This window comes from unidentified bacterial endosymbiont, assembly GCF_918797525.1.
GTDB lineage: Bacteria > Pseudomonadota > Gammaproteobacteria > Enterobacterales > Enterobacteriaceae > Enterobacter.
The window spans coordinates 1-115,343 of record NZ_OU963893.1; the positions used below are offsets into that span (position 1 = coordinate 1).

At 52.3% G+C, this 115,343-nt stretch carries 99 protein-coding genes, 3 rRNA genes and 5 pseudogenes (1 of these 107 running past the window's edge); 64 read left to right on the forward strand and 43 right to left on the reverse strand.

The window, feature by feature from the left end; translation table 11 throughout:
* Positions 1-5 precede the first annotated feature (5 nt).
* The 5 genes from NL510_RS00005 to NL510_RS00025 are packed head-to-tail and all read right to left on the reverse strand — an operon-like array spanning position 6 to position 1,176.
* Positions 6-236, reverse strand: coding sequence for a phage filamentation protein Fil family protein (locus NL510_RS00005; RefSeq protein ID WP_253380580.1), 231 nt, complete (start codon positions 234-236; stop codon positions 6-8).
* Complete coding sequence (locus tag NL510_RS00010; RefSeq protein ID WP_032654192.1) at positions 226-429, reverse strand: DUF4761 family protein; 204 nt, start codon at positions 427-429, stop codon at positions 226-228. The genes NL510_RS00005 and NL510_RS00010 overlap by 11 nt, the downstream gene beginning before the upstream one ends.
* Position 430: 1 nt before the next feature.
* Complete coding sequence (locus NL510_RS00015) at positions 431-673, reverse strand: hypothetical protein (protein ID WP_032654195.1); 243 nt, start codon at positions 671-673, stop codon at positions 431-433.
* Between the two features lie 7 nt (positions 674-680).
* Positions 681-884: a hypothetical protein gene (locus NL510_RS00020; RefSeq protein WP_016246742.1), complete on the reverse strand. Its 204-nt coding sequence runs from the start codon at positions 882-884 to the stop codon at positions 681-683.
* Positions 885-894: 10 nt separating this feature from the next.
* Positions 895-1,176, reverse strand: a complete 282-nt coding sequence (locus NL510_RS00025) for a Cox family DNA-binding protein (RefSeq protein WP_023309727.1) — start codon at positions 1,174-1,176, stop codon at positions 895-897.
* A 103-nt stretch (positions 1,177-1,279) separates the two neighbouring features.
* Here NL510_RS00025 and NL510_RS00030 point away from each other — a divergent pair, with 103 nt between their 5' ends.
* A complete protein-coding gene (locus NL510_RS00030; RefSeq protein WP_032667984.1) occupies positions 1,280-1,603 on the forward strand; it encodes a helix-turn-helix domain-containing protein in 324 nt (107 codons plus the stop codon).
* 66 nt (positions 1,604-1,669) lie between these two features.
* Positions 1,670-2,650, forward strand: coding sequence for a phage integrase (locus tag NL510_RS00035; protein WP_063928744.1), 981 nt, complete (start codon positions 1,670-1,672; stop codon positions 2,648-2,650).
* Positions 2,651-2,824: 174 nt separating this feature from the next.
* Here NL510_RS00035 and cpxP read toward each other — a convergent pair whose 3' ends face one another.
* Complete coding sequence (cpxP, locus tag NL510_RS00040) at positions 2,825-3,319, reverse strand: cell-envelope stress modulator CpxP (protein ID WP_253380582.1); 495 nt, start codon at positions 3,317-3,319, stop codon at positions 2,825-2,827.
* A gap of 150 nt (positions 3,320-3,469) precedes the next feature.
* On the opposite strand from cpxP, the gene cpxR reads away from it, so the two are divergent.
* Together cpxR and cpxA are read left to right on the forward strand one after the other, a co-directional pair.
* Positions 3,470-4,168, forward strand: coding sequence for an envelope stress response regulator transcription factor CpxR (cpxR, locus tag NL510_RS00045; RefSeq protein WP_003862004.1), 699 nt, complete (start codon positions 3,470-3,472; stop codon positions 4,166-4,168).
* Positions 4,165-5,538, forward strand: a complete 1,374-nt coding sequence (gene cpxA / locus NL510_RS00050; protein ID WP_253380584.1) for an envelope stress sensor histidine kinase CpxA — start codon at positions 4,165-4,167, stop codon at positions 5,536-5,538. The genes cpxR and cpxA overlap by 4 nt, the downstream gene beginning before the upstream one ends.
* A gap of 93 nt (positions 5,539-5,631) precedes the next feature.
* Here the strand turns inward: cpxA and yiiM are convergent, their stop codons facing one another.
* Both yiiM and sodA read right to left on the reverse strand, forming a co-directional pair.
* Complete coding sequence (yiiM, locus tag NL510_RS00055; RefSeq protein WP_436298755.1) at positions 5,632-6,306, reverse strand: 6-hydroxyaminopurine reductase; 675 nt, start codon at positions 6,304-6,306, stop codon at positions 5,632-5,634.
* Positions 6,307-6,376: 70 nt separating this feature from the next.
* Positions 6,377-6,997: a superoxide dismutase [Mn] gene (sodA, locus tag NL510_RS00060; protein ID WP_253380588.1), complete on the reverse strand. Its 621-nt coding sequence runs from the start codon at positions 6,995-6,997 to the stop codon at positions 6,377-6,379.
* Between the two features lie 290 nt (positions 6,998-7,287).
* Between sodA and rhaT the strand changes: the two genes are divergently transcribed.
* On the forward strand, positions 7,288-8,322 hold the full coding sequence (gene rhaT / locus NL510_RS00065; RefSeq protein WP_253380590.1) for an L-rhamnose/proton symporter RhaT: 1,035 nt from the start codon (positions 7,288-7,290) through the stop codon (positions 8,320-8,322).
* Here rhaT and rhaR read toward each other — a convergent pair whose 3' ends face one another.
* Positions 8,323-9,168 (reverse strand): HTH-type transcriptional activator RhaR, encoded by an 846-nt coding sequence (gene rhaR, locus NL510_RS00070; RefSeq protein WP_253380592.1) that lies wholly within the window; start codon positions 9,166-9,168, stop codon positions 8,323-8,325.
* A 73-nt stretch (positions 9,169-9,241) separates the two neighbouring features.
* Complete coding sequence (gene rhaS / locus NL510_RS00075) at positions 9,242-10,078, reverse strand: HTH-type transcriptional activator RhaS (protein ID WP_253380594.1); 837 nt, start codon at positions 10,076-10,078, stop codon at positions 9,242-9,244.
* 300 nt (positions 10,079-10,378) lie between these two features.
* Here rhaS and rhaB point away from each other — a divergent pair, with 300 nt between their 5' ends.
* From rhaB to rhaM, 7 genes and pseudogenes are all read left to right on the forward strand, one after another.
* A complete protein-coding gene (gene rhaB, locus NL510_RS00080; protein ID WP_253380596.1) occupies positions 10,379-11,848 on the forward strand; it encodes a rhamnulokinase in 1,470 nt (489 codons plus the stop codon).
* The gene (gene rhaA, locus NL510_RS00085) at positions 11,845-13,104 is read left to right on the forward strand and encodes an L-rhamnose isomerase (RefSeq protein WP_253380598.1); all 1,260 of its coding nucleotides are present in this window, start codon (positions 11,845-11,847) and stop codon (positions 13,102-13,104) included. Before rhaB ends, rhaA begins: the two co-directional genes overlap by 4 nt.
* A 32-nt stretch (positions 13,105-13,136) precedes the next feature.
* A complete protein-coding gene (rhaD, locus tag NL510_RS00090; RefSeq protein WP_253380600.1) occupies positions 13,137-13,967 on the forward strand; it encodes a rhamnulose-1-phosphate aldolase in 831 nt (276 codons plus the stop codon).
* A gap of 82 nt (positions 13,968-14,049) precedes the next feature.
* Positions 14,050-14,253, forward strand: a pseudogene (locus NL510_RS00095) (rhamnose ABC transporter substrate-binding protein); the annotation flags it as partial.
* A gap of 259 nt (positions 14,254-14,512) precedes the next feature.
* Positions 14,513-14,731: pseudogene (locus NL510_RS00100) on the forward strand (ABC transporter permease); the annotation flags it as partial.
* A gap of 33 nt (positions 14,732-14,764) precedes the next feature.
* A complete protein-coding gene (fucO, locus tag NL510_RS00105; protein WP_253380602.1) occupies positions 14,765-15,913 on the forward strand; it encodes a lactaldehyde reductase in 1,149 nt (382 codons plus the stop codon).
* A complete protein-coding gene (gene rhaM / locus NL510_RS00110; protein ID WP_253380606.1) occupies positions 15,910-16,224 on the forward strand; it encodes an L-rhamnose mutarotase in 315 nt (104 codons plus the stop codon). Before fucO ends, rhaM begins: the two co-directional genes overlap by 4 nt.
* Here the strand turns inward: rhaM and NL510_RS00115 are convergent.
* The 4 genes from NL510_RS00115 to NL510_RS00130 form a co-directional block, all read right to left on the reverse strand.
* Positions 16,212-17,489 (reverse strand): MFS transporter, encoded by a 1,278-nt coding sequence (locus tag NL510_RS00115; RefSeq protein WP_253380608.1) that lies wholly within the window; start codon positions 17,487-17,489, stop codon positions 16,212-16,214. The two genes, rhaM and NL510_RS00115, sit on opposite strands and share 13 nt — an antisense overlap.
* A gap of 44 nt (positions 17,490-17,533) precedes the next feature.
* On the reverse strand, positions 17,534-19,657 hold the full coding sequence (locus tag NL510_RS00120; RefSeq protein ID WP_253380610.1) for an alpha-galactosidase: 2,124 nt from the start codon (positions 19,655-19,657) through the stop codon (positions 17,534-17,536).
* Positions 19,658-19,760: 103 nt separating this feature from the next.
* Complete coding sequence (locus NL510_RS00125; RefSeq protein WP_253380612.1) at positions 19,761-20,756, reverse strand: LacI family DNA-binding transcriptional regulator; 996 nt, start codon at positions 20,754-20,756, stop codon at positions 19,761-19,763.
* Positions 20,757-20,773: 17 nt separating this feature from the next.
* The gene (locus tag NL510_RS00130) at positions 20,774-21,322 is read right to left on the reverse strand and encodes a helix-turn-helix domain-containing protein (RefSeq protein WP_253380614.1); all 549 of its coding nucleotides are present in this window, start codon (positions 21,320-21,322) and stop codon (positions 20,774-20,776) included.
* 101 nt (positions 21,323-21,423) lie between these two features.
* Between NL510_RS00130 and NL510_RS00135 the strand changes: the two genes are divergently transcribed.
* From NL510_RS00135 to NL510_RS00180, 10 genes are all read left to right on the forward strand, one after another.
* On the forward strand, positions 21,424-22,083 hold the full coding sequence (locus NL510_RS00135; protein WP_253380616.1) for an AzlC family ABC transporter permease: 660 nt from the start codon (positions 21,424-21,426) through the stop codon (positions 22,081-22,083).
* The gene (locus tag NL510_RS00140) at positions 22,083-22,406 is read left to right on the forward strand and encodes an AzlD domain-containing protein (RefSeq protein ID WP_253380618.1); all 324 of its coding nucleotides are present in this window, start codon (positions 22,083-22,085) and stop codon (positions 22,404-22,406) included. The genes NL510_RS00135 and NL510_RS00140 overlap by 1 nt, the downstream gene beginning before the upstream one ends.
* A gap of 151 nt (positions 22,407-22,557) precedes the next feature.
* A complete protein-coding gene (locus NL510_RS00145) occupies positions 22,558-25,158 on the forward strand; it encodes a sigma 54-interacting transcriptional regulator (RefSeq protein WP_253380620.1) in 2,601 nt (866 codons plus the stop codon).
* 170 nt (positions 25,159-25,328) lie between these two features.
* Entirely contained in the window at positions 25,329-25,811 is a 483-nt protein-coding gene (locus NL510_RS00150) for a PTS sugar transporter subunit IIA (protein WP_253380622.1), read from the forward strand.
* Positions 25,808-26,986, forward strand: a complete 1,179-nt coding sequence (locus NL510_RS00155) for a glycoside hydrolase family 88 protein (RefSeq protein WP_253380624.1) — start codon at positions 25,808-25,810, stop codon at positions 26,984-26,986. Before NL510_RS00150 ends, NL510_RS00155 begins: the two co-directional genes overlap by 4 nt.
* Positions 26,987-26,998: 12 nt before the next feature.
* The gene (locus tag NL510_RS00160) at positions 26,999-27,484 is read left to right on the forward strand and encodes a PTS sugar transporter subunit IIB (RefSeq protein ID WP_253380626.1); all 486 of its coding nucleotides are present in this window, start codon (positions 26,999-27,001) and stop codon (positions 27,482-27,484) included.
* Between the two features lie 11 nt (positions 27,485-27,495).
* A complete protein-coding gene (locus NL510_RS00165) occupies positions 27,496-28,296 on the forward strand; it encodes a PTS mannose/fructose/sorbose/N-acetylgalactosamine transporter subunit IIC (protein WP_253380628.1) in 801 nt (266 codons plus the stop codon).
* Complete coding sequence (locus NL510_RS00170; protein ID WP_253380632.1) at positions 28,289-29,131, forward strand: PTS system mannose/fructose/sorbose family transporter subunit IID; 843 nt, start codon at positions 28,289-28,291, stop codon at positions 29,129-29,131. Before NL510_RS00165 ends, NL510_RS00170 begins: the two co-directional genes overlap by 8 nt.
* A 339-nt stretch (positions 29,132-29,470) precedes the next feature.
* Positions 29,471-31,336, forward strand: a complete 1,866-nt coding sequence (locus NL510_RS00175) for a heparinase II/III domain-containing protein (protein ID WP_253380634.1) — start codon at positions 29,471-29,473, stop codon at positions 31,334-31,336.
* 14 nt (positions 31,337-31,350) lie between these two features.
* Positions 31,351-32,154, forward strand: a complete 804-nt coding sequence (locus tag NL510_RS00180; RefSeq protein ID WP_253380636.1) for an oligogalacturonate-specific porin KdgM family protein — start codon at positions 31,351-31,353, stop codon at positions 32,152-32,154.
* Positions 32,155-32,215: 61 nt separating this feature from the next.
* On the opposite strand, the gene NL510_RS00185 is transcribed toward NL510_RS00180, so the two are convergent.
* Together NL510_RS00185 and fdhD are read right to left on the reverse strand one after the other, a co-directional pair.
* A complete protein-coding gene (locus tag NL510_RS00185; protein WP_253380638.1) occupies positions 32,216-32,428 on the reverse strand; it encodes a YdgH/BhsA/McbA-like domain containing protein in 213 nt (70 codons plus the stop codon).
* Positions 32,429-32,542: 114 nt separating this feature from the next.
* Positions 32,543-33,379: a formate dehydrogenase accessory sulfurtransferase FdhD gene (gene fdhD / locus NL510_RS00190; RefSeq protein ID WP_253380640.1), complete on the reverse strand. Its 837-nt coding sequence runs from the start codon at positions 33,377-33,379 to the stop codon at positions 32,543-32,545.
* Positions 33,380-33,748: 369 nt separating this feature from the next.
* Here fdhD and fdnG point away from each other — a divergent pair, with 369 nt between their 5' ends.
* Genes fdnG through fdhE form a run of 4 tightly spaced genes read left to right on the forward strand, consistent with a single transcriptional unit; the run spans position 33,749 to position 39,272 of the window.
* On the forward strand, positions 33,749-36,799 hold the full coding sequence (gene fdnG / locus NL510_RS00195) for a formate dehydrogenase-N subunit alpha (protein ID WP_253380642.1): 3,051 nt from the start codon (positions 33,749-33,751) through the stop codon (positions 36,797-36,799).
* A gap of 12 nt (positions 36,800-36,811) precedes the next feature.
* Complete coding sequence (gene fdxH, locus NL510_RS00200) at positions 36,812-37,714, forward strand: formate dehydrogenase subunit beta (RefSeq protein ID WP_253380644.1); 903 nt, start codon at positions 36,812-36,814, stop codon at positions 37,712-37,714.
* Positions 37,711-38,346 carry a formate dehydrogenase cytochrome b556 subunit gene (fdoI, locus tag NL510_RS00205; protein WP_253380646.1) on the forward strand — a complete coding sequence of 212 codons (636 nt, stop codon included), beginning with the start codon at positions 37,711-37,713 and terminating at the stop codon, positions 38,344-38,346. Before fdxH ends, fdoI begins: the two co-directional genes overlap by 4 nt.
* Positions 38,343-39,272, forward strand: a complete 930-nt coding sequence (gene fdhE / locus NL510_RS00210) for a formate dehydrogenase accessory protein FdhE (RefSeq protein WP_253380649.1) — start codon at positions 38,343-38,345, stop codon at positions 39,270-39,272. The genes fdoI and fdhE overlap by 4 nt, the downstream gene beginning before the upstream one ends.
* Before the next feature lie 39 nt (positions 39,273-39,311).
* Here fdhE and NL510_RS00215 read toward each other — a convergent pair.
* The 8 genes and pseudogenes from NL510_RS00215 to NL510_RS00250 all read right to left on the reverse strand — a co-directional run bounded on the left by NL510_RS00215 (position 39,312) and on the right by NL510_RS00250 (position 44,776).
* Positions 39,312-39,684, reverse strand: a pseudogene (locus NL510_RS00215) (PIN domain-containing protein).
* A gap of 2 nt (positions 39,685-39,686) precedes the next feature.
* Positions 39,687-39,928, reverse strand: a pseudogene (locus NL510_RS00220) (ribbon-helix-helix protein, CopG family).
* Positions 39,929-40,049: 121 nt separating this feature from the next.
* Complete coding sequence (gene fabY, locus NL510_RS00225) at positions 40,050-40,991, reverse strand: fatty acid biosynthesis protein FabY (protein ID WP_253380651.1); 942 nt, start codon at positions 40,989-40,991, stop codon at positions 40,050-40,052.
* A 44-nt stretch (positions 40,992-41,035) separates the two neighbouring features.
* Positions 41,036-41,473: a D-aminoacyl-tRNA deacylase gene (dtd, locus tag NL510_RS00230; protein ID WP_253380655.1), complete on the reverse strand. Its 438-nt coding sequence runs from the start codon at positions 41,471-41,473 to the stop codon at positions 41,036-41,038.
* Positions 41,470-42,351, reverse strand: a complete 882-nt coding sequence (locus NL510_RS00235) for a virulence factor BrkB family protein (RefSeq protein ID WP_253380657.1) — start codon at positions 42,349-42,351, stop codon at positions 41,470-41,472. The genes dtd and NL510_RS00235 overlap by 4 nt, the downstream gene beginning before the upstream one ends.
* A complete protein-coding gene (gene yihX / locus NL510_RS00240) occupies positions 42,345-42,944 on the reverse strand; it encodes a glucose-1-phosphatase (RefSeq protein WP_253380658.1) in 600 nt (199 codons plus the stop codon). Before yihX ends, NL510_RS00235 begins: the two co-directional genes overlap by 7 nt.
* 100 nt (positions 42,945-43,044) lie before the next feature.
* Positions 43,045-43,845, reverse strand: coding sequence for a DeoR/GlpR family DNA-binding transcription regulator (locus NL510_RS00245; RefSeq protein WP_253380660.1), 801 nt, complete (start codon positions 43,843-43,845; stop codon positions 43,045-43,047).
* A 34-nt stretch (positions 43,846-43,879) separates the two neighbouring features.
* Positions 43,880-44,776 carry a sugar kinase gene (locus tag NL510_RS00250; protein WP_253380662.1) on the reverse strand — a complete coding sequence of 299 codons (897 nt, stop codon included), beginning with the start codon at positions 44,774-44,776 and terminating at the stop codon, positions 43,880-43,882.
* A gap of 166 nt (positions 44,777-44,942) precedes the next feature.
* On the opposite strand from NL510_RS00250, the gene yihU reads away from it, so the two are divergent.
* The 7 genes and pseudogenes from yihU (at position 44,943) to NL510_RS00290 (ending at position 54,209) form a co-directional block, all read left to right on the forward strand.
* The gene (gene yihU, locus NL510_RS00255) at positions 44,943-45,839 is read left to right on the forward strand and encodes a sulfolactaldehyde 3-reductase (protein WP_253380664.1); all 897 of its coding nucleotides are present in this window, start codon (positions 44,943-44,945) and stop codon (positions 45,837-45,839) included.
* Positions 45,840-45,861: 22 nt separating this feature from the next.
* Positions 45,862-46,737 carry a sulfofructosephosphate aldolase gene (gene yihT / locus NL510_RS00260; RefSeq protein WP_253380666.1) on the forward strand — a complete coding sequence of 292 codons (876 nt, stop codon included), beginning with the start codon at positions 45,862-45,864 and terminating at the stop codon, positions 46,735-46,737.
* A gap of 15 nt (positions 46,738-46,752) precedes the next feature.
* Positions 46,753-47,994: a sulfoquinovose isomerase gene (gene yihS, locus NL510_RS00265; RefSeq protein ID WP_253380668.1), complete on the forward strand. Its 1,242-nt coding sequence runs from the start codon at positions 46,753-46,755 to the stop codon at positions 47,992-47,994.
* A 251-nt stretch (positions 47,995-48,245) separates the two neighbouring features.
* A complete protein-coding gene (locus NL510_RS00275) occupies positions 48,246-49,124 on the forward strand; it encodes a sulfite exporter TauE/SafE family protein (RefSeq protein ID WP_253380670.1) in 879 nt (292 codons plus the stop codon).
* A gap of 115 nt (positions 49,125-49,239) precedes the next feature.
* Positions 49,240-51,261 (forward strand): alpha-glucosidase, encoded by a 2,022-nt coding sequence (locus NL510_RS00280; protein ID WP_253380672.1) that lies wholly within the window; start codon positions 49,240-49,242, stop codon positions 51,259-51,261.
* Between the two features lie 46 nt (positions 51,262-51,307).
* Positions 51,308-52,690: pseudogene (locus tag NL510_RS00285) on the forward strand (MFS transporter).
* A 91-nt stretch (positions 52,691-52,781) separates the two neighbouring features.
* A complete protein-coding gene (locus tag NL510_RS00290; protein ID WP_253380673.1) occupies positions 52,782-54,209 on the forward strand; it encodes an MFS transporter in 1,428 nt (475 codons plus the stop codon).
* 48 nt (positions 54,210-54,257) lie between these two features.
* On the opposite strand, the gene typA is transcribed toward NL510_RS00290, so the two are convergent.
* Entirely contained in the window at positions 54,258-56,081 is a 1,824-nt protein-coding gene (typA, locus tag NL510_RS00295; RefSeq protein ID WP_253380675.1) for a ribosome-dependent GTPase TypA, read from the reverse strand.
* A gap of 387 nt (positions 56,082-56,468) precedes the next feature.
* Between typA and glnA the strand changes: the two genes are divergently transcribed.
* From glnA to glnG, 3 genes are all read left to right on the forward strand, one after another.
* Complete coding sequence (gene glnA / locus NL510_RS00300) at positions 56,469-57,878, forward strand: glutamate--ammonia ligase (RefSeq protein WP_253380677.1); 1,410 nt, start codon at positions 56,469-56,471, stop codon at positions 57,876-57,878.
* A gap of 184 nt (positions 57,879-58,062) precedes the next feature.
* Positions 58,063-59,112 carry a nitrogen regulation protein NR(II) gene (glnL, locus tag NL510_RS00305; RefSeq protein WP_253380682.1) on the forward strand — a complete coding sequence of 350 codons (1,050 nt, stop codon included), beginning with the start codon at positions 58,063-58,065 and terminating at the stop codon, positions 59,110-59,112.
* An 11-nt stretch (positions 59,113-59,123) separates the two neighbouring features.
* Positions 59,124-60,536, forward strand: coding sequence for a nitrogen regulation protein NR(I) (gene glnG / locus NL510_RS00310; RefSeq protein ID WP_253380684.1), 1,413 nt, complete (start codon positions 59,124-59,126; stop codon positions 60,534-60,536).
* A gap of 42 nt (positions 60,537-60,578) precedes the next feature.
* Here glnG and hemN read toward each other — a convergent pair whose 3' ends face one another.
* Both hemN and yihI read right to left on the reverse strand, forming a co-directional pair.
* Complete coding sequence (gene hemN, locus NL510_RS00315) at positions 60,579-61,952, reverse strand: oxygen-independent coproporphyrinogen III oxidase (RefSeq protein WP_253380685.1); 1,374 nt, start codon at positions 61,950-61,952, stop codon at positions 60,579-60,581.
* A 188-nt stretch (positions 61,953-62,140) separates the two neighbouring features.
* Positions 62,141-62,656 carry a Der GTPase-activating protein YihI gene (gene yihI, locus NL510_RS00320; RefSeq protein WP_253380687.1) on the reverse strand — a complete coding sequence of 172 codons (516 nt, stop codon included), beginning with the start codon at positions 62,654-62,656 and terminating at the stop codon, positions 62,141-62,143.
* Between the two features lie 578 nt (positions 62,657-63,234).
* On the opposite strand from yihI, the gene yihA reads away from it, so the two are divergent.
* The gene (gene yihA / locus NL510_RS00325) at positions 63,235-63,864 is read left to right on the forward strand and encodes a ribosome biogenesis GTP-binding protein YihA/YsxC (RefSeq protein WP_253380689.1); all 630 of its coding nucleotides are present in this window, start codon (positions 63,235-63,237) and stop codon (positions 63,862-63,864) included.
* A gap of 96 nt (positions 63,865-63,960) precedes the next feature.
* On the opposite strand, the gene spfP is transcribed toward yihA, so the two are convergent.
* The 5 genes from spfP to NL510_RS00345 form a co-directional block, all read right to left on the reverse strand.
* On the reverse strand, positions 63,961-64,008 hold the full coding sequence (gene spfP, locus NL510_RS23145) for a small protein SpfP (RefSeq protein WP_071892919.1): 48 nt from the start codon (positions 64,006-64,008) through the stop codon (positions 63,961-63,963).
* 166 nt (positions 64,009-64,174) lie between these two features.
* Positions 64,175-66,967: a DNA polymerase I gene (polA, locus tag NL510_RS00330; protein ID WP_253380691.1), complete on the reverse strand. Its 2,793-nt coding sequence runs from the start codon at positions 66,965-66,967 to the stop codon at positions 64,175-64,177.
* Between the two features lie 417 nt (positions 66,968-67,384).
* The gene (dsbA, locus tag NL510_RS00335) at positions 67,385-68,008 is read right to left on the reverse strand and encodes a thiol:disulfide interchange protein DsbA (protein ID WP_253380693.1); all 624 of its coding nucleotides are present in this window, start codon (positions 68,006-68,008) and stop codon (positions 67,385-67,387) included.
* 27 nt (positions 68,009-68,035) lie between these two features.
* Positions 68,036-69,022, reverse strand: a complete 987-nt coding sequence (locus tag NL510_RS00340) for a serine/threonine protein kinase (protein ID WP_253380695.1) — start codon at positions 69,020-69,022, stop codon at positions 68,036-68,038.
* Between the two features lie 75 nt (positions 69,023-69,097).
* A complete protein-coding gene (locus NL510_RS00345) occupies positions 69,098-69,367 on the reverse strand; it encodes a YihD family protein (RefSeq protein WP_253380697.1) in 270 nt (89 codons plus the stop codon).
* 68 nt (positions 69,368-69,435) lie between these two features.
* Here NL510_RS00345 and mobA point away from each other — a divergent pair, with 68 nt between their 5' ends.
* The gene (gene mobA / locus NL510_RS00350; RefSeq protein WP_253380698.1) at positions 69,436-70,020 is read left to right on the forward strand and encodes a molybdenum cofactor guanylyltransferase MobA; all 585 of its coding nucleotides are present in this window, start codon (positions 69,436-69,438) and stop codon (positions 70,018-70,020) included.
* On the forward strand, positions 70,017-70,520 hold the full coding sequence (gene mobB / locus NL510_RS00355) for a molybdopterin-guanine dinucleotide biosynthesis protein MobB (RefSeq protein ID WP_253380700.1): 504 nt from the start codon (positions 70,017-70,019) through the stop codon (positions 70,518-70,520). Before mobA ends, mobB begins: the two co-directional genes overlap by 4 nt.
* A gap of 69 nt (positions 70,521-70,589) precedes the next feature.
* Here mobB and rrf read toward each other — a convergent pair.
* The 3 genes from rrf to NL510_RS00370 all read right to left on the reverse strand — a co-directional run bounded on the left by rrf (position 70,590) and on the right by NL510_RS00370 (position 75,413).
* Positions 70,590-70,705 (reverse strand): 5S ribosomal RNA (gene rrf, locus NL510_RS00360).
* Between the two features lie 62 nt (positions 70,706-70,767).
* Positions 70,768-73,674 (reverse strand): 23S ribosomal RNA (locus tag NL510_RS00365).
* Between the two features lie 199 nt (positions 73,675-73,873).
* Positions 73,874-75,413, reverse strand: a 16S ribosomal RNA gene (locus NL510_RS00370).
* The 16S, 23S and 5S rRNA genes sit together here, the layout of an rRNA operon.
* A 476-nt stretch (positions 75,414-75,889) precedes the next feature.
* On the opposite strand from NL510_RS00370, the gene NL510_RS00375 reads away from it, so the two are divergent.
* A complete protein-coding gene (locus tag NL510_RS00375) occupies positions 75,890-76,597 on the forward strand; it encodes a FadR/GntR family transcriptional regulator (RefSeq protein WP_253380702.1) in 708 nt (235 codons plus the stop codon).
* Complete coding sequence (mdtD, locus tag NL510_RS00380) at positions 76,594-78,027, forward strand: multidrug transporter subunit MdtD (RefSeq protein ID WP_253380704.1); 1,434 nt, start codon at positions 76,594-76,596, stop codon at positions 78,025-78,027. The genes NL510_RS00375 and mdtD overlap by 4 nt, the downstream gene beginning before the upstream one ends.
* Here the strand turns inward: mdtD and rbsR are convergent.
* From rbsR to kup, 7 genes are all read right to left on the reverse strand, one after another.
* Complete coding sequence (rbsR, locus tag NL510_RS00385) at positions 77,993-78,985, reverse strand: ribose operon transcriptional repressor RbsR (RefSeq protein WP_253380706.1); 993 nt, start codon at positions 78,983-78,985, stop codon at positions 77,993-77,995. The genes mdtD and rbsR overlap by 35 nt on opposite strands.
* 3 nt (positions 78,986-78,988) lie before the next feature.
* A complete protein-coding gene (gene rbsK / locus NL510_RS00390; protein WP_253384688.1) occupies positions 78,989-79,918 on the reverse strand; it encodes a ribokinase in 930 nt (309 codons plus the stop codon).
* A 108-nt stretch (positions 79,919-80,026) separates the two neighbouring features.
* A complete protein-coding gene (gene rbsB / locus NL510_RS00395) occupies positions 80,027-80,917 on the reverse strand; it encodes a ribose ABC transporter substrate-binding protein RbsB (RefSeq protein WP_253380708.1) in 891 nt (296 codons plus the stop codon).
* Positions 80,918-80,944: 27 nt separating this feature from the next.
* Positions 80,945-81,910, reverse strand: coding sequence for a ribose ABC transporter permease (gene rbsC / locus NL510_RS00400; protein WP_253380710.1), 966 nt, complete (start codon positions 81,908-81,910; stop codon positions 80,945-80,947).
* A 4-nt stretch (positions 81,911-81,914) separates the two neighbouring features.
* Positions 81,915-83,420: a ribose ABC transporter ATP-binding protein RbsA gene (gene rbsA, locus NL510_RS00405; protein ID WP_253384690.1), complete on the reverse strand. Its 1,506-nt coding sequence runs from the start codon at positions 83,418-83,420 to the stop codon at positions 81,915-81,917.
* Between the two features lie 7 nt (positions 83,421-83,427).
* Entirely contained in the window at positions 83,428-83,847 is a 420-nt protein-coding gene (gene rbsD, locus NL510_RS00410; RefSeq protein ID WP_253380712.1) for a D-ribose pyranase, read from the reverse strand.
* A gap of 193 nt (positions 83,848-84,040) precedes the next feature.
* On the reverse strand, positions 84,041-85,909 hold the full coding sequence (kup, locus tag NL510_RS00415) for a low affinity potassium transporter Kup (protein WP_253380714.1): 1,869 nt from the start codon (positions 85,907-85,909) through the stop codon (positions 84,041-84,043).
* A gap of 222 nt (positions 85,910-86,131) precedes the next feature.
* Here kup and ravA point away from each other — a divergent pair, with 222 nt between their 5' ends.
* Together ravA and viaA are read left to right on the forward strand one after the other, a co-directional pair.
* Complete coding sequence (gene ravA, locus NL510_RS00420) at positions 86,132-87,628, forward strand: ATPase RavA (protein WP_253380717.1); 1,497 nt, start codon at positions 86,132-86,134, stop codon at positions 87,626-87,628.
* Entirely contained in the window at positions 87,622-89,073 is a 1,452-nt protein-coding gene (viaA, locus tag NL510_RS00425; RefSeq protein ID WP_253380719.1) for an ATPase RavA stimulator ViaA, read from the forward strand. The genes ravA and viaA overlap by 7 nt, the downstream gene beginning before the upstream one ends.
* Here viaA and asnA read toward each other — a convergent pair whose 3' ends face one another.
* On the reverse strand, positions 89,074-90,066 hold the full coding sequence (asnA, locus tag NL510_RS00430; RefSeq protein ID WP_253380721.1) for an aspartate--ammonia ligase: 993 nt from the start codon (positions 90,064-90,066) through the stop codon (positions 89,074-89,076).
* 151 nt (positions 90,067-90,217) lie between these two features.
* Here asnA and asnC point away from each other — a divergent pair, with 151 nt between their 5' ends.
* The 21 genes from asnC to pstC form a co-directional block, all read left to right on the forward strand.
* Positions 90,218-90,676 carry a transcriptional regulator AsnC gene (gene asnC, locus NL510_RS00435; RefSeq protein WP_253380723.1) on the forward strand — a complete coding sequence of 153 codons (459 nt, stop codon included), beginning with the start codon at positions 90,218-90,220 and terminating at the stop codon, positions 90,674-90,676.
* A 90-nt stretch (positions 90,677-90,766) separates the two neighbouring features.
* A complete protein-coding gene (gene mioC, locus NL510_RS00440) occupies positions 90,767-91,207 on the forward strand; it encodes an FMN-binding protein MioC (RefSeq protein ID WP_253380725.1) in 441 nt (146 codons plus the stop codon).
* 383 nt (positions 91,208-91,590) lie between these two features.
* Entirely contained in the window at positions 91,591-93,480 is a 1,890-nt protein-coding gene (gene mnmG / locus NL510_RS00445) for a tRNA uridine-5-carboxymethylaminomethyl(34) synthesis enzyme MnmG (RefSeq protein ID WP_253380727.1), read from the forward strand.
* An 80-nt stretch (positions 93,481-93,560) separates the two neighbouring features.
* The gene (gene rsmG / locus NL510_RS00450) at positions 93,561-94,184 is read left to right on the forward strand and encodes a 16S rRNA (guanine(527)-N(7))-methyltransferase RsmG (RefSeq protein WP_253380729.1); all 624 of its coding nucleotides are present in this window, start codon (positions 93,561-93,563) and stop codon (positions 94,182-94,184) included.
* A gap of 616 nt (positions 94,185-94,800) precedes the next feature.
* Positions 94,801-95,181, forward strand: a complete 381-nt coding sequence (gene atpI / locus NL510_RS00455; protein WP_159126025.1) for a F0F1 ATP synthase subunit I — start codon at positions 94,801-94,803, stop codon at positions 95,179-95,181.
* Positions 95,182-95,189: 8 nt separating this feature from the next.
* Complete coding sequence (gene atpB, locus NL510_RS00460; protein WP_253380731.1) at positions 95,190-96,005, forward strand: F0F1 ATP synthase subunit A; 816 nt, start codon at positions 95,190-95,192, stop codon at positions 96,003-96,005.
* A 49-nt stretch (positions 96,006-96,054) separates the two neighbouring features.
* On the forward strand, positions 96,055-96,294 hold the full coding sequence (gene atpE / locus NL510_RS00465) for a F0F1 ATP synthase subunit C (protein WP_000429386.1): 240 nt from the start codon (positions 96,055-96,057) through the stop codon (positions 96,292-96,294).
* A 48-nt stretch (positions 96,295-96,342) separates the two neighbouring features.
* Positions 96,343-96,813, forward strand: coding sequence for a F0F1 ATP synthase subunit B (atpF, locus tag NL510_RS00470; protein ID WP_253380733.1), 471 nt, complete (start codon positions 96,343-96,345; stop codon positions 96,811-96,813).
* A gap of 14 nt (positions 96,814-96,827) precedes the next feature.
* A complete protein-coding gene (atpH, locus tag NL510_RS00475) occupies positions 96,828-97,361 on the forward strand; it encodes a F0F1 ATP synthase subunit delta (protein WP_253380735.1) in 534 nt (177 codons plus the stop codon).
* A gap of 12 nt (positions 97,362-97,373) precedes the next feature.
* Positions 97,374-98,915, forward strand: coding sequence for a F0F1 ATP synthase subunit alpha (gene atpA / locus NL510_RS00480; RefSeq protein WP_028017764.1), 1,542 nt, complete (start codon positions 97,374-97,376; stop codon positions 98,913-98,915).
* Between the two features lie 51 nt (positions 98,916-98,966).
* On the forward strand, positions 98,967-99,830 hold the full coding sequence (gene atpG / locus NL510_RS00485; RefSeq protein ID WP_253380737.1) for a F0F1 ATP synthase subunit gamma: 864 nt from the start codon (positions 98,967-98,969) through the stop codon (positions 99,828-99,830).
* 26 nt (positions 99,831-99,856) lie between these two features.
* Entirely contained in the window at positions 99,857-101,239 is a 1,383-nt protein-coding gene (gene atpD / locus NL510_RS00490) for a F0F1 ATP synthase subunit beta (RefSeq protein WP_006177559.1), read from the forward strand.
* 20 nt (positions 101,240-101,259) lie between these two features.
* Entirely contained in the window at positions 101,260-101,679 is a 420-nt protein-coding gene (locus tag NL510_RS00495; protein ID WP_006177560.1) for a F0F1 ATP synthase subunit epsilon, read from the forward strand.
* Positions 101,680-102,532: 853 nt separating this feature from the next.
* A complete protein-coding gene (locus tag NL510_RS00500) occupies positions 102,533-103,705 on the forward strand; it encodes a hypothetical protein (RefSeq protein WP_253380739.1) in 1,173 nt (390 codons plus the stop codon).
* A 583-nt stretch (positions 103,706-104,288) separates the two neighbouring features.
* Positions 104,289-106,418 carry an RHS repeat domain-containing protein gene (locus tag NL510_RS00505; RefSeq protein ID WP_253380742.1) on the forward strand — a complete coding sequence of 710 codons (2,130 nt, stop codon included), beginning with the start codon at positions 104,289-104,291 and terminating at the stop codon, positions 106,416-106,418.
* A 90-nt stretch (positions 106,419-106,508) separates the two neighbouring features.
* Complete coding sequence (locus tag NL510_RS00510; RefSeq protein WP_253380744.1) at positions 106,509-107,711, forward strand: RHS repeat-associated core domain-containing protein; 1,203 nt, start codon at positions 106,509-106,511, stop codon at positions 107,709-107,711.
* A 417-nt stretch (positions 107,712-108,128) separates the two neighbouring features.
* Positions 108,129-109,193, forward strand: a complete 1,065-nt coding sequence (locus NL510_RS00515; protein ID WP_253380746.1) for a hypothetical protein — start codon at positions 108,129-108,131, stop codon at positions 109,191-109,193.
* Between the two features lie 408 nt (positions 109,194-109,601).
* Positions 109,602-110,969 carry a bifunctional UDP-N-acetylglucosamine diphosphorylase/glucosamine-1-phosphate N-acetyltransferase GlmU gene (gene glmU, locus NL510_RS00520; RefSeq protein WP_253380748.1) on the forward strand — a complete coding sequence of 456 codons (1,368 nt, stop codon included), beginning with the start codon at positions 109,602-109,604 and terminating at the stop codon, positions 110,967-110,969.
* A 154-nt stretch (positions 110,970-111,123) separates the two neighbouring features.
* On the forward strand, positions 111,124-112,953 hold the full coding sequence (gene glmS, locus NL510_RS00525) for a glutamine--fructose-6-phosphate transaminase (isomerizing) (RefSeq protein ID WP_253380752.1): 1,830 nt from the start codon (positions 111,124-111,126) through the stop codon (positions 112,951-112,953).
* A gap of 322 nt (positions 112,954-113,275) precedes the next feature.
* Positions 113,276-114,316 carry a phosphate ABC transporter substrate-binding protein PstS gene (gene pstS, locus NL510_RS00530; protein ID WP_253380755.1) on the forward strand — a complete coding sequence of 347 codons (1,041 nt, stop codon included), beginning with the start codon at positions 113,276-113,278 and terminating at the stop codon, positions 114,314-114,316.
* Positions 114,317-114,398: 82 nt separating this feature from the next.
* On the forward strand, positions 114,399-115,343 hold the 5' portion of the coding sequence (gene pstC / locus NL510_RS00535; RefSeq protein WP_253380758.1) for a phosphate ABC transporter permease PstC. The gene runs 15 nt beyond the window's last position; only the first 945 of its 960 coding nucleotides appear in the window; its start codon is at positions 114,399-114,401; its stop codon lies off the right edge, out of view.

The window sequence follows — 115,343 nt, forward strand, 5'->3', positions numbered from 1 at the left end:
CCGAATTACTTAATTAGCTTTTTAAATAATCCAGCCAGTGTAAGCAGGAAGCCTTTATTTATTCTTTGGGTATAAATAAACGGTTTATTTTTACCTTGGATAAATTGAACCTTCGCCGGTTCGGGTTTAAAAAATCTTCCGTCCGGCGTTTCCAGCCAGCCGCGTGAGTTCTTGAAGTGCGTGACCTGGCACCCGTGCTTAAGCAGGCTTGCCAGTGATGGGCCTTCATCGTGCATTACTGCCCCCTTGCTTATACATCTGATCAACCGTGCGCATGGCTTCCGCTAAAGCAAAGTCACGCCCGTAATAATCGCCATTGCTGGAAATACGATAAGAGTGCTTAAACGTAAATGGATTACGCGGGCACTTTTGAATCGTGAAGCCACGATATAAATAAGAGTGGCGGCTTAATTGCACTAACTGACTCATATCATCTTCCTGTGATAGCCACTTTAAGATCAGCTATTAAACGGTTTAATTGCTCGCGCCCTTCTTCGTTCAGTGCTTCAATGCCGTAATCGTAAGCAGCAAGAATAGATATTTCCTGCTCACGCGAATCAATGGCAACCGTTACTTTAGTGCCCGGCTTTATATATGTCGGCACATCATAGGTATTGTTATCAGAAAAAGGGTTGATAACTGCCGTGTAGCTTTTATTCAGTGGATTGAACATATCGCCCTCACATTCCCAGCTTAAGCAATTCACCATCAACATGGCGGGCCACGTCTTTGGTTATTTTCTTAATCAGCTTTTTATCCCTGATCATGAACTCGCCGCTATTGGTGCGAATCATGAAGCCCGTTTGCATATCTTTTAAATGGGTGTCCAGAATGTCGTTGCATTCACGCACCCGGTTTTCGTGGTTGGCTGTTTTCTGGCTCATCGCGATAACCTCAAAGACCGATCCACAACAACCACGCGTCGCGCTGTTCTCTCGGACGGTTGTAATAGGCGTCACGCATTGCGCGGTTGAACTCAGGAATATAGATCCAGTTCTCAGCACGGGCGCCCAGGCTTTCCGGGTTTTTCCATGGGATGATCGGCAACTTACCGTCTTCAATCATGCTCTTAACCGTGGCGGGCTTCTTACCGATCAATTCGGCAAATTTTGGGTATGGAACCGCGTCAACAGCGTGACGCACTTCAATGAACCCCTCTAAATCTTTTTCGCTCATGTGTCATAATCCCCTTTGAAGCGTTTGAACGCTTATTTCGGCCTGTAACTGCTTATATTGGCGGTTACTCATGGTAGAGATTACCACCCTTGAGGACAATGTTATGGTAGAGATTTCCACCCCGTCAAGTGGGATGGGTGAAAAAATTCGTGTGATTAGAGATGCGGAGGGGCTAACAAGGCAGCAATTCTTTGAATTGACTGGAATACCTGCCGGAACCCAAAAATATTATGAGACAGGTAGAGTCGAGAGTATCGGCAGCGATATCTTGCTCAAGATCACTCAACACCCCCACTTTGCGAAATACACGCTCTGGTTAATGACAGGAAATACTGCACCAGAAGCCGGACAAATCGCCCCGGCTCTCTCTCTTGATGGGCCAGAAGCTGCGGCAACGTCGCGCCGCTCCGCCCGCAAAACTGGTTAACACTGCACCATGATTTCATTGACTGGATAGATTCAATTTCACTCTGTCATACCGGAGGGCTTCGCTATGTCGATTAAGAAGCTCGAAGGTGGTCAATATGAAGTAGACGTATGGCCGCGCGGACGTAACGGAAAACGTATCCGCAGGCGATTTGAGAAGAAACAAGAGGCAGTTCTTTTTGAGCGTTATGTACTAGCCAACGCCGACAAAAAAGAATGGCTGGGCGCGAGCGTCGACCGCCGCACCTTAAGCGAGTTGTTAGATACCTGGTGGCTGCTGTATGGACAGACTCAGGAAAATGGCGAGATTGAAAAACGGCACCTGAATAAAACGATCAGGGCGCTGGGTGATCCAGCCGTTAACCGACTGAACAAGCGAATGATTGCACAGCACCGAAGCCAACGGCTGGAAGACGGTATCAGCGCAGCAACGATCAACCGTGATATTTACCGCTTATCCGGGATGTTCAGCACGTTGATAAAGCTGGAAGAGTTCAGGAAGGAAAACCCCTGTAAGGGTCTGGAACCTCTGAAAGAAGCGCCGCCAGCTATGACTTATCTCGCTAAATCAGAGATCAGCAAATTGCTGGATACTCTTACCGGCGACGATCGACGCGTGGCACTGCTATGCCTCAGCACCGGCGCACGCTGGGGTGAAGGAAGCACACTGCGAGGTGAGCAGGTAAATCACGGGCGCGTGACGTTCCTTAAGACCAAAAACGGGAAAAAACGCACGGTTCCGATATCGGAAGAACTGGAGAAAGAGATCAAGACCAGCGACACCGGGCCACTGTTCAAAGTTGATTATGAAAACTTCTGCGAACGGCTCAAACAGGTTAAGCCCGATTTACCACGCGGGCAGGCCACGCATGTGCTTCGGCATACGTTCGCAAGCTGGTTCATGATGAACGGGGGAAACATTATTGCGTTACAGCAAATTCTGGGGCACGCCAGCATACAACAGACGATGGTTTATGCTCACCTTGCCCCCGATTACCTGCAACACGCAGTAACGTTAAACCCTCTCGGCGGCGGGTTGGCGGTGTAACAATGTTGTCTACATCTTGTCTACACCCGTAACGCTATATCCTTCTTGTAACTGCTTATGGCTGTTGCAAGAAGGGTTGATTTATAAGGGATTTTTTCTAAGTACCTGATAAAAAAAACCCCCACATCATGTGGGGGAAGACAGGGATGGTGTCTATGGCAAGGAAAACAGGATTTACTGGTTAGTACTGCTACTGAAAAACGTCGTTTCTGAGCTTCGCTGCATCCGTGCTACCTCACGCAACTGGTCCATCCGTTGCTGATGTTTGTCATTCAAAACCGCTTGCTGCTCGGGCGATAGCAGATGGAACATTTGGTTGCGAACCTTCGCCAATTCTACCTGGCGGGCAATCTGTTCCTGTGCCATCTTTTCTGCCTGAGCGCGTACTGCGCTTTCGTCAAAATTTTCTGCGGTGACAAGGCGATGCATTGTCTCCATTTCGCTAACATTAACAGGGGGCCGATCGTGTCTTGCCCTTTGCATTAAATCTCGCATCTGTTGACGCTGATGTTCGGTTAAACTTATGCCGTCAAACATATGGTTTTGGCTGCTGTGGGGCGCTGCACCCTCTTGCGAGGAACCGTTATCGCCGATAATAGTTACACCAGCCTGGCTAAATGCACTGAACGCCAGCGTTGAGGCCATGACGGCAGCGATAACTTTGCGCATCACTTGCTCCCAAAATCTTTCGTGTCGCGATTCAACGAGAGACAGTCTACGATTCAGGCTGCAAACATGCGTCAGGGGGTGTAAAACAACGTAAAGTCATGGATTAGCTAGCCTTGATGTCGTAATTTCTGCCTCGGAGGTATTTAAATAATGAATAAAATCCTGTTAGTTGACGATGACCGAGAGCTCACATCTCTTTTAAAAGAGTTGCTCGACATGGAAGGTTTCAACGTTCTGGTCGCCCATGATGGCGAGCAGGCGCTGAGTCTCCTTGACGATAGCATCGATCTACTTTTGCTTGACGTCATGATGCCGAAGAAAAACGGCATTGATACGTTGAAAGAGCTTCGCCAGACACACCAGACCCCCGTCATTATGCTGACCGCACGCGGCAGCGAACTTGACCGTGTACTCGGCCTTGAGCTGGGCGCGGATGACTATTTACCTAAGCCGTTCAACGACCGTGAACTGGTCGCCCGTATTCGCGCTATCCTGCGTCGTTCCCACTGGAGCGAACAGCAGCAAAATACGGACAACAGTTCGCCAACGCTTGAAGTAGACTCCCTGAGCCTGAATCCGGGTCGCCAGGAAGCGAGCTTCGACGGTGAAACGCTGGAACTGACCGGCACAGAGTTCACCCTGCTGTATCTGCTGGCGCAGCATCTTGGCCAGGTGGTATCGCGTGAACACTTAAGCCAGGAAGTGCTGGGCAAACGCCTCACTCCGTTTGATCGCGCCATTGATATGCACATCTCGAACCTGCGCCGTAAGCTGCCGGAACGTAAAGATGGTCACCCATGGTTTAAAACCCTGCGTGGTCGCGGCTATCTGATGGTTTCCGCTTCATGATAGGGAGCTTAACCGCCCGCATTTTTGCCATTTTCTGGCTCACGCTGGCATTGGTTTTAATGCTCGTGTTGATGTTGCCAAAACTCGACTCACGCCAAATGACGGAGCTTCTCGACAGCGAGCAACGTCAAGGCGTGATGATCGAGCAGCATGTTGAAGCTGAGCTGGCAAACGATCCGCCAAACGATTTGATGTGGTGGCGCAGGCTGTTTCGCGCCATCGATAAGTGGGCGCCGCCCGGACAACGCCTGCTGCTGGTCACCAGCGAAGGTCGCGTTATTGGGGCCGATCGCAATGAAATGCAAATTATCCGTAACTTCATTGGCCAGGCGGATAACGCCGATCACCCCCAGAAGAAAAAATATGGTCGGGTAGAGATGGTTGGCCCCTTCTCTATCAGGGATGGGGAAGACAACTACCAGCTGTACCTGATTCGCCCTGCAAGTAACTCTCAATCCGATTTCATCAACCTGCTGTTTGACCGTCCGCTTCTGCTACTGATTGTCACGATGCTGGTCAGTTCTCCGCTGCTGTTATGGCTGGCATGGAGCCTGGCGAAACCGGCACGTAAGTTGAAAAACGCCGCCGATGAAGTTGCCCAGGGTAACCTGAGACAACATCCGGAGCTGGAAGCCGGGCCGCAGGAATTCCTTGCCGCCGGGACCAGTTTTAACCAGATGGTGACGGCGCTTGATCGGATGATGACCGCGCAGCAACGCCTGCTGTCGGACATCTCGCACGAGCTGCGTACGCCGCTGACCCGACTACAGCTGGGCACCGCTCTGCTGCGCCGCCGTAGCGGTGAGAGCAAAGAGCTGGAGCGTATCGAAACGGAAGCCCACCGGCTTGACAGCATGATCAACGATTTGCTGGTCATGTCGCGCAATCAGCAGAAGAACGCGCTGGTCAGCGAAACGGTGAAAGCCAATCATCTGTGGCATGAAGTGTTAGATAACGCCGCATTTGAAGCTGAACAGATGGGTAAATCGTTCACCGTCAACTTCCCACCGGGGCCATGGCCGCTGTACGGTAACCCTAACACGCTTGAGAGCGCGCTGGAGAATATCGTGCGTAACGCCCTGCGCTACTCGAACACGAAGATTGAGGTGGCGTTCTCGGTGGATAAAGACGGGATAACCGTTATTGTCGACGACGATGGGCCTGGCGTCAGCCCGGAAGATCGCGAGCAGATTTTCCGTCCGTTTTACCGTACCGATGAGGCACGTGATCGTGAATCAGGCGGCACGGGGCTGGGCCTGGCGATTGTCGAAACCGCTATGCAGCAGCACCGCGGCTGGGTGAAAGCCGACGACAGCCCGCTGGGCGGGTTGCGTTTAACGCTTTGGCTACCATTGTATAAGCGTTCGTAGCCCCTCACCCTCAACCCATAGGCTGAGGATTCCCCACAAAAACATGCCTGCACTGACGACCCCCTCTCCCTTCAAGGCCGGGATGAGGGGCAATTATTTCCCCCACAATCTACGCGAATCATCCTCGATCTTGCGGCTTAAACGCCGCTTTTGCATCGTTCTTGTCCAGCTTGTAGATAACCCCGCCGCCGATAGCAGGCGCTGATATTGCTCCTCGTCAAACGGCATATGCCAGGCTATCGCACAGGCGTCGTACACTGACACGTCACTCAGGCGTGACGCGAGTTCCAGCGGCGCGTCCGCAGAAACCTGTCCTGCCAGCACCACACGGTACAGCCAGCCGGTTTTGCCCGCCGTTTGCAGTTGCGCCGACATATCGCTGATGCCGAAATGATAATTAAGTTTGAAGCAGGGTGAACGCGGTTGCGTCACCTGTATCAGGGCGCGGCCCCAGCGGAAGATGTCGCCGATAAAAACGTTATTCTCAGTCAGCCCTTCAGTAGAAAGGTTCTCGCCAAAGGCTGGCGCGACAAACAGGTCAGCCTGCCCGGGATATTCCGTTATCCAGTGGCGATAATGCTCGCGTGGGTAGTGACATAACGCACGGTCGGGCCCGCCGTGGATTTTCTTTTCAGCCTGCTCGTCGCCCGCAAGCCCGAGGTCGGTTAACGTCAGCTCACCGTCAACCTGAATTTTCGCGATGGCGCTCGGGCGGCTGCCGTCGTAATCCCTTACCTTGCCTGTAAACACGTTCACCGGATAATGCATCGCTGCTCCTTTCTGCAGAGACAAAAAAAGCGAGTCATCAGACTCGCTTCTCACAGGTGTCAATGCAACTTTATTTTTTAGCGGCGAAACGCGCGGCAGCTTCGTCCCAGTTCACTACGTCCCAGAAGGCTTTGATGTAGTCCGGACGACGGTTCTGGAATTTCAGGTAATAAGCGTGTTCCCACACGTCCAGCCCCACGATAGGGAAACCGGATGCGCCAGAGATGGCTTCACCCATCAGCGGGGAGTCCTGGTTAGCGGTAGAAACCACCGCCAGTTTGTCACCTTTCAGAACCAGCCATGCCCAGCCAGAGCCGAAACGGGTCGCAGCGGCTTTCTCGAATTCCGCTTTGAAGTTGTCTACGGAGCCGAAGTCGCGCTCAATGGCTGCTTTCAGGTCGCCCTGCAGGGTGGTGCCGGTTTTCAGGCCCTTCCAGAACAGGCTGTGGTTAGCGTGACCGCCCGCGTTATTACGCAGAACGGTTTTCTTGTCCGCTGGCAGTTGGTCCAGTTTGGCGATCAGCTCTTCCGCAGACAGGTTAGCGAATTCTGGCAGACTTTCCAGCGCGGCATTCGCGTTGTTCACATAGGTCTGGTGGTGTTTAGTGTGATGGATTTCCATCGTCTGCTTGTCGAAATGCGGTTCCAGTGCGTCGTAGGCATACGGCAGGGATGGCAGTGTATAACTCATAATCCTCTCCATTAGTGTCGGGCGGCACAGCGGTTAATGCCGCGTAAGCAGTTGGTTCATTATAGTTAATTAAATGATATTGAAAATGATTATCAATGCCTTAGTTTCTGTGTGGTTATTCGTTTTGCAATAAAGCGTGGAATTGTGAGTCTCCTCACGTGGTTAACGTCCTGACTGCCATCCTGAACCAAAGTGCGGCAACCTTCTGAAGGTTCCTAAACCGCCTAATTTTTATACTCATCAAGTCGGCGGGAAGCCACCGGCTTAAAAAAACGATGAGGATATAAAAAATGAATCATGCGATTACGATGGGTATTTTCTGGCATTTGATAGGCGCAGCCAGTGCGGCCTGTTTCTATGCCCCGTTTAAAAAGGTTAAACATTGGTCATGGGAAACCATGTGGTCCGTTGGTGGTACCGTGTCATGGCTGATTTTGCCGTGGACCATTAGCGCCATGCTGCTCCCGGATTTCTGGGGCTACTTCTCCTCTTTCAACGCTTCCACCCTGCTGCCGGTGTTTCTGTTTGGCGCAATGTGGGGCATCGGCAACATCAACTATGGCCTCACCATGCGCTATCTCGGCATGTCGATGGGGATTGGTATTGCGATTGGTATTACCCTGATTGTCGGCACGCTGATGACGCCCATTCTTAACGGCAACTTCGACGTGCTGATCAATACGCAGGGCGGGCGAATGACACTGCTCGGTGTGCTGGTCGCGGTGATAGGCGTAGGTATCGTTACCCGCGCAGGCCAGCTCAAAGAGCGCAAAATGGGCATCCGGGCCGAAGACTTTAATCTGCAGAAAGGTCTGCTGTTGGCGGTGATGTGCGGCATCTTTTCCGCAGGGATGTCCTTTGCGATGAACGCCGCCAAACCGATGCATGAAGCCGCCGCTGCGCTGGGCGTTGATCCCCTGTATGTTGCGCTACCGAGCTATGTGGTGATCATGGGCGGCGGCGCGCTGGTTAACCTCGGGTACTGCTTCATTCGCCTGGCAAAAGTGAAGAGCTTGTCGGTAAAAGCGGACTTTTCGCTGGCAAAATCGCTCATCATTACCAATGCTCTGCTCTCTGCGCTTGGCGGACTGATGTGGTATCTGCAGTTTTTCTTCTACGCCTGGGGCCACGCCAGCATTCCGGCGCAGTATGACTACATGAGCTGGATGCTGCATATGAGCTTCTACGTACTGTGCGGCGGGCTGGTTGGCCTGGTGCTAAAGGAGTGGAAAAACGCCGGGCGTCGGCCAGTGAGCGTGCTGAGTCTGGGCTGCGTGGTGATTATTATCGCAGCCAATATTGTCGGCCTCGGCATGGCGAACTGATTACGCGGCCTTTCGGCTACGATGACGCCACTGCACTGGCGTCATCCCCACCTCACGATTGAACACCACCGAAAAATAGTTGCTGTCCTCAAAACCACAGCGCATCGCCACTTCACTGACCATCAGTTCCGTATGCTGTAGCAAGTACTGGGCATGGCAGATGCGCAGTTGGCGTAAATAGTGGTTCACCGTCATCCCGGTCTGGGCGCGGAACTGCTGGCGTAGCGTACGTTCGCTGCATTGCTCCTGCTCGCAGAATTTCTCCAGTACGAAGCTCTTGTTCAGGCTACCCGCAAGGGTAGTGATCAGCTTATCCAGCAGCGCGTCCTGGGGGGCACAAGGGTTATCGCTAGCGTAACGGTGGCGCTTTAGCGTCATCGCCAACTGGGCAAAAAGCAGCTCCGCCATTGGGTTAGCGACGGCATCACGCTTCTGGCTCTCCTGCTCCAGAAGCGAAATAATCTGCCGCGCCTGAGTCATGCCGTTACTGCTTAAACGCCAGTGCGCAGGGCTTTTCACATCAAGAAAACCGGGAATAGTGCTCGCCCAGTCGACGTTGAGTTTCAGCCTGTCCGGACAGTAAATGACGTTCTGTAACACCAGATCGTTGACCGAGGCGTAGGAGTGTTTATCTTCGGCGCGGATGTAAAACAGATCCCCTCGTGTAATGCGATATGGCCGGTCGTTGAGAACGTGCAAGCCATTGCCTCGCCATACCAGCACCAGCTCACAGAACTCATGAGTATGCTCTGCAAAGACGTTTTGCGGATAGCGATCGGCCACCGCGACGGCCTGAGCGGCGGAGGCAAAAAAATCGTCTTTGCGTAGGATTAACTGAGCGGCCACACCACAACCTCAACGGCGAATAACCTGACATTATTACCCTTTTTGCGGCAAAAAAACGGTGACTGCTCTCGCGTTACTGAAGTGATGCATCCTTACCCTGACGAATATCGCGCGGGGACCAGCTAAACTCGCGGCGAAAGAGGGTCGAAAAGTGATTACTGTCGCCAAAACCACAGCGGTAGGCAATATCCGTAACACTATCGTCAGTATGGCGCAGCAAGTGACGCGCTTTGATCAACCGCAAACGGTTAAGATAACGCTGAGGCGTCAGCCCGGTATGGTGCTTAAGCTGGCGGTGCAGGGTACGCAGCGACAGGGAAAAATTATCAGCCAGCGTTTCCCAGCAAACGTCCTCGGCGAAATGCTCCTCCAGCCAGGCCATCAGTTGCGTCAGCCGCGCGTCGTTATTTTCCAGCCCTTCCACCAGGCTTCCACGGCGCAGCAGCACCAGCAGCTGCATAAACAGCAGTTCACGGGTGGCAATGGCATGGGTTTCCTGTCCGTCCTCGCTCTTCTCCATCTGGCTTACCAACTGTCGCACCTGCGATAGCGTGGACTGATTCACCCGCCAGTGCGACGGGTAGTGTCCATCCTTCTCCTGCGGTAGCAGTTGATTGAGGCCAGAGAGGAACTGGAACGCCTCCGGGGAACGATAGAGAACATTGGTCAGGCACAGATTATCGGTATGTTCATACAAATGTCTGTCGTGATCGCGAACGAAGCATACCGTCCCCCCGCTGATGGTGTACGGCTGGCCGTTAAACACATGAATGCCCGTACCCTGTTCGACGATCACAATTTCATGGAAATCATGATGATGTTCCGGAAATGCAGCCTGAGGGAGCCGTGGCTCTATCGCGACAGGCGAACCTCCCGAAGGAAAAAAATCCACGCTGTGTAGTACGGTCATAACGGCCCCACCAATGAGAAATATTCTCAGAATAGTAATTAAGGGCTTAAAGACTGACCTTAAATTTTCGGCAGTAAAGGTCGCAAAAACTGTCCGTTTTTTAAGAAACGGGCACAAAGATCGTGAAATGCGGACACCATCACATTGCCTGCCAACCCCTTGATGACTGGAAACTGTGAACTCTCTCACGTTCATCTTTGCTTTCTTGCCAGCCCCAGATTTCGTCTGTCAGTGGCGAGAAGGTGTCTTTTTCGTCCCTTTCTTACACTCATTACCAATGACTTAAAGAAGGACCCGACCATGACTTTTCGCCATTGTGTGGCCGTCGATTTAGGCGCATCCAGCGGCCGCGTCATGCTGGCCACGTATGACGGTAACCAGCGCACGCTTTCGCTTCGCGAAATGCACCGTTTTGCCAACTGCCTGCAAAAACAGGAGGGTTTTGATACCTGGGATATCGACGGCCTGGAGACCGAGATCCGCGCGGGACTGAACCATGTCTGCAATGAAGGCATTCTTATCGACAGCATTGGCATTGATACCTGGGGCGTGGATTACGTGCTGCTGGGCCGTGATGGCGAGCGTGTCGGCCTGCCCGTCTCCTATCGTGACAAGCGTACCGAAGGCCTGATGGCGGATGCCATCGCTCAACTGGGTAAAAAGCGTATTTACGGGCGCAGCGGTATTCAGTTCCTGCCCTTCAATACGCTCTTCCAACTGCGTGCGCTAATGGAGCAGCAGCCAGACGTTGCCGCGACCGTCGCCCATGTGCTACTGATCCCGGACTATTTCAGCTACCGCCTGACCGGCTGCATGAACTGGGAATACACCAACGCCACCACCACTCAACTGGTGAATATCAACGCCGACAGCTGGGATGAAACCCTGCTGGACTGGACCGGCGCATCGCCCGCCTGGTTTGGCGCGCCCACCCATCCGGGTAATGTGATCGGTCAGTGGATTTGTCCGCAAGGTAACCACATTCCGGTGGTCGCGGTCGCCAGCCACGATACCGCCAGCGCGGTGATCGCCTCACCGCTCGCCAGTAAAGATGCCGCTTACCTCTCCTCCGGAACCTGGTCATTGATGGGCTTTGAGAGCAAAACGCCCTATACCTGCGAGGCGGCCCTGGCGGCAAATATCACCAACGAAGGTGGGGCAGAAGGCCGCTATCGGGTGCTGAAGAACATCATGGGGCTATGGCTGCTTCAGCGCGTGCTGAAAGAGCAAAACATTCGCGATCTGCCTGCGCTTATCGCAGAAACCGAAAAGCTCCCCCCCTGCAGCTTCCTGATTAATCCAAACGACGATCGCTTTATCAACCCAACGCACATGAGTGCCGAAATCCAGGCTGCCTGTGTCGAGGCAGGCCTGGCGGTTCCCTCTACCCCCGCCGAACTGGCGCGCTGCATTTTTGACAGCCTCGCCCTGCTGTATGCCGACGTGCTGAGCGAGCTGGCTGAGCTACGCGGCAAGCCGTTTAGCCAACTGCATATCGTCGGCGGCGGCTGCCAGAACCGGTTGCTAAACCAGCTTTGTGCCGATGCCTGCGGCATCACCGTGATTGCGGGCCCGGTTGAGGCCTCCACGCTCGGGAATATCGGCGTTCAACTGATGGCGCTTGATGAACTGGCAAGCGTTGACGATTTCCGCTCGGTGGTGACGGAGAACTACAGCCTGACCACCTTTACACCCAATCCCTGCCATGAAATTGCACGCTATCGGGAGCAGTTTCAGCAAAAACGTCTGACAAAGGAGCTTTGCGCATGACCACTCAATTAGAACAAGCCTGGGACCTGGCTAAACAGCGTTTCGCCGCCGTCGGTGTGGATGTCGAAGAGGCACTGCACCAGCTCGACCGCCTGCCTGTCTCCATGCACTGCTGGCAGGGCGATGACGTCGCTGGTTTCGAAAATCCGGGCGGTTCGCTGACGGGTGGCATTCAGGCTACCGGCAACTACCCGGGTAAAGCGCGCAACGCTACCGAACTGCGCGCCGACCTGGAGCTGGCGCTGAGCCTGATCCCCGGTCCAAAACGCCTCAATCTGCATGCGATCTATCTCGAATCCGACGAGCCGGTCGCGCGCAATGAAATTAAACCGGAACACTTTACGAACTGGGTACAGTGGGCGAAAGCCAACAAACTGGGGCTGGATTTTAACCCTTCCTGCTTCTCGCACCCGCTGAGCGCCGACGGCTTTACCCTGGCGCATGCCAACGATGAAATCCGCCAGTTCTGGATTGACCACGTGAAGGCCAGCCGCCGCGTCTCGGCGTATTTTGGCGAGCAGCTTGGCACACCATCGGTGATGAACATCTGGATCCCGGACGGCATGAAAGACATCACCGTCGACCGTCTGGCACCACGTCAGCGCCTGCTGGCCGCGCTGGATGAAGCGATTAGCGAAAAACTGAACCCGGCGCACCACATCGACGCCGTGGAGAGCAAGCTGTTCGGTATTGGCGCAGAAAGCTATACCGTCGGCTCGAACGAGTTCTACATGGGTTACGCCACCAGCCGCCAGACGGCACTGTGCCTGGATGCGGGTCACTTCCACCCGACAGAGGTTATCTCCGACAAAATCTCCGCCGCCATGCTCTACGTCCCGCGTCTGCTGCTGCACGTTAGCCGCCCGGTGCGTTGGGATAGCGACCACGTGGTGCTGCTGGATGACGAAACCCAGGCCATCGCCAGCGAAATTATCCGTCATGACCTGTTCGACCGCGTGCACATTGGCCTCGACTTCTTTGATGCCTCCATCAACCGTATCGCAGCCTGGGTTATCGGCACCCGCAACATGAAGAAAGCCCTGCTGCGCGCCCTGTTGGAGCCAACCTCTGCGTTGAAACAGCTGGAAGAGAAAGGCGACTACACCGCACGCCTGGCGCTGCTTGAAGAGCAAAAATCCCTGCCGTGGCAGGCAGTGTGGGAAATGTACTGCCAGCGCAACGATGCCCCGGTAGGTAGCCAGTGGCTGGATAACGTACGGGCATATGAGAAAAACGTGCTGGAAAAGCGCGGGTAACCCCCTTATCGCGATAACTGGAAAAGAAAATTATGCAGACCATTACCCATTCCTGGTTCGTCCAGGGCATGATCAAAGCCACCTCCGACGCCTGGCTGAAAGGCTGGGACGAGCGCAACGGCGGCAACCTGACGCTGCGCCTGGATGACGCCGATATCGAGCCGTTCGCGGCCGACTTCCACCTTAAGCCGCGCTATATCGCCCTGAGCCAGCCGATGCCGCTACTCGCTAACACGCCGTTCATCGTCACCGGTTCCGGCAAATTTTTCCGCAACGTCCAGCTTGACCCGCAGGCCAACCTCGGGGTGGTGAAAGTGGACAGCGACGGCGCGGGCTACCACATTCTGTGGGGGCTGACGGATGACGCAGTACCGACCTCTGAGCTACCAGCACACTTCCTCTCCCACTGCGAGCGCATCAAGGCGACCCACGGCAAAGACCGGGTGATCATGCACTGCCACGCGACTAACCTGATCGCCCTGACCTACGTGCTGGAAAACAGTGCGGATTTCATCACCCGCAAACTGTGGGAAGGCAGCACCGAGTGTCTGGTGGTGTTCCCGGACGGCGTAGGCATTCTGCCGTGGATGGTGCCGGGTACTGACGAAATCGGCCAGGCCACCGCAGTCGATATGCAAAAACATTCTCTGGTGCTGTGGCCGTTCCACGGCGTATTCGGCAGCGGCCCGACGCTGGATGAAACCTTTGGCCTGATCGACACTGCCGAGAAGTCGGCTGAAGTGCTGGTGAAAGTTTACGCCATGGGCGGCATGAAGCAGACCATCACCCGTGAAGAACTGATTGCGCTGGGCAAACGCTTCGGTGTCACCCCCATGCAGTCAGCGTTAGATCTGTACCTCTAAAACATCGCGCCCCGCTCACTGAGACGGGGCGAAAAAACACCTGCAATCCCTACACCTCACTCAATCTCGTGGAGTAAAAGCAATGAATAAAAAGATAAGCTTGATCCTCACCGTTGCCGCTCTGGCGTTGTCCGGTTCCGCGTTAGCAGAAGTTAAAATCGCCCTGGTGGCGAAGTCCCTGGGAAATGGATTCTTCGAGGCAGCGAACACTGGCGCACAGGAGGCAGCCAAAGAGTTAGGTGATGTAAAAGTGATTTATACCGGCCCGACCACAACGACTGCCGAAGGGCTGATGGTCGCCGAATATTCGGCGGGTGAGGCGACGGCGGAAACTATCGTCAGCGCGGCCAGCGGTGCCAAACAGGAGGCGGCATAACATGCTCAATCTCCTGTTAAAACACCGCGAAGCGCTGCTGGGGGCGGTCATTGTGCTGATGATCGCCGCCATTGGCAGCCGCGTACCGTCGTTTATTGCCCCAGGCAATCTGGTGGAGATGTTTAACGATACGTCCATTCTTATCATTCTCGCGCTCGGGCAGATGATGGTGCTGCTGGCAGTGCTTGGCGGGATCAATATCCTCGGTGGTTCCGGCAGCATGGTGGGCGTGATTATTGCCGCCTTCCTGATGGGGCTGGTGACGTTTGGCCTGAGCCTGCTCAACGTGCCCGGCATTGTGATGTCGGTGATTATCGGCTCAATGCTGATCGTAGTGATTTCGCTGCCGATCCTTACGCGGCGGGTTATGTCACGAAAACGGATTTAAATTACCCAAAAAATCATATTAAGGAGAATTATCATGAGCTTTATGTTGGCCTTGCCAAAAATCAGCCTGCACGGCACGGGCGCAATCGGCGATATGGTCAATCTGGTGGCGAACAAGCAGTGGGGTAAAGCTCTGATTGTTACCGACGGCCAGTTGGTGAAGCTGGGCCTGCTCGACAGCCTGTTTACCGCGCTGGATGCCCATCAGATGTCGTATCACCTGTTCGACGAGGTGTTTCCAAACCCGACCGAAGCGCTGGTGCAAAAAGGGTTCACGGCTTATCAGGAGGCGGAATGTGATTACGTGATTGCCTTTGGCGGCGGCAGCCCAATTGATACCGCTAAAGCGATCAAAATTCTTACCGCCAACCCGGGTCCGTCCACTGCCTACTCCGGCGTGGGTAGAGTGACCAACGCGGGCGTGCCGCTGGTTGCGATCAACACCACCGCTGGCACGGCGGCGGAGATGACCAGTAACGCGGTCATTATTGACGCCGCGCGTCAGGTGAAAGAGGTGATTATCGACCCAAACATCATCCCGGATATTGCCGTGGATGACGCCAGCGTGATGCTCAATATTCCGGCATCCGTTACCGCAGCCACCGGCATGGACGCGTTAACTCACGCCATTGAGGCTTTCGTTTCCGTAGGGGCGCACCCGCTGACCGATGCCAATGCGCTGGAAGCGATTCGCCTGATCGCCCTCTGGCTGCCAAAAGCGGTCGACGATGGTCACAGTCTTGAAGCACGGGAACAGATGGCGTTTGGTCAGTACCTGGCGGGCATGGCCTTTAACAGCGCCGGTCTGGGGTTGGTGCACGCCCTGGCGCATCAACCGGGGGCGACCCATAATCTGCCACACGGTGTGTGTAACGCCATCCTGCTGCCGATCATCGAAAACTTTAACCGTCCGAACGCCGTTGCCCGCTTTGCCCGCGTGGCGCAGGCGATGGGCGTTGATACGCGCGGCATGAGCGATGAAATCGCAAGCATGTCGGCCATCCAGGCAATTCGTGACCTGAGCACCCGCGTCGGTATTCCGTCCGGCTTCAGCCAGCTTGGCGTAACCAAAGCGGATATCGAAGGCTGGCTGGATAAAGCCCTCGCCGACCCGTGCGCACCGTGCAACCCGCGCACCGCCAGCCGCGATGACGTCCGTGAGCTGTACCTGGAGGCATTATGATCCGCAAGGCCTTTGTGATGCAGGTTAACCCGGATGCGCACGAGGAGTACCAGCGCCGCCACAACCCGATATGGCCGGAGCTGGAAGCGGTGCTGAAGGCCCACGGCGCCCACCATTACGCGATTTATCTTGATAAAGAGCGCAACCTGTTGTTCGCCACGGTGGAAATTGAGTCGCAAGCGCGCTGGGACGCGGTCGCTAATACCGAGATCTGCCAGCGCTGGTGGAAACACATGCGCGACGTCATGCCGTCGAACCCGGACAATAGCCCGGTGAGTGCGGAACTGGAAGAGGTGTTTTACCTCGCCTGATCGGTTAAGGCTGCCGCACCTGCGGCAGCCGCAATTTCCTGCCTGCTGCTCAGCGTAAACGCCGACACCGCCGTTATCGCCAGCACAAAACAGCCCAGCATCAGATAGGTCTCCTGAAAGCCGATCCGGTCATACATATTCCCGGCAAAGGCGGAGAGAAAAATTGCCGCCGACTGCTTGGCGAACTGGAAGCCAATCAGGTAGATAGTGGCCGACAGTCGCGTATCAAACACTCCAGTAATGTATTTGAACGCGCCCACCAGCAGGAACGGCACTTCCAGCGCGTGCAGCATTTTCAGGGCAATCACCTCCACCGCATTCGTGGCAAACGAGGAGCCGATAATGCGCGTCGCCATGATTAACCCGGCAATCAGTAACGTATTTTTTGCACCGATGCGGTTGATTATCCACGGCGAGCAAAACATGATTATCGCATTACATATCTCCCCCGCCGTTGTGGCAAAACCAAAAGCACGGGTCCCTTCCTGCGCAGTGGCAAAGAAGGTTTTGAAGAAGGTGGCGAACTGCTGGTCGAAGACGTCATAAACGCAGGCCACGCCAATCACGTAGAGGATAAACATCCACATTCTGCGCTGGCGGAACAGGCTAAACACGGTTTTGGCGGTGATTTGCGGCTGGTTAGCGCCTAAGGCATTCATCACCTGCGCCGTCTGATTCGGCTTCGGCTTCGCCACCACTAACAGTATCAGCAGCAGCAGCGCGGCGGCTGAACCCATCCAGAAGACATACGACGGATCGATGCCAAACAAGATCCCGCCCGTCGAGGCACACAGCCCCCAACCGAGACAGCCAAACATACGCGCCTTGCCGTATTCAAAGAAGCTGTTGCGGCTCACGCGTTCAATGTAGGCCTCAATCGCCCCGGAGCCCGCCGAGAAGACAAACCCGATATACAGACCGCCGCTCAGCGCTCCCAACCAGATGCTGGATTTCAGCAAGGGTGCGAAAACGTACAGGAAGAAGGGCGCGAACAAAAACAGCAATACCGCAATAATCCATAGCAGGTGTTTCTTCAACCCCAGTTTATCCGAGATAACCCCCAGCACCGGCTGAAAAGCAATAGCCGAGAGCGAGATGCAGGAGAAGACTATTCCGGTGTGGGTTTTGTTCAGGCCGATGATGTCCGACAGCCAGATCGGCAGGAACGGAAAGCAAGTCGCCATAATGAAGAAATAGAGAAAGAAAAACAGCCCGAAGATCCAGAAATTAGGGTTGTCTTTGTGGGTACAGGTTGTTGTGTTCATTATTTTTATCCTTAACGGCGGGCCGGTTACGCGGCCCATCACCCTTACACGCGTTCAACGCCAATCAGAATGGCGGTTTCCGGATCCAGAATCGGCAGCGCAACGCCCGCCTGCATCAGCCACTCACCGCTCGCGGTTTGCGGTGTCTCCATCCAGGCCGGGAGCGTGCGCATCGTGTGGCCGCCCTCCCCGGTGAGGCGAATATTCGGGTGATCGAGCAGCGAGATATGGTACTGCGCCCCCGCCTCCAGCCCCGGCATACGCAGCGGCATCATAAGAGTGTAATCCGCCATGGCGAGCTGGCTGACGATAAACAGCCCCTGCTTTTTATCTTCACTGACCATACCCAGCACCTGGGTGCTGGCATCGGGCATCTCCACGCGCCACTGGGTTCCGTGATGGATCACCTCGCGCCACTGCTTATGCAGCGCCGTGTAACGGCGATACCCTTCGCGCTCATGCTTATCGACAGTGAGGGGATCCAGCTCCAGCCCCATATGGCCAAACAGCGCCGTCAGGCCACGAAATTCAATGCTGTGCTGGCGGAAGGTGGCGTGGCATTTATGATGACCGATATGCGCGCCCATGACTTCCGGCGGGAAGAAATAGCTCATGCCGCGCTGGATGGTGCTGCGCTCCAGCGCATCGTTGTTATCAGACGCCCAGAAGCGATGGCTGCGGGTCAGCACGTCGTAATCGATTCGTCCGCCACCGGACGAGCAGGATTCAAACTCAATATGCGGAAAACGCTCGCCCAGCACGTCTAACAAGCGATAAAACCGATGCGTTTGTGCATCCGCCGCAGCTTTGCCACGGTGGCCGGGTTGCACCAGCTCACGGTTCATGTCCCACTTTACGTAATCGATCGCATGCTCGCCTAACAGCCAGCTCATGCGCTCGACCAGATAATTAAAAACTTGCGGAATGTTGAGATTGAGCACCAGCTGGTGACGCCCGGTAGCCTGCGTGTAGCCCGGCAGCGCCAGCACCCAGTCGGGATGGGCGCGATACAGATCGGAATCCGGATTAATCATCTCTGGCTCTAGCCAGATACCAAACTCCATGCCGAGCTGTTTGACGTGATTGATCACCGGCGTCAGACCATGCGGGTATTTTTCTTCATCCAGATACCAGTCGCCCAGCGCACGGCGGTCGTCGTTGCGGCCTTTGAACCAGCCATCATCGATGATAAAGCGCTCTACGCCCAGCGCCGCCGCCTCGTCGGCCATGCGCATGATGTAGTCCGGATCGTGGTTGAAGTAGATCCCTTCCCAGGTGTTGAGATGCACCGGACGCGGTTTGTTTTCCGGAAAACGGATGATGTTGTCACGCAGGTAACGATGGAACTGCTGGCTCATGCCGTTCAGCCCCTGCGCGGAATAGCTGGCATAAAGACGCGGTGTCCACAGCGTTTCACCCTCCTCCAGGGCCATTTCGCCGGGCAGATAGAGGGCCTCAGCCTGCAGGTAGCGGCGACCGTCGGTTTTAGCCTCCGCGCGCAGGCGGTGATTACCGCTCCAGCCCAGATGCACGCCCCAGACGTCGCCGTGCATTTCGCTAAACGACGATGTACCTGCGATCAGCGCCGGGAAGTGTTCATGGGAGGTTCTGCCGCGGCGGTTTTCAATCACAAAGGCGTCATGCTCCAGCTTCACGCGATGCGGCTGGAATTCGCGGATCCAGCGTCCGTGGAAGGCCATCACCTCCCGGGCGCGCTCGGCCACCGGCAAGGTCACGGCAAAACGGTCAACCTGCCACGCCTGCGCTTTCAGGTTGGTTAGACCGTGGCGTATCACCACTACGCCGCTCGCGTCCAGCGCCAGTTCACTGGTCAGGCGCAGGCCAGCATGCGCATCTTCCGCCGTTATCGTCAGAGTGTCTTGCCGTTGCTGGACATGGGTCGTGGTGAAGACTGGCGACCCGTCCAACCCCTGACGGTGGCCCTCAATGCCCGGCGAGCCAAACAGACCGTGACCCAACTCGGCCATCAACGTTACAGGTGAGTCTACGTCCAGCCTGCCGTTGGCGACCGGACGTGAAAGCGTATGGGCATCGTGCGGGGAAAAGTACTGAAGGTGCGGTCCCCAGTAGATAATTTCGGCGAACGGGCGGGTTTTAATCACCACGTCTACATGGCTACTTTCGAGTCGTAAAATAGGATCTTGCATCAGACATCTCCTGTCATGGGATGTACTGAGTGTTGATCCGAAACGTTTCGGGTGAAAACCAAAACGTTTCGGATTTGTGATCTGGCAGTAAAAATGCGTGAGTCTACGCTGTCTGGCCCGGGGAGAAGTGTGGTTGCCAGAGCACCTGAAGTTGGGTTATATCGTCGCCCTTAATCAACTGACGTACCATATCCGCAATCTGTTTACCGACGCCCTGACGGGTCGACTGGATCACTGAGGCCACCTCGATATCGACAATGCTGTCCTGAGGTAAACCGTCATACACCACCAGCGACACGGCGTTTTCGCCCGCTAAACGCCCGAGCTGAGCCAGCGCCATGGCCGCGCCGTCGCCATGAGTATTACAGTCGGTAATGATGGCGGTTGGCGGTTGTGGCAGAGAGAGTAACTCTTTTGTCGTGGCATAACCCACACGGCGCGAAGGCGGCATTGCGCGTAGCCACTCGCAGGAAAGGCCCGCTTCCCGCAACGCGTTCAGAAAGCCCTGACGGCGCTGGGTGATGAAGGCTTGATTATTACTTTCACCGAGTAAGGCGATACGCTGGTGACCTTTTTCAATGAGCCAGCGGGCGGCCTGGTAAGTACCGGCATAGTTGTCGAAATCAAACCACGCGTACGGCTGCGGGAGTTGGCTGCGCCCGAGGGCCAGGAAGGGAAACCCGGCGGCCTGAAGCTGTTCCAGACGCGGATCGTGATCCAGCGTGTGCGCCACAATCAGCGCGTCCACGCGACGGCTTTGCACCATGCGCATATAGCTGTGTTTATCGGCCAGGTCATCATCGGCTATCAGTAGCAGATCGATTTCATGTTGCGCAAGCTGGTGGCTAATTTCGCCGACCATATCCATAAAAACGCTATTATTGAGCGGAACAGGATGCACCGGGAACACCAGACCGACGGCATCGATTTTGCCCATTTTCAAACGCCGGGCGAAGGTATTCGGCCGATAGCCACGGCGCTGGGCTTCTGCTTCCACCCGGGCGCGCGTCTCGCTTGAGACATCGTCATACCCGTTGAGGGCACGGCTGACGGTGGTAACAGACAGCCCCAGTTCTTTAGCAATGGCTTTGAGCGACATGATTTTCCGTATCCTGGTTAATTTTGTTCTGCCACCAGCAGCGCATGCGTATCAGGTTCCAGCGCCTTAAAGATATGCGGCAGATCGGCGGGATAACAAATGTAATCCCCTGCCCCCAGCTCTTCTGCGGCATCCAGCAGGCCGACCAGCGCCCGTCCTTGCGTCACGATAATATGCTCAACCGACCCGGGCGGGTGCGGCTGGGAAAGCCGGTCTGCGCCCGGTTGGGTCAACAGCAGGTAGATATCGCGTCGCGCGCCCGGCGGGCAGGCAGCCAGCAAAATCGCCTCATAGTTGGCCTGACCGGCAACCACTTTTGTCCCTTCGCCGCGGCGGATCACCTGGGTGATGGGGTGCTGAGGCTCAAGCAGCCGGGCGAAGGGGATATCCAGCGCCACACACAGCGACCACAGCGTCTCCAGACTGGGATTACCATTGCCGGATTCCAGCAGGGAAAGCGTGGATTTAGCGATCCCGGCCCGGCGGGCAATTTCCGCCAGTGAAAGCCCTGTTCGCAGACGTTCTCGCACCAGACTTTTGGCGATTACGCTAATGGGCTGCGTCATAAAAGGCCTCTTGTTCTTTTTGTCGAACTTATCGTTCGTCTTGTAAAACGATTTTGATCCGTTCATTATAATGGAAATACGTTCGATATGGCTAAAATTGTATGAAGCAGCACCTCTCCTGCCTGCAAGGCGACACTATCAAAGCAATCATCCTGGTCTGCCTGGCGGTTGGCGTCGTTGGCATGTCCTACGGCTCGCTGGCCATGGCTTACGGCTTCCCGGTTTGGGTGCCGTTTGTGCTCTCTATTACCGTGCTGGCTGGTGCGTCGGAATTTATGTTCATCGGCATCGTGGCAAGCGGTGGAAATCCGCTGGCTGCGGCTGCGGCGGGGTTACTGGTGAATGCCCGCCATGTGCCGTTTGGGGTAACGGTGCGTGAACTGGTGGGCAAGCGCGGTCTGAGCTTTTTGGGCTGCCACATTATGAACGACGAGAGCGTGGTGTTTGGCCTGTCGCAAAAAACGCCCGAGCAGCGTAAAGCGGCCTATTGGCTGTGCGGTTTGGGCGTAGCCATCATCTGGCCGCTGGGCGCGCTATTGGGTGCGATGGTCGGAAAGCTGCTGCCGGATCCGGAAACCATCGGCCTGGATGCGGTATTCCCGGCCATTCTGCTGGCGCTGGTGGTTCCTGCCTTTAAAAACCGCACCACGCTGATTCGCGCCTGTAGCGGCGCCGCCCTGTCGCTGGCAGCCGTCCCCCTTGCGCCGGTAGGGCTGCCGGTACTGCTCTCTTTGCTGGGCCTGGTCGCGAGGAAAAAATAATGGAAAACATGACCGTCTTTATTTCTGGTATTGCCCTTCTTTCTGCAGGGACGTATCTGATGCGTCTTGGCGGAGCAAAACTCGGTAACCGGCTGGCCTTATCGGAACGCGCTCAGGCAATGCTGTCGGATGCGGCAACGGTATTGCTGTTTTCCGTGGCGCTGGCGACCACCTTTTATGAAGGGGAACATTTCGCGGGTATGGCGCGGGTGCTTGGCGTGGGGTTTGCCGTGTTCCTCGCCTGGCGAAAGGTGCCGTTGATTGCGGTGATTGTGGCGGCAGCGGTGGTCACGGCGCTGCTGCGGCTGGCGGGCATACGCTAAAAAGCGCCCCGATCGCGATCACATTCTAATTAAAACAGAGTTTCACTTTAATTCATAAACGAGGAAAGTGTTAAGTGTCTAATAACAATATTAGTGTCTAGCGTCTAAATAATATCGACGCTATTTTCAACTCTATGCAGGACCTTGAGAAATGGCGTTGTCAGCGAAAGAAAAACTCTTCCACAAAATCCTCACACACTATGCACAGAGCCTCACGGGATTCACGGCACAGGACTGTTCTGGCTTTATACAGGTTAACCGCAGCGTCATCAGCCATTACCTGAACAGACTGTGTGAAGATGGCCATCTGCGTAAGGAAAATACCCGCCCGGTGCGCTTCTTCGTGCAACGCACCGGTAAACAAACGTTGTCCCCATCCACTTTAGTGTCGAAAAAGACAGACGCGTTTATAGAACTGATTGGCGCACAGGGTAGCCTTGCCGAAGCGGTGGCGCTGTGCCGCTCTGCGGTTGACTATCCCGGTGAGGGGTTGCCCATCCTGCTCTCGGGTGAAAGCGGGGTAGGCAAAAGCCATCTCGCATCGCTCATCTACGCGTACGCATTAGACCAGGGCATCATCCCCGGCAATAAACCCTTTGTTGAACTTAACTGCGCCGATTACGCCAACAATCCCGAGCTACTTTCCGCAACGCTGTTTGGCTATACCCGTGGGGCATTTACCGGTGCCGATCGTGATAAACAGGGTGCGTTTGATGAAGCGAACGGCGGTTTTTTATTCCTGGATGAAGTGCATCGCCTGTCGGCAGAGAATCAGGAAAAACTGTTCCTGTTTATGGATAAAGGCTACTTCTACCGTCTGGGAGACAACCTTACTCGTCATCCGGCGTCATTACGTTTTATCTTTGCCACCACGGAAAATATCGACACGGTACTGCTCAACACCTTCCGTCGCCGCATTCCGGTACGGGTTACGCTGCCTAATTTTATCTCCCGTCCGCTCACGGAACGCATAGCCCAGGTGAATTATTTTCTGCATCAGGAAGCCGTTGGTCTGCAGCGAGATATTCATCTGAATAATCAGTTGATGCATCAGTTGGCGACCTCACCCGTGCGAGGCAATATTGGCGAACTGAAAAACCAAATCAAGGTTATGTGCGCCAGTGCCTGGAGTGATAATCGTGAGGCTCAGACCATAACGCTACAGGGAACTTACCCGGGTGGCGAAACGCTGGTTATCTCCGCTCATCAACGCTCCACGCCCGATACCAGCGCTTTGCTACCCAAGGCGATGCGTGATGAGGTGATATTTCGCGACTTCTGCCACAGCGGAAACGTGTTACTGCTTAACCGTAAAATAGAACAGCTCCTGACGACGATTCACGGCGTTATGGCTGCTGATGCGTTGTATAGCGGCTATATCTGGCAGAATGCCATGCACGCAATAAATGAGCTGGAAAACCAGGTCGGTATTGCCTGCGGACAAGAGATCCGCAAAGCCGTGTGGCTGTGCCTCATCTACGCCCTGCATACCGAAGCGCAGGAAGACAGGGTGGAAGAGTTGCAGACCATCGCTGACTATGTGTCGGTCAAAGGCCGCCTGCTGGCAGAAGAGTGTCTCACGCTGCTGGCGAAGCATGTTGAGGATCGCCCCTTACCGCTTCTGACGCCGCTGCTGAGCTGCATTTTTTATACCCTGGCGGGTGACGATTCGCCTGTCCAGGGCATTATCGTTTCGCATGGGCGTTCCACGGCATCAAGTATTGCGGGTATCGCCAATGAGCTTACCGGAGGCTATTACTTTAAAGCGTTCGATATGCCAGGCGCCACCTCCACCCGCGAGATCATCGACCTGCTGATTGCTCATCTGTCACGCCTTAAACAGGGCGCAGGTCTGATCATTCTGGTGGATATGGGCTCATTAAAAGAGATTTATGAAGAGATAAAACTGCACCTCCACGGCGAACTACTGGTTATCAACAACGTCAGTACCGCCATGGCGCTGGATATCGCCGCAAAAATTCAGGACAAGCAGCCCATGGATGCCATTATCGACGGCACGAAGGGTGCATACGAGGTAGAGACGCGTTATTACGCAGGGATGCTGCCGGGCAATAAAATCATTATCTCCTGTATCTCTGGAGAAGGCATTTCACGCAAGCTCAAAGATATCGTCCAGCGTTATCTGGCTCAGGAGGAGATCGATATTCTCACCATGGAATATGATGATTTGAAATGGAAAATCTCCCGTGCCGACCCGGCGTTAAACGGGACGCGGCTTATCATTACGACGACTGACCTGGAAGCCGGTTACATCCCTCTGTTAAGCGTCGAACAGCTGATTAAAGAAAAGACACTGATACTCAAAAGAGACTATTTTAGCGGCCTGCTGCAGGAGGGTGGACTTGAGCCGATGATTGAAGAGGTGGTGAAACTTTTCACCGTCGAGGGGGTTGCCAGCCGCCTGAATTTCCTTAATCCGGTGGTGATCATTGACGAAGTCGAGGCGGTAATTAAGCAGTACGAGGCATTCTACAAAATTCACTTCGAAAGCTACCTGCGCATTAATCTGTTTATGCACATTGCGCTGATGATTGAACGCGTGATGGTGAATAACGGCGTTCGCCACCGTGAGGAGACGCCATTAACCCTTGAACAACAGGCGTTTGTTGCTGTTCACGACACTTTTTTCCAGGCCCTTAACCGCAAATACAACCTCACCCTGCCGCTCACCGAAGTGCTGATGATTTATGAAATCATGGAGCCATGGATAGCAAGCGATACGCTCCAGTGATCGTCCTGCCAGCTCAGGCTGGCAGACGCTTCGACACTTTGGTCCCTGCCTGATTCAACACTGAAACCAGCGTCGAAAACAAATTATTTACCTAATTAAATCATATATATACGCATTTGGCATAGTGATTGCACTGTCTCCAACAGAAACCTAAATTTAAGGAAAATGTAATGCGAGAGTTGTATATCGCAACCCATGGTCGCTATGCCGAAGGTGTGATTTCTGCGCTAAATTTGCTGGTTGGTGACGATCACGGGGTGACGCCTATTTGCGCTTACTGCGGCGAAATAGGTTCAACAGCGGACCTTGCCGTGCGCTTTGAAACCATCGCCAGACATGCCGCCAGTAAAGATAAGGAGCTGGTGCTTTTTACCGATATGCCCGGCGGCAGCGTTAATAACACCGCCGTACAAATGTTAGTGAAGCATTCGCATGTCCACGTGGTAAGCGGCGCTAACTTAATCATGCTGATGGAATTTTGTCTCTCCGGGCAGACGCAAACCGCCTCGCGCATCCAGGAGGCTATCGCTGCCGCCAGTAGCGCGATGCAATACATGAATACCGACCCGGAAATTATCGCCACGCGTCAGACGGCCAGCCCCACGGCGGCGGATGATGCCGACGATTTTTTTTCTGAAGAGGCCACGTCATGACCGTGGTGCTGGAAACACTCGATCGCCGCTATTTTGCCCCTCAACCGGGACTGGATGAGCCATGGCTGCAAAGCGCCCTGGCAGAGGTTATCGCGCAAATTGACGCCATGCTGCCGCGCTTCTCCACGACCTTTCCGGCAGCAAGCGCGATGGACGGCCGCTATCCCGACGTGAAGAAAGTCGACTGGACGGAAGGATTCTGGACGGGGATGCTGTGGCTGGCCTGGGAAGTAACTGGCGATGATAAATACCGCGTGGTTGCCGAACGCCTGCTCGATAGCTTTGAAGAGCGCCTGGATAAAAACATTAAGGTTGATACCCACGATCTCGGTTTTCTTTATTCGCTCTCCTGCGTAAACGCCTGGAGACTGACCGGTAACCCCCGCGCGCGCGGCCTGGCGCTGCGGGCTGCAGAACGGCTTTATCGCCGCTTCAATGCCAGCGCTGGCGTTATTCAGGCGTGGGGCGATCTCAATGATCCTGCGCGTCAGGGACGGATGATTATTGACTGTAATCTCAATGTACCGCTGCTGTTTTGGGCGGCCAACGAAACAGGCGAGCGAGCCTGGCGTGAGGCGGCAACGCGTCATCTGACACAGGCCGCACGCTATCTGGTGCGTGATGATGCGTCTTCTTTCCACACGTTCTATATGGATGTCCATAACGGCCAGCCGCTTCGTGGCGATACCCATCAGGGATACAGCGACAACTCATGCTGGGCACGCGGACAAGCGTGGGGGATTTACGGTTTTGCGCTGGGCTTTCGCCATACGGGCGACACCAGCCAGCCGGAACTGGCGCGTAAACTCGCTCACTATTTTCTTAACCGGCTGCCGGAAGATTACATCTGTTATTGGGATCTTATTTTCTTGCCGGAGGATAACGCCTTACGCGATACCTCTGCCGCCGCGATTGCCGCCTGTGGCCTGACCGAGCTGCTAAGTTCGCTGCCATTAACCGATCCATTGCGTCCTGCCTACAGTAATGCGATCGAGCTAATGATGCGTAACTTACGCGAACATTATTTTGTCCACGCGCAGGACGGCCTTCTGCGTGAGGGCGTGTATAACTTTGGCCGCAAGATAGGCATTAACGAACCTAACCTCTGGGGCGATTATTTTTATTTCGAAGCCCTGGTGCGCCTTTCCCGCGTATGGACCCTCTACTTTTGCTAACTGGAGCTACACATGATTTCTTTAGTACGAATTGACGATCGTTTGATCCACGGACAGGTTGCCGTCGTCTGGACCAAGCATCTGGGCGTGAACCGTATACTGGTCGCCAATGACCAGATCGTGAATAACGAAGTACAAAAAATGTCGCTGCGCATGGCGGCGCCCGATACCGCCAGGTGCGCTATTATGGCGGTAAAAGATGCAGGCGATGTACTTAACGACCCGCGCTCGGAAGCGATGAAAATTATGGTGATCGTCAATAACACCGCCGACGCCCGCCGTCTGGTCGCACAGGTTCCAGAAATAAAAACCCTGAACGTCGCTAACTTCGGGCGCATTACCGAGAACCTGGCGGCGAAAACGCGCATTAGCGATACCGTGTACGTCACGCCGGAGGATGTAATGGATTTCCACGCCATCGCCGGCCGCGGCGTTAGCGTTGAATATCAGGTCCTGCCTTCTCATCCGGTGAAAAACCTGATTGAGATGCTGGGTTAAGCGAGGTTCCCATGTTAACGTCCGCAATTCTTGTCGCGCTGGTGATGTATATCGCCAAGTTCGCCGACCACACGCTAGGCCAGCCTCTGATTGAACGTCCGCTGATCTGCGCCGCGATGGTCGGTTTCGTGCTGGGAGATTTCCAGCAAGGGATTATCATCGGCGCAACGCTTGAGCTGATTTTTCTCGGCACCATCACCATCGGCGGCTCGGTGCCTGCCGATCTGGCGGTAGGCTCGGTTCTGGCTACCGCCTTTACCATTTTGACACACGCGGAACCCGCCGTCGCGGTGGCCCTGGCGCTGCCCATCAGCCTGCTGGCGGTCTTCGTCTACCAGGTCCTGAAGCTGGTTTATACCGGGCTGGTTGAGAAATATGACGCCCTGCTGGAGGCGGGCCGGGACCGTGCCGCACTTGGCATAACGCTCGGTATGACGCTGTTTTACGGCGTACCGTTCGCGGTACTGGCCTTCTTCGGCATTCTGTTTGGCACCGACGTTATCCGTAGCCTGGTCGATAGTATCCCGGATACGGTGATGCGCGGCATGACCGCCGTCGGCGGCATTCTGCCAGCGCTAGGCTTCGCCATTTTGCTCAAAGCGTTATGGAACAAAAATATCGCCGCCTTCTTCTTTATCGGTTTTGCCATGGCTGCCTATTTGCAGTTACCGATCATGGGCATTGCCATTATTGCGGCTTCCGTAGCCATGTATTTGTGCTTAAACGAGTTCAATCAGCTTAAAGCCAACAAACAAGCAGCGACTGCCGCCCCGGCGTCAGTTGACGATAAGGATGGATTCTTCAATGACTGATATCCAACACAGCGCGGTTAGCGCGCATGATGACAGCAAGAGCGAGAAAAAGATGTTCCGTCAGCTTTTTTTCCGCCAGTTTCAGCTACTGGGTTCCATGAACTTCACCCGCATGGAGGGGCTGAGCTACGGCTGGATCCTTGCGCCGCTGCTCAAGAAAATCTACACCGGTGATCCGCACGGCTATATTGAGTCACTAAAACGCAATAGCCAGTTCTTTAATACCAACCAGCATCTTGCGCCGTTTATTATGGGCCTGACGCTATCGATGGAAAAAGAGAACGCCGCGAACCCCGGTTTTGATACGTCCAGTATTAACGGCATCAAAGTGGCCTTGATGGGCCCCTTCGCCGGGGTAGGTGATTCATTCTTTTATGGCGTATTGCGTATTATCGCCACGGGAATTGCTCTCGGCCTGGCTACGCAAGGGAATCCATTGGGGCCGCTGCTGTTTCTGCTGATTTACAACATTCCGAGCCTTCTGCTGCGCTACTACGGCGGTGTAATGGGCTACCGACTGGGCTCGAGGTATATTGCAGAGGCCACGCAGTCAGGCCTGCTTTCCTGCATCACCAAAGCATCAGCCATGATGGGCTTGATGATGGTGGGCGCTATGTGCGCCAGCATGGTGAAGTTCACTACCACCTTTAAAACCACTATTGCCGGGCAGCCATTCGTGCTGCAGGAGATCCTCGACAAAATCTGCGTCGGGCTCATTCCGCTGGTGCTGGTACTGGGCTGTCTGAAACTGTTAAATAAAAAGGTCAGCCCAAACAAGGTGCTTATTATGTTGATTGTTTTTGGCTTCGCTGCCGCAGGCGTTGGGATTATTTAACCTTTCACGAGCTCCCTTTTACGTAAGGGAGCTTTCTGAGGAATATTCACCCACAGTGACGTAAAACTGGACAACTTATCTCCTTACCCGTCTTTAAGCCAGGGACGTTAATATTATCTCCTGCCCCCGCGCCTGCTCGTAAAAAAAACCCCCATCGCACCTGATATATAAAAACAAGCGTTATTTCACATTCTGTGTCTATATTTTTTTCTGGACACTAATAAAGTGTTTACACACCTCAACAGAACGCAATTAACAATATGATAAATAAGTAATTAAACGTAGTGGCACAGTGATTGCAATGCTTGGTGACATTACTAATGTCACCAAGGATATGCCATGAAAAAATCGATAATAGGGCTGGCCCTTACCAGCGTAGTGATATCTCACTTCTCCCTGGCCTCGGTACCTGAAGCCCATCAATTTCGTCCTGAAAATATATTCAATGCCAGCAATGTGGTATCGAGGCTTAATAAAGGGCACCCTCGTCTTTTGGCGAGCGCCGGCGACTTTGATGTCATCAAGCAGAAAATGAACACCGATCGGCAGATGAAATCATTAGTTTCTGAAATTATCAGAAGAGCCGATCGGAGCCTGAATAAAGAGACCATAACGTTCCGTCTCACGGGTAATGATGCATCTCCGTCGTTATTAGACACATCCAGAAAAGCCATTGACATCATATTAAATAATGCATTTGCCTGGCAAATTACCCGTGACGATAAATATGCCAAAAAAGCAGTAGATACGATGCTGGCGATAGCTGAATTTCCTGACTGGAATGCAAAATCTCGCTATCTGGATGCGGGTGAGATGATGTTTGCCCAGGCGATTGGCTATGACTGGCTTTTTTCTCAGCTCACCCCTAAGCAACAACAAATGATACGCGACTCACTCCTTACTGACGGTATCGATTGGGGTATCAAAGCCTATCAGGGACAAGATCCGCACGCATCGAGTCTTGGGTTCCCCTGGTGGGCCACTAACTGGAATGAAGTGTGTAATGGAGGAACCTTAGCAGCACTTCTGGCAACCGCAGACTTCTGGCCCGAGAAATCCGCACGCCTTCTCAACAATATTATCCCATCACTGAAAATGGGACTTGATGCATATAAACCTGACGGCGCAAGTGCAGAAGGGCCGGTTTACTGGAGTTATGGGATGACTTATCGGGTTATCGCTCAGGAAATGCTAAGCACAGCGCTAAATAGCGATTTCGGACTCTCTGACGATCCGGTCTTATCAAAAACAGCATGGTATCGTTATGCCATAGAAGGTATCACCGGAAAGGGTTTTAACTACGGCGATGGCGTTGAAGATCAGGGCTACACCCCGGCGTGGGCCTGGTTAGGTAAAAGATTTAACCAACCGACAATAATTAACGCATCCAATACTCAGATGCAACAGGCAATTCAGCGTTCTCAAACCAACAAACCCTGGGGTGAATTTGACAGATTCTTACCGCTTTATGCGTTATGGTTCCCGGAAAAACCGCCAGTCGAACCCAATCACGCGCCTGAGACATTTCTGTTTCATGGTCCATCCGAACTCTTTGTCTACAAGAAGGAAAAACCAACTTCTGTCTATTTAGGCGTAAAATCTGGAACTAACAAGGCAAACCATGCTCATCAGGACCTGGGTTCTTTTATCCTGGAATTTGATAATATTCGCTGGGCATCAGACCTGGGTAAAGACTATTACAACTTACCCGGCTATTTTGATAATCGTGTAAGACCTAAATATTACAGAGTCTCAACATTGAGTCATAACACCCTCACTTTCGATGATCGTAACCAATCACCAGAAGGAACCGCTACGCTAACAACCAATGGGGATAAAACCATCACCGTTGATTTAACCAATGCCTATCCTGAAATAGCCAATAAAATCATCCGGCAATATAAAATCCTTGACGACAGCCATATAAAAATTACTGATGAAATTGAGAAATCAAATAGCCAGCATGAATATCGCTGGGCTATGGTCACAACCGCGAATATCAGTATTGATAAAAACAAAGCAACATTAACTAAAAATGGTAAGACCTTATTTATTACTGCGGATAAAGATGCTTCATTTATTGAACTATCGACTTACCCCGGAGATAATAAACAGAAAAATAATACCGGCACGACTATGCTGGCGATTAAGCATAGGATTGCTCCTGATACCAATTATAAATTAAGCGTTACTTTTTCAAAATAAAACGGATGGTTATCATGAATAAAAATATTCATACTTTCGCTATGGCGACTTTCTTCACTTTCTGTTCACACTATTCATTTGCTGTAGACAAATCTATGACAGAGCCTGCAAGCTGTGCAATACCTACAGCTCCTGTCAAGTATGTTCCATTTTCAACTGTTCAGTTCAACTCACGAACGCAATACCGTACAGGTAGCAAAAAATTTCTACAAATGTTCCGTTTATCAGGCATTATTAAGCAACCTGATAATATTTTGAAAGGTACCTACTGGAGTTTCGAAACCGACTCTAACATGGGTAAAAATATGGATGAGTTCAGCGCAAGCTACCAGGAAATAGAAATGAACCGTTCTTTCTGGTATAAAAGTTTCTATGTTGCTCCTGGATATGTTTGGCACTGGGAGTCAGCAGGAAGCCAGGTTGACCCTTATCTGGAGCTGGGTTATCGTTGGGATCCAACATTTACCACGGCCATTCGTTATCGTTACAATTACTGGACCTATTTCAGCAAAGATGTAGATAAAAACTGGGATCGTCAGGCTGAACATCGTATCGATCTTTACATCACAAAAAACGTTACCGATAAATTTAAAATCCAGTATAACCCGACCTTTTATCAGAAAGTTGCCGACACGCAATACTATTATAAAAATGATAAGAGACACACATTACAGCACAACTTTATTATATCTTATCAGGTTAGCGATAGATTTATCCCCTATACCGAACTGGGTTATCTTGATAAAACCAAAAATGATAAGGGTGATAAAGTTAGCGAGTATCAAATAAGATTAGGATTTCGCTACAACCTGAACTAATGCGTTACTTCTGATACGAAAAAAGCGCCCTCGGGGCGCTCTTTCAACAGTAGCTTTACGCTTATTTATTCAGTTCCGCCGTCATGTGTACGCGGTTACCGGTAAACGCTTCGGTAATTTTGTAAGATGATGCGCCTGCGGCCTGGGCTTGAGCGGCGATCTGCGCTTCAGCTCCGTCGATAGTCATGGCCGTAGCGGTGACGGTTTCAGCAGCAAAAGAACCGAAAGAGGCAGCCAGAGCAATTACAGCGACAAAAGTTTTGATGTTTTTCATGAGATAAATCCTTTCGTTAAGTTGTTTAGGTAAGGCACCGTGCCTTGATGAGACAAATACTAACCCTCATCACCCTCAACGAAAAGCGGAAGGATTTGCTATTCTTTGTCAAAATCATTGATTAACAATCAAACGCTGCGGATGGGTATAGATTGTTGCCCTGCCGGGTTTGCAAAATCCCACCAGTGTGAGGTTGCAACGCTCGGCCACCTCAACCGCGAGCGTCGTTGCCGCCGACACCGCAAACAGAATTTCGATACCGCACATGGCGGATTTCTGCACCATCTCATAGCTGGCCCGGCTGGACACCAGCGCCGCTCCTTGCTGCCAGGTTTCGTTTTCCCGGACACGGCGTCCGAGCAGTTTATCCAGTGCCACGTGGCGGCCAACGTCTTCATGTCCCCCGGCAATCTCTCCTGACGGCAACACCCAGGCTGCCGCGTGCGTGCAGCCGCTGAGTTGACCGACAGGTTGAACCTCGTTGAGGTGCCCCAGGGCGGTATCGAGATGCGCGAGATTAAAGGTTTGGCTAAAGGGCAGCGGGACTATCGGTTTGCCAATATCGTTAAGCTGCTCAACGCCACAAACGCCGCAACCCGTTCGCCCGGCTAGCGCGCGACGACGCTCTTTTAACCCCATAAAGCGGCGGCTGGAGAGTTCTATCTGCACCTCAAGACCATTACAGGTCTCAACGACGTCCATGCCGTAAATCTCCTGTGGATGCTCAATAATGCCTTCCGAGAGCGAGAACCCGATGGCAAACAGCTCAAGATCTTTCGGTGACGCCATCATCACCACATGCGAGATGCCGTTATACACCAGGGCAACAGGCACTTCCTGCGCCAGAAAATCGGGCGTCGCACGGCTAATGTGGGGCGGTCTGTGTACCGACAGTTCCGCAATGCCCGCAGGCAGTGGCGACGAGTGGGTAACACGGTTTTGTTTAGACACAACGCTATTCCTGAAAAACCACGGAGGTGAGCCTGCTATTGCATCACAAAGTGCAGACCTTACGCATAGTATGGATCAATTTTTCAGCATCAAGTGTATCTACTCCGTTGGGGGAGGTGCAACCGGACACAGGCTACAACCCTTTAACATGAAGGGTTAATGATGTGATCGATATCACACTTTATAATCAACACAGTGATAATACGTTCACTTTGTTTTAACGCAGCTGGAACGAGCTTACCGACATTGTGGTATTCTGGTGCTATCCCCCGGAGAAATGAGGGGTTAACGCAAATTTTCTCCTTTGTGGTCATAAATGCCGCGAAGTTAAAACTACATATATAAGCAATGTCGAACAAGGAGTGACCCATGCAGGTCAGCAGAAGGCAGTTCTTTAAGATCTGCGCTGGCGGTATGGCAGGCACCACGGCGGCGGCACTGGGCTTTGCGCCCGGCGTAGCGCTGGCGGAGACGCGGCAGTACAAACTGCTGCGTACCCGTGAAACCCGTAATACCTGTACGTACTGCTCCGTCGGCTGTGGGCTGTTGATGTATAGCCTCGGTGACGGTGCAAAAAATGCCAAAGCGTCTATTTTTCACATCGAAGGCGACCCGGATCACCCGGTCAACCGCGGGGCGCTGTGCCCAAAAGGGGCAGGTCTGGTGGACTTTATCCACTCGGAAAGCCGCCTGAAATTCCCGGAGTATCGCGCGCCAGGTTCTGATAAATGGCAGCAAATCAGCTGGGAAGAGGCATTCGACCGTATCGCGAAACTGATCAAAGAAGACCGCGACGCCAACTTTATTGATAAAAATGCTGACGGCGTGACGGTTAACCGCTGGCTCTCTACCGGCATGCTGTGCGCCTCCGCCTCCAGCAACGAAACCGGTTATTTAACCCAGAAATTTACGCGCGCACTCGGTATGCTCGCGGTCGACAACCAGGCGCGTGTCTGACACGGACCAACGGTAGCAAGTCTTGCTCCAACATTTGGTCGCGGTGCGATGACCAACCACTGGGTCGACATCAAAAACGCTAATCTCATCGTGGTGATGGGCGGTAACGCCGCTGAAGCGCACCCTGTCGGGTTCCGCTGGGCGATGGAAGCCAAGATCCACAACGGTGCTAAACTGATTGTGATCGATCCCCGCTTTACGCGTACTGCGTCAGTGGCGGATTTCTACACCCCTATTCGTTCAGGTACTGACATCACTTTCCTGTCAGGCGTATTGCTGTACCTGATGACCAACGAAAAATACAACCGCGAATACACCGAAGCCTATACCAACGCCAGCCTGATCGTGCGTGAGGATTATCACTTCGAAGATGGCCTGTTCAGCGGTTACGACGCCGAAAAACGCAAATACGATAAGACCAGCTGGAACTACGAGCTGGATGAGAACGGCTTTGCGAAACGCGATACCACCCTGCAACACCCGCGCTGCGTGTGGAACTTGCTGAAAGAGCACGTTTCCCGCTATACATCGGACGTTGTCGAAAATATCTGTGGGACGCCGAAGGCTGACTTCCTGAAGGTGTGTGAGCTTATCGCCGAAACCAGCGCCAAAGACAAAACCGCGTCGTTCCTGTACGCGCTCGGTTGGACGCAGCACTCCGTCGGTGCGCAGAACATCCGTACCATGGCGATGGTTCAGCTCCTGCTCGGCAACATGGGGATGGCAGGCGGCGGCGTGAACGCCCTGCGCGGCCACTCCAATATTCAGGGTCTGACCGACCTCGGGCTGCTGTCGCAAAGCCTGACGGGTTATATGAACCTGCCAGGCGAGAAACAGACCGACCTGCAAACCTACCTGACGGCCAGCACGCCAAAACCGCTGCTCGAAGGCCAGGTGAACTACTGGAGCAACTATCCGAAGTTCTTCGTCTCGATGATGAAAGCCTTCTATGGCGACAAGGCGACGGCTGAAAATAGCTGGGGCTTTGACTGGCTGCCGAAGTGGGACAAAGGTTACGACGTTCTGCAGTACTTCGAGATGATGCACCAGGGTCAGGTCAACGGCTATATCTGCCAGGGCTTTAACCCGGTTGCGTCGTTCCCGAACAAGAACAAGGTTGTGGCGTCGCTGTCGAAACTGAAGTTCCTGGTGACCATTGACCCGCTCAATACCGAGACCTCGACCTTCTGGCAGAACCACGGTGAATCGAACGACGTCGATCCGTCGACGATTCAGACCGAAGTGTTCCGTCTGCCGTCCACCTGCTTCGCGGAAGAGAACGGTTCTATTGTTAACTCCGGTCGCTGGCTGCAGTGGCACTGGAAAGGCGCGGACGCCCCGGGTATCGCCCTTAACGACGGCGAGATCCTGGCCGGTATCTTCTTACGCCTGCGTAAGATGTACGCCTCTGAAGGCGGTGCCAACCCTGAACCGGTTCTGAACATGACCTGGAACTACTCGACGCCGGAAAATCCATCCCCGGAAGAGGTGGCGATGGAGAGCAACGGTAAGGCGCTTGCGGACGTTATCGACCCGGCGACCGGTGCGGTTCTGGCGAAGAAAGGCGACCAGCTCAGCACCTTCGCGCACCTGCGTGATGACGGTACGACGTCAAGCGGCTGCTGGATTTTTGCCGGTAGCTGGACGCCGAAAGGCAACCAGATGGCCAACCGCGATAACGCCGACCCGTCCGGTCTGGGGAATACGCTGGGCTGGGCATGGGCATGGCCGCTGAACCGCCGCATCCTCTACAACCGTGCCTCCGCTGACCCGCAGGGCAACCCGTGGGATCCGAAGCGTCAGCTTCTGAAGTGGGACGGCGCGAAATGGGGCGGCGTGGATATTCCGGACTACAGCACTGCCGCACCGGGCAGCGACGTTGGGCCGTTTATCATGCAGCCTGAAGGAATGGGACGTCTGTTTGCTATTGATAAGATGGCGGAAGGGCCGTTCCCGGAACACTACGAGCCGTTTGAAACGCCGCTGGGAACTAACCCGCTGCACCCGAACGTGGTCTCTAACCCGGCAGCCCGCATCTTTAAAGGCGATTTTGACGCGCTGGGTAAAAAGGACAAGTTCCCGTACGTGGGTACTACCTACCGTCTGACCGAGCACTTCCACTACTGGACCAAGCACGCGCTGCTTAACGCCATCGCGCAGCCGGAACAGTTTGTGGAGATCGGCGAGAAGCTGGCGAACAAGCTCGGCATTGCCCATGGCGATACCGTGAAGGTCTCTTCCAACCGTGGCTACATCAAAGCCAAAGCGGTAGTGACCAAGCGTATTCGTACGCTAAACGTTCACGGTCAGCAGGTGGATACCATCGGTATTCCGATTCACTGGGGCTATGAAGGCGTGGCGAAGAAAGGGTTCATTGCGAACACCCTGACGCCATTCGTCGGTGATGCGAATACGCAGACGCCGGAATTCAAGGCCTTCCTCGTGAACGTGGAAAAGGTGTAACGGAGACGACTTATGGCTTATCAATCGCAAGACATTATCCGTCGTTCCGCGACTAACGGTTTCACGCCCGCGCCTCAGGCGCGGGACCACCAGCAGGAAGTGGCGAAGCTTATCGACGTGACCACCTGTATCGGCTGTAAAGCCTGTCAGGTGGCCTGCTCTGAGTGGAACGACATCCGTGACGAAGTGGGTCACAACGTCGGGGTGTACGATAACCCGGCCGATCTGACCGCCAAGTCCTGGACGGTGATGCGTTTCTCGGAAGTGGAGCAGAACGACAAACTGGAATGGCTTATCCGCAAAGATGGCTGTATGCACTGTGCGGATCCGGGCTGCCTGAAGGCATGTCCGTCAGAAGGGGCTATCATTCAGTATGCCAACGGCATCGTCGACTTCCAGTCCGAGCAGTGCATCGGCTGCGGCTACTGCATCGCGGGCTGTCCGTTCGACGTCCCGCGCATGAACCCGGAAGACAACCGCGTCTACAAATGTACGCTGTGCGTTGACCGTGTCAATGTCGGCCAGGAGCCTGCGTGCGTGAAGACCTGCCCAACCGGTGCTATCCACTTTGGTTCTAAAGAGGATATGAAAACACTGGCGGGCGAGCGCGTCACCGAGCTGAAAACCCGCGGTTACGATAACGCAGGCCTGTACGATCCGGCCGGCGTTGGCGGTACGCACGTGATGTACGTGCTGCACCATGCCGACAAACCGAATCTGTATCACGGTCTGCCGGAGAACCCGGAAATCAGTGCTACGGTTAAGTTCTGGAAAGGCATCTGGAAACCACTGGCCGCGGTCGGATTTGCGGCCACCTTCGCCGCCAGCATCTTCCACTACGTCGGCGTCGGTCCGAACCGCGCGGAAGAGGAAGACGACAACCTGCATGAAGAGAAAGACGAGGTGCGCAAATGAGAAAACGTGACACCATCGTGCGCTACACGGCGCCGGAACGTATCAACCACTGGATCACCGCTTTCTGCTTCATGCTGGCGGCGATAAGCGGGCTGGGATTCTTCTTCCCGTCCTTCAACTGGCTGATGCAGATCATGGGGACACCACAGCTGGCGCGTATACTACACCCGTTCGTGGGTGTGGTGATGTTTGCCTCGTTCATCATCATGTTTTTTCGTTACTGGCACCACAATCTAATCAATCGGGATGATATCTTTTGGGCGAAGAATATTCGTAAGATCGTTGTCAACGAGGAAGTAGGTGATACCGGGCGTTATAACTTCGGCCAGAAATGCGTATTCTGGGCGGCGATTATCTTCCTGGTGCTGTTGCTGGTGAGCGGCGTGATCATCTGGCGTCCGTATTTTGCGCCTGCTTTCTCAATCCCGGTGATCCGATTCGCGCTGATGCTGCATTCATTTGCCGCAGTGGCGTTAATTGTGGTTATCATGGTGCATATCTACGCCGCCCTTTGGGTGAAAGGCACCATAACCGCGATGGTGGAAGGATGGGTAACCAGCACATGGGCGAAGAAACATCACCCGCGCTGGTACCGTGAAGTCCGCCAGAAACAGGAAAAGTCATCTGAATGAGTATTCGCATAATCCCGCAAGATGAGCTGGGTTCGAGCGAGAAACGCACGGCGGATTACATTCCGCCGTTGTTATTCCCCAGACTCAAGAACCTCTACAACCGCCGCGCAGAGCGTCTGCGCGAGCTGGCAGAGAATAACCCGCTGGGCGATTTTCTGCGTTTTGCCGCGCTGGTTGCCCATGCGCAGGAAGTGGTGTTGTATGACCACCCGCTGCAAATGGACCTGACGGCTCGCATTAAAGAAGCCAATTCCCAGGGTAAACCGCCGCTGGATATTCACGTATTGCCGCGCGATAAGCACTGGCACAAACTGCTGAATTCCCTGATTGCCGAGCTAAAACCCGAGATGAGCGGCACCGCGCTGGCGGTCATCGAGAACCTGGAAAAAGCGTCCGAACAAGAGCTGGAAGAGATGGCGAACGCGCTGTTTGCGTCTGATTTCTCCCTGGTGAGCAGCGATAAAGCGCCATTTATCTGGGCTGCGCTGTCGCTCTACTGGGCGCAAATGGCGGGCCTGATCCCGGGCAAAGCCCGCGCTGAGTACGGCGAAGCGCGCCAGTTCTGCCCGGTGTGCGGCTCAATGCCTGTATCGAGCATGGTGCAAATTGGTACCACTCAGGGGCTGCGCTACCTGCACTGCAACCTGTGTGAAACCGAGTGGCACGTGGTACGCATTAAATGCAGTAACTGCGAACAGACCCGCGATCTCAACTACTGGTCGCTGGAAAACGAAGACGCGGCGGTGAAAGCGGAAAGCTGCGGCGATTGCGGCACTTACCTGAAGATTCTGTATCAGGAAAAAGACCCGAAAGTCGAAGCCGTGGCCGACGACCTCGCCTCGCTGATTCTGGACGCAAAAATGGAGCAGGAGGGCTTTGCCCGCAGCTCAATTAACCCGTTCCTGTTCCCGGGTGAAGGGGAGTAATCTCCAGTAACCGTGCCGGGCGGCGCAAGCTTGCCCGGCCTATAGCTGGTAAGGGGAAACAACCCCCGGCAATTCCGGCAAAGTCTTTGGTATTGCGCGACATCAGGGGACAATTTCTGCTCTGGGCAGTGGCCAAAATGATGGCATCAGGCAGTTTCATCCCGTGTTTCTCACGAAGCACAACGCTTCTTTCAGCGATATCACGAGACACATCAATAATTTCAAAAGCGCCCATCATGGCTGCCGTTTTCGCTTCATAACCGTGCCTGCGCGCGCCGACCATGACCCCCATCCACGTGATAAGGCTAATCGCCCGATGCAAGGCCGTGCGATCGATCGTATCGGCAGCCTCTACGCGATTGTTAAAGAGATCGATGAGAATATTGGTATCAAACACTGCCATGTGTTCCATTGTTACCACTCCTCACGCAGCTTGCGTTCGTACTCCAGCCCATCTTCTTGCTGATTTCCCCACAAACCAAGTGCATCGCGAATTACCGAAGAACTCTGCTGTCGAGATATTGTTCAATGGCTTCCCGTAGCAATTCGGCACGTGGCTGGTTATATAGCTGCTTTAGGTCATCCAGCCGTTGAATAACGTCATCAGACAAATCAATCAGTATTCTGCCCATTTCAAAATTCGCCATAAGACTCATATATCACCTTAGCATATCATCTGTGATTAATTTTCAGGCAAAATACGCTTGGTAAATTTAGGGTTAAAGGACAATTTGAAAATGGCGAACACTTTTGCGAGCCGTCTTCCAGAAGCTTAACCTATTCCTCCTCGTTCCCACCCTCTTCATACGCGCCATACGGCTTAGCAGGGAGAACAATGTAAGTTCCTTCAAACACCGCACCCGGCGTTTCATCACCAAACAGCTCAACCTGCATCTGCACGCGCGCTTTACGGCCACGTGCCAGGCGGTCGAGATCGCCACCCAGTGCGCCGAGATCGGCAACCGCGCCTGGCTTGCCGCTGATCGGCGCGCTATAACGAATGTGGGCATCTGCCAGAATGATGGTGCCCCCCAGATGGCGCTCGCGCAGCATTAACCAGATGAGCCCCCACCCGGTGAGCGTAGCCAGCGAGAAGAGACTTCCGGCAAATAAGGTGTGATGCGGATTCTGATTGCCGGCTTCCGGCATGGTGGTGATGAATTTTTGCCCGGTGTACTGCTGAATACGTACGCCCATCTTTTCACTGAGCGGAATATGCTCATACCACGCCTGTTGCAACTGCCCGCACCAGTCGGCACGGTGCAGAATGTCGTCCAGCGTCGCAATAGGTTTGATCATCAGAAAGTGACGAATCGGCGTGGTCTGCGGGGCTGTAATTTCGCCCTGATTGACAAATCCGAGCTTGGCAAAGAACTCGACGGCATCTTCACGCGCGCTGCAGGTGACGCGTTTTACCCCTTCCTGGCGGGCCACGGACTCCAGGGTCATCGCCATTAACGTCCCCAGTCCTTTGTCCTGCACCGAGGGATGAACCGCCATAAAGCGAATAGAAGCTTCGTTATCCGCATTAATATACAAACGCCCAACGGCGACGAGATTGCCCTCTTCATCCACCACCATCTGGTGATGCGCCATCGCATCCCAGCCGTCGCGCTCAGACCCTTTGGGTTGATGTAACGGCTTGCGCAGCATTTCCCAGCGGAACTGGTAATAAACGTCTAACTCTTCTTCTGTTTGCGGTACTCGAAGGTGATACATAGCGGTACTCTCTCTTGTGCCCCGCGGCCGCGCCGCCAGCAGGCTCATACCTGGAGCCAGAAGGTGACGGGGCCATCGTTCACCAGCGATACCTGCATGTCTGCAGCGAATCGTCCGGTTTGCGTATTTATTTCCTGTTGCCGACAACGCGCTGCAAAATACGCATAAAGCGCTTGCGCTCGATCCGGCGCAGCCCCCCTGGAGAAACCCGGGCGCATGCCGCGCCCGGTGTCTGCGGCCAGCGTAAATTGCGACACCACCAGCACGCTGCCACCCGCCTGCTTGACATTGAGGTTCATCTTGCCTTCTGCATCGCTAAAGATACGATAGCCCAATACGCGCTCGCACAAGCGGTTGGCTTTTTGCTCATCGTCATCCCTTTCGACACCTAATAACACCAAAAGTCCTGAGCCAATTTCACCCGTCACCTCATCCCCCACAGTGACGCTGGCACGGGTTACGCGTTGAATCAATGCAATCATGATTGGTCTGCTTCTTGTTGTTTTTCAGCTATCGCTGCTTTTTTTAGTTCGCGGTATTCCCCGAGAGTGACAGTTATTTCGGCACCAAGCAAGACGATACACCAGGTCCAGTAAACCCAGACAAACAAGATGGGGATCACTGCCAGCACGCCGTAAATCAACTGATACGACGGGAACATGGTGATGTACAGTGCGAAGCCTTTTTTACCCAGCTCAAAGAGCATGGCCGCCACCAGCGCGCCGACGACCGCATCACGGTTGGGTACGCGCGTGGTGGGGACAACGCTATACAGTAGCCAGAAAGAGAGCCACGAGAGGATTAGCGGGAAGAGTCGCAGGGTGTTATCGATAACGGTGTTGAGATCGCTGGCCCAGCGCAGCGAAAGGAGATACGAACTGATGGCCAGACTCGCGCCTGCCAGCAGCGGCCCCAGCGTCAAAATCATCCAGTACACCGCGAAGGAGTAAACCTTTGGGCGCGCTTTTTTACTCCGCCAGATGGTGTTAAGCGCACTATCGATGGCATACATCAGAAGCAGCGCCGTCACGATAAGGCCGCACGCCCCTACCGCCGTCATCTTGTTGGAGTTGGCAACAAATTGCTCAATGTAGTTCTGAATGACATCGCCGGTGGCAGGAATAAAATTCGCAAAAACGAAATGACGAAGCTGCAGGCTGACTTCTGCAAACATCGGAAAGGCTGAAAAAAGGGCAAAGATAACCGCCACCAGCGGCACTAATGAGAGCAACGACACATACGCGAGGTTACCCGCCAGCGTCGTCATGTTGTCCTCATCAATGCGATGCCAGAGCAGTTTTAGCCACGCCCTGAGAGGCCGGGTATGGTGCGTGGCGTGTTGATGAACATTTTTTAGCATAACTGCTTCGCAAAATAGTTCGGTATGGTCTCTTTTCCTGTCACCAGAATTGACGTGATCCCCAGCTGGTTCGCGCCTTCTATATTGTCGGTATTGTCGTCGAAGAAGATTGTATCCGCCGCGGTGTAACCCTCTGCCTGCAGAACCGCCTGATAAATCCGCGCTTCGGGTTTACGCATCCCCATCTCCTGAGAGAGATAGATTTTATCGGCAGCGCTTTTCACTTCAGGGTATTCATCTGGCCAGAATGTGGTATGCAGGCGGTTGGTATTGGACAGCACCACCACGCGATGCCCCTGCTCGCGCAGTTTCTGCATGATGCCGATGACTTCCGGGCGGATCGCAACAAAGACTGCCTGCCAGCCGTGGGAAAACTGTTCGTAGCTTAACGGTAGATCCATCTCCTGACAGAAACGTTCCGCGAACGTTTCGTCGCTAATTTCACCGCGCTCATGCTGATGAAAGGTCTCACCCATGGTGAAACTCTGTTTTAGCGTCGCCAGCGGCACACGGCTGAAATCGCTCCATGCGCCCAGCACCCGATTAAAATCGATATCGACGATTACATTTCCTAAGTCAAAGATATAAAGCATGTTTATCTCCTTTTCGCCGTGGAAAAGTAACTGTAGCGGGAAAGATAAGGTTTGGCTATGCGTCAGATTCAGCTTAAGGCGTTAAACGGGCCGGTAAAAATTAGCCCGCCTGTTGTTCGTCGCTGGAATTGACCTCGACTAGCTCGACCTTGCTGGATTTAAGATGGTTTTGCAGAACAGAGCCGGGGAGTTCATCGGTAAAAAGCGCCGTCGCCTGGGCGACGTTACCAATTTCGACGGCAGCAGAGGCGTGATATTTCGTATGATCGGCCGCCAGTAAAATATGCCGGGCGTGCGCCATCATCGTTTTCACCACGCTGGCTTCGTTGACATCAAACTCCATCATTGCGCCATCTTGCTCTATAGCGCCTACGCTTGTGACCAGGTAATCCGCCCGAAAGCCGGACACAAACGCCGTTGCCGACGGGCCGATAATTCCCCCGTTGTGCGGGCGCAGCGTACCGCCGGGGACCATCACTTCAAAACGCGGATTCTTGTAGAGAACATGTGCCACCCGCAGACTGTTAGTAATGATACGCAGATGATTATGGTTAAGCAGCGCACGCGCCACGTGCTCTACCGTAGTGCCAATGGTGATGAAAATCGTTGAACCATCAGGAATATAATCAGCGATGGCTTCGGCAATCGCCCGTTTTTCTTCCGTGAGTGAGACTTCGCGCTGCTCAAACGCCGTGTTAACGACGCTGGAGGCTCTGCCCGCGCCACCGTGGTGACGCGTGATGAGCCCCTGATCGCTCAGCTTGCGGATATCGCGACGAATGGTTTGCGTAGAGACATCGAGCAGTTGCGCCAGTTCATCAATGTTCATATAGCCACGCTCGGCAATCAGCGTGAGAAGTTGGTCATGACGCGGGTTACCGGTCAATTCGGTAAGACTCATGGGCTGTCCTTTGAATACCATCACGCCCCGCATTTTATACAAAAAGTGACAAAAAAGAGCGGGTTTGATCACAGTCGGGAATGCCTGCACGCCCTCCGGGTTTTGTACACTTCAGCGCCGCTACGGCACTGGCGAAGCGTACGGCGTCCGTAAGCCTCATCCCTGAGGCCAGGCTGAATGCCAAAGCACCATGGAAAACATCACCCGCGCCGGTTGTATCAACAACATCTACGGTAAAAGCGGGTTGATGCTGACGCTCGCCATGTTCAATCCAGTCGCAGCCTTCACTGCCGCACGTAACGTACACATGACCATTTGTGAGCGTTTGTGCTTGTTTTAACGCGCTGCCCCTATCTTTCACGCCGGTTAATCGTGCCAGGCCGGGCTCCGAAAACGCCGCGTGATCGCTTAATGCCACCAACTCGCAGATATCCTGCGGCGTAATATCACCGTCCAGCACCGTCGTAACGCCCGCCTGGCGCGCCAGCGTAAAGGCCCTTTTCGCGCCTTCATGCCAACGCACATCCGCCAGCACGATATCCCACTGGCTGAAATCAATATCGTTTAACCATTCTGCATCGTTCAGTAGGTCCGGGCTGGGGTAGTTGATAATAATCCGCTCCCCTTTTTCATCGACCATAATCGCTGACTGTGATGATTTTGCCTTTTCATAGCGTCGGGTAAAGCGGGTGTTAACCCCATGAGACTCCAGTTCCGCCAGCAGGCTTATGCCGGTAGCGTCATCCCCAACGCGGCCAATAAAATCGACCTGCGCACCCAGATGCGCCGCCGCCACGGCTGCCGTCGCCGCCGGGCCACCGCCTACCTCAGTATAATTTTTAGCCACATATTTACCGCCTTCCGTCGGTAACCCCTCCACGTAATAAATACGATCCATCACGGTAATACCTACACAAGCAACACGAAGCATGGTCATTCCTTAGTCATTTTGCGATGAACATATTTTAATTCCACAAAATGTTTAAAAAGTGACGACTGTCAATTTTTTGACCATAAATTACAAATACGATCAAAATCAGACAAAACCGGACCGTCTAAAATGACAAAAAATGACATTCATGTCTCAGGAGAACGTTATGGCAGTTATCGGATTTATCGGCTTAGGGCAAATGGGATCCCCTATGGCAGGCAATTTGCTCAAGCAGGGCCACCAGGTCAACGTCTTTGACGTCAACCCTGAGGCTATCCAGCGGCTGGTAGAAAAAGGTGCCACGCCGGTTACCACACCCGCAGATGCCGCAAAAGGCGCGGAGTTTGTCATCACCATGCTGCCCAATGGCGATTTAGTCCGTAGCGTGTTGTTTGACGAGCACGGCGTTTGCGAAGCGTTAGCTCCTGAATCGCTGGTCATCGATATGTCCACGATCCATCCACTGCAAACCGACAAGTTGATCGCGGATATGCACGCTAAAGGCTTCAGCCTGATGGACGTTCCTGTCGGACGGACTTCCGAAAACGCGATTTCCGGCACGCTGCTGTTGCTGGCAGGCGGCAGTGCAGAGCAAGTCACGCGCGCTACGCCCATTCTGATGGCGATGGGGAGCGAGCTGATTAACGCGGGCGGTCCGGGAATGGGTATCCGCGTCAAACTAATCAATAACTTTATGAGTATTGCTCTTAACGCACTGTCCGCTGAAGCCGCCGTTCTGTGCGAAGCGTTAAAGCTGCCTTTTGACGTCGCCGTCAGCGTGATGAGCGGTACTGCGGCAGGTAAAGGGCATTTCACGACCTCCTGGCCGAACAAGGTGCTGAAGGGCGATCTTTCTCCGGCCTTCATGATCGATCTTGCTCACAAGGATCTTGGCATCGCGCTGGATGTCGCCAATCAACTGCACGTTCCTCTGCCGCTCGGCGCCGCTTCTCGCGAAGTCTATAGCCAGGCTCGCGCTGCAGGTCGTGGGCGTCAGGACTGGTCTGCCGTTCTGGAACAGGCCCGCCTCAGCGCCGGCTTACCCGCCAAAGTAAAAATATAACGACTGGATAAAGGAAAATTGAATGAATAAGTACACCATCAAAGACATTACGCGCGCATCCGGCGGTTTTGCCATGTTGGCCGTCGATCAACGTGAAGCGATGCGTCTGATGTTTGCCGCTGCTGGTGCAACATCACCCGTTACCGATAGCGTGTTGACCGATTTTAAAGTCAACGCGGCGAAAATTCTCTCCCCCTACGCGTCCGCTATCCTGGTCGATCAGCAGTTCTGCTATCCCCAGGTGGTTGAGCAACACGCAATTGCAAAAAGCTGCGCCATGATCGTTGCCGCCGATGAGTTCATCCCAGGGAATGGGATCCCGGTAGATAGCGTGGTTATTGATAAAAATATCAATCCGCAGATTGTGAAACAGGACGGCGGCAAGGCGCTGAAATTACTGGTGCTATGGCGCAGCGACGAAGATGCGCAGCAGCGTCTGGATAGGGTAAAAGAGTTCAACGAACTGTGCCACAGCAACGGGCTGGTAAGCATCATCGAGCCGGTCGTGCGTCCACCGCGCCGTGGCGATAAGTTCGATCGTGAGCAGGCAATCATTAATGCGGCGAAAGAATTGGGTAATAGCGGCGCCGATCTCTACAAAGTTGAAATGCCGCTGCAGGGTAAAGGCACACAACAAGAACTTCTCGCCGCCTCTCAACGTCTGGGCGAGCACATCAATATGCCATGGGTGATCCTCTCTTCCGGTGTAGATGAAAAACTGTTCCCGCGCGCGGTACGGGTCGCGATGACCGCAGGCGCTTCCGGCTTTCTGGCCGGGCGTGCAGTCTGGTCTTCCGTGGTGGGCCTGCCTGATACCGAACTGATGCTCCGCGATATTTCTGTACCGAAATTACAACGTTTAGGCGAAATCGTCGACGAAATGATGGCACGTCGTTAATAAAAGGACAAAAGCATGAAATGGTTTAATACATTGAGCCACAACCGCTGGCTGGAACAGGAAACCGACCGCATTCTCAATTTTGGTAAAGGCTCCATTGTGGCTACCGGATTCGGCTGGCTGGGCAACAAAGGCCAGATTAAGGAAGAGATGGGTACCCATCTTTGGATCACAGCCCGTATGCTGCACGTCTATTCCGTGGCGGCCAATATGGGTCGTCCAGGCGCTTACGACCTTGTTGATCACGGTATCAAAGCCATGAACGGTGCCCTGCATGATAAAAAATATGGCGGCTGGTACGCCTGTGTGAACGACCAGGGCGTCGTTGATGCGTCCAAGCAGGGTTATCAACATTTCTTTGCGCTGCTGGGCGCAGCCAGCGCGGTCACCACCGGCCATCCGGAAGCCAGAAAACTGCTGGATTACACTATCGAGATTATCGAGAAGTATTTCTGGAGTGAAGAAGAGCAGATGTGCCTGGAATCCTGGGATGAAGCCTTCAGCAAAACGGAAGACTATCGCGGCGGTAACGCCAACATGCACGCCGTTGAAGCGTTCCTGATTGTCTATGACGTTACGCACGATAAAAAATGGCTGGACCGCGCCATCCGGGTCGCTTCCGTCATTATTCACGATGTCGCCAGAAACAATCATTACCGCGTTAATGAACACTTCGATACACAATGGAATCCGATTCGCGACTACAACAAAGAAAATCCGGCTCACCGTTTTCGCGCCTTTGGCGGCACTCCTGGCCACTGGATTGAATGGGGCCGCTTAATGCTGCATATCCATGCGGCGCTGGAAGCACGATGCGAACAGCCTCCGGCCTGGCTGCTGGAAGATGCAAAAGGTTTGTTCAGCGCTACCGTTCGCGACGCCTGGGCGCCTGACGGTGCCGACGGCATCGTTTATACCGTTGACTGGGAAGGGAAGCCGGTCGTCCGCGAACGCGTTCGCTGGCCTATTGTGGAAGCAATGGGGACAGCTTATGCCCTCTACACGGTGACGGGCGATCGCCAGTATGAAAAATGGTACCAGACCTGGTGGGACTACTGCATTAAGTACCTGATGGACTACGAGAACGGTTCATGGTGGCAGGAACTGGATCCGGATAATAAAGTCACGACCAAAGTGTGGGACGGTAAACAGGATATCTATCACCTGCTGCACTGTCTGGTGATCCCGCGTATCCCGCTCGCGCCGGGTCTTGCTCCTGCCGTTGCGGCTGGTCTGCTGGATGTTAACGCGAAATAAACAGAAAAAACGGCATATCAGCAAGTTACGCTGCATATGCCGTTGTTGAAGGATTGGCGATGGAACCCATGAGCTACCCGCCGAATGCGTTTAATTCCGGCACCGATCTGATTTTACTCGAACCGGAACAGGAACATCGTCTGTCGTTTCACATTCAAGGGCGCTTAGGCCCTGGATTAGCGTTCAGTCTCCGATTTGACCTATCGCCTGAAGAGTATTCTGGGGATTAAATTAGCATAGAAGGAAAGGCTATGGATTTTTTTAATTTATTCACACCTGATGGGGTAATTCTGGATACCAATGTGGTATGCATCGTTATCGCTTTAATGTTTCTTTATACCTTCGTGGGAATATGCGCCGGGTTTGGCGGTGGGTTAACCACCATGCCGCTGATCACGCTTATGCTACCAGTGAAAATGGCAACGCCGCTGTCTGTTATTGTCGGTACAGCAACCGCCATCTATGCGACCTGGTTATCCAGAAAGGAAACTGACTGGCGATCGGCATTAGTGCTTATACTTTTCTCATTTTTGGGGATACCGGTTGGATTATATGCGCTGTCCTATCTACCCGATCATATGATGAAAATAGGTTTAGGCGCCTTCCTTATTATTTATTCATTTTACAGTATGTTTATACCTCGCCTGCCCATCTATGACCGTCGCTGGATCGCCGCACCGCTAGGTGCTGTAGCAGGCGCATTAGGCGCCGCGTTCTCAACAAATGGGCCACCGGTAGTCATGTACGGTATGTTACGTAATTTGGGCCCAGCGGCCTTTCGCGGAACCTTAAACGCCTTCTTTACTGCCAATAATATCGCGGTAGTAGGTGGACTCGCCACCAGCGGGATCTTAACTATATCGACCTTTAAACTGGTAATTTTCTGTATTCCCACCATGATTTTAGGTTCGCTGGTAGGGCAATATGTTCATAAACGCATTTCAGTAAAAGTATTCCGCACGCTGGTATTTTTATTGTTAATTGCGTCGGGTGCCATGTTAATCAAAGGTGCAATGGGCCTTTCTGCGCTAACAGCGCTGCTTCCGCCGTTTATATTATTAGCGATTCTGCAAATAGCCTTTGGTAAGAAGATCGCCAATATACGCAAGGCAGATGAAGCAAAAATGTAAAAGCTAACTATGCATGCTGTTTATCATACAGCATACATAGTTTTATAAAAAAATATCAACAAAAACAAATAGAACATCAATATTAAAAATTCATCCCTCTTACAGAGACAATAAAATGAATATACCGAATCTCCAGCTACAAGCATCCAGCGATGGTTTTTCACTCTATTTTGAACATCGTTTGATTTTGTGCCATAGCAAAACGGCTCCCTGCCTGTGGATAGGCGCTGGTGTTGCCGATATTGAGATGTTTCGCGGTAATTTCAGCATCAAAGATAAGCTCAATGAAAAGATCGCGCTCATTGATGCTGCAGTAAGCCCATCGACCGCAGGCTGGCAGGTACGTTTCAGCCGGGGAGGTAGCATCAAAGCGACGTTGACCATCGCTATCGATGAAAATGACCGTCTGGTCATGAAGCTGAACAATGATTGTGCAAGCCACAATCGTATCTGGTTACGTCTCGCCGCGAAGCCTGAGGACCATATTTATGGCTGTGGCGAGCAGTTCTCTTACTTTGATTTACGCGGAAAACCCTTTCCGCTTTGGACCAGCGAACAGGGCGTTGGGCGCAATAAGTCCAGCTATGTCACCTGGCAGGCCGATTGCAAAGAAAACGCGGGCGGCGATTATTACTGGACATTCTTCCCGCAGGCGACCTTTGTCAGTACACAAAAGTACTACTGCCACGTAGAAAATAGCTGCTACATGAATTTCGATTTCAGCGCGCCGGAATATCACGAACTGGCGCTGTGGGAAAATAATGCCACGCTGCGCTTTGAATGTGCTGATACCTATATCGCCCTACTGGAAAAACTCACCGCACTGCTGGGCCGCCAGCCTGAGTTGCCCGACTGGGTTTACGATGGCGTCACGCTCGGCATCCAGGGCGGCACAGAAGTCTGTCAGAAAAAGCTTGATACGATGCGTAACGCCGGTGTGAAGGTGAACGGTATCTGGGCGCAAGACTGGTGCGGTATACGTATGACCTCGTTTGGCAAACGGGTGATGTGGAACTGGAAATGGGACAGTGGCAACTATCCGCAGCTTGATTCCCGTATCAAGCAATGGAACAAAGAGGGCGTCCAGTTTCTCTCCTATATCAACCCGTATGTTGCCAGCGATAAAGATCTTTGCGCTGAAGCAGCCCAGCGCGGTTACCTGGCGAAAGATGCCGGGGATAACGATTATCTGGTTGAATTTGGTGAGTTTTACGGCGGCGTGGTGGATCTTACCAATCCAGAAGCTTATGACTGGTTCAAAGACGTTATCAAGAAAAACATGATCGCGCTCGGCTGCGGCGGCTGGATGGCGGACTTTGGCGAATACCTTCCTACTGATACTTATCTGCATAACGGCGTTAGCGCTGAAATTATGCATAACGCCTGGCCTGCACTGTGGGCGAAATGTAATTACGAAGCGCTTCAGGAGACCGGCAAGCTTGGCGAAATCCTTTTCTTTATGCGTGCAGGTTCTACCGGTAGCCAGAAATATTCGACCATGATGTGGGCAGGCGATCAGAACGTAGACTGGAGCCTTGATGACGGCCTTGCGTCTGTTGTGCCTGCGGCACTGTCGCTGGCGATGACCGGTCACGGCTTGCATCACAGCGATATCGGTGGCTATACCACGCTGTTTGAAATGAAACGCAGTAAGGAGCTGCTGCTGCGCTGGTGCGATTTCAGCGCGTTTACGCCAATGATGCGTACCCACGAAGGTAACCGCCCCGGCGATAACTGGCAGTTCGACAGCGACGGGGAAACCATCGCCCATTTTGCGCGGATGACTACCATCTTCACCACGCTGAAACCGTACATCAAGCTGGCGGTAGCGCACAACGCGGCCATCGGCCTGCCGGTTATGCGTCCGTTGTTCCTGCACTACGAAGACGATGCGGTTACCTACACGCTGAAATATCAATATTTGCTGGGCCAGGATCTTCTGGTTGCGCCGGTCTACGAGCAGGGCCGACGCGACTGGACGCTGTATCTACCGGAAGATGATTGGGTCAACGTCTGGACGGGGGAAACGTATCTGGGTGGGGAAATTACCGTAGAGGCGCCGATTGGCAAAATGCCGGTCTTTTACCGCGCGAAAAGTGAGTGGGCCTCACTGTTTGCGTCTTTACGTCATCTCTAATACCACACTGCCCGCGTGGAAACTCGCGGGTGTACGGAGAATATAAATGAGTCAGACCTCTGTCGATGCGGCAACCCTGCGCTTGCCCTTTAAAGAAAAAATCGCCTATGGCATTGGTGATGTAGGTTCAAATATCCTGCTGGATATCGGCACGCTCTATTTACTGAAATTCTATACCGACGTGCTTGGCTTACCGGGCACCTACGGCGGAATCATTTTTCTAATCGCTAAATTCTTTACCGCATTCACCGACATAGGAACCGGAATTGTACTCGATTCACGGCGCAAAATCGGCCCGAAAGGTAAGTTCCGTCCTTTTGTGCTGTATGCCGCATTACCCGTGGCCCTTCTGGCAACCAGCAACTTTATTGGCTCCCCGTTCGAGTTAACAGGCAAAACAGTCGTCGCGACACTGTTATTTATGCTGTATGGGTTGTGTTACAGCCTGATGAATTGCTCCTATGGTGCAATGGTGCCAGCCATCACTAAAAATCCCAATGAACGCGCCTCTTTGGCGGCCTGGCGACAGGGCGGTTCCACACTGGGGTTGTTAATCGGTACCGTTGCTTTTGTCCCGGTCATGAATATGATTGAAGGAAGCAAACAGCTGCAATATGGCGTCACCGCTGCGCTTTTCTCTCTATGTGGACTGCTGTTTATGTGGCTCTGCTATGCGGGTGTTAAAGAGCGATATGTTGAGATTAAGTCGGTTGATGTCACGCAAAAAATAGGCTTCCTGCAATCTTTTCGCGCTATTGCAGGTAACCGTCCACTTTTTATTCTGTGCATAGCTAACCTCTGCACTCTAGCCGCTTTCAACGTCAAGCTGGCTATTCAGATCTATTACACCCAATACGTACTGAACGATCCGATTTTGCTGTCGTATATGGGTTTCTTCAGCATGGGCTGCATTTTCATTGGCGTCTTCTTAATGCCTGCAGCCGTTCGCCGTTTTGGTAAGAAAACAGTGTATATCGGCGGCCTGGCTATTTGGGCCACTGGCGATCTCCTGAACTATGGTTTTGGCGATAGTTCAATAAGCTTTGTTACCTTCTCATGTCTGGCCTTTTTTGGCTCGGCGTTTGTTAATAGCCTCAACTGGGCTTTGGTCTCTGACACGGTGGAATATGGTGAATGGCGCACCGGCGTACGCGCCGAAGGCACCGTTTATACCGGGCTGACCTTCTTTCGCAAAATGTCACAGGCACTGGCGGGTTTCTTCCCGGGCTGGATGCTGACACAAATCGGCTATGTGCCCAATGTGGTGCAATCAACGCATACCGTCGAAGGTTTACGTCAGCTGATATTTATTTATCCGTGTGTATAAGCCATCCTCGCCATGATCACAATGGGTTTTTTCTACAGCCTCAATGAAAAAATGTATCTCCGTATCATGGAAGAGATTGAAGCTCGTAAACATACGGCCTGATATCCAAAAAAATAATAACCGCTTTCTTTTTTAAAAAGGCGGTTAGGGATGACTTTAAACAATGCTCTCGGGAGCGTTATAAGGAGTGGTTATGACTATTCATAATCCGCTGACATTGAAAATGAATCTGCGTGAAAAATGCGCCTATGGTCTTGGCGATGTAGGTTCTAATCTCATGTTATCGATCGGTACCTTGTATCTGCTGAAATTTTACACGGATGAGCTGGGCATGCCCGCGTTCTACGGCGGCATTATTTTCCTCGTCGCAAAATTCTTTACCGCCTTTACCGACATGTTGACTGGCGTGCTACTGGACTCGAGACGAAATATCGGCGCAAGAGGAAAATTTAGACCCTTTGTTCTTTATGCCTCTTTTCCGGTGGCGCTGGTTGCCTCGGCGCAGTTTATGGTCAACGACTTTAGCCTGACGGTAAAGACGGCTATCGCTACCGTGCTCTTTATGCTGTTCGGCCTCTGCTATAGCCTGATGAACTGCTCATATGGCGCGATGCTGCCAGCGATGACTAAAAATCCGAATGAGCGCGCCCAGCTTGCAGCGTGGCGTCAGGGTGGCGCAACGGTCGGCCTGCTGCTTTGCACCGTCGGCTTTATGCCTGTTCAGGCGTTATTCGTTAGCCAGCCATCTCTTGGCTATCTGGTTGCCGCGCTGGTGTTTGTCACCGGCGGCCTGTTCTGCATGTGGGGGTGCTACAGCGGGGTGAAGGAGCGTTACGTGGAGATAACGCCCGATCACCATAAACCCGGTATCCTCAAATCTTTCTGCGCCATCTTTCGTAATCCACCTTTACTGGTGCTGTGTATTGCCAACCTGTGCACCCTCGCGGCATTTAACATCAAGCTCGCCATTCAGGTCTACTACACCCAGTACGTGTTAAACGATCTTCATCTACTGTCGTGGATGGGGTTTTTCAGTATGGGCTGCATTCTGGTTGGCGTGTTTCTGGTGCCCGGCGCGGTTAAGCGTTTCGGCAAGAAGCCGGTGTATCTGGGTGGACTGGCGCTATGGGCCGTGGGAGATATACTGAACTTCTTTTGGGGAACCAGCTCCCTGTGGTTTGTGTTTTTTTCCTGCATGGCCTTTTTCGGCACGGCATTCGTTAACAGTCTTAACTGGGCGCTGGTGCCTGATACCGTAGATTACGGCGAGTGGAAAACCGGTATTCGTGCCGAAGGGTCGGTTTATACCGGCTATACCTTTTCACGTAAAATTTCCGCTGCCCTGGCCGGGTTTCTGCCAGGCATTATGCTGACTCAGATTGGCTATGTCCCGCATGCCGTGCAGAGCGCGGGAACGCTAATGGGGTTGCGTGAACTTATTTTTCTCTGGCCCTGCGGCCTGGCGATTATCGCCGCCATGACCATGGGACTCTTTTACAAACTCAACGAAGCACGCTTTGCGGTGATCATTGAGGAGATAGGCAAGCGAAAAAAGGAGAAGGTCTTTACTGCAGTGGTGACCACCGGGTCAAGGGTAACGGCCACTCGCCAGCAGGCGTAAAAAAGCCGCTGACATTCAGCGGCTTTTCAATCCTGAAAGAGACGTATATTAGTCTTCTTTCGGACCGCGCATAGCACGTTTACGGTCGTTTTCGGTCAGGTGACGTTTACGGATACGAATAGACTGTGGAGTCACTTCTACCAGTTCGTCATCATCGATGAATTCCAGAGCTTGCTCCAGGGTCATCTTGATCGGTGGAACCAGAACCGTTGCTTCGTCAGTACCGGACGCACGCATGTTGGTCAGTTTCTTACCGGTCAGGCAGTTTACCGTCAGGTCGTTAGAACGGCTGTGAATACCGATGATCTGGCCTTCGTAAACTTCTGCGCCGTGGCCCAGGAACAGTTTACCGCGGTCCTGCAGGCTGAACAGTGCGAACGCAACCGCTTTACCCTGACCGTTAGAGATCAGAACGCCGTTGTTACGCTGACCCACGTCGCCCGGACGAACGTCATCGTAATGACTGAAGGTAGAGTACAGCAGACCCGTACCAGACGTCATGGTCATGAACTCAGAACGGAAGCCGATCAGGCCACGGCTTGGGATCACGTAGTCGAGACGTACGCGGCCTTTGCCATCTGGATTCATGTTCTTCAGGTCGCCTTTACGCTCACCGAGAGCCTGCATCACAGAACCCTGGTGCTGCTCTTCAACGTCCAGCGTTACGTTTTCGAACGGCTCTTGTTTACGGCCGTCGATTTCGCGGAAGATAACTTTCGGACGGGAAACCGCCATTTCGAAACCTTCACGACGCATGTTTTCGATAAGAACAGACAGGTGCAGTTCACCACGACCAGACACGCGGAATGCATCTGCGTCCGGGGTTTCTTCAACGCGCAGCGCCACGTTGTGCACCAGCTCTTTGTTCAGGCGATCAAGGATCTGACGAGAGGTAACGAACTTACCTTCTTTGCCACAGAACGGAGAGGTGTTGACGTTGAAGAACATGGAAACGGTTGGTTCATCAACAGACAGGGCTGGCAGCGCTTCAACCGCCTGCGGATCGCAGATGGTGTCAGAGATGTTCAGCTCGCCCAGACCAGTGATGGCAATGATATCGCCAGCTTCAGCAATGTCGCTCTCGATACGCTCAAGGCCCAGGTGGGTCAGAACCTTACCAACTTTACCGTTGCGGGTTTTGCCTTCACTATCAATGATAGTGACCTGCTGGTTAGGCTTAACTTTACCGCGCTTGATACGACCAATGCCGATTACGCCAACATAGTTGTTGTAGTCGAGCTGAGAGATCTGCATCTGCAGGGTGCCGTCGAGATCAACGTTCGGCGCCGGTACACGGTCAACAATCGCCTGGTACAGCGGGGTCATGTCTTCAGCCATGTCTTCGTGGTCCAGACCTGCGATACCGTTCAGCGCAGAAGCATACACGATAGGGAAGTCCAGTTGTTCGTCGGTCGCGTCGAGGTTAACGAACAGGTCGAATACCTGGTCTACAACCCAATCAGGACGCGCGCCAGGGCGGTCAACTTTGTTGATAACAACGATTGGCTTCAAACCATGGGCAAATGCCTTTTTGGTCACGAAGCGCGTCTGCGGCATTGGGCCATCCATTGCGTCAACGACCAGCAGAACGGAGTCTACCATGGACATGACACGTTCAACTTCACCACCGAAGTCGGCGTGCCCTGGGGTATCAACGATGTTGATACGATAGTCATTCCATTTAATCGCGGTGTTTTTCGCGAGGATGGTAATCCCACGCTCTTTCTCCAAATCGTTGGAGTCCATCACGCGTTCTTGAGTTTCGGCACGAGAGTCGAACGTACCGGATTGCTGCAGCAGCTTATCAACCAGGGTAGTTTTACCATGGTCAACGTGCGCGATGATGGCGATGTTACGCAAATTTTCGATCACAACTTTGCCTCAGGCATTTAGAAATAGCGCGTTATTGTACACGGATTAATCGCACTACAAAACAGGATCACAAACATCTCCCGCAAACAAGTGTTGCCGGGATGCTTTGTGATCGCTTTCACGGAGCGGTAAAAGGGCACTTTAACGTAAATTGCACCAATATGGTGCTCAATGTTCACATTGAAGCACTATACTGGTGCAACATAACCACCGTGGTGCAGCCCTTTTGCACTATGCCGTGCATGATAACGCCTTTTGGGGGTGATTTAAAAGTTGGCACAGATTTCGCTTTACAAAAATACGGCAAAAATATGGCGCACGGCCAGGCCATAAAGAAATTGAAGACTTCGTTACCACGACGACAATGACTAATCTGGAGAGTTAAGTATGTCCGCTGAACACGTTTTGACGATGCTGAACGAACATGAAGTGAAGTTTGTTGATCTGCGCTTCACCGATACCAAAGGTAAAGAACAGCACGTCACGATCCCTGCTCATCAGGTAAACGCCGAATTCTTTGAAGAAGGCAAAATGTTTGACGGCTCCTCCATTGGCGGCTGGAAAGGCATTAACGAATCCGACATGGTTCTGATGCCGGACGCGACCACTGCGCTCATTGACCCGTTCTTCGAAGAACCTACGCTTATCATTCGTTGCGATATCCTCGAGCCTGGCACACTGCAGGGTTACGACCGTGACCCACGCTCTATCGCTAAACGCGCTGAAGAGTACCTGCGTTCTACCGGCATCGCAGATACTGTGCTGTTTGGGCCAGAGCCAGAGTTCTTCCTGTTCGACGACATCCGTTTTGGTGCTTCAATTTCTGGCTCTCACGTGGCTATCGATGATATCGAAGGCGCATGGAACTCCTCCACCAAATACGAAGGTGGCAACAAAGGCCACCGTCCTGGCGTGAAAGGCGGTTACTTCCCGGTTCCTCCGGTCGATTCTTCCCAGGACATCCGTTCTACTATGTGTCTGATCATGGAAGAGATGGGCCTGGTGGTTGAAGCACATCACCACGAAGTGGCGACTGCGGGTCAGAACGAAATCGCCACCCGCTTTAACACCATGACCAAAAAAGCGGATGAGATTCAGATCTACAAGTACGTTGTGCACAACGTTGCGCACCGTTTCGGTAAAACCGCGACCTTCATGCCAAAACCAATGTTTGGCGACAACGGTTCCGGTATGCACTGCCATATGTCTCTTTCCAAAAACGGGACCAACCTGTTCTCTGGCGACAAGTATGCGGGTCTGTCTGAACAGGCGCTGCACTACATCGGTGGTGTTATCAAGCATGCTAAAGCGATCAACGCCCTGGCCAACCCAACCACCAACTCCTATAAGCGTCTGGTCCCTGGCTACGAAGCCCCGGTTATGCTGGCGTACTCTGCCCGTAACCGTTCCGCGTCTATTCGTATCCCGGTGGTTGCGTCTCCGAAAGCGCGTCGTATCGAAGTGCGCTTCCCGGACCCAGCGGCTAACCCATACCTGTGCTTCGCAGCACTGCTGATGGCTGGCCTGGACGGTATCAAGAACAAGATCCACCCGGGCGAAGCGATGGACAAAAACCTGTACGATCTGCCGCCAGAAGAAGCGAAAGAGATCCCACAGGTTGCCGGTTCGCTGGAAGAAGCGCTGAACGCGCTGGATGCAGACCGTGAATTCCTGACTGCTGGCGGCGTGTTCACTGATGAAGCTATCGACGCGTACATCGCGCTGCGTACTGAAGAGAACGACCGCGTGCGTATGACGCCGCACCCGGTTGAATTCGAACTGTATTACAGTGTTTAAGTTTTAACGGGTTTCGCGCAACCTTTATGCGCGCCCCGCAAGCCGTTTTAGTTGTTGCCGTGGAAACTTTCAGCCCATCTCCGGATGGGCTTTTTTCTCCACCAACAGCCTGATCTCACGCGCTTTTACGTCTTAAAAGTTATACTGCACTAAATTAGTGCAACCCGATCCAGGAGACTGCTGAATGGCAACTGGCACGCTGCCCGATGCTGGGCAGATCCTCAATTCATTAATTAACAGTATATTGCTGGTAGACGACGAGCTGGCCGTGCATTACGCCAACCCGGCGGCGCAGCAACTGCTCGCCCAAAGCGCACGCAAACTGTTTGGTACTCCACTTCCGGAATTGTTGAGCTATTTTTCGCTGAATATTGGCCTGATGCAGGAGAGTTTGCAGGCGGGTCTGGGGTTTACCGATAACGAAGTGACGCTGGTCATCGACGGACGCTCGCATATTCTGTCGCTCACGGCACAACGGCTGCCCGAGGGGTTAATCCTGCTCGAAATGGCCCCGATGGATAACCAGCGTCGGCTTAGCCAGGAGCAACTCCAGCATGCGCAACAAATCGCTGCCCGGGACCTGGTGCGAGGCCTGGCGCATGAAATTAAAAACCCGCTGGGCGGATTACGCGGGGCGGCACAGCTGTTAACCAAAGCGCTGCCCGACCCTGCGCTGGCAGAATACACCAACGTCATTATTGAGCAGGCCGATCGCCTGCGTAACCTGGTCGACCGTCTGCTCGGGCCGCAACAGCCAGGGATGCATATTTCAGAAAGTATTCATAAAGTGGCTGAGCGAGTGGTGAAGCTTGTTTCCATGGAGCTACCGGACAACGTTACGCTGGTGCGTGATTATGACCCCAGCCTGCCGGAACTGGCGCACGACCCCGATCAGATTGAACAGGTTCTGCTGAACATCGTGCGCAATGCCTTACAGGCGTTAGGTCCTGAAGGAGGTGAGATCATTCTGCGTACCCGTACCGCCTTCCAGCTCACGCTGCACGGCGTGCGCTATCGTCTGGCGGCACGTATCGATATCGAAGATAACGGGCCGGGTATTCCGTCACATTTACAGGACACTCTGTTCTACCCCATGGTCAGCGGCCGCGAAGGCGGGACCGGGCTGGGGTTATCCATTGCACGCAGTTTACTTGATCAACACTCTGGCAAAATTGAATTTACCAGTTGGCCGGGACATACCGAGTTTTCGGTTTTCCTGCCGATTAAAAAATAAAGGTGACGTTTATGCAACGAGGGATAGTCTGGGTAGTCGATGACGATAGCTCCATCCGTTGGGTGCTTGAACGCGCACTCTCTGGAGCGGGATTGAGCTGCACGACATTTGAGAGCGGCAGCGAAGTGCTGGATGCTCTCACCACGAAAACGCCGGATGTCCTGCTTTCGGACATCCGCATGCCGGGGATGGACGGGCTGGCGCTCTTAAAGCAGATCAAACAGCGTCACCCTATGCTTCCGGTCATCATAATGACTGCGCATTCAGACCTTGATGCCGCCGTAAGCGCTTACCAGCAAGGCGCATTCGATTACCTACCTAAGCCGTTTGACATTGATGAAGCGGTCGCGCTGGTTGAGCGTGCCATTAGCCACTATCAGGAACAGCAGCAGCCCCGCAATATTCCTGATTTTGGCCCTACGACGGATATTATTGGCGAAGCACCCGCCATGCAGGATGTGTTTCGCATCATCGGCCGCCTTTCGCGTTCGTCCATCAGCGTACTGATCAATGGCGAGTCGGGCACCGGTAAAGAGCTGGTCGCTCACGCCCTACATCGCCACAGCCCGCGGTCAAAAGCCCCGTTTATCGCGCTGAATATGGCGGCGATCCCGAAGGATTTGATCGAGTCTGAGCTGTTCGGCCACGAAAAAGGAGCTTTTACGGGCGCGAATACGATCCGTCAGGGTCGCTTTGAACAGGCTGATGGCGGCACGCTGTTCCTGGACGAAATCGGCGATATGCCGCTGGATGTCCAGACCCGCCTGCTGCGCGTGCTGGCAGACGGTCAGTTTTACCGCGTAGGCGGTTATGCGCCGGTAAAAGTGGATGTGCGCATTATTGCCGCAACGCACCAGAACCTGGAGCTACGCGTACAGGAGGGGAAATTCCGTGAGGATTTATTTCATCGCCTGAATGTTATCCGCGTTCATCTTCCGCCGCTGCGGGAACGCCGGGAAGATATCCCACGGCTGGCGCGTCACTTCCTGCAGGTGGCAGCGCGTGAACTGGGTGTGGAAGCCAAACAGCTGCATCCGGAAACCGATGCTGCACTCACCCGCCTGGCGTGGCCGGGTAACGTACGCCAACTGGAAAATACCTGTCGCTGGCTTACCGTCATGGCTGCCGGGCAGGAAGTGCTGATCCAGGATTTACCGGCGGAACTGTTTGAAGCCACAGCGCCAGACAGCAACGCCGGGCATGCTCTGCCGGACAACTGGGCCACGCTTTTGGCGCAATGGGCCGATCGCGCGCTGCGTTCCGGTCATCAAAATTTACTTTCTGAAGCTCAGCCCGAGATGGAACGCACGCTGTTAACCACCGCGCTTCGTCATACCCAGGGCCACAAACAGGAAGCCGCCCGACTGCTGGGATGGGGACGTAATACCCTGACTCGCAAGCTGAAAGAGTTGGGCATGGAGTGAGTTTATTGGCCCGGTAAGCGCTAGCGCCACCGGGCAACACGGTTAAATGACGCGCGAGAACTGCTGCAGGCGCGCCTTCTGGCGAAGGTAGGCGTCAAAGCACATGCAGATATTACGGATCAGCAGACGTCCTTTCGGCGTCACCTCTATCGCACTCTGTGTGACATCCACCAGCCCATCGTTGGCCAGCGGCGCAAGCAGCTTCAGGTCTTCAGCAAAATAGTCGCTAAATTGCAGGCCCCATTGCGCTTGAACAGCGCCGAAATCCAGACGGAAGTTGCAGATAAGCGCCTTAATCACATCACGACGTATGCAGTCGTCGCGAGTTAAAGCGATGCCGCGCCAAAGGGCATTACCGCTCTTATCTACCTGCTGGTAATACTGCTTTAATTCTTTCTGGTTTTGCGCATAACAATCGCCAAGCATACTGATGGCGGAAACGCCCATTCCCAGCAGATCGGTATCGCCCTGGGTAGTGTACCCCTGAAAATTGCGGTGTAGCCCCCCTTCGCGTTGGGCAACAGCCAGTTCATCGTCCGGACGAGCGAAATGGTCCATACCAATAAACTGATAGCCCGACTCCGTCAAAGAGGTGATGGTCTCCTGCAGGATATCCAGCTTCTGCTGCGCAGAAGGTAGATCGGCATGTTTAATTTTGCGCTGGGCGGCAAACAGCGTCGGCAGATGAGCATAGTTAAAAACGCTCAGACGGTCCGGGTTAAGCTCGGCCACGCGGTTCAACGTGTAGGCGAAACTCTCCGGCGTCTGTTTAGGCAGCCCGTAAATCAGGTCGATATTGGTCGAAATGAAGCCAATTTCACGCGCATGGTGGAGTAAGGCGAAGATAAAAGCTTCGTCCTGCTCGCGGTTCACCAGGCGCTGCACCTCTTTGTTAAAGTCCTGCACGCCCATGCTCAGGCGATTGAATCCTTCAGAACGTAAGTGATCCAGTACATCCAGCTCAATTTCACGCGGATCGACTTCGATCGAGATTTCGGCGTGGTGGTTAAAATTAAAGTTACCGCGCAGCAGCGTCATTAAGCGGCTAATCTGGGCTTTATTCAGATAGGTTGGCGTACCGCCTCCCCAGTGAAGCTGGCTGACGTGACGCCCCTTAAACAGCGGCGCGCGATGCAAAACCTCTTGTTCGAGCGCATCAAGGTAGCTATCGGCTTTATGCTGCTGGCGGGTGACGATTTTATTGCACCCACAGAAGTAGCAGAGCTTGTGGCAGAACGGGATATGGACGTAGAGCGACAGCGGGCGCTCAGGGTAGCGCGCAACAGCCTGCTGGAATTGCGCCTCGCCGAAAGCATCAGAGAACTCTAGCGCGGTGGGGTATGAGGTGTAACGCGGCCCGGAATAGTTATATTTCTGGATTAGGGCCAAATCCCAGTCAATAGATGGTACAGACATGCTCACTCCTTCCGTTGGTGTCGCGTTCGTTTACGGCGGCCCGTTCTGGCCCCACAGCGGGCCATCATTCGGGTGCGCAGCCACTTCTGTCGCCGCGACAACCGCCGTAGTTTAACGAATAACCACACCAGATAACATACAACCGGAAGGGTTATAAGCAGGACGAGCGTGCCTGCCGGGTGCAAATGTTAGTTTCCACCCTTCAGAAGACGCATCATATCTTCCTGCTTTTCGTCATCTTCTTCGTCTTCATCATCGTCGTAAGACAGGCCCAGCTTCTGCATCAACTCATCGATACGATCCAGTTTGGCATCAACCCATGACTGCTCTTCAGTGGTCAGATCCTCGCCCTCTTCAAGACGTTCCAGCAGCGCATCCAGGCGCTCATCGTTCTCCAGCAAATCAAGCTCAGCCTGCGGTGAAAGCATAGGTTTCTCGCTCTTAGGTTTGTGCTGCTTAATGACCGGGGCGTCAGTTACGCCCAGTGGAATAGGCGTTTTACTGCCGATACGGGGATCGTTCTGCGCCTTACCTTTTGCAGAAGAGCCTACTGGATTGCTACCGCTTGCACGGCTACCCGCAGCATGACCACGATGCTTTTTGTCGCGTTTGCGATCGCGTGCTTCCTGGTTCAGTTCTTCGCGCGTTTTGCGGCGTGCTTTTGCTGGACGTTTTGCGCCCGCTGCTGAGGTCAGTTTTTTCATGATGTTTTGTCTTTAGCCGTTTTCTTCAGTATAGAATTGCGGCGAAATCTAGCAGAAAGCAAGCTAAGAAAAAAGGCGACAGAGCAATCTGTCGCCTTTTTCCTGACTCTCAACCCTTGGCGGGCCATACATTCCGTGTTTGCCAGCAACAAACCCTGTTTATCCCTTGGCTAATACCGTCCGTGATACGGTTCCATTTCCTGATAAAACGCCTCCTGGCGCTGGTCATCCTGACAATCCTGCGTCTTCGCCTCCTGGCGCTCCTGACCCTTATCCCTAAGTCGTTATCCTCGTGGCATCCTCGCCTTGACGCACACTTTACCTTGTTCCGTTAAACTAACAAGCAACGAAAGAGTACAAAAACAGCTTTTAAGATTATCACCCAAAAATAACCGGATGATTTAAAAGATTTTTCTTTTTTTTATGCCTACGATTTCTCTTAAATGTCCCATAGTGCAAATAGTCGATCTCTTACATTTTCCAGGGTTTTAGCTTACAGGTAGAGTGCAATGAGCAAAGGCCTTTTGTCCGCATTCAGGTATAATCCTCCGCAGATTACGATTTTTGGAGACGACCACGTGACTACCTGGAATTACCAACAGACGCATTTTGTCACCAGTGCGCCCGATATTCGCCACTTACCTTCTGATACCGGTATCGAAGTCGCCTTTGCTGGCCGCTCCAACGCGGGAAAATCCAGCGCCCTGAATACGCTGACTAATCAGAAGAACCTGGCGCGTACCTCAAAAACACCAGGCCGTACTCAGCTGATTAACCTGTTTGAAGTGGCAGACGGCAAACGCCTGGTCGATTTACCGGGATACGGTTTTGCACAGGTACCGGAAGAGATGAAGATCAAGTGGCAGCGTGCACTGGGTGAATACCTGGAAAAACGCTTGTGCCTGAAAGGTCTGGTGGTGCTGATGGATATTCGCCACCCGCTAAAAGATCTTGATCAGCAGATGATCGACTGGGCTGTGGCGAGCGATATTGCGGTGCTGGTTCTGCTGACTAAAGCAGACAAGCTGGCAAGCGGCGCGCGTAAAGCGCAGGTGAATAGAGTTCGTGAAGCGGTACTGGCCTTTAACGGTGATGTGCAGGTTGAGCCATTCTCTTCGCTGAAAAAACAGGGCGTGGATAAGCTGCGCCAGAAGCTTGATACCTGGTTTAACGAGCTGGAACCCGCGACAGTAGCGGAAGTAGAGTAAATCGAGCGCGGCAAGGTCCGCGTTTTTAATACTCCACATTTTCTTTGCCGCAATAAAAAACGCCCCAGTCATTACTGACTGGGGCGGCTAAAATATTCAGCCAAATCCGATTACGTGAAGTAAAAGGTCTGAAAGATAGAACATCTTACCTCTGTACCCTACGCCGCTAACTCTACCCCTTTTTAATCTATAGACAAAGCACTTTTTGTAGTTTTTTTTCATTCTTTACATAGGGAATTCTAATGATCGTCACAAAACGCATGCCGTTATGTTGCTAACTTTCATAAAACGCGCGTTATAGGCTGAACCCTTAGTGAGCCTGATCCCAGTTTTCACCACTGCCCACCTCCACCAGCAGCGGCACGTCGAGTTTCATGCTGCTTTCCATCAGTTCGTGGATCGTCTGAGACACCGCTTCCAGATCGTCTTTGTGCACTTCGAACACCAGTTCATCGTGTACTTGCATGATCATTTTCACGCGCGGTCTCTCTTTTTCCAGCCAGGCATCCACGGCGATCATCGCGCGTTTAATGATATCTGCCGCGGTTCCCTGCATCGGTGCGTTGATTGCCGCGCGTTCTGCCCCCGCGCGCCGCGCCGCGTTGCTGGATTTGATATCCGGTAGATAGAGACGACGCCCATCCAGCGTTTCAACGTAGCCTTTCTCCTTCGCCTGCGCACGCGTGCGTTCCATATATTCCATTACGCCCGGATAACGTTCGAAATAAAGATCCATATACTTCTGGGACTCTTTACGCGGAATATTGAGCTGCCGCGACAGACCAAATGCGCTCATGCCATAAATAAGCCCGAAGTTGATTGCTTTCGCACTACGGCGTTGTTCGTTGGTCACGCTATCCAGAGGCAAGCCAAATACTTCGGCAGCCGTCGCACGGTGAATATCTTTCCCTTCGGCAAATGCCGTAAGCAGGCCTTTATCACGTGAGAGGTGCGCCATAATGCGCAACTCAATTTGCGAGTAGTCCGCAGATACAATCAGATAATCGTCTGGCGCGATAAAAGCCTGACGGATACGACGACCTTCTTCGTTACGCACCGGAATATTCTGCAGGTTCGGATCGGTCGACGAGAGACGCCCGGTTGCCGCGACAGCCTGATGATACGAGGTGTGCACACGGCCCGTTTTGGGGTTGATCATCAGCGGCAGCTTATCGGTATATGTCGATTTAAGCTTCGCCAGGCCTCGATATTGCAGAATAACTTTTGGCAGCGGATAATCAAGAGCCAGCTCTTCCAGCACCTCTTCAGACGTTGACGGTGCGCCGCCCGGGGTTTTCTTCAGTGGCTTGATCCCCTGCTTTTCAAACAGAATGGTCTGCAGCTGTTTTGGAGAGGAGAGGTTAAACGCCTCACCGGCAAGTTCATGGGCTTTTTGCTCAAGTTCGGTCAGGCGCTGTGCGAGCTCACCGGAGTGATTGTGCAGAACTGTGGGGTCGATTTTCACGCCGTTGCGCTCAATGCGAGAAAGCACAGGCACCAGCGGCATCTCAATATTCTGGAACACGTTGAGTGGACCTTCTTGCTTCTGCAGTTTTGGCCACATCTTCAGGTGCAGTTGCAGAGTCACGTCGGCATCTTCTGCCGCATAGCGACCCGCCTCTTCCAGGGCAATCTGATTAAAGGTCAGCTGATTTTTGCCTTTCCCGGCAATCTCTTCAAAGGTAATGGTTTTATGCTTCAGCCAGCGTTCAGATAAGGAGTCCATATCATGACGGCCTGCCACGCTGTCCAGAATGTAGGATTCCAGCATGGTGTCGAAGGCAATACCGCGCAGCTCAATGCCATAGTTTTGCAAAATACCGCGATCGAATTTTAGATTTTGCCCAACCTTCAGCGCCTTATCGTCTTCGAGAATCGGCTTTAGCAGCTTAAGCACGCGCTCGCGCGGGATCTGATCCGGTGCGTCCAGGTAATCGTGCGCCACAGGTACATACGCCGCGATACCCGGCTCTGTAGCAAACGACAGGCCGACCATATTGGCTGAGATGCTATCAAGGCTGTCGGTTTCCGTATCGAAGGCAAATACCGGCGCTTTTTTCAGTTTCTCTATCCAGGCAACCAGATGTGACTCTTCAAGAAGGGTTTCGTACTTGTCGAAGGTGAGCGTTATGGCCTCTTCCTCAGCCTGCTCTTCGGCATCTACTACGATCGTCTCATTCGGCTTCGCCGCAGGTTTAGCCCCCTTTGCCTGTAACCATTTGCCGTTTTCTACATCAGTTATCCAGCGTTTGAATTCGTATTGCTTAAACAGGCCCAGCAGAGAATCAGCTGAAGGGGGTTGTACGTCGAGCTGCTCACAGCCAAGCTCTAGCTCGACGTCGGTTTTGATCGTAGCCAGCTTATAGGAGAGATAAGCCACCTCTTTGTTCTCTTCAAGCTTACCTGCCATGGTTTTTGCACCGCGGAAGGTCAGCCCGGCGATTTTGTCAGATTCCGCATACAGCGTATCCAGCCCTCCCAGCCCCTGCAGCAGTGCCTGCGCGGTTTTCTCACCCACGCCCGGCACACCAGGGATGTTATCCGAAGAGTCACCCATTAATGCGAGGAAATCGATAATCAGCTCTGGCGGTACACCATATTTTGCAACCACCTCTTCTGGCCCCAAAATGGTATTGGTCATGGTGTTGATCAAGGTGATCCCCGGCGTCACCAGCTGCGCCATATCTTTATCGCCGGTACTGATCAGCACCGGGCGGCCCCGTTTTTCAGCTTCACGCGCCAGCGTACCAATGACGTCATCGGCCTCGACGCCAGAAACGGCCAGCAGCGGCAGACCCATCGCTTTCACCATGGCGTGCAGCGGTTCAATCTGCGCACGCAGATCGTCTGGCATGGGTGGACGGTGAGACTTGTAGTGTTCAAAGAGCTCATCGCGGAAGGTTTTACCTTTCGCATCAAAAACAACTGCCGCATGGGTTGGCTGATACTGGAGAATCAGGCTGCGCAGCATATTAAGCACGCCGTACATCGCGCCGGTGGGTTCTCCCGCGCTGTTGGTCAGAGGAGGAAACGCATGATACGCCCGATACAGGTAAGAAGAGCCGTCGACGAGAATAAGAGGGTTTTCTGGGATCTGAACCATAATGTCCGTGCCTTTAATCAGTTAATGGGTAAAGGATGCCACAGACGGATAAAAACATCAGGTTTTAGCGCCTGATACAGGAAAAGAATTTGCGATCGTCAGGATCGCTCGCAAAATAAAACTGTGGATAAGTTTGTGCATACTTTCACTTCATATCAATAAGAGACACTTTGACCTGATTTAAATCTTTAATTAATCATTTATTTTCAACAAGTTAAGTAAAGTATTTTGCTTGCATCATAAACTGCTGACAATTTAGTCTGTGTGGATATAAGCCACGCTTACTGAATTATCATAGACATAAAGGTTGCAGTAGAGTTTGAGACCGTCCACTCATCCGGTGAAAGCGCCCTCCTCTAAGATATATTGTGGTATAACAAAAACGCCGGTCAGTGACCGGCGTTCTTTCTGGTGAATTTATTTCTTCTCAACCAGGTATTTTACGGTGTCTGCATACTGCTGTACAAAGATATCCATGCTGCTGGTGTCCATCCCCTGCATGTTCAGCTGATATTTGCCATTAACATACATTGCCGGAACGCCCTGGAGCTGCAGGTCAGCAGCGGCTTTTTCCTGCTGTGCAACCAAAGATTTCACCACAAAGCTGTTCCATGCTGCATCGTACTCTTCGCCTTTCACACCGGCATCAACAAATACTTTACGGATGTCTGCAGTGGTCTGAACGGTCTGGGTTTTCTGCACGGCTTCAAACATTGGGGCGGTGATCTTATCTTCCACGCCCAGCGCAATTGCTACGGCCCACGCCTGAGTCAGGTCTTTGCCCAATGGACCCAGGAACTCAACGTGGTACTTTGTCATTTTAGTGCCTTCCGGCAGCTTTTTCTTCACGCTGTCAGAGACATGCAGCACTTGCTCGAACTCATAACAGTGCGGGCAATAGAACGAGAAGAACTCCAGAACCTGTGGCTCACCGGCCACTGGCTTATCAAGCGTGGTGTACTGCTTGCCATCGGTGAACTGAGCAGCAGAAGCGCTAAATGCCAGAATCATACCTGCCAGCGCCAGCCAAATTTTTTTCATGATCAACTTTCTCCTGGGTGTGTCCTATTAATACATCGGCGTTAATTGCAGGGGCGGCTCCTGAAGAACTTTAACCTGCTCGTTAAATGTGGATATCTGGTTGCGCCAGTAATCCTCCGCGGTAAGCCACGGGAAATTTCGGGGAAATGCTGGGTCAGCCCAACGCCTGATTAACCAGGCAAGATAATAAACAAAACGCATCGCACGTAAAGGTTCTATCAAGGCAATTTCGTCTGAATTAAAGGGACTATATTCTTCATATGCTTCAATAATAGTTTCAAGTTGCATGCGTTGCTCAGCTTTGTCGCCATTAAGCAACATCCAAAGATCCTGAACGGCTGGCCCCATCCGCGCATCATCGAGATCAACAAACAGTGGACCATCACGCCAAAGAATATTACCCGCATGGCAATCGCCGTGCAGACGCAGCGCGGAAATATCATCGTGCCAGCAGTTTTTTATCGCATCGATAAGTTTATCGGTCGCGTGGAGGAACTTATCCTTGAATCCAGCAGGGATAAGCGTTGAGGTTTCAAATACCTGACGAGGTCCAAAAAGATATTCCTGGATACCGATACTCGGGCGGGCAGTGAAGATTTTTTTACGTCCCGTTTGATGAATACGCCCCAGATAGCGGGCAACCCATTCCATTTGATCGATATTATCGGCTTCAAACTGTCGGCCACCCAGACTCGGAAATACAGCGTAGAAAAATCCTTCATGCTGCAGAAGCGTTTGGTTATTCAATTTTAGCGGCGCAGCAACGGGAACATCGTCATCCAGGAGATCGTGAGCAAACTGATGCTCTTCCTGAATCTGTTCTGCGGACCAGCGCTGCGGACGGTAAAATTTTACGACGAAGCGCTGTCGATCCTCATCCTGAAATTGATAAACGCGGTTTTCGTAGCTGTTTAAAGGGGTTAACCCGGAATCCACCCGAATACCCTGCTCGAACAGCGCATCCATAATGGTATCCGGGTGTAATGTCTGGAAAGTAAAAGCCTGGTCGTTCATCCGATCATCCGGAAATTATACGAATGATTCAGGATATCATCTTGTCGCGATTTCGGTGCCGCCGCTTACAAGGTTTTACTCTTTAATTACGCCACGCGCGCGCAGTAATGCGGTTTTAAAATCGTCTTCATAATCCTTCTGGATCCCAGGAATTACTGCATCTTTGGCAGATTCACGCATTTTTAGGTGATAGATCAGGATATCGTCAGAAAGGTCCGTCAGTTCACCATCAAAACCTGACTCTTTCGCCAGTTTCTGTAAAAATTGCATCAGATTCAGCTCTGGCTCTTTTTGCCAGGCTGGCTGGAGGAGTTCAATAACTTCATTGAGACGTTTACATTTCATGGTAGGGCTCCTTTCATTTAGAGAGACACGTTAGCAGGGTCAATCCCACAATAAAAGAGGCGATATTCTTGAATCAATGCCAGGAGATTATCGGCGTCGTTTTAGCCGGTGGCAGAGCAACGCGTATGGGAGGAAAAGATAAGGGCTTGCAGCTTCTGCGAGGCAAGCCCTTATGGTTGCATGTCGCCGATACGCTCAAAGGTCAGGTTACGACAATAACGGTCAGCGCCAATCGTCATATCGATATTTATAAGCGCAGTGGGTTCCCCGTTTATCAGGATAACCTCGCGGAATTTCCAGGGCCGCTGGCCGGAATGCTGTCGGTTATGCAGCAGTCACCAGGAGAGTGGTTTCTTTTTTGTTCATGCGATACGCCGTTTATTCCAGCATGCCTGGCTGAACGCCTGGTGCAGCAGCGCGGAGACGCCCCCGTCGCCTGGGTGCACGACGGCGAACGTGACCATCCTACGATCGCATTGATTCACAGATCGTTAGTCTCCTCGCTGAACGATTATCTGTCAGCAGGCGAGCGAAGGGTGATGGTGTTTATGCGCCAGTCAGGCGGCCATGCCATAGATTTTAGCGATCTTAAGACGGCATTTGTGAACGTGAATACCCTTGAAGATTTGCAGACGATACAGGAAAAAAAATGACGCCCATTCTGGCAATCTCTGCCTGGAGCGGTTCCGGGAAAACAACGCTGCTGAAAAAGTTGATACCTGCACTCTGTGCGAAAGGGATCCGCCCCGGCTTGATTAAGCATACCCACCACAATATGGATGTCGATAAACCCGGAAAAGATAGTTTTGAGCTACGTAAGGCCGGTGCGACACAAACAATAGTCGCCAGTCATCAGCGTTGGGCATTGATGACAGAGACGCCGGATGAAGCTCCTCTGGATCTCAGCTACCTGGTCAGCAGGATGGCTCATTCCACCCTTGACCTGGTGTTAGTTGAAGGGTTTAAGCATGAAGCTGTTGCAAAGATCCTGCTATTCAGAAGGGATGCCGGGCATGATGTCAGTGAGTTAACGTTTGATGAGTATGTGATTGCGGTGGCAAGTGATGTTGAGCTTAATCTGCAGGTTCCGGTATTTGATTTGAACAACGTTGATAAGATAGCGGATTTTATTGCAGGATGGTGTGCAAGTTGACCTGTCGGCCTGAAAAATGCAAAAGCAAAAAACCCCGCACCTTACGGTACGGGGTTCTTCTTTATTGATGCCTGGCAGTTCCCTACTCTCACATGGGGAGACCCCACACTACCATCGGCGCTACGGCGTTTCACTTCTGAGTTCGGCATGGGGTCAGGTGGGACCACCGCGCTACTGCCGCCAGGCAAATTCTTTATCTGTATCAGGCTGAAAATCTCTCTCTCCGCCAAAACAGCTTCGGCGTTGTAAGGTTAAGCCTCACGGTTCATTAGTATCGGTTAGCTCAACGTATCGCTACGCTTACACACCCGACCTATCAACGTCGTCGTCTTCAACGTTCCTTCAGGACTCTCAGAGAGTCAGGGAGAACTCATCTCGGGGCAAGTTTCGTGCTTAGATGCTTTCAGCACTTATCTTTTCCGCATTTAGCTACCGGGCAGTGCCATTGGCATGACAACCCGAACACCAGTGATGCGTCCACTCCGGTCCTCTCGTACTAGGAGCAGCCCCCCTCAATTCTCCAGCGCCCACGGCAGATAGGGACCGAACTGTCTCACGACGTTCTAAACCCAGCTCGCGTACCACTTTAAACGGCGAACAGCCGTACCCTTGGGACCTACTTCAGCCCCAGGATGTGATGAGCCGACATCGAGGTGCCAAACACCGCCGTCGATATGAACTCTTGGGCGGTATCAGCCTGTTATCCCCGGAGTACCTTTTATCCGTTGAGCGATGGCCCTTCCATTCAGAACCACCGGATCACTATGACCTGCTTTCGCACCTGCTCGCGCCGTCACGCTCGCAGTCAAGCCAGCTTATGCCATTGCACTAACCTCCTGATGTCCGACCAGGATTAGCTGACCTTCGTGCTCCTCCGTTACTCTTTGGGAGGAGACCGCCCCAGTCAAACTACCCACCAGACACTGTCCGCAACCCGGATTACGGGTCTACGTTAGAACACCAGCCATTAAAGGGTGGTATTTCAAGGATGGCTCCACGCAGACTGGCGTCCGCGCTTCAAAGCCTCCCACCTATCCTGCACATCAAGGACCAGTGTTCAGTGTCAAGCTATAGTAAAGGTTCACGGGGTCTTTCCGTCTTGCCGCGGGTACACTGCATCTTCACAGCGAGTTCAATTTCACTGAGTCTCGGGTGGAGACAGCCTGGCCATCATTACGCCATTCGTGCAGGTCGGAACTTACCCGACAAGGAATTTCGCTACCTTAGGACCGTTATAGTTACGGCCGCCGTTTACCGGGGCTTCGATCAGGAGCTTCGCCTTACAGCTAACCCCATCAATTAACCTTCCGGCACCGGGCAGGCGTCACACCGTATACGTCCACTTTCGTGTTTGCACAGTGCTGTGTTTTTAATAAACAGTTGCAGCCAGCTGGTATCTTCGACTGGCTTCAGCTCCGTGAGCAAGTCACTTCACCTACGCGCCAGCGTGCCTTCTCCCGAAGTTACGGCACCATTTTGCCTAGTTCCTTCACCCGAGTTCTCTCAAGCGCCTTGGTATTCTCTACCTGACCACCTGTGTCGGTTTGGGGTACGATTTCGTGTTACCTGATGCTTAGAGGCTTTTCCTGGAAGCAGGGCATTTGTTACTTCAGCACCGTAGTGCCTCGTCATCACACCTCAGCGTTAATAAGGTACCGGATTTACCTGGAACCTCCGCCTGCATGCTTAAACCGGGACAACCGTCGCCCGGCTAACATAGCCTTCTCCGTCCCCCCTTCGCAGTAACACCAAGTACAGGAATATTAACCTGTTTCCCATCGACTACGCCTTTCGGCCTCGCCTTAGGGGTCGACTCACCCTGCCCCGATTAACGTTGGACAGGAACCCTTGGTCTTCCGGCGAGCGGGCTTTTCACCCGCTTTATCGTTACTTATGTCAGCATTCGCACTTCTGATACCTCCAGCACCCCTCACAGGCCACCTTCAACGGCTTACAGAACGCTCCCCTACCCAACAACGCATACGCGTCGCTGCCGCAGCTTCGGTGCATGGTTTAGCCCCGTTACATCTTCCGCGCAGGCCGACTCGACCAGTGAGCTATTACGCTTTCTTTAAATGATGGCTGCTTCTAAGCCAACATCCTGGCTGTCTGGGCCTTCCCACATCGTTTCCCACTTAACCATGACTTTGGGACCTTAGCTGGCGGTCTGGGTTGTTTCCCTCTTCACGACGGACGTTAGCACCCGCCGTGTGTCTCCCGTGATAACATTCTTTGGTATTCGTAGTTTGCATCGGGTTGGTAAGCCGGGATGGCCCCCTAGCCGAAACAGTGCTCTACCCCCGAAGATGAGTTCACGAGGCGCTACCTAAATAGCTTTCGGGGAGAACCAGCTATCTCCCGGTTTGATTGGCCTTTCACCCCCAGCCACAGGTCATCCGCTAATTTTTCAACATTAGTCGGTTCGGTCCTCCAGTTAGTGTTACCCAACCTTCAACCTGCCCATGGCTAGATCACCGGGTTTCGGGTCTATACCCTGCAACTTAACGCCCGGTTAAGACTCGGTTTCCCTTCGGCTCCCCTATACGGTTAACCTTGCTACAGAATATAAGTCGCTGACCCATTATACAAAAGGTACGCAGTCACCCCATAAAGAGGCTCCCACTGCTTGTACGTACACGGTTTCAGGTTCTTTTTCACTCCCCTCGCCGGGGTTCTTTTCGCCTTTCCCTCACGGTACTGGTTCACTATCGGTCAGTCAGGAGTATTTAGCCTTGGAGGATGGTCCCCCCATATTCAGACAGGATACCACGTGTCCCGCCCTACTCTTCGAGTTCACAGCAAGTGTGCTTTCGTGTACGGGAGTATCACCCTGTACCCTGCGACTTTCCAGACGCTTCCACTAACACACAAGCTGATTCAGACTCCGGGCTGCTCCCCGTTCGCTCGCCGCTACTGGGGGAATCTCGGTTGATTTCTTTTCCTCGGGGTACTTAGATGTTTCAGTTCCCCCGGTTCGCTTCATTACGCTATGTATTCACATAATGATAGTGTGACGAATCACACTGGGTTTCCCCATTCGGACATCGCCGGGTCAAAGGTTCATATCACCTCGCCGGCGCTTATCGCAGATTAGCACGTCCTTCATCGCCTCTGACTGCCAGGGCATCCACCGTGTACGCTTAGTCGCTTAACCTCACAACCCGAAGCTGTTTCGCCTCTGATTGTGAAAATTTGAGAGACTTGAACACACCATTAGAGATGTGTCGTTTCAATTTTCAGCTTGATCCAGATTTTTAAAGAGCAAAACTTCTTAATGCACTCAAAAGTACATTCAGAAGTTCATCATTCATCAGACAATCTGTGTGAGCACTACAAAGGCAGGTTCTTTAAGGTAAGGAGGTGATCCAACCGCAGGTTCCCCTACGGTTACCTTGTTACGACTTCACCCCAGTCATGAATCACAAAGTGGTAAGCGCCCTCCCGAAGGTTAAGCTACCTACTTCTTTTGCAACCCACTCCCATGGTGTGACGGGCGGTGTGTACAAGGCCCGGGAACGTATTCACCGTAGCATTCTGATCCACGATTACTAGCGATTCCGACTTCATGGAGTCGAGTTGCAGACTCCAATCCGGACTACGACGCACTTTATGAGGTCCGCTTGCTCTCGCGAGGTCGCTTCTCTTTGTATGCGCCATTGTAGCACGTGTGTAGCCCTGGTCGTAAGGGCCATGATGACTTGACGTCATCCCCACCTTCCTCCAGTTTATCACTGGCAGTCTCCTTTGAGTTCCCGGCCTAACCGCTGGCAACAAAGGATAAGGGTTGCGCTCGTTGCGGGACTTAACCCAACATTTCACAACACGAGCTGACGACAGCCATGCAGCACCTGTCTCACAGTTCCCGAAGGCACTTCAGCATCTCTGCTGAATTCTGTGGATGTCAAGACCAGGTAAGGTTCTTCGCGTTGCATCGAATTAAACCACATGCTCCACCGCTTGTGCGGGCCCCCGTCAATTCATTTGAGTTTTAACCTTGCGGCCGTACTCCCCAGGCGGTCGACTTAACGCGTTAGCTCCGGAAGCCACGCCTCAAGGGCACAACCTCCAAGTCGACATCGTTTACGGCGTGGACTACCAGGGTATCTAATCCTGTTTGCTCCCCACGCTTTCGCACCTGAGCGTCAGTCTTTGTCCAGGGGGCCGCCTTCGCCACCGGTATTCCTCCAGATCTCTACGCATTTCACCGCTACACCTGGAATTCTACCCCCCTCTACAAGACTCTAGCCTGCCAGTTTCGAATGCAGTTCCCAGGTTGAGCCCGGGGATTTCACATCCGACTTGACAGACCGCCTGCGTGCGCTTTACGCCCAGTAATTCCGATTAACGCTTGCACCCTCCGTATTACCGCGGCTGCTGGCACGGAGTTAGCCGGTGCTTCTTCTGCGGGTAACGTCAATCGGTGAGCTTATTAAACTCACCGCCTTCCTCCCCGCTGAAAGTGCTTTACAACCCGAAGGCCTTCTTCACACACGCGGCATGGCTGCATCAGGCTTGCGCCCATTGTGCAATATTCCCCACTGCTGCCTCCCGTAGGAGTCTGGACCGTGTCTCAGTTCCAGTGTGGCTGGTCATCCTCTCAGACCAGCTAGGGATCGTCGCCTTGGTGAGCCTTTACCTCACCAACAAGCTAATCCCATCTGGGCACATCCGATGGCAAGAGGCCCGAAGGTCCCCCTCTTTGGTCTTGCGACGTTATGCGGTATTAGCTACCGTTTCCAGTAGTTATCCCCCTCCATCAGGCAGTTTCCCAGACATTACTCACCCGTCCGCCACTCGTCACCCGAGAGCAAGCTCTCTGTGCTACCGTTCGACTTGCATGTGTTAGGCCTGCCGCCAGCGTTCAATCTGAGCCATGATCAAACTCTTCAATTTAAGTTTGATGCTCGTGAATTAAACTTCGTAATGAATTACGTATGTTCACTCAGAGACTTGGTATTCATTTATTGTCCGAAGACATTAAGAATCCATGTCACTTTGAGTGCCCACACAGATTGTCTGATAAATTGTTAAAGAGCAGTGCCGCTTCGCTTTTTGCTGCGGCGCGGGGTGTGCATATTACGCTTTCCCGCTACAGAGTCAAGCGTTTATTTCGCTTTTCTCTGCGAGAGTTCATCGCTGAACCCCGCTAACCCGGCGGCCTGTAAGCCGTTGTTCCGTGTCAGTGGAGGCGCATTATAGGGAGTTATTCTGAAGTGACAAGCATAAAATACAAAAAAAATTCCATCCGTGTTTTTTTTCACCAATAGCGATGAAATCAAGCTACAAATTGTTCTATTTGATGTATTTGCAACCACAATCACACCCGAGATGGCATACTTACCCGCATGAATCATTGAGGAATACGAGCGATGCCCTTAAGCGCACAACAGCTGGCAGCACAAAAAAACCTATCTTACGTGCTGGCAGAAAAGCTGGCTCAGCAGATCCTGATGGGTAGATATGTCCCGGGCAGCATCTTACCGGGAGAAATGGAACTCGGTGAACAGTTTGGCGTTAGCCGCACTGCCGTTCGCGAAGCGGTAAAAACATTAACAGCAAAAGGAATGGTGCTGCCACGTCCCCGAATTGGTACGCGCGTAATGCCTCAGGCTAACTGGAATTTCCTCGATCAGGAACTCCTCTGCTGGTGGATGACCGAAGACAACTTCCATCAGGTTATCGACCACTTCCTGGTGATGCGCAGTAGCCTTGAACCTCAGGCATGCCTGCTTGCTGCCACGCTTGGCACTGCAGAACAGAAAGCGCAGCTCAACACCTTGATGGAAGAGATGGTGTTACTGAAAAAGCATTTCAACCGCGAACGCTGGATTGAGGTCGATATGGCCTGGCATGAGCACATCTATATGATGAGCGCCAATCCATTCCTTACCTCCTTTGCCTCTCTGTTCCATTCGGTGTACCACACTTACTTTACCTCTATTACTTATGATGAAGTGGTGAAGCTGGATCAGCACCAGGCGATTGTGGATGCTATCCAGGATAGCGACGGGCAGCGCGCCTTGAGTGCGTGCCAGGCATTGTTGGCCGCGCCTACCCACCAGCAGGTAACGCAATGACCAAAAAAAATGCGCACAGCATGGCCGGATTGCCATGGATTGCAGCAATGGCGTTTTTTATGCAGGCACTGGATGCCACTATCCTGAATACCGCACTCCCCGCCATTGCGCAAAGCCTAAACCGCTCCCCGCTGGCGATGCAGTCCGCTATCATCAGTTATACCCTCACGGTGGCGATGCTAATCCCCGTCAGCGGCTGGCTGGCCGATCGCTTCGGTACGCGTAGAATATTTATGCTGGCGGTAACGCTTTTCACGCTTGGCTCATTGGCCTGTGCACTTTCTGCATCATTAACGGAGCTGGTCGCCTTCCGTGTACTTCAGGGGATCGGCGGGGCGATGATGATGCCCGTGGCGCGCCTGGCATTATTGCGAGCCTATCCTCGAAGCGAACTGCTCCCGGTCCTGAACTTCGTCACCATGCCAGGCCTGGTCGGCCCGATTCTTGGCCCGGTACTCGGCGGGGTGTTTGTAACCTGGGCCAGCTGGCACTGGATTTTCCTGATCAATATTCCCATTGGCATAGCGGGGCTAGTTTACGCCCGTAAATATATGCCGAACTTCACCACGCCACGGCGCCGTTTCGACATGGGCGGTTTTTTGCTGTTTGGCCTGAGCCTGGTGCTGTTCTCCAGTGGTATGGAGTTATTCGGCGAGAAAATCGTGGCGACGTGGTTCGCGCTGTGCGTCATCTTTGGCGGTATTTTACTGTTCCTTCTCTATATACGTCATGCGCGCCGCCATCCGACTCCGCTTATTTCTCTGTCCCTGTTTAATACTCGCACCTTCTCGGTCGGCGTGGCGGGCAATATCGCTTCGCGTCTGGGCACCGGCTGTGTCCCTTTCCTGATGCCGTTGATGCTGCAGGTAGGTTTCGGTTACCCGGCGTTGATTGCAGGCTGCTTGATGGCGCCCACGGCAATGGGCTCGATTCTGGCAAAATCGACGGTCACACAGGTCTTACGCTGGTTTGGCTATAGAAAGACGCTGGTTGGCGTGACGGTCTTTATTGGGCTGATGATTGCCCAGTTCTCCCTGCAATCCGCCGCATTACCCGTCTGGATGCTTATTCTGCCGCTGTTTGTGCTGGGCATGGCAATGTCGACGCAGTTCACTTCCATGAATACCATCACTCTTGCGGACCTTACCGATGAAAATGCCAGTAGCGGCAACAGCGTGCTGGCGGTCACTCAACAGTTGTCGATAAGCCTGGGCGTTGCCGTGAGTGCGGCGGTGCTGCGGTTTTATGAAGGATTCGACGGCACAAATACCGTTGAGCAGTTTCACTATACCTTTATGACGATGGGCGCACTCACCGTGGTTTCGGCCCTGGTCTTTATGCTGTTAAAACCAAAAGATGGCCAAAACCTGATCAAGGAGCGCCATAAAGCAAAGGCTAAACCGACCCCCGCTCCATCAAAACAGGAGTAAGTTGCAGACGTTGCTGTTGCAGCGTGGGCTGCGCCATACGGTGGATCAGTACATCGATGGCCAGCTCACCCAACTCATCTTTCGGCTGATGGACAGTCGTAAGCGGCGGCGTCATGTAGCGCGCCAGTTCGATATCATCATAGCCAATCACCGCCATATCCTCAGGAACGCGCAGTCCAGCCTGATATAACGCCTGATAAGCTCCAAATGCCATCGCATCGTTACCAATAAATACCGCCTGCGGACGCGGCTCTTGCGCCAGCAACGTCTGCATCGCCTCGAAGCCGCCGCTAAATTCAAAATCGCCAGTAACACGATAGTTATCCGGAGCAGCGATCCCGGACCGGGCCATCGCACTGAGATAGCCTTCCAGGCGCAGACGCGCAGGTGTTTTATCCAACGGCCCGGTAATACAGGCGATGCGGGTATGGCCTTTATCAATCAGATGCTGAGTGGCCATATCACCCCCCAGCAGGGAGTTATCCTGAATCAGATCGCTGGTACCATCAAATGGCGCCCAGTCCATCATTACCGTAGGAATAGAGGGATAGCGCTGGATAATCTCTTTCGACGGCTGGTGCGTTTCAGTACACAACAACAGCAATCCGTCGACGCGCTTTTGCATCAGCGTTTCCAGGTTGCGATTCATCCGTTGCTCATCGCCTTCGGTGTTACACAACACCAGGCTATAACCACGCTCGAAGCAGCTGCGCTCAACCCCGCGTACCAGTTCAGAATAAAAAGGGTTGGTACTGGCCGTAATCAGCATGCCGATGGTGCGCGTCTGGTTGAGCTTGAGACTGCGCGCCAGCGCAGACGGCGCATAGTTGAGATCTTTAACTGCGGCTTCGACTTTTCCCCGAATCGCCTCGCTGACGAAGCGATCGTTATTGATGACGTGAGAGACGGTCGAAGTAGAAACACCCGCCATACGGGCGACATCTTTCATGGTGGCCAAGCGTTACCCCTGCTGACTTAGGAATTCATCTATCTCTTTACGCCATGGAACGGAAGGCTGAGCCCCTTTACGCGTAACCGCAATCGCGGCGGCGGCATGGGCAAAACGAATGGCGTTATCTATGCTTTCGCCTTCCAGCAATGCTGTCGCCAGCGCACCGTTGAAGGTATCCCCTGCTGCGATAGTATCAATCGCCTTAACTTTAAAGCCCGGCACGCGACGGCCATCACCTTTTACGCTAATCCAGACGCCACGGCTGCCGAGGGTGATAATCACGGTGTCGATGCCTTTTTCATGCAGCGCTTTTGCCGCACGGGCCGCATCGTCGTCATTTTCAACGCGGATGCCCGTCAGTTTTTCAGCTTCGGTTTCGTTTGGCGTAATGATATCCACCAGCGCCAGCAGCTCGTCTGATAATACACGGGCAGGCGCCGGATTAAGAACGACAGAGGTATGATTTTCATGGGCAATTTTCGCGGCAGCCAGCACGCTTTCCACCGGGGATTCCAGCTGCATCAGCAGTGCTTGCGCGTTCGCTATGATGTCGCGCTGCGCTTCAACCCGCTCAGTCGTCAACGCTGCGTTAGCGCCAGCGTGAATACCGATCACATTCTCACCTTCCGCATTGACGAAAATCAGCGCCACGCCGGTAGATTCGCCCGCCACCACGCTCACCGGGACAATATCGATATTATCGCAGGCCAGCTGTTTGCGTACACGCTCACCGGTATCGTCATCACCCGTACAGGCGATAAATGCGATTTTCGCCCCGCTGCGTCCCGCAGCAACGGCCTGGTTTGCGCCCTTACCGCCGAACGCCACCTGGTATTGATTGCCAGTGACGGTTTCGCCCGGTGCGGGGAATGAGTCAAGGTTGAGAATGTGATCGGCATTGATACTGCCAAGGACGACGAGGTTGCCTGCGGTTTTCATGTATGAGGTGTCCATCTGAGAGCGCCACCGGTGTTACCCGGTGGCGTATGCCACACTTTTCTTTTTTTAAGTGTCCCTCAGGCAGCCTGCGACTGCCTGAATCGCCTTTTACTGCTTGATGACCAGTTTCAGGTCTACCGGATATTTAGCCTGAACTTTCTGGCCTTTCAGCACTTTATCCGCAGTCTGTACGCCAGTCGCGCCAATCTGCTCGGGCAACTGAGCGATGGTCGCAGCCAGTTTGCCATCATTTACCGCTTTTTCACCATCTGGCGTACCGTCAAATCCGACAACCATCACATCAGATTTACCTGCAGTCTGCAGGGCACGCAGCGCGCCCAGCGCCATTTCGTCGTTCTGGGCGAATACCGCCTGGACGTCCGGGTGTGCGGTGAGCAGGTTCTGCATCACGTTCAGGCCTTTAGTACGGTCGAAATCTGCCGGCTGGCTGGCCAGTACGTTAAATTTATGCGCAGCAACCGCCTGCTGGAAGCCTTCACCACGTTCACGGGCAGCGGAAGTCCCGGCAATGCCCTGCAGTTCGATAACTTTCGCGCCTTCACCCGCTTTCTTAGCGATATAGTCACCGGCAATTTTACCGCCCAGCACGTTATCAGACGCAATATGACTCACAACCTCGCCTTTCGTTGCCTGACGATCCAGGGTTATCACCGGAATTTTCGCCTGATTTGCCATCTTAACGGCATTACCCACTGCGTCTGAATCGGTTGGGTTGATCAGCAGGATTTTGGTGCCACGAACGGTTAAGTCCTGAACGTTAGCCAGCTCTTTAGCCGGGTTATTCTGTGAGTCCAGAACCACCAGGTTATAGCCCAGTTTGTCCGCTTCTTTCTGCGCGCCATCCTTCAGGGAGACGAAGAACGGGTTGTTCAGCGTAGAGACCACCAACGCGATGGTGTCTTTAGCCATTGCGTTAGCACTCACGGTTGCGCTCAGCGCGACAGCAGAGACCAGGGTAGCCAGTTTTTTCATGTTCATATCTAAGATGTCCTGTAGTGTCGTCAGTTACTGTTTTTTGTTGTCTACCAGTACCGCCAGCAAAATCACCACTGCCTTAACGATCATCTGGTAATAGGAGGAAACACCTAATAAATTCAAACCATTATTCAGGAAACCGAGGATTAATGCGCCGATCAACGTCCCAACAATGCGACCCTTACCGCCCGCAAGACTCGTCCCCCCCAGCACCACCGCCGCAATGGCATCCAGCTCATACCCCGTACCCGCTGTCGGCTGCGCAGAAGAGAGGCGCGCCACTTCGATGATCCCCGCCAGGGACGCCAGCAGACCGCACAGGGAGTAAACGATAATTTTGACTTTATTAACGCTGATCCCCGAGAGTCGTGTAGCCGCTTCGTTACCGCCCAGCGCATAAATATAACGGCCAAGACGAGTGTGATGCAGCATGTACCAGGCCGCCAGGAAGACGATAGCCATGATCCAGACCGGCGTCGGGATCCCCAGCGGGCGACCAATACCGAACCAGCCAAACAGATCGGCGTTATCGGTAAAGCCGGTGTTGACAGGGCTACCGTTGGTGTAAACCATGGTCACACCACGCAGGAGCAGCATCATCACCAGCGTAGCGATAAACGCCTGAACGCGCCCTTTAGCCACAATGACCCCGGTAACGGCGCCAATCGCTGCGCCAGCCGCCAGTGCAGCGGCAACCGCCACCAGCGCATTCACCTCAATCCCTACAATTGAAGCGGCTATCGCACCGGTGAGCGCCAGCAGGGAACCGACGGACAGATCGATCCCCGACGTCAAAATCACCAGCGTCATCCCCACCGCCATAATGGCGTTCACGGAAGTTTGCTGAAGAATGTTAAACAGGTTGTTAACGGTAAAAAAGTTCGGGCTCATGGTGGACACGATCGCGATCAGCACCAGCAGGGCAATCAGCGATTTTTGTTCCAGCAGCCATGCCCTGGTGAAATAACGGCGACCAGAAACAGCCTGGGTAGTCATCTTCTTACTCCTGATTCACGCGATTAAGCTTGCCTACAGCGGCAGCCATCAGAACTTCCTGGGTGGCCTGCTCGCGAGTGAATTCACCGCCGAGATGCCCTTCATGCATGACGATAATACGATCGCTCATGCCTAGTACTTCTGGCATCTCGGAAGAGACCAGAATAATGCTCAGCCCGTCGGCCTTAAACTGGTTAATCAGCTGATAAATCTCTTTCTTCGCGCCGACGTCTACGCCGCGCGTGGGTTCATCAAGGATCAACACTTTCGGACGCGTCATTAAACCGCGAGCTATAGCCACTTTCTGCTGATTACCACCGGACAACAGGCCAATCGCCTGCTCCATCGACGGCGTCTTGACGTTAAAGAGACGGATAAAATCGCTGACCGCCTGCTGTTCATCTTTGTGCTTCAGGCTCCCGCCGCTGTGGCTGAAATAGCGCAGCGCGGTAAGCGACATATTCTCTTTTACCGACATGCCCAGCACTAAGCCATCGCGTTTGCGATCTTCAGAGATATAGACGATGCCATTTGCCAGGCCATCCTGCGGAGAGCGCGTAACCACTTCATGGCCGTCGAGCGTGACGTAGCCGCTGGTACGCACCAGTGCGCCATAGAGCACTTTCATCAGTTCGGTACGGCCAGCACCCATCAGGCCCGCTACGCCGAGGATTTCTCCCTGGCGCAGGGTAAAGCTCACGTCGTTCACGCCCGGACCGCAGAGGTTATTCACCTTCAGGCGGATCTCACCGGGTGCTTTATCCAGATGCGGATACTGATCTTCGAGCTTACGCCCCACCATCATTTCTATCAGCGAATCTTCGGTCAGCGTAACCACTTCACGTTCGGCAATAAACTGCCCGTCGCGGAAGACGGTTACGTCGTCGCAGATTTCAAAAATCTCTTTCATGCGGTGAGAAATATAGACAATCCCGCGCCCCTGCGATTTCAACTCGCGGATGACGCGGAACAGGGATTCGGTTTCAGTATCGGTCAGGGCGTCGGTCGGTTCATCCATAATGATGACCTTTGACTCAAAGCTCAGCACCTTCGCGATTTCCACCATCTGCTGATCGCCAATGGAGAGGTCGCCCACCAGGCGGTCGCTCTTAAAGCGCAGGTTCAGCTTAGCCAGCAGCTTGTCTGCTTCGGCATACATGGTTTTCCAGTCGATTTTGCCAAAGCGATTGACGAACTCACGCCCGAGGAAAATGTTCTCCGCAATCGTCAGCTGCGGGATCAGGTTCAGCTCCTGGTGGATAATGCCAATACCCGCCTCCTGAGAGGATTTTGGGCCACTGAAGGTAGTCTCTTTACCCAACCACACCAGTGAACCGGCATCACGTTGATAGATCCCGGTCAGCACTTTCATCATGGTGGATTTGCCGGCGCCGTTTTCACCCACTAGCGCCATGACGCGTCCGGCATAAACGTTCAGCGCCGCACCGCAGAGAGCTTTCACGCCCGGGAACGCTTTATCGATCCCTTTTAGTTGCAGTAATGCGTCCATGATGGCCTCAGAAGGTGACGCCAGCACAGAGAATGATATTCGCATACGGGGAACACTCCCCGCTGCGAATCACCGCCTGACTGTCTGCGGTTTGTTGTTTGAACTGCTCGTGTGTTGTGTAACGAATTTCGATGGTGTTTCCCTGGTGCTGTTGCAGTTGCTCAATATGACCGAGCAACGTTTCGTGGAGCTGCGGATTATGTTGTTTGATTTCCGTTGCGAGAATGACCGCCTCAATCTGCATCTCTGCCGTCACGACGTCCAGTACCTGCATAAACGAAGGAACGCCCTGCGTTAACGCCATATCAATACGGGTTGTGCTGTGCGGAACCGGTAAGCCTGCATCGCAAACCACCAGCGTATCAGTATGCCCAAGACGGGAAATAACCGATGAGATTTCTGAGTTGAGTACCGTGCCTTTCTTCATTATTTTTGCTCCACTAGCGAAACGTTTCGCTGGCATCAGTTTTATCTCAAGAGTGTTCAGAAAACCATCATGACGTAACAGATTTGTGATCAACGTCGAAACGTTTCGCTAAGTGAAATGAGGCAAGAAAATGCACTTTATGCCCCCTCTCCCGGCGGGAGAGGGGGATGGGGGCATCAGCCCGTAGAGGAGATTAAATCTCGACCTGCGTTCCCAGTTCAATCACGCGGTTAGGCGGGATCTCAAACTGATCGGGCGCGCGCAGGGCATTACGTTGCAGAATAAGATACAGCTTGCCGCGCAAACGCAGGTACCACGGACGCTTGCCGATAATCAGCGACTCATGGGACATAAAGAACGAGGTTTCCATCATCCGGCAGCTTAAGCCTTCCAGACCACAGCGGTGGAACACCTCTTCCACGTTAGGCGTTTCGCGCCAGCCATAGCTTGCTACCACGCGCCAGAAGGTCGGCGACAATTGCTCTATCTGCACGCGACGCACGTTATGCACATACGGCGCATCTTCAGTACGCAGGGTAAGCAGAATAACGCGCTCGTGCAGTACCTTGTTGTGCTTAAGGTTATGCATCAGCGCAAACGGGATCACCTTCAGCGCGCGTGACATATACACCGCGGTCCCTGGCACACGTACCGGCGGAGATTTCTCCAGCGAAGCAATCATCGCCTCCAGGGAGTTACCGTGCTCATGCATACGACGCAGCAGGCGGAAGCGCTCGCTTTTCCACGTTGTCATCACAATGAACATGACCAGGCCCAGCGTCAGCGGCAGCCAGCCACCGGAGACAATTTTGTCGAGGTTAGCAGAGAACAACGGAATGTCGATGCACAGGAAACCCACCAGAATCATCCCCACGAGGAACTTATTCCAGTGCCAGTTACGGTACGCCACCGTGGTGGAGAGAATTGAGGTCAACACCATCGTACCGGTCACAGCGATACCGTATGCCGCGGCCAGATTGCTGGAGTGTTCGAAGCTGACGATAACAATAACGACCGCAACATAGAGCAGCCAGTTAATGAAAGGAATGTAGATCTGTCCTGACTCCATCTCTGACGTATGGATGATGCGCATTGGCGAGAGGTAGCCAAGACGTACCGCCTGGCGCGTCAACGAGAATACCCCCGAAATCACCGCCTGGGAGGCAATTACCGTCGCCAGGGTAGCGAGGATCAGCATAGGCACCAGCGCCCAATCCGGCGCCAGCAGGAAGAACGGGTTCTTAATGGCTTCTGGATGTTTGAGAAGTAACGCGCCCTGGCCGAAGTAGTTCAGCACCAGCGACGGCAGCACGACGGTAAACCATGCCACGCGAATAGGCAGCTTCCCGAAGTGCCCCATATCCGCATACAGCGCTTCAACACCGGTAATAGAGAGCACCACCGCACCGAGCGCGACGAAAGAAACCACTTTATATTCAAGGAAGAAACGCACCGCCCAGTACGGATTCAGGGCGTGCAGCACGTCAGGGTTAGCAATGATGCTGCGTAAACCGAGAGCGGCGAGGATCAGGAACCAGGCCAGCATAATCGGCGCAAACAGTTTCCCCACCAGCCCAGTACCGTGCTTCTGGATAACAAACAGCAGCGTCAGAACAATAATGGCCAGCGGCACAACCCAGGTATCAAGATGTGGTGCGATAATCTCAAGCCCCTCTATCGCAGAGAGCACCGAGATAGCGGGCGTAATAACCACTTCCCCATAAAAGAAACTGCCACCAATCAGGCCAATGATGACCAAAAATGACGTCATTCTGGCGGACGTATTGCGCCCGGCAAGGGACATGAGGGTCAGGATCCCGCCTTCTCCCGCGTTATCTGCCCGCATGACGAAGGAGAGATATTTAACAGAAACTACCAGGATCAACAGCCAGAAGATCAGCGACAAGAAGCCAAAAACGGCTTCACGCTCTACACCAAATCCAAACTGACCGGACAAACATTCACGAAGCGTATAAAGCGGGCTGGTGCCGATATCACCGTAGACAACCCCGATAGCCGCAAGCGTTATAGCGGGTAATGATTGCTTTTTATCAGTGCTCATAGACTAGTCTTTTCGTTTATATAACAAATGTGTGCTTAGTCCCTTGGCCCACAAAAAGCGCACAGTATGCACGATTCAATGCAAAATCGTACCCCTAATTGCAACCGCTTTAATGTAGCGCAAAGAAAATAGCGCCGCACTTCAGTCTATTACCAGCCCTCACTGAAACGTCTATACTCGCTTCAATTGGCCGCTACGACGCCGAAAGGATGCAAAACTATTATGGCTCACTCACATTTATTAGCAGAAAGAATTTCCCGCCTTAGCAGCGCGCTGGAAAAAGGCCTCTACGAGCGAAGCCACGCCATTCGTCTCTGTTTACTGGCGGCGCTGAGCGGTGAAAGCGTGTTTCTGCTTGGCCCACCGGGTATTGCGAAAAGCCTGATTGCCCGCAGGCTGAAGTTTGCTTTCCAGAAGGCGCGCGCCTTCGAATATCTGATGACCCGTTTCTCCACGCCCGAAGAGGTGTTCGGCCCGCTCTCAATTCAGGCCCTAAAAGATGAAGGGCGCTATGAGCGATTAACGGCAGGATATCTTCCGGAAGCGGAGATTGTTTTTCTTGATGAGATTTGGAAAGCCGGCCCGGCCATTCTGAACACGCTGCTTACCGCAATCAACGAACGTCGGTTCCGTAACGGCGCCAGTGAAGAGAGAATCCCCATGCGCCTGCTGGTGGCCGCGTCAAACGAACTGCCTGAAGCCGACAGTAGTCTGGAAGCGTTGTACGACCGCATGTTGATTCGCCTGTGGCTGGATAAAGTGCAGGATAAATCAAACTTCCGCGCCATGCTGGTAAGCCAGCAGGATGAAAATGAAAACCCGGTCTCCGCCTCGCTGCAGGTGACGGATGAGGAGTACAACCAGTGGCAACAGGACATCAATAAAATCACATTGCCTGACGCGGTTTTCGAACTGATTTTCATGCTGCGTCAACAGCTTGATGTACTGCCTTCAGCGCCCTATGTCTCTGACCGGCGTTGGAAAAAGGCGATCCGCCTGCTGCAGGCCAGCGCCCTGTTCAGCGGCCGTGATGCCGTTGCGCCCATCGATCTTATCCTGCTGAAAGATTGCCTCTGGCATGACGCCGAAGGCATGAATATGCTGCAGCAACAGCTGGATATATTGATGACCGGGCACGCCTGGGGCCAACAGTCGATGCTTAACCAGCTTGGGGCGATTGCCCAACGGCGCATTCAACTGCAGCAGCAGCAAAGTGATAAAACGGCGCTGAAGGTTAACCGTCTGGGCGGTATGTTTGCCCGCAAGCCGCACTATGAGTTGCCGTCCGGGCTGAACAGCCCAACCCTTACGCTTCTGCTTCAGCAGCCGCTCAAACTGCACGATATGCAGGTGGTCCACATTACGATTGAGCATGAGGCGCTGGCCCAGTGGCTTGATAAGAGCGGTGAGATCCGCGGCAAGTTCAACGGCATCGGTTTTGCTCAGCCGCTAAATATGGAAGTCGATAGCAGTCTGCATCTGGTGATCCGCGATGTCAGCCTGCAGGGATCCCGTCTTGCTCTGCCGGGAGCGGCTACTGACAGCGTGCCGGAAGAGATTAAGCAGCAGCTTGAAGCGCTGGATACCGAATGGCATCAGCAACACACGCGCTTCAGCGACCAGCAAAAATGTCTCTTTATTCACAGCGACTGGTTAGGCCGCATCGAAGCCAGCCTGCAGGATGTGAGCGCGCAGATTAAACAGGCTCGTCAATGCTAACGCTGGACACGCTCAACGTGATGCTGGCGGTTAGCGAAGAGGGATTGATTGAAGAGGTGGTTATTACTCTTCTCGCCTCACCACAGCTGGCGGCTTTCTTTGAAAAATTCCCGAAGCTCAAAAAAGCGATGACGGACGATCTGCCGCGCTGGCGGGAAAACTTGCGGCAACGGTTTAAAGAGACCGGGGTGCCGCCTGAATTGACCGAGGAAGTTGCCGGTTATCAGCAGTGCCAGCGGCTCTCCACACCACAGTTTATCGTTCAGCTTCCACGAACGCTGGCGCTACTCGATAAGGTGCACTCGCCGTTTGCCAGCCAGGCGCGAGCGTTGGTCACGGAGCACGCCCCCTTTACCCCGGCCCTGCACACCCTCTTTTTGCAGCGCTGGCGGCTAAGTCTTGTGGTTCAGGCCACGTCACTCAACCAGCAGTTGCTGGAGGAAGAACGTGAACAACTGCTCAGTGAAGTTCAGAAGCGTATGACCTTAAGCGGCCAACTGGAGCAGGTGCTGGTTGAAAATGAAAATGCAGCCGGGCGGCTCTGGGATATGAGCGCCGGGCAGTTACGGCGCGGCGACTACCAGCTTATCGTCAGGTATGGCGACTTTCTGGCGCAGCAGCCGGAACTCATGAAGCTTGCGGAACAACTTGGCCGCTCCCGGGAGGCGAAATCGGTGCCAAAGAAAGATGCGCCAATGGAAACCTTCCGCACCCTGGTCCGTGAACCGGCAACCGTGCCGGAGCAGGTCGATGGGCTGCAGCAAAGTGATGACATTTTGCGCCTGTTACCTACCGAACTCAGCACGCTGGGGATGACCGAACTGGAGTATGAATTTTACCGTCGGCTGGTGGAGAAGCAGCTCCTTACCTACCGGCTTCAGGGCGAATCCTGGCGCGAAAAGCTAAGCCAGCGCCCGGTTATCCATCAGGATTTTGATGAACAACCGCGTGGGCCTTTTATTGTGTGCGTCGATACCTCTGGTTCGATGGGCAGTTTTAACGAGCAGTGTGCGAAAGCGTTCTGCCTGGCCCTGATGCGCGTGGCGCTCGCCGACCGACGCCGCTGCTTTGTTATGCTCTTTTCCAGCGAAGTGGTGAGTTATGAGCTAACGAACCAGAAGGGTCTGGAGCAGGCAATTCGCTTTTTGAGCCAGCGTTTTCGCGGCGGTACCGATCTGGCCAGTTGTTTTCGCAGCATCATAGAACGCATGCAGGGCGGTGAATGGTACGATGCTGACACGGTGGTCATTTCCGATTTCATTGCCCAGCGGCTACCGGATGATGTGGTCAACAAAGTGAAGGAACTACAGAGGGTGCACCAGCATCGTTTTCACGCCGTGGCAATGTCAGCCCATGGAAAACCCGGCATCATGCGCATTTTCGATCATATCTGGCGCTTTGATACCGGGTTACGTAGCCGCCTGCTCAGGCGCTGGCAGCGTTAATTACAGAAGAGAATCCACGCTTTCACGGACCTGCTGCGGCCAGACGCCACACTGCACCTGACCAATATGAGAGAACTGCAGCAGCAGCATGGTCAGACGGGACTGGCCAATTCCGCCGCCAATAGTTTGTGGCATTTCTCCGCGCAGCAGCGCCTGATGCCATTCAAGCTGAAGACGATCTTCATCACCGGTTATCGCCAACTGGCGTTTTAGCGCATCGGCATCCACGCGGATCCCCATGGAAGAAAGCTCGAACGCATCTTCCAGCACCGGGTTCCAGACGAGGATATCACCGTTCAGACCGGCAAACTCTTCTTCACCCGTGGTGCTCCAGTCATCATAATCCGGCGCACGCACATCATGGCGTTTTCCGTCCGATAGTTTGCCGCCGATCCCTATCAGGAACACGGCGCCCAGCTCTTTGGCTATCGCACGTTCACGGCCTTTAGCATCCAGATCCGGGAAGCGGCTGAGTAGCGTCTGGCTGTGGACAAAGTGGATCGATTCCGGCAGGAATGGCGTCAGACCAAACGCTTTACTCACTGCCGCTTCGGTCGCTTTGATCCCGGCGTAGATGGCCTCAACGGTCGATTTCAGCGTGCCTGTGTGGCGTTCTCCATCACCCATTACCCGTTCCCAGTCCCACTGGTCAACATAGACAGAGTGAATAGCGCTAAGGCGATCTTCATCGGGGCGAAGGGCTTTCATGTGCGTGTAAAGCCCTTCGCCCGCGCTGAAGTCGTGCAGTCCCAGAGTTTGACGCTTCCACTTTGCCAGGGAGTGAACCACTTCGAACCGGGCGTCTGGCAGTGTTTTCACCTTAACCTGTACCGCTTTTTCGCACCCGGACAAGTTATCCTGCGTCCCATCGCCCACGCGGCTGAGAATTGGCGCCTGAACTTCAATCAGACCAAGCTTTTCTTCCAGCTGGCGGGAAAAATGGGATTTAACGAAACTGATCTGGCGTTGTTTTGCGATATAAGCGGTTTTCATTTTTTATACTCCTGCGTTCTGTTGGTATTGATTAAGCAACAAAAAGGGCACTCATTTCAATAATCAAACAACAAAAAGCCGCCTTCGATTTTAATTCATTAAAATAAGCCGCTAAAATAGAGATATTGAATAATCAAGATAAGAAAAACCTATGGAAAATTATCAGATCGACAATCTCGACCGCAGCATCCTGGAGGCGCTAATGGCCAATGCACGTACCGCCTACGCCGAACTGGCGAAACAATTTGCCGTCAGCCCGGGGACTATTCACGTCCGCGTAGAGAAAATGAAACAGGCGGGGATCATTACTGGTGCGCGTATAGACGTTAGCCCTAAACATCTGGGTTATGACGTATGCTGCTTTATTGGCATTATTCTCAAAAGTGCAAAAGATTATCCCTCTGCCCTCGCCAGGCTGAACGCCCTCGAAGAAGTGACCGAGGCGTATTACACCACCGGGCACTACAGCATCTTTATTAAAGTGATGTGTCGTTCCATTGATGCCCTTCAGCAGGTACTTATCAACAAGATCCAAACAATCGATGAAATTCAGTCCACCGAGACCCTGATCTCCCTGCAAAACCCGATCATGCGCACCATCCGCCCATGATCGGGCAATTTCATTCCCACATTTTCCACAGGTAGATCCCAGCTCGTTCACAGCGTACAATGTCCGCCTCTTTATCTGAGCGAGCGATCAATGGCGGACATTACTCTTATCAGTGGCAGCACCCTGGGCGGCGCAGAATATGTTGCGGAACATCTGGCTGAAAAGCTGGAAGATGCGGGCTTTTCCACCGAAACCCTGCATGGACCGTTGCTTGAAGACCTCCCGACTGCAGGGATCTGGCTACTGATCTCCTCCACGCACGGCGCGGGCGATGTTCCGGACAACCTGCAACCCTTATATGAAGATCTGCTGGAACAACAGCCTGACCTGACAAACGTCCGTTTCGGCGCGGTGGGTATCGGTAGCCGTGAATATGACACTTTCTGTGGTGCAATAGAGAAAATCGAAGCTGCTGTCACCTCATGTGGAGCAAAACAGGTGGGTGAGACGCTGAAGATCAACATCCTCGATCACGATATTCCGGAAGATCCAGCCGAGATCTGGCTGGGTGAATGGAAAAAATTACTCTAATTAGGTTAAAGATTACGCAAACAGATGTGGATAACTCTGGTTAAAAGCTCGTATTAACCCGTAGTTATCCCATTAATAACCCTGAATCTGTTTTTGGCCTGTGTATAAAGTACCTCTTTGATCCCAGCTTATACTGTCCAGGATCACCGATCACTAACAGCAAACGATCCTTTCTAAAGGCATGATCTTCTTTATAAGATCGGGCTTATCCACAGAAGTCTGCGATCCTAATAAGAGATCACAATAGAACAGATCTCTAAATAAAAAGATCTTCTTTTAATAACCCAGGATCCCGGTGCTTTCTCGAAAGACGAAAGTTGAGTAGAATCCACGGCCCGGGCATCAAACCATTTTTCATACCGCTTTACGCGAGGCAGACCACCATGTTTTATCAGGATCCTTTTGACGTCATCATCATTGGCGGGGGTCATGCAGGCACTGAGGCCGCAATGGCCGCGGCGCGGATGGGTCAGCAGACCCTGCTTTTGACACACAATATCGACACGCTGGGACAAATGTCCTGTAATCCGGCGATTGGCGGCATTGGGAAAGGACACCTGGTAAAAGAAGTGGATGCACTTGGCGGCCTGATGGCGAAAGCGATCGATCGGGCAGGGATCCAGTTTAGGATACTAAACGCCAGTAAAGGCCCTGCCGTCCGTGCAACCCGGGCACAGGCTGACCGTGTGCTTTACCGTCAGGCCGTGCGCACCGCGCTGGAGAACCAGCCAAACCTGATGATCTTCCAGCAGGCCGTTGACGATCTTATCGTTGAGAACGATCGCGTTGTCGGTGCAGTAACCCAGATGGGGCTGAAATTCCGGGCAAAAGCGGTTGTGCTGACCGTGGGGACATTCCTGGACGGTAAGATCCATATCGGTCTCGATAACTACAGCGGCGGCCGTGCTGGCGATCCGCCATCAATTTCACTCTCTCGCCGTCTGCGTGAACTGCCGCTGCGCGTTAACCGCCTGAAAACCGGAACCCCGCCGCGTATTGACGCGCGAACCATTGATTTCAGCGTACTGGCGCCGCAGCACGGTGATAACCCGCTGCCGGTGTTCTCGTTCATGGGCAATGCGGCACAGCATCCTCAGCAGGTACCGTGTTACATCACGTACACCAACGAAAAAACGCACGACGTAATCCGTAATAATCTCGATCGCAGCCCAATGTACGCTGGCGTGATCGAAGGGATCGGCCCACGTTACTGTCCGTCGATCGAAGACAAGGTGATGCGTTTTGCCGATCGAAACCAACACCAAATCTTCCTGGAGCCGGAAGGACTGACCTCTAACGAAATTTACCCGAACGGCATCTCCACCAGCCTGCCGTTCGATGTGCAGATGCAAATTGTGCGCTCAATGCAGGGCATGGAGAACGCGAAAATTGTGCGTCCGGGCTACGCTATTGAGTATGATTTCTTCGACCCACGTGACCTGAAGCCTACCCTTGAGAGTAAATTCATCCAGGGGCTGTTCTTCGCGGGCCAGATTAACGGCACCACCGGTTACGAAGAAGCTGCCGCTCAGGGCTTGCTTGCGGGTCTGAACGCCGCACGTTTCTCTGCCGAGAAAGAGGGCTGGGCGCCGGGTCGTTCTCAGGCCTATCTGGGCGTGCTGGTTGACGATCTCTGTACGCTGGGTACCAAAGAACCGTACCGTATGTTTACCTCTCGCGCGGAATATCGCCTGATGCTGCGCGAGGATAATGCCGACCTGCGTCTGACCGAAATGGGCCGTGAGCTGGGCCTGGTGGATGACGAACGCTGGGCGCGCTTCAACGAGAAGCTGGAATGCATCGAGCAGGAACGTCAGCGTCTGAAAACAACCTGGGTAAATCCGCAGGCAGAAACCGCAGCTGAAGTGAACGCTTACTTAACTGCGCCGCTCTCACGCGAAGCCAGTGGAGAAGATTTGCTGCGACGTCCTGAAGTCACCTATGCCAACCTGGTGACGCTAAGCCCATTCTCACCGGGCCTTGAAGACGCTGAAGCGGCTGAGCAGGTTGAAATTCAGGTGAAATACGAAGGGTATATCGCGCGTCAACAGGATGAAATCGACAAACAGCAGCGTAACGAAAACACGTTGTTGCCAGAAATGCTCGACTATCGCCAGGTGACGGGGCTCTCAAACGAAGTCATCGCCAAACTCAACGATCACAAACCTGTGTCGATCGGCCAGGCGTCGCGTATTTCCGGCGTCACGCCTGCCGCAATTTCGATTCTGCTGGTGTGGTTGAAAAAACAGGGCATGCTGCGCCGCAGCGCATAGCCCCTTGAAAATTGCCCGGTGGCGCTGCGCTTACCGGGCCTACAGCAATCCGCCAATAAGTATTTAAACAGGTACCCACCGTGCTCAATAAACTCTCTCGTCTGCTGGATCAGGCAGGTATTTCGCTCACCGATCACCAGAAAAGCCAGCTGGTGGCCTATGTCGATATGTTGAACAAATGGAATAAAGCGTACAACCTGACGTCGGTGCGCGACCCCAACGAGATGCTAATCCGTCATATTCTCGATAGCATCGTGGTTGCGCCCTATTTGCGTGGCGATCGCTTTATCGACGTCGGTACAGGCCCCGGTCTGCCGGGTATCCCGCTATCTATCGTGCGTCCTGAGTGTCATTTCACGCTGCTGGACAGCCTTGGCAAGCGCGTGCGCTTTTTACGCCAGGTGCAGCATGAACTAAAGCTTGAAAACATTACGCCTGTACAGAGCAGGGTAGAAGCGTTTCCATCTGAGCCGCCCTTCGACGGGGTTATCAGCCGTGCATTTGCTTCACTTAATGACATGGTCAGATGGTGTCAGCATTTGCCTGCAGAAAATGGCCGGTTTTTTGCCCTTAAAGGCCAAATTCCGGCGGATGAAATTGGCCAGCTTCCGGAGGGATTTGCAGTGGAGTCAATTGAGAAATTACAGATCCCTCAACTGGATGGGGAACGCCATCTGGTGATAATTAAGCCAAACAATTTTTAAAAATATAATAAAATTTGTGGAATTTGTGCTGTTCTTTATGTGTTAAAAGACAGCACAACGAAAAGGATTTGGCGGAGGTTAGTTTAACCTTGTCGTTACCAGGGTGTTTCTGTTGGTTAACTTTATCGGGATTGTTCACCGTGAGGATAATCAACAATGAAAATATCAGGCTGCTAAAAGTGGGCTGAGGCAACCAGAATGCAATGTTAAATATTTATTAAAAATGTCAATAAAAGGTTTTTATTGTATACAGGGCTGTTTTGAAAAAAGTTGCGATATTTTTTCTTTAATTTCAGAAAGATGAAATAGTACGATTTACGTCTTTGATAAATACAACCTTATCGTAAATGTGCATTTTGTGATCTCGTGCACGCTTTATCGTCAACGTTTTCGCGCTGTTTGCAGTTTTGACCGAAGGGTGGCGCTTTCAACAAAAGTTAAAAAATAGCGCTGGGGAAAAATATTTAAACATTTATTCACCTTTTCGCTACTTAATGTTTGAAATCACGGGGGCGCACCGTATAATTTGACCGCTTTTTGATGCTTGACTCAGAGCCTCAAAGGACGTTTTATACGACACGCGGCATACCTCGAAGGGAGCAGGAGTAAAAACGTGATGTCTGTGTCGCTCTTGAGTCGAAACGTTGCTCGTAAGCTTCTGTTCATTCAGTTTCTGGCTGTGATAGCAAGTGGACTGCTGTTTAGCCTCAAAGACCCCTTCTGGGGCATCTCCGCCGTATGCGGGGGTTTGGCGGTTGTTCTGCCAAACGTGTTGTTCATGATTTTTGCCTGGCGTCATCAGGTGCATACACCCGCCAAAGGCCGCGTGGCCTGGTCCTTCGCCCTCGGCGAAGTGTGTAAGGTGTTGCTGACCTTTGCTCTACTGGTGATGGCGCTGGCGGTATTGAAAGTGGTATTTATGCCGCTGATAGCGACGTGGGTTTTGGTGCTGGTGGTACAAGTTCTGGCTCCAGCTGTAATCAATAACAAAGGGTAAAAGGCATCATGGCTTCAGAAAATATGACGCCGCAGGATTACATAGGTCACCATCTGAATAACCTTCAGTTGGACCTGCGTACATTCTCGCTGGTGGATCCGCATAACCCCCCGGCCACCTTCTGGACGCTCAACATCGACTCCATGTTCTTCTCGGTGGTTTTGGGTCTTCTGTTCCTGGCCATGTTCCGCGGTGTTGCTAAACGAGCGACCAGCGGTGTTCCAGGGAAGTTCCAGACGTTCGTTGAGATGATCATCGGCTTCGTCCATGGCAGCGTGAAAGACATGTACCATGGTAAGAGCAAGTTGATTGCTCCATTGGCCCTGACCGTGTTCGTTTGGGTCTTCCTGATGAACATGATGGACCTGCTGCCTATCGACCTGCTGCCGTTTATCGGCGAGCACATCTTCGGTCTGCCTGCACTGCGTGTTGTACCGTCTGCGGACGTAAACATCACCCTGTCGATGGCGCTGGGCGTGTTTATCCTGATTCTTTTCTACAGCATCAAAATGAAAGGCGTAAGCGGCTTTGTGAAAGAGCTTACCTTGCAGCCGTTCAACCACTGGGCGTTTATTCCGATCAACCTGATCCTGGAAGGCGTTAGCCTGCTGTCCAAACCTGTTTCACTGGGTCTGCGACTGTTCGGCAACATGTATGCGGGTGAGCTGATTTTCATTCTGATCGCGGGTCTTCTGCCGTGGTGGTCACAGTGGATTCTTAATGTGCCATGGGCCATTTTCCACATCCTGATCATTACGCTGCAAGCCTTTATCTTCATGGTTCTGACGATCGTCTATCTGTCGATGGCGTCTGAAGAGCACTGATTTTTTATCAACACTACTACGTTTTAATTGAAACAAACTGGAGACTGTCATGGAAAACCTGAATATGGATCTGCTGTACATGGCTGCCGCTGTGATGATGGGTCTGGCGGCTATCGGTGCTGCGATCGGTATCGGCATCCTCGGAGGTAAATTCCTGGAAGGCGCAGCGCGTCAACCGGATCTGATTCCTCTGCTGCGTACTCAGTTCTTTATCGTTATGGGTCTGGTGGATGCAATCCCAATGATCGCTGTTGGTCTGGGTCTGTACGTGATGTTTGCTGTCGCGTAGTAGTTGTTTTAAAACCCTAAGCCACAGAAATTAAAGAGGTATTGTGCTGTGAACATGAACGCAACAATCCTCGGCCAGGCCATCGCGTTTATTATCTTTGTCTGGTTCTGCATGAAGTATGTATGGCCGCCTTTAATGGCTGCCATCGAAAAACGTCAGAAAGAAATTACTGACGGTCTGGCTTCCGCAGAACGCGCTAAGAAAGATTTGGACCTTGCACAGGCCAACGCGACAGACCAGCTGAAAAAAGCGAAAGCTGAAGCTCAGGTAATCATTGAACAGGCTAACAAACGCCGTTCTCAGATCCTGGATGAAGCCAAAGCTGAAGCAGAACAGGAACGTACTAAGATCGTGACACAAGCTCAGGCTGAAATTGATGCCGAGCGTAAACGTGCCCGTGAAGAACTGCGTAAGCAGGTTGCGATTCTGGCTGTTGCTGGCGCCGAGAAGATCATCGAACGTTCCGTGGATGTCGCTGCTAACAGCGACATCGTGGACAAACTTGTCGCTGAACTGTAAGGAGGGAGGGGCTGATGTCTGAATTTGTTACGGTAGCTCGCCCCTACGCCAAAGCAGCTTTTGACTTTGCTGTCGAACACCAAAATGTCGATCGCTGGCAGAACATGCTGGCGTTTGCCGCTGAGGTGACGAAAAACGAACAAATGGCCGAGTTGCTGTCTGGTGCATTAGCACCTGATACCCTCGCCGCGTCGTTTATCGCCGTGTGCGGAGAGCAACTGGATGCCAACGGTCAGAACCTGATTAAGGTTATGGCTGAAAATGGTCGTCTCCGTGTGCTCCCGGATGTTCTCGAGCAGTTTGAGCACTTACGTGCCCTCAGTGAAGCCACTGCAGAAGTCGATGTAACTTCTGCAACTGAACTGAGTGAAGAGCAGCTTGTGAAAATCACCGCCGCGATGGAAAAACGTCTGTCACGCAAAGTTAAGCTGAATTGCAAAATCGATAAGTCTGTAATGGCAGGCGTAATCATCCGCTCGGGTGATATGGTCATTGATGGCAGCGTACGCGGCCGTCTTGAACGCCTTGCAGACGTCTTGCAGTCTTAAGGGGACTGGAGCATGCAACTGAATTCCACCGAAATCAGCGAACTGATCAAGCAGCGCATTGCTCAGTTCAATGTTGTGAGCGAAGCTCACAACGAAGGTACTATTGTTTCTGTAAGTGACGGTGTTATCCGTATCCACGGCCTGGCCGATTGTATGCAGGGTGAGATGATTTCCCTGCCGGGTAACCGTTACGCTATCGCACTGAACCTGGAGCGCGACTCCGTAGGTGCAGTGGTGATGGGTCCATACGCTGACCTCGCCGAAGGCATGAAGGTTAAGTGTACTGGCCGTATTCTGGAAGTACCGGTTGGTCGTGGCCTGCTGGGTCGTGTCGTTAATACCCTGGGTGCGCCAATCGACGGTAAAGGTCCAGTTGAGCACGATGGCTTCTCCCCAATCGAAGTTATCGCACCGGGCGTTATCGACCGTCAGTCTGTTGATCAGCCTGTTCAGACGGGTTACAAGTCCGTTGATGCCATGATCCCAATCGGTCGTGGTCAGCGTGAACTGATCATCGGTGACCGTCAGACCGGTAAAACCGCGATGGCAATCGACGCCATCATCAACCAGCGTGACTCCGGCATCAAATGTGTGTACGTGGCTATTGGCCAGAAAGCGTCCACCATTTCTAACGTGGTTCGTAAACTGGAAGAGCACGGCGCACTGGCTAACACCATCGTTGTTGTGGCAACCGCCTCTGAATCCGCTGCACTGCAATACCTGGCGCCGTATGCCGGTTGCGCAATGGGCGAATACTTCCGTGACCGCGGTGAAGATGCGCTGATCGTATACGATGACCTGTCTAAACAGGCTGTTGCATATCGTCAGGTTTCCCTGCTGCTGCGTCGTCCACCAGGACGTGAAGCATTCCCGGGCGACGTATTCTACCTCCACTCTCGTCTGCTGGAGCGTGCTTCCCGCGTTAACGCGGAATACGTCGAGAATTTCACCAAAGGTGAAGTGAAGGGTAAAACGGGTTCTCTGACCGCTCTGCCGATCATTGAAACTCAGGCGGGTGACGTTTCTGCGTTCGTTCCGACCAACGTAATTTCCATTACCGACGGTCAGATCTTCCTGGAAACCAACCTGTTTAACTCCGGTATTCGTCCGGCGGTTAACCCAGGTATCTCCGTATCCCGTGTGGGTGGTGCTGCTCAGACCAAGATCATCAAGAAACTGTCCGGTGGTATCCGTACCGCTCTGGCTCAGTATCGTGAACTGGCCGCGTTCTCTCAGTTCGCCTCCGATCTGGACGAAGCAACCCGTAAACAGCTGAGCCACGGTCAGAAAGTGACCGAGCTGCTGAAGCAGAAACAGTACGCGCCAATGTCTGTTGCTCAGCAGGGCCTGGTGTTGTTCGCGGCTGAACGCGGTTACCTCGAAGATGTGGAACTGGCGAAAATCGGTAGCTTCGAAGCCGCTCTGCTGGCTTACGTCGACCGTGATCACGCTCCGCTGATGCAAGAGATCAACCAGACCGGTGGCTATAACGACGAAATCGAAGGCAAGCTGAAAGCTATCCTCGATTCCTTCAAAGCAACCCAGTCCTGGTAATCGTCCGACGGCTTGTCTTTGGGCAAGCCGTCTGGCATTGAGGAGAAGCTCATGGCCGGCGCAAAAGAGATACGTAGTAAGATCGCAAGCGTCCAGAACACGCAGAAGATCACTAAAGCGATGGAGATGGTCGCCGCTTCCAAAATGCGTAAATCGCAGGATCGCATGGCGTCCAGCCGTCCTTATGCAGAAACCATGCGCAAAGTGATTGGTCACCTTGCAAACGGTAATCTGGAATACAAGCACCCATACCTGGAAGAACGCGACGTTAAGCGCGTGGGCTACCTGGTGGTGTCGACCGACCGTGGTCTGTGTGGCGGCTTGAACATTAACTTGTTCAAAAAACTGCTGGCGGATATGAAAGCATGGTCCGAAAAAGGCGTTCAGTGCGATATCGCAATGATCGGCTCTAAGGGCGTCTCTTTCTTTAACTCCGTTGGCGGCAACATTGTCGCTCAGGTGACCGGTATGGGTGATAATCCATCCCTGTCCGAACTGATCGGTCCGGTTAAAGTGATGTTGCAGGCCTATGATGAAGGCCGTCTGGACAGACTGTACGTTGTCAGCAACAAATTTATTAACACCATGTCTCAGGTGCCAACGCTCACTCAGATGCTGCCTTTACCGGCATCAGAAGATGAAGAGCTTAAGCAAAAAGCCTGGGATTACCTGTATGAACCCGATCCGAAAGCGCTGCTGGATACCCTGCTGCGTCGTTACGTTGAATCACAGGTTTATCAGGGCGTGGTAGAAAACCTGGCCAGCGAGCAGGCCGCACGTATGGTGGCGATGAAAGCCGCGACCGACAATGGCGGCAGCCTGATTAAAGAGCTGCAGTTGGTATACAACAAAGCTCGTCAGGCCAGCATTACTCAGGAACTCACCGAGATCGTCGGTGGTGCATCCGCGGTATAACCAGGTTAATTCGTAGAGGATTCAAGATGGCTACTGGAAAAATTGTCCAGGTAATCGGCGCCGTGGTTGACGTCGAATTCCCTCAGGATGCCGTACCGCGCGTGTACGATGCTCTTGAGGTACAAAATGGTAACGAGAGCCTGGTGCTGGAAGTTCAGCAGCAGCTCGGTGGTGGTATTGTGCGTACCATCGCAATGGGTTCTTCTGACGGTCTGCGTCGTGGTCTGGAAGTTAAAGATCTTGAGCACCCGATCGAAGTCCCGGTAGGTAAAGCGACACTGGGTCGCATCATGAACGTATTGGGTCAACCCATCGACATGAAAGGCGACATCGGTGAAGAAGAGCGTTGGGCTATCCACCGCGCAGCACCTTCCTACGAAGAGCTGTCCAGCTCTCAGGAACTGCTGGAAACCGGTATCAAAGTAATCGACCTGATGTGTCCGTTTGCGAAGGGCGGTAAAGTCGGTCTGTTCGGTGGTGCGGGTGTAGGTAAAACCGTAAACATGATGGAGCTTATTCGTAACATCGCGATCGAACACTCCGGTTACTCCGTGTTTGCAGGTGTTGGTGAGCGTACTCGTGAGGGTAACGACTTCTACCACGAAATGACTGACTCCAACGTTCTGGATAAAGTTTCCCTGGTTTATGGCCAGATGAACGAGCCGCCAGGAAACCGTCTGCGCGTAGCGCTGACTGGCCTGACCATGGCTGAGAAGTTCCGTGACGAAGGCCGTGACGTTCTGCTGTTCGTTGATAACATCTATCGTTACACCCTGGCCGGTACTGAAGTTTCAGCACTGCTGGGTCGTATGCCTTCAGCGGTAGGTTATCAGCCTACGCTGGCGGAAGAGATGGGTGTACTTCAGGAACGTATCACTTCGACCAAAACCGGTTCTATCACCTCCGTTCAGGCAGTATACGTACCTGCGGATGACTTGACTGACCCCTCTCCTGCCACCACCTTTGCTCACTTAGATGCAACCGTGGTACTGAGCCGTCAGATCGCGTCTCTGGGTATCTACCCGGCCGTTGACCCGCTGGACTCCACCAGCCGTCAGCTGGATCCACTGGTCGTGGGTCAGGAACATTACGACACTGCGCGTGGCGTACAGTCCCTGCTGCAGCGTTACCAGGAACTGAAAGACATCATCGCTATCCTGGGTATGGATGAGTTGTCTGAAGAAGATAAACTGGTGGTAGCACGCGCGCGTAAGATCCAGCGCTTCCTGTCCCAGCCGTTCTTCGTTGCGGAAGTATTCACCGGTTCTCCGGGTAAATACGTCTCCCTGAAAGACACCATCCGTGGCTTTAAAGGCATCATGGAAGGCGAATACGATCACCTGCCAGAGCAGGCGTTCTACATGGTTGGTTCCATCGACGAAGCCGTGGAAAAAGCCAAAAAACTTTAACGCCTTAATCGGAGGGTGATATGGCAATGACTTACCACCTGGACGTCGTCAGCGCAGAGCAACAAATGTTCTCTGGTCTGGTCGAGAAAATCCAGGTAACGGGTAGTGAAGGTGAACTGGGTATTTTCCCGGGTCACGCGCCGCTGCTCACCGCCATTAAGCCTGGTATGATCCGCATCGTTAAACAGTTCGGTCATGAAGAGTTTATCTATCTGTCCGGCGGCATTCTTGAAGTGCAGCCTGGTAGTGTGACCGTTCTGGCTGATACTGCAATTCGCGGCCAGGATCTCGACGAAGCGCGAGCCCTGGAATCGAAGCGCAAAGCCGAAGAGCATATTAGTAGCTCTCATGGCGACGTGGATTACGCTCAGGCGTCTGCGGAGCTGGCCAAGGCGATCGCGAAACTGCGCGTTATCGAGTTGACCAAAAAAGCGATGTAACACCGGCTTGAAAAGCACAAAAGCCAGTCTGATCTCCAGGCTGGCTTTTTTATGCTTCCGATTTAGGAAAATCGAAACTGAAAAGCTGTTTTATTATTTTGTGATTTACATCACAAAAAAGTTGATCGGTTAAAAAATGAGGCGTAGACTTATTTTTGTGAAATATATCACAGAATAAATCTTAGTCAATCAGGAAGCCACCATGAAACTGGTCAATAAAATTATCGCTCTCTTCAGCAATATGAACGTCTCTTTCGGTACGTTTAACCACTGATCCGCTGAATGCCGAGTGGTGCCACGCTTACCGTTGTGTGATAAGCGAAGCGCCATCTGGCAACACATCTCCGCTGTTTTTTCCTTTCACGATAACATCATTCGTCTCATTAATCTTTCCCATCACTGCATCTTCATACATACCTGCTATGTACCGATTTATTACCGCTGTATATTTCCTGCGGGCGGACCTGCTCGTCGGCAGGGTTAGGATGTCCGGCAGAAATACGCCGGAGAAAATTTTTGAGTAAAATGAGCGATACTGGATATACAGCCCATTTTGCGAGTGGCTGATCCGGTTTTCTCAATCGTCCCCGACAGAACATGTTCCCGGTGGAACGGACGATAGTGAAAATTGAGTGTTAGAATGGCTGAAAATGCACCTCTGCGTACTGGAACCAGAGCTGAAGATCGGCCTTTCAATCCTGATACCCTGTCATTCATAATAAGCGGTATGCCCTGTATTTGATTAAATTTGGAAATAATCATGTGCTGAAATGCACCATTAGCATCTATTTTCGTGTCTAACATACAAGTGAACTTTGATTAGGAATCTTATTGAGAAATATAGGCGAAAAAGATGAATACAACTTATTATACACAAACACCCAATTTTTCCAGTTCTTCATCATCCGATGTAGACCCCCGCACCCGGTTGTTTAGTTTTAACTACACATTAGCTACCTTAAATGGAAACAATCGTATGGGGCCAGGACTGGCGCTGTCCATAAGCTATAACCCTTCTTCCCCCAATGATTACTGGGCATTGGGAAAAGGAATTGAGCTTAGTCTTACTGTCTACGATAAAAATAATGGCACCTTGAATTTAAGTACTGGCGAGGTTTATAAGATAAACGACACAGGGGCATCTCCTGTAATTTTACAACAAAAAATCCCTTCGATTATCTTCACTCGCACAGATGCATATAATTATTGTGTGGTAGATAAAAATGGAAATGTCACCCTCCTGAAAGATTTACTGCAGAACGGTGTATTGCATACTGTTCAACTTTTGTCGCCTCTTGGTTTCAGTCTGACCCTAAACTGGAAAAACGCTAACTCCGGCTACGTTCTTTCAACGGTGACCGATGATAATAACAAAACACTTTGTTCTTTGACGTATGATTCAGCTGTGACTACCTTTACGGCCTTCCCTGATACAACAGAACGCTATGACATTGCTATGTCGAAAACCAATGGCTGCATGACGTCATTTTACCATTCCGAAATGGGCTCAAAATCGTTATGGCAGCTGTTTTATAAAGATGTTGGGATGGGGAACGGGCTGCAGACTCTTTATAAGATACAGTCCCCTACGGGGCTGATAAAAGAAGTTATTTACAACTATGGCACGAATAGTGGCGTGATCCGTTTTCCTGAAAGTGCTGGTATTCCGCCGCTACCCGCAGTGACCCGACTGACTGTCTCCCCCGGGCAGGGTCAGCCCGATATGGTTACTGATTATTATGCCACGGTCGGTAATAATGATTCGGTGAGCGCCTTCCCTGACTATCTCGGATATGACTATAAACTCGGTAGCGGATGGTCTGCGCAAAGCGATTATCTTTACGGCGAATATGATCCGGATTATACATACCAGACCATAATTCACCAGGCTGCTTGTGATGGTCAAAACGAAATCATCAGTACATATACCTATAATAATTACCATCTGTTGATTTCTGTTGCCACCGTCCAGGGCGACGCCACACATACATTAACATCCAGATATTATCTTGACGATTACCCGTAAAAATCGTTTGACGAATTACCGTCACAATACCAGTTCCCTCAGATACAGGCCGAGTCCTGGACAAATAGTGAGAGGGGATGCTGGCAGGAAAATACCTGTTATGAATATGATATTAACGGCAACCTGACTAAACAGACCACGTTGTGTGATGATGCAGGTTTGCCGACGGACCAAAGTACTGTAATAACGACGGCCTATTATTCAGCTGGTGGTGAAAACGACAGCCCCGATAAATTAACTGGATGCCCAGAAGATCCATGGGGATTTACACACTGGGTGAAATATCAGCAAACGATACCGCCAGTTTTATATAGCTATAATGATGTCCCCACCAGAACGACTTTTCATCGTTATCAGTCCTTAAACACGCTTGATGGTTCGCCTGTAACAACAGCAATTTTTACCTGCACAGGAGACATTACAGAGTTCTGATCCAACGTCCTCCACAACATTAATGAATGAAATTTTCAGCTTTGACGATAATAAATCATCACCCACTTTTGGGCGTATTAATTGTCGGACTAATACGGTATTCGATGCTGACGGTCATGGCTATATGCAAACCGCGGTACCGGAATGGAAGATGGATGCTAACACCGTTACCTGCACCAACATGTTAACAACGCATGATGGGTTAACTCAATCGTCAACATTGTCTAAATCCAGCTATACCGGTCGAGTTATTTCAGTAATTGATAACCTGAAGAACGCTGAAAATTATTATTACGATACGCTGGGACGGCTAAATCTTATTTCACATAACTCCGGTACTGATTATGAATCTACTTCAACCCTGACTTATACATTATCTTTTTCTTCAGATTATGCTGTGAGCGAAATCTCGACCGTCATCAGGAATGAAACAACGGGTGTCATTAAAAAAATCTTCTTTGATGGTATGGGAAGACCCATCTCGACTCAACTGAATGGCGCTGATTTTAACCTGCCTGACACCCTGTTTGAAACCTCTTCTATTGTATACGATGCCTGGGGACGACTGTCTTCAAAAGACATCACCGATGTTTCATATGATGGAAAGGCATACACATATTATTCCTCTTCTGTGCATACTGAATATGATAACTGGGGACAACAAAAATCCGTGGTGAGCTCGGAGGGTAGCGCGCATATTAATTATATTGATCCGGTTAAAAGATATGAATTAAGCCAGGTAAAATCCACGGATGAATCATTAATTCTTGGCTCAACAAAAATCGAGTTTACTCCTCAGGGAACCCCATTCAGACAAACCGTCCGCGATAAAAATGATAATGACTATGCAGTGACAGATTATGAATATGATGGTTTGGGCCGGTTACGTAAGGTTATTGATCCCCTCAATCATGTTACATCATTGACCTATGATTTATTTAATCGGGTACAGGAAAAAATACTGCCTAATAATTCAGTAATTAGTTGGACCTATGTTCCATTTATTCCGGGGAATACCCCACAAACGATTTCCATGAATGGGACTGTCGTCGGTTCAAGGGAGATTGATGGTTTAGGCCGTTGTAAGGGTATGACTTGTGGTGGACGCTATGAGTCGGCACGGTTTACGGGTTCAGAAATGGCACCGTACAATACAACCGATGCTGCCAAAAATACGCTGAATTATACGTGGGTGCCGGAACTTAATAATGCGCCTGATACCATTATTGGGACAGATATCAATCAATCATTTAGCTATGATAAACCTACCGGTCATTTGTACTCTGCGAAAGAGCAGAACTCAAGAGACATTACTTTTTCGTGGTATGCTTCGGGGCTTACCGATGAACAGGTTTTTTCTGACAACACCTCTGCAGACGTTGATATTAAACAATCTTGGTCACTGAAAGGGCTTACGATGGGTTACCAGGACATTGCGGGTAACAATATTTTTCTGGGCTATGATCAATTTGGACGCTATCAGACGATATTAGATCCACTTGTATCATCCACGGTTCATTATGATTCAGTTGGACGTCTAATTAAGCAGGAATGTACTTCAGATTCCGATCAACTGATTACAGAACTCATTCTTGATGACTTTAGCCGTGAACACCAACGGACACTTTCAGCCTCGTCAGGTAGCAAGCTTGCAGTTACACAAACTTTCTATCCAAATAATCAACTCCATACCCGCACAACCACGCTGGGTGAGGAAATAGTAAGAGATGAAACATTCATTTATGATAGCTGCAATCGCCTGACTAATTACTCCTGTAATGGCAGCAATTTACCCGTTGATGCTTATAATAATGCCATTACTGCACTGGATTTCCTGCTTGATGATTTCAACAATATTACTCAGTGCAATACTACTTTAGCAGATGGTTCTCAGGATATTGCTATATATTACTTTGAAAATGCTCAGGATCCATGCCAGTTAACCTCGGTGACTCACTCATTGAGCACACTTTATCCACAAAGTATCGCGCTTACCTACGATGATAATGGGCGAATGAAGACCGATGAAGCGGGTCGTCGTTTAACTTATGATTCTGCTGGACGCCTTACCTCTATTTCCGGTTCCGATGGAAATAGCACTTATGGATACGATGCGTTAGATACACTGATAACGCAGTCTATTAATGGCAGTAATACCCGTTCCTTATATTACCTCGGAAGTAAGTTACTGACTGAAGTACATTCGGAACAAAAGCAGCAGTCTCGTTATATCCCAGGCGCCTTCGGTACTATAGCCCTAAGTGATGAACCTGCCCATTAAGTAATATCTTTTTCCAGCTCTTTTTTGAAGGGAGCTGGCTTCGTTAAGTATCACCGTATTTTATTATTGTATTTACTAAGGAGTTTTATAATGACATTACAACTAACGGGTAATGACTGGCATGGCAGTCCTCTGCAAACATTATCACAGGGAGGCACCCGTTTATTGAACTGGATTCCATATGGTGCAACCGCTCCCCGTGTCGGTAGCGTTGTACCGCTGCCGGGGTTTAATGGCGAGCGTCAGGATCCCTGTACCGGGGTTTCTCATCTGGGAAATGGCTACCGGGCCTACAGTCCTGCCCTGCGCCGTTTCACCTGCCCGGACAGCGAAAGTCCGTTTGGCGTCGGGGGGATTAATGCCTATGCCTACTGTAATGCTGATCCGGTAAACCAGACGGACCCGAGCGGTCATGGGCCGGTCACCTGGCTGCTGAGGATGGCTATCAGGGCTGGCGTTAGAATCGGTCTGAAAGAAGCCCTTGCTGAAGGGATGGCAACCACGCTGGCGACGGTCGGAAAAATTGAAACCGGGCTGGAGCTGGCATCCTCTGCGGCAACCGGCATCGCCAGCGCGTCACTGGCCGGCAGTAACCCGCAACTTGCGGCGAAGCTGGGCTGGGCATCCATCGGTCTCGGTTTAGCCGGTGGCCTGGATGATGCTATTGAACTGGGAGCACGGGTACGTCGTGGAATGAAAGGCTTGTCGGAGAAACTTTCCCGCACCGCCAATTTCAGTGCCAGCCAGCCAGTGAGACTGGGTGGTAATATGAAGCATATCGATATGCTTTTTAATGGAGTATATACCTTTGAAGATACCTACAAGGGAGGGAGGCGGTTGAATATTGTTTCGCATGGCGCATTTATTGATGGAACCTCTTACCTCTTTACCGAGGGCAGAGGGGGCAGACAGTTTATTCATGCCGAAGAAATCGCCAATGTGCTGTCATCAAGATACAGCCTTGATGAATATCATTCCCTGCGTGTACTGGCCTGCCATTCTGCAGAGGGGGGCGAAAATGCCTTCGGTGCTATCTTGCAGCGAATAACAGGAAAAGAGGTTAAAGCGTTTGACGGTACCCTTGATGGAAATTTCGAACCCGGTTCATTTACCGATCTTCTTGCTGATGCAGAAAGAAATGGAATGTATCAGAACCTTGTTACCACTCTTGAGACAAAACATGGATTCAAAGCGTATAAAAAAAATCCATACACGCTATTCACTACAGATCGGCAAGAGGTTCAGAAATGGTGGTCATGGCAATATAAACCTGTACATTTTCCTCCCCGGTAATAACAAACCACATCATGGAGTTTTAAAAAATTAACTTCAGGTCAGAAATTTTCCCTCTGTCCGTGGCAACCATTTTGTGAGTCAAAAAATAAATCTTTGCCTGTTTATTCCTGGAGGAAGCGGTCAATGAAGCTCCTTCCAGGAATTTTACTTACTGTTAAAAGAAGATTATCAGGCAGGTTGAATACTTATCATGCCATGAAATTTAAGGGATATCGTATGTTATTGCATATTCAATAAGGGGTGATAACGCTGTAATGAAGATGTCTGCAAAAAAAGAAACAATTACATCAGATAATAAATAAAGACAGTAAATGCACTATATTTAAGTATGCATACCGTCTGAATGATATTGACAGACTGTTCATTCAGACGACTCTCGGAATACTAAATTAAATTTAATGGAGGATGACGAATATGTCATGGAATAATGTATCAGGTGTTTCTAAATTCAATCTCTGGGCTGAATCAAACTCAACCAGCGAAGGCGATGATGCTAATTTATATGTTAATGACCGCCATCAGGTGAAAATTACTGTGGGATTAAGCTTTGCCCTACTAGATCCTTCAGTATCAGGACCTTCAGATGATGAAGTCAGGAAAGGACTCTCACTCATTAATAATAATGATGGCGGTGAGTTACAGCATTTAATTATCAGGGATAAAGGCGATTATACAGCTATTTATGAACCTGGCCAGGTGACAAAAAAGACTGACGTTAAGGGTTCAGATTACCAACATGAAATTGTTTTTTATTTAGCCAGTAATAAAACAGTCAATCCGGATATCGCCAGCGAAGAAGTCTCTGTTCGGTTGACATATACAGATGCCAATGGGGATACATATACTGATGATATGTCGGCACAGGGACAATATTATGAAAAGGATTATGTAAAAGTCACCTGCTACGCTCAGAAAAAATATACAACTTCTGACTTTTCATTAAGTAAAGAGGAAATCAATGCTACATGGCATCCAAACAGCGGCGACCATACAACAGATTATACCACCTATCTTTTGCGATTAAAAATGAGCGGGGATTATTATCGTATCCAGGCCATGAGTATGGAAAATGCTTCACAGAGCGAAGTTAACATTAATTATGATCACTGTATCGGGTGGATGGCAGAAAAAACTTCTGCTGTAATGTGGGATTCATGCTCTGATTGCTTTGCTATCACAAGTCATACGGGTATAGGCAAACAAACGTATGCATACGATCTTTATGCCTATTATAATACCAACCCAGGGAGTTACTCCGGAAACAGTGTTGGTTATCATTCAGTCACGATTGATCAGGGAGATAATGAATTTATTTTTATCTCCACTTATATCACTTACAAGGCTAAAATTGCATCGGATTCATATCTTGAATATCATTATTTTGATACTTACGATCAGTTTGGCAATTTCTGTGTGATCAGGATGCTTCTGGATTCAACTGATAAACAGGTATTTCCAAGTATAAGTAATGTTGAGTGAGGTTAATTATCCTGTGGGGCTGAACTTATTGGCCTCATTTTTCATTTCATTACCGGAAAAAACGGGAGGGGACGTTGAGCGGATCGAAACCGCCCGGATCGCCGCAGACGCTATCTGAATCACTGCGTAGCGCTGGTTATCGCTTTTCAGCGAGAGGTAAAATCTAGCGTTCTGCCCTTTATTCATGCCCCAAAAAAATAGCTAAGCTGTTGTGTGTACTAGCGACTTACCGCGAAAATGCGACTTTCCAGAGAAAAAGTGATTTACTCTGCCCCTAAAACTATCCTCAAATAGCCATTAATGGCCGATGTTGAACGTTTTATCATCACTCCATTTTATGGCGCAAAATATGTAGTATTTACAACGTCAAAGGGTTTTACTTCACACTAAATTACAGTCAGGACGCGTATGTTGAACAATACGATGAGCGTGGTCATCCTTGCCGCAGGTAAAGGCACCCGCATGTATTCCGATCTTCCGAAGGTGCTGCACACTCTGGCAGGAAAGCCAATGGTGCAGCATGTTATTGATGCTGCGAATGAGCTTGGGGCTCACCAGGTGCATTTGGTCTACGGCCACGGTGGCGATCTGCTAAAAGAAACGCTGGCTGATGCCAAACTCAACTGGGTACTTCAGGCAGAGCAACTGGGTACTGGCCATGCGATGCAGCAGGCAGCCCCGTATTTTGCGGACGATGAAGATATCCTGATGCTTTACGGCGACGTTCCGCTGATTTCCGTGGAAACGCTCATCCGCCTGCGTGCAGCCAAACCGCAGGGCGGCATCGGTCTGTTAACCGTGGTGCTGGACGATCCGAGCGGTTATGGACGTATTACCCGTGAAAACGGCAAGGTAACGGGTATCGTTGAGCATAAAGATGCCAGCGAAGAACAGCGTCAAATCCCGGAAATTAACACCGGGATCCTGATTGCCAATGGCGCAGATATGAAGCGCTGGCTGTCGAAGCTGAACAATAACAATGCTCAGGGCGAATACTACATCACCGATATCATTGCGATGGCGTATCAGGAAGGGCGTGAAATTGCCGCCGTCCACCCGGCTTGCATCAGCGAAACCGACGGCGTGAATAATCGCCTGCAGCTTTCCCGTCTGGAGCGTATTTATCAGTCCGGGCAGGCAGAGAAACTGCTGCTGGCGGGTGTGATGTTGCGCGATCCGGCGCGTTTTGACCTGCGCGGAAGCTTGTCTCATGGGCGCGACGTTGAAATTGATACTAACGTTATTCTTGAAGGTAATGTCACGCTGGGCAACCGCGTCAAAATTGGCACGGGCTGTGTGATCAAAAACAGCGTTATCGGTGACGATTGTGAAATTAGCCCCTACAGCGTGGTGGAAGATGCCACGCTTAACGCGGCATGTACCATTGGTCCGTTTGCACGTTTGCGCCCGGGGGCGAAGCTACTGGAAGGCGCTCACGTGGGTAACTTCGTTGAGATGAAAAAAGCGCGCCTGGGTAAAGGCTCCAAAGCCGGTCACCTGACCTATCTGGGCGATGCGGAAATTGGCGATAACGTGAATATTGGCGCAGGGACAATCACCTGTAACTACGACGGTGCCAACAAGTTTAAAACCATCATCGGCGATGATGTGTTTGTCGGTTCAGATACCCAGCTGGTGGCTCCTGTGACCGTAGGCAACGGTGTAACCATTGCCGCCGGAACTACCGTCACGCGCGATGTGGCGGAGAATGAACTGGTTTTAAGCCGCGTTCCGCAGATCAACAAGCAGGGCTGGAAACGTCCGGTGAAGAAGTAAAAGCATTTTCGGGATGAGGGGATAACATAATCCCCTCCCATGAGCAGTACCCATAAAAATAACCCCACTCTCTACAAGGCTCGGGGCGCCCGGAAAGGGCAAATACAGGTCAGCGACAACGCAGGCATCATGCCTAAATTCGGAATCTAAAACTATGTGTGGAATTGTTGGCGCAGTTGCGCAGCGTGATATTGCTGAAATCCTTCTCGAAGGTTTACGTCGTCTGGAATACCGTGGCTACGACTCTGCCGGTCTGGCTGTTGTCGATGCACAAGGTCATATGACCCGCCTGCGCCGTCTCGGTAAGGTACAAATGTTGGCCCAGGCCGCGCAAGACCATCCGCTGCACGGTGGAACCGGTATCGCGCACACCCGCTGGGCGACGCACGGTGAACCCTCTGAAAACAACGCACATCCGCATGTGTCTGAACACATTGTAGTCGTGCATAACGGCATTATCGAAAACCACGAACCGCTGCGCGAAGCGCTGAAGGCGCGCGGTTATACCTTCGTCTCCGAAACCGACACCGAAGTCATTGCTCACCTGGTTCACTGGGAGCTGGAGCAGGGCGGCACACTGCGTGAGGCCGTGTTGCGAGCCATCCCTCAGCTGCGCGGTGCATACGGAACGGTAATTCTGGATTCGCGCGACCCGTCTACGCTGCTGGCAGCGCGTTCCGGTAGCCCGATGGTTATCGGTCTGGGGATGGGGGAAAACTTTATCGCCTCCGATCAGCTGGCGCTACTGCCGGTTACCCGTCGCTTTATCTTCCTGGAAGAGGGGGATATCGCGGAAGTCACCCGCCGGAACGTGAGCGTATTCGATACCAAAGGCGAGCAGGTAACGCGTACGGAAATCGAATCTAACCTGCAGTACGACGCGGGTGACAAAGGCGCGTATCGTCACTACATGCAGAAAGAAATTTACGAACAGCCTAACGCCATCAAAAATACTCTGACCGGGCGCATCAGCCACGGCGAGGTGGACCTGAGCGAGCTTGGCGCGAACGCCAATGAACTGCTGGCTAAGGTCGAGCACATTCAGATCGTGGCCTGCGGTACTTCGTACAATTCCGGTATGGTGTCTCGCTACTGGTTTGAATCTCTGGCGGGCGTACCGTGCGACGTGGAGATTGCCTCGGAATTCCGCTACCGCAAATCTGCCGTGCGCCGTAACAGTCTGATGATCACCCTTTCTCAGTCTGGCGAAACGGCAGATACCCTGGCCGCGCTGCGCCTCTCTAAAGAGCTGGGTTACCTTGGTTCTCTGGCTATCTGTAACGTTCCGGGCTCCTCGCTGGTGCGTGAATCCGATCTGGCGCTAATGACCAAAGCAGGCACCGAAATTGGTGTGGCGTCGACAAAAGCGTTTACCACCCAGTTGACCGTTCTGCTGATGCTGGTGGCGAAACTGGCGCGGCTGAAAGGGCAGGATGCTTCTGTCGAACATGACATTGTTCATGGTCTGCAGGCGCTGCCGAGCCGTATTGAGCAGATGCTGTCGCAGGACAAACGCATTGAAGTTCTGGCGGAGGCCTTCTCTGACAAACACCACGCGCTCTTCCTCGGCCGTGGCGATCAGTATCCCATTGCGCTGGAAGGCGCACTCAAGCTGAAAGAGATCTCCTACATCCATGCGGAAGCCTATGCCGCAGGGGAGCTGAAACACGGCCCACTGGCGCTGATTGATGCAGATATGCCGGTCATTGTTGTGGCACCGAACAATGAACTGCTGGAAAAGCTGAAATCCAACATCGAAGAAGTGCGCGCCCGTGGCGGTGCCCTGTTTGTCTTCGCAGATAAAGATGCCGGTTTTGTCAGCAACGACAATATGCACATCATTGAGATGCCGCATGTGGAAGAGGTCATTGCGCCTATCTTTTACACCGTTCCGCTGCAGCTGCTGGCTTATCACGTGGCGCTGATCAAAGGCACCGACGTTGACCAGCCGCGTAACCTGGCGAAGTCTGTTACCGTAGAATAATTTTTACTCGCTCCACCTTTGGGTGGAGCATTTTTATCCTGCATGGTTTATTTTTCTTCAACGCTTTTCCATTTTTATTTATGACAATCTGCCATATTCAGCTACTTTTTTCATTGACACATAAAGAAAATATTACTGAAAACATAACGTCATAAAAACATATAACACATTGATAATAATAAATAATTTCACAAATATTTAAGTGAAATTTTTAGTGTCATAAAACTGTCATAATTCGTACATTTATCTGTCACCTGATTGTCCTATTTTGCTCACCGTAGCCACTTAAACAATGATTTACAAAATCCTTGCAGGAGACATTATGAACGTTATGCGTACCACTGTCGCAACTGTTGTCGCCGCGACCTTATCTCTGAGCGCTTTCGCGGCAGGAGCTGCAGCAAGCCTGACTGGCGCTGGTGCAACCTTCCCTGCGCCGGTGTATGCCAAATGGGCTGATACCTACCAGAAAGAAACCGGTAATAAGGTTAACTATCAGGGTATCGGCTCCTCCGGTGGCGTTAAACAAATTACCGCGAATACCGTTGATTTCGGCGCATCTGATGCTCCCCTGTCTGATGAAAAACTGGCACAGGAAGGCCTGTTCCAGTTCCCGACCGTCATCGGCGGCGTTGTGCTGGCTGTTAACATCCCAGGTCTGAAATCAGGCGAGCTGGTGCTGGACGGCAAAACCCTGGGTGACATCTACCTGGGCAAAATCAAAAAATGGGATGACGAAGCTATCACTAAGCTGAACCCTGGCGTCAAACTGCCTTCGCAGAACATCGCCGTGGTTCGCCGTGCGGACGGTTCCGGTACCTCTTTCGTCTTCACCAGCTACCTGGCGAAAGTGAACGAAGAGTGGAAATCTAAAATCGGGGCCGGCTCTACCGTTAACTGGCCAACCGGTCTGGGCGGTAAAGGTAACGACGGCATCGCCGCGTTCGTACAGCGTCTGCCCGGCTCTATCGGCTACGTAGAATACGCCTACGCTAAGCAGAACAACCTGGCTTACACCAAACTGGTTTCTGCTGACGGCAAACCGGTTAGCCCAACAGAAGAGAGCTTCGCAAACGCAGCCAAAGGCGCAGACTGGAGCAAATCTTTCGCTCAGGATCTGACGAACCAGAAAGGCGATGACGCGTGGCCAATCACCTCTACCACGTTCATTCTGGTGCATAAAGAGCAGAAGAAACCTGAGCAGGGTGCTGAAGTGCTGAAGTTCTTCGACTGGGCATACAAAAATGGCGGCAAACAGGCTAACGACCTGGACTACGCCAGCCTGCCGGACAGCGTGGTTGAGCAGATTCGTGCTGCATGGAAAACCAACGTGAAAGACAGCAGCGGTAAGGCATTGTATTAATTTAGTATTCTGACGAAAAATGGCGGGTGGCGCTAGCGCTTACCCGCCGATTTCGTAAACGCGTTTAACAGAAGAGTGATTTATGGCTGCAACCAAGCCTGCATTTAACCCTCCGGGTAAAAAAGGTGACATGATTTTCAGCGCGCTGGTAAGACTGGCTGCGCTGATTGTGCTATTGCTGCTGGGCGGCATTATCGTGTCCCTTATTTTCTCCTCCTGGCCGAGCATCCAGAAATTCGGTTTTTCCTTCCTGTGGACTAAAGAGTGGGATGCGCCGAATGAGATCTTTGGTGCCCTGGTGCCCATTTACGGCACGCTGGTCACCTCGTTCATTGCCTTGCTGATTGCGGTTCCGGTGAGCTTTGGTATTGCCCTGTTCCTGACGGAGCTGGCGCCTGGCTGGCTGAGACGTCCTCTCGGTATTGCGATTGAGCTGCTGGCGGCGATCCCGAGTATCGTTTACGGCATGTGGGGTTTGTTCATTTTTGCTCCGCTGTTCGCAACCTACTTCCAGGAACCGGTCGGCAGTGTTCTCTCGGCTATTCCGTTTGTCGGTGCGCTGTTCGCTGGCCCGGCATTTGGTATCGGTATTCTGGCTGCAGGCGTGATCCTCGCTATCATGATTATCCCGTACATTGCGGCTGTCATGCGCGATGTCTTCGAACAAACGCCGGTGATGATGAAAGAGTCGGCCTACGGTATCGGCTGCACCACCTGGGAAGTCATCTGGCGCATCGTCCTTCCGTTCACCAAAAATGGTGTTATCGGTGGCGTGATGTTGGGCTTAGGTCGTGCGCTGGGGGAAACCATGGCGGTTACCTTTATCATCGGTAACACCTACCAGCTCGATAGCGTGTCGCTGTTTATGCCGGGTAACAGTATTACCTCTGCGCTGGCCAATGAATTCGCCGAAGCGGAGTCCGGGCTGCACGTTGCGGCGCTGATGGAGCTGGGTCTGATCCTGTTTGTTATCACCTTCATCGTTCTGGCGATTTCCAAGCTGATGATTATGCGTCTTGCTAAAAAT

Coding starts and splice junctions, on each gene's coding strand:
- NL510_RS00280 (WP_253380672.1), top strand. CDS start 49,240: ATGAATATACCGAATCTCCAGCTACAAGCATCCAGCGATGGTTTTTCA.
- atpB (WP_253380731.1), top strand. CDS start 95,190: ATGGCTTCAGAAAATATGACGCCGCAGGATTACATAGGTCACCATCTG.
- NL510_RS00145 (WP_253380620.1), top strand. CDS start 22,558: ATGGCGTTGTCAGCGAAAGAAAAACTCTTCCACAAAATCCTCACACAC.
- yihI (WP_253380687.1), bottom strand. CDS start 62,656: ATGAAAAAACTGACCTCAGCAGCGGGCGCAAAACGTCCAGCAAAAGCA.
- kup (WP_253380714.1), bottom strand. CDS start 85,909: ATGAGCACTGATAAAAAGCAATCATTACCCGCTATAACGCTTGCGGCT.
- dsbA (WP_253380693.1), bottom strand. CDS start 68,008: ATGAAAAAAATTTGGCTGGCGCTGGCAGGTATGATTCTGGCATTTAGC.
- NL510_RS00155 (WP_253380624.1), top strand. CDS start 25,808: ATGACCGTGGTGCTGGAAACACTCGATCGCCGCTATTTTGCCCCTCAA.
- fdoI (WP_253380646.1), top strand. CDS start 37,711: ATGAGAAAACGTGACACCATCGTGCGCTACACGGCGCCGGAACGTATC.
- fdhE (WP_253380649.1), top strand. CDS start 38,343: ATGAGTATTCGCATAATCCCGCAAGATGAGCTGGGTTCGAGCGAGAAA.
- NL510_RS00245 (WP_253380660.1), bottom strand. CDS start 43,845: ATGAGTCTTACCGAATTGACCGGTAACCCGCGTCATGACCAACTTCTC.
- hemN (WP_253380685.1), bottom strand. CDS start 61,952: ATGTCTGTACCATCTATTGACTGGGATTTGGCCCTAATCCAGAAATAT.
- NL510_RS00160 (WP_253380626.1), top strand. CDS start 26,999: ATGATTTCTTTAGTACGAATTGACGATCGTTTGATCCACGGACAGGTT.
- atpG (WP_253380737.1), top strand. CDS start 98,967: ATGGCCGGCGCAAAAGAGATACGTAGTAAGATCGCAAGCGTCCAGAAC.
- fucO (WP_253380602.1), top strand. CDS start 14,765: ATGAGCTTTATGTTGGCCTTGCCAAAAATCAGCCTGCACGGCACGGGC.
- NL510_RS00020 (WP_016246742.1), bottom strand. CDS start 884: ATGAGCCAGAAAACAGCCAACCACGAAAACCGGGTGCGTGAATGCAAC.
- NL510_RS00290 (WP_253380673.1), top strand. CDS start 52,782: ATGACTATTCATAATCCGCTGACATTGAAAATGAATCTGCGTGAAAAA.
- pstS (WP_253380755.1), top strand. CDS start 113,276: ATGAACGTTATGCGTACCACTGTCGCAACTGTTGTCGCCGCGACCTTA.
- NL510_RS00500 (WP_253380739.1), top strand. CDS start 102,533: ATGAATACAACTTATTATACACAAACACCCAATTTTTCCAGTTCTTCA.
- rbsD (WP_253380712.1), bottom strand. CDS start 83,847: ATGAAGAAAGGCACGGTACTCAACTCAGAAATCTCATCGGTTATTTCC.
- NL510_RS00180 (WP_253380636.1), top strand. CDS start 31,351: ATGAATAAAAATATTCATACTTTCGCTATGGCGACTTTCTTCACTTTC.
- yihX (WP_253380658.1), bottom strand. CDS start 42,944: ATGCTTTATATCTTTGACTTAGGAAATGTAATCGTCGATATCGATTTT.
- NL510_RS00015 (WP_032654195.1), bottom strand. CDS start 673: ATGTTCAATCCACTGAATAAAAGCTACACGGCAGTTATCAACCCTTTT.
- rhaS (WP_253380594.1), bottom strand. CDS start 10,078: ATGACCGTACTACACAGCGTGGATTTTTTTCCTTCGGGAGGTTCGCCT.
- rhaT (WP_253380590.1), top strand. CDS start 7,288: ATGAATCATGCGATTACGATGGGTATTTTCTGGCATTTGATAGGCGCA.
- NL510_RS00275 (WP_253380670.1), top strand. CDS start 48,246: ATGGATTTTTTTAATTTATTCACACCTGATGGGGTAATTCTGGATACC.
- cpxR (WP_003862004.1), top strand. CDS start 3,470: ATGAATAAAATCCTGTTAGTTGACGATGACCGAGAGCTCACATCTCTT.
- NL510_RS00175 (WP_253380634.1), top strand. CDS start 29,471: ATGAAAAAATCGATAATAGGGCTGGCCCTTACCAGCGTAGTGATATCT.
- atpH (WP_253380735.1), top strand. CDS start 96,828: ATGTCTGAATTTGTTACGGTAGCTCGCCCCTACGCCAAAGCAGCTTTT.
- ravA (WP_253380717.1), top strand. CDS start 86,132: ATGGCTCACTCACATTTATTAGCAGAAAGAATTTCCCGCCTTAGCAGC.
- rbsK (WP_253384688.1), bottom strand. CDS start 79,918: ATGAAAACCGCAGGCAACCTCGTCGTCCTTGGCAGTATCAATGCCGAT.
- NL510_RS00025 (WP_023309727.1), bottom strand. CDS start 1,176: ATGAGCGAAAAAGATTTAGAGGGGTTCATTGAAGTGCGTCACGCTGTT.
- dtd (WP_253380655.1), bottom strand. CDS start 41,473: ATGATTGCATTGATTCAACGCGTAACCCGTGCCAGCGTCACTGTGGGG.
- NL510_RS00375 (WP_253380702.1), top strand. CDS start 75,890: ATGCCCTTAAGCGCACAACAGCTGGCAGCACAAAAAAACCTATCTTAC.
- atpA (WP_028017764.1), top strand. CDS start 97,374: ATGCAACTGAATTCCACCGAAATCAGCGAACTGATCAAGCAGCGCATT.
- cpxA (WP_253380584.1), top strand. CDS start 4,165: ATGATAGGGAGCTTAACCGCCCGCATTTTTGCCATTTTCTGGCTCACG.
- NL510_RS00505 (WP_253380742.1), top strand. CDS start 104,289: ATGGATGCTAACACCGTTACCTGCACCAACATGTTAACAACGCATGAT.
- mnmG (WP_253380727.1), top strand. CDS start 91,591: ATGTTTTATCAGGATCCTTTTGACGTCATCATCATTGGCGGGGGTCAT.
- rbsC (WP_253380710.1), bottom strand. CDS start 81,910: ATGACTACCCAGGCTGTTTCTGGTCGCCGTTATTTCACCAGGGCATGG.
- viaA (WP_253380719.1), top strand. CDS start 87,622: ATGCTAACGCTGGACACGCTCAACGTGATGCTGGCGGTTAGCGAAGAG.
- atpE (WP_000429386.1), top strand. CDS start 96,055: ATGGAAAACCTGAATATGGATCTGCTGTACATGGCTGCCGCTGTGATG.
- sodA (WP_253380588.1), bottom strand. CDS start 6,997: ATGAGTTATACACTGCCATCCCTGCCGTATGCCTACGACGCACTGGAA.
- yihS (WP_253380668.1), top strand. CDS start 46,753: ATGAAATGGTTTAATACATTGAGCCACAACCGCTGGCTGGAACAGGAA.
- NL510_RS00495 (WP_006177560.1), top strand. CDS start 101,260: ATGGCAATGACTTACCACCTGGACGTCGTCAGCGCAGAGCAACAAATG.
- glmS (WP_253380752.1), top strand. CDS start 111,124: ATGTGTGGAATTGTTGGCGCAGTTGCGCAGCGTGATATTGCTGAAATC.
- yihU (WP_253380664.1), top strand. CDS start 44,943: ATGGCAGTTATCGGATTTATCGGCTTAGGGCAAATGGGATCCCCTATG.
- asnA (WP_253380721.1), bottom strand. CDS start 90,066: ATGAAAACCGCTTATATCGCAAAACAACGCCAGATCAGTTTCGTTAAA.
- NL510_RS00030 (WP_032667984.1), top strand. CDS start 1,280: ATGGTAGAGATTTCCACCCCGTCAAGTGGGATGGGTGAAAAAATTCGT.
- mioC (WP_253380725.1), top strand. CDS start 90,767: ATGGCGGACATTACTCTTATCAGTGGCAGCACCCTGGGCGGCGCAGAA.
- NL510_RS00515 (WP_253380746.1), top strand. CDS start 108,129: ATGTCATGGAATAATGTATCAGGTGTTTCTAAATTCAATCTCTGGGCT.
- NL510_RS00345 (WP_253380697.1), bottom strand. CDS start 69,367: ATGAAATGTAAACGTCTCAATGAAGTTATTGAACTCCTCCAGCCAGCC.
- NL510_RS00170 (WP_253380632.1), top strand. CDS start 28,289: ATGACTGATATCCAACACAGCGCGGTTAGCGCGCATGATGACAGCAAG.
- NL510_RS00250 (WP_253380662.1), bottom strand. CDS start 44,776: ATGCTTCGTGTTGCTTGTGTAGGTATTACCGTGATGGATCGTATTTAT.
- atpI (WP_159126025.1), top strand. CDS start 94,801: ATGTCTGTGTCGCTCTTGAGTCGAAACGTTGCTCGTAAGCTTCTGTTC.
- rhaB (WP_253380596.1), top strand. CDS start 10,379: ATGACTTTTCGCCATTGTGTGGCCGTCGATTTAGGCGCATCCAGCGGC.
- NL510_RS00140 (WP_253380618.1), top strand. CDS start 22,083: ATGGAAAACATGACCGTCTTTATTTCTGGTATTGCCCTTCTTTCTGCA.
- glnL (WP_253380682.1), top strand. CDS start 58,063: ATGGCAACTGGCACGCTGCCCGATGCTGGGCAGATCCTCAATTCATTA.
- mobB (WP_253380700.1), top strand. CDS start 70,017: ATGACGCCCATTCTGGCAATCTCTGCCTGGAGCGGTTCCGGGAAAACA.
- NL510_RS00135 (WP_253380616.1), top strand. CDS start 21,424: ATGAAGCAGCACCTCTCCTGCCTGCAAGGCGACACTATCAAAGCAATC.
- rbsB (WP_253380708.1), bottom strand. CDS start 80,917: ATGAACATGAAAAAACTGGCTACCCTGGTCTCTGCTGTCGCGCTGAGC.
- NL510_RS00185 (WP_253380638.1), bottom strand. CDS start 32,428: ATGAAAAACATCAAAACTTTTGTCGCTGTAATTGCTCTGGCTGCCTCT.
- NL510_RS00125 (WP_253380612.1), bottom strand. CDS start 20,756: ATGTCGCTCAAAGCCATTGCTAAAGAACTGGGGCTGTCTGTTACCACC.
- mdtD (WP_253380704.1), top strand. CDS start 76,594: ATGACCAAAAAAAATGCGCACAGCATGGCCGGATTGCCATGGATTGCA.
- glmU (WP_253380748.1), top strand. CDS start 109,602: ATGTTGAACAATACGATGAGCGTGGTCATCCTTGCCGCAGGTAAAGGC.
- NL510_RS00130 (WP_253380614.1), bottom strand. CDS start 21,322: ATGACGCAGCCCATTAGCGTAATCGCCAAAAGTCTGGTGCGAGAACGT.
- glnA (WP_253380677.1), top strand. CDS start 56,469: ATGTCCGCTGAACACGTTTTGACGATGCTGAACGAACATGAAGTGAAG.
- yiiM (WP_436298755.1), bottom strand. CDS start 6,306: ATGCATTATCCGGTGAACGTGTTTACAGGCAAGGTAAGGGATTACGAC.
- NL510_RS00010 (WP_032654192.1), bottom strand. CDS start 429: ATGAGTCAGTTAGTGCAATTAAGCCGCCACTCTTATTTATATCGTGGC.
- polA (WP_253380691.1), bottom strand. CDS start 66,967: ATGGTTCAGATCCCAGAAAACCCTCTTATTCTCGTCGACGGCTCTTCT.
- yihT (WP_253380666.1), top strand. CDS start 45,862: ATGAATAAGTACACCATCAAAGACATTACGCGCGCATCCGGCGGTTTT.
- rhaD (WP_253380600.1), top strand. CDS start 13,137: ATGCAGACCATTACCCATTCCTGGTTCGTCCAGGGCATGATCAAAGCC.
- NL510_RS00005 (WP_253380580.1), bottom strand. CDS start 236: ATGCACGATGAAGGCCCATCACTGGCAAGCCTGCTTAAGCACGGGTGC.
- NL510_RS00340 (WP_253380695.1), bottom strand. CDS start 69,022: ATGAACGACCAGGCTTTTACTTTCCAGACATTACACCCGGATACCATT.
- rhaA (WP_253380598.1), top strand. CDS start 11,845: ATGACCACTCAATTAGAACAAGCCTGGGACCTGGCTAAACAGCGTTTC.
- rbsA (WP_253384690.1), bottom strand. CDS start 83,420: ATGGACGCATTACTGCAACTAAAAGGGATCGATAAAGCGTTCCCGGGC.
- glnG (WP_253380684.1), top strand. CDS start 59,124: ATGCAACGAGGGATAGTCTGGGTAGTCGATGACGATAGCTCCATCCGT.
- fdxH (WP_253380644.1), top strand. CDS start 36,812: ATGGCTTATCAATCGCAAGACATTATCCGTCGTTCCGCGACTAACGGT.
- cpxP (WP_253380582.1), bottom strand. CDS start 3,319: ATGCGCAAAGTTATCGCTGCCGTCATGGCCTCAACGCTGGCGTTCAGT.
- NL510_RS00235 (WP_253380657.1), bottom strand. CDS start 42,351: ATGCTAAAAAATGTTCATCAACACGCCACGCACCATACCCGGCCTCTC.
- NL510_RS00165 (WP_253380628.1), top strand. CDS start 27,496: ATGTTAACGTCCGCAATTCTTGTCGCGCTGGTGATGTATATCGCCAAG.
- rhaM (WP_253380606.1), top strand. CDS start 15,910: ATGATCCGCAAGGCCTTTGTGATGCAGGTTAACCCGGATGCGCACGAG.
- asnC (WP_253380723.1), top strand. CDS start 90,218: ATGGAAAATTATCAGATCGACAATCTCGACCGCAGCATCCTGGAGGCG.
- NL510_RS00115 (WP_253380608.1), bottom strand. CDS start 17,489: ATGAACACAACAACCTGTACCCACAAAGACAACCCTAATTTCTGGATC.
- NL510_RS00120 (WP_253380610.1), bottom strand. CDS start 19,657: ATGCAAGATCCTATTTTACGACTCGAAAGTAGCCATGTAGACGTGGTG.
- fabY (WP_253380651.1), bottom strand. CDS start 40,991: ATGTATCACCTTCGAGTACCGCAAACAGAAGAAGAGTTAGACGTTTAT.
- NL510_RS00150 (WP_253380622.1), top strand. CDS start 25,329: ATGCGAGAGTTGTATATCGCAACCCATGGTCGCTATGCCGAAGGTGTG.
- NL510_RS00510 (WP_253380744.1), top strand. CDS start 106,509: ATGACATTACAACTAACGGGTAATGACTGGCATGGCAGTCCTCTGCAA.
- atpD (WP_006177559.1), top strand. CDS start 99,857: ATGGCTACTGGAAAAATTGTCCAGGTAATCGGCGCCGTGGTTGACGTC.
- NL510_RS00035 (WP_063928744.1), top strand. CDS start 1,670: ATGTCGATTAAGAAGCTCGAAGGTGGTCAATATGAAGTAGACGTATGG.